This window comes from Corynebacterium sp. UMB0012 (assembly GCF_030216265.1).
Classification (GTDB): Bacteria; Actinomycetota; Actinomycetes; order Mycobacteriales; family Mycobacteriaceae; genus Corynebacterium.
The window spans coordinates 1-114,494 of the sequence record NZ_JASOKQ010000003.1 but is presented as its reverse complement, the minus strand read 5'-3'; the positions used below and the strand labels follow the sequence as shown (position 1 = coordinate 114,494).

The window sequence follows — 114,494 nt, the reverse complement described above, 5'->3', positions numbered from 1 at the left end:
GCTTTTCGACGCCGGATTAATCCCCGCCCTCGACGAACTCCTCGCCCACTCCGGGCTGGAGGCAGAGCTACACGTCGAAGGCGCCGAGCGCTCCGTGGATGAAACCACTGCCCTGCTGGCTTACCACGCGGTGGCCGAGGCGCTTACTAATGCGTCCAAGCATGGCGCGGCCACTGAGGCGATGGTAACGGTTGCTTTCGGGCAGACGTTGCGCCTAGACATCGTTGATAATGGCACCGGACCCTGCCCCGGCCCCGGAGCTGACCTCGGCCACACGGCCAAGGAGCCAGCTGAGACGGGCACCGGTCTCGCCGGGCTGCGCGAACGCGCCGCCGCACTGGGCGGCACGGTGAACTTTTCGGCAGCAGATGACACGACTGCGGGTGAACGCGGTGGCCGGCTGCAGGTCGAATTACCGCTAAAGGAGGCGGAATGAAACTACTACTGGCAGAAGACTCCGCGCTATTGCGCGCGGGGCTCGAGCAGCTACTCAGCGCTCTGGGGCATAGCGTTACGGCGGCCACCGATGCCGAAGAACTGCGCGCTATTGCCGGGCAGAAAGATTTCGACCTGATTATCAGCGATGTGCGCATGCCACCGACCATGACCGACGATGGCTTGCGCGCCGTGTATGACCTGCGAGCAGCCAATCCCACCCAGCCGGTGGTGGTGCTGAGCCAATACGTAGCGGCAAGCTACCTCGACCGGCTCTTGGAGCACGGCGGCTTTGGCTACCTGCTCAAGGAGCGTGTTTCTGATGTGGAAGAATTCGTGCGCACGCTAGACGAGGTCGCCCGCGGCGGCACCGTGGTGGACCCAGAGGTCGTAACTGCGCTGCTGTCGGCGCGGCGTACTGGTTTAGCCCAGCTCACCGCCCGCGAGCGGGAGGTACTGGGGCTTATGGCCCAAGGATTGAGCAATAAAGAAATTGAAGACACGCTCGTTCTTACCGCCGGAGCGGTAAGCAAGCATGTCTCCAATGTGTTTATGAAGCTCGGGTTTCGGCCCGAGGATTCCAACCGGCGGGTCAAGGCCGTATTGGCGTGGCTGCGCCATACGGAGCGCTAGCCAATGGGGCGACGCTAGCTACTTCTTCGAGCTGAGCCCGCCGAAAATATCGCTGGAGCTCAGGGAGCTGCCGTCCTTCGGATCCTTAGGCACCGCTGGGGTGTCTGGGTCGGTGGACTCGGCGGAGTCGGCGGGGTTGGTGGCGTCGTCGGCAGGCGCAGCGCCGCGGTCCTTCTTCTTGAGGGAAACCTTGTCCACCAGCGTGTTATCTCCTGCGTTGAAGGTGGTGAAGGTGAGCTTGTCATCGGTGACATCCACTCGCATGTAGTCCTCGGTGTAGTCCTGGCGCCACATAGCGGTGGACTCGTGGGCAAGCTTTGGATCGATGGTCTCCATGCGCGCGCCCTTGTGCTTTTTGTTATTCACGTCGGTGAAGTCGTAGTACTTGCCGCCGCCCGCGGTGGTGGTGGTCAGGTACAGCGCCTCGCCCTCCTTGGGCTCGAGAACGTCGCCGCGCTGCGGCTTCTTTTCAGGCAGGACCGGCTTATTGTTCTTCATCAGGTGGCTGCGGGTGTAGATGTGATCATGGCCGGAGAGCACGGCATCGACGTTGAGCTCAGAGAGTACCGGAGTGAGCTTCTCGCGCAGGTTGGTGACGTCCTTATCAAAATAATGGGTGCCCTGGGAGTATGGGCCGTGGTGCATGCCAACGACGATCCAGTCATTATCCGCGCCGCGGGATTCGATGGCTTCGCGCAGGAACTGCTCGTGGCGGGCGATATCGGCGTCGGAAGAAGCATTGGAGTCCAAGCCGATGAAGAGTACGTTATTGCGCTCGAAGTAGTGGTCGCGGATATCGTCCGCCTGGTGCGGGTTAGAGAAGTGCTCATCATGGTGCTTCATGGTGAGGTTATAGGTCTCATGGTTACCTGGGACCGTGTTGGTGGGGATGTGGCGGATCTCCGGAGCGGAGAAGTACGCATCGTACTGCGGCACATGGGCGCCCCAGCCCTCAACCTGGTCACCCAGAGACCAGATCATGCTGGCATTCGGCACATGGGAGGCCGCGCGGCCGATGGTCTTGCGCCACTGTTCGGCTTGCTCATCCACCTTGAGGTCCACGCCGATCTGCGGGTCCGCGACGGTAAGGAAGGACCAGTCATCGCCATTGGAGCCGGTGTTGAAAGTCTCTGGCTCGGACCAGCCGCCTTCCTCGGAGCCAACGCGGTAGGTGTACTCGGTATCCGGGTGCAGATCGGTGGCGGTGGCGAACTGGGACTTATACAGCAAGGCGCCAAAGTCGCGCTCGTCGGCGCGGAAGGTCGTGGTGCCTTCTGGGCCGGTGACCTCGAGGACCTCGTCTGCCTTGGACTTAGTGCGCCAGGTGACCATGACCTGGGATTCATCTTCGCCCGGCTGCAGGATGGTGCGGTAGATGGGCGAGTCAGCAGCCAGCGCCGGGGTGGCGGGCACGACGGCGGCAGCGCCACCCACGGCGAGGGCGGTGGCGAAGGAGGCGACGAAGCGCGATGAACGATGCATACAGTTTTCACCTTTGGAGTCTTAGAAGGAGCGGTACGGCTCCCTAGAACACCATAAGAATGTGAACACCGTATTACGGGCGCGTGAAAAGCGCTTGAACCCTATCTGTGAGGGGCTGGAGTTTAGAGGCTCTTATCGGAGTTGATAACGGCCGCGCGCCAGAGGGTGTACTCCTCCGGGTTATCTTCGCGGTAGTTCTTCACTGCACGAATGCCCTGCTCCACGGACTCGATAACGGCATCGATGGTGGTGTCTTCGCCCTCGGCATCAACGAAAATGACCGGGCCGCAGATGGAGCGGATGGGGTCTTGCAGGAAGGCGGCGTTGCCGGTGGCGGCTGCGTTGCGCGCCAGGGAGGCTACCGGGTTCGGCTCGGCGCCTTCGGCCTTGGCTTCGGGGTTGTAGAGCGCGGCGTAGGTGGTGCCATCTTCTTGGAATACAACGGATACGCGGTCCTCGGTGGTGCCGCCCAGGAACTGGTTGGCGTGCTCCAGCTCGAACTCCAGCTTGCGGCGGGTGAGATCAGGGTTAACAAGGAAACCGACAGTCATGAGAGAAAGCTCCTTCAGAAAGCCAAGAGGGCATGAACGCCTTTAGAGTACCGGCCCCGCGCCCCGCCTGCAGCGCGAGCGAGAAGAACTTTAGGTTAACTGCGGCTCTTCCACATCCAGCTGGGTATCGGTGCCTACGCCGAGGCCAGAGGGCTGGGCACCTTCATGGATGAGTTGCGCGCCGACGGCCGCGATCATCACGCCGTTATCGGTGCACAGGGAAAAGCGCGGCACACGCAGTTCCACCCCGGCGGCGGCGCAGCGCTCGGCGGCCAGCTCGCGCAGGCGGGAATTAGCGGCCACGCCGCCTCCCAATAGCAGCACCCGGGCGCCGGTGTCCTCGCAGGCACGCACGGCCTTGGCGGTCAGGACATCGGCCACGGCTTCTTGAAAACTGGCGCAGACATCTTCCACGCTGATGGTCTCCCCTGCCTTTTCGGCGCGCTCCACGTAGCGGGCCACGGAGGTCTTGAGCCCGGAGAAGGAGAAATCGTGGCGGTGCGGGCCGCGCAGATCCTCGGCGCGGGACATGCCGCGCGGGAAATCGATGGTGGCTTCGCCGCGGGCGGCGAGCTTATCAATCACCGGGCCGCCCGGGTAGCCCAAACCAAGGAGACGGGAGACTTTGTCGTAGGCTTCACCGGCGGCGTCGTCAAGCGTAGAGCCCAACTCGCGCATGGGCTTGCCGACGGCTTCTACCTCCAATAGCTGCGTATGCCCGCCCGAGACCAAGAGGGCCACCGAGTGCGGCAGCTCTTCGCCTTCTAAGTTGGCCACGGCAACGTGGCCGCCCAAGTGGTTAACGCCGTAGAAAGGCACGCCCCAAGCCGCGGCATAGGCCTTAGCGGCCGAGGCTCCCACCAGCAAGGCACCGGCTAGACCCGGCCCCACGGTGGCGGCGATGGCATCTGGCTTTTCGATGCCCGCCTCATCCAGCGCCGCCTGCATGACCTGCGGCATGGCCTCAAGGTGGGCGCGGGAGGCGATTTCCGGGACGACGCCGCCGAAACGCGCGTGCTGCTCCATGGAGGAAGCAACGGCATTGGCGAGGATTTCCATGTGGCCGTCCTCGCGCAGCTCGACGATGCCCACGCCGGTTTCATCGCAGGAGGACTCGATGCCCATGATCTTCATGACTGCTCCTTAATCTTCTGGGCGCTCGGACTGGCGCGGGCGCACCATCACGTGCGCATCCGACCCGGAAGGTTGGTAATAGTTCTTGCGGATTCCCTGCTTGGCAAAGCCGTAGCTCTCATACAGGCCAATAGCGGGATCATTGCCCACGCGAACTTCGAGGAAGACCGGGGCATCCTTAAGATCTGCGATATGGCAGATATTGTCCATCATCATCCGCGCGATGCCGCGGCGTTGCGCGGCGGGGTCGACGCCGATGGTGTGGATTTCAAATTCCGGGTCCGCGGCTGGGCCCATCATGCCGATGCCCGCATAGCCCAAAAGCTTTACGGGCGCCGGTTCCTCGATCGCGCCTTCCACCCCGAGATAGAAGTTGAAGGGCTGGGCCATTTCTTCCCGGAAAATCCGGCTGGACCACGGGGTTTCTCCGGGAAATAGGACCTCTTCCAGCTCGGCGCACCGGGGTGCATCGGCTGGGGTTAGCTCGCGCAGCTTCACAGCTCGACCTTCGGGATGGCGGCAGAAAGCTGTTGCTGCTTCGGAGGGACCGCATCTGGGCGGCGTAGATACAGCGGCACGACGGGAGCCGGTTCTGCCTCTAGGTCGGCCGCGGCAACGAGGGCTGCCGCGGTTGGCTGGGCCGCGCGGTGCGGCAGGGCGGCGAGCAGCTCGGGGAGTTGCTCAGCAAGGCGGTCGGGGATGATGACCTCGGCGGTGGAGGTAAGTTCCACCTCGAGTTCGGCCGGTTTCGTGACCGCGGGGCCAGAAATGCGCTGCACACCGGAGTCGGTAGCGCGATAAGTGGCCCAGTAGATCTCCTTGCGGCGAGCATCGGTAGCTACCAAGGCGGTGGCTTCGTCGGCCGCGGCGGCAGGATCTACGTGAAGCTCGGCGGCGGCCGCGATGGCATCGTGGGTGCAGATGCCGTGGAGGGGGATCGAGAGGGCGTCGGCAAGCGCGGAGGCCGTCGCCATACCCACGCGCAACCCGGTAAATGGACCCGGGCCCACGCCGGTGACCACCGCATCGAGATCGGAATACTCCATGCCCGCTTCTGCGAGGACCTCGGTGATGGTAGGAATGAGCAGCTCATTATGCGCGCGGGTATCCTCCAACACACGCTCGGTGGTCTGCCCGGTGGCGGTATCCACTACCCCGGTAACGAGGGCGGTGGTAGCCGTATCGATCGCGAGGACGCGCATTAGGCGACCATCTTCCAGGTGCCATCCTCGCGCTGGAAGCCCAGCGGCTGGGTGCCCTGGATCATGGGAACGCCGCCATCAAGGCTCTGGCCCTGCTGCTCCATGGCCTTGACCTGCATGTCAATCATCTCGCACACCTCGACCTTCTCCGGATCCAGCTCTTCGATGAAGGGCTTAGCGCTCTGGGAAATGGCTACCGCGTAGCTCTTGCCTTCCGGCACCGCACCGTCTTCAAAGGTGATGTTCTCGGTATCGATCTGTGCCTCTTTAACCTTGTCTTCACGCATGCCCGGGCAGATGAAACCAATGGCAGGGTATTCCTCGCCATAGACGTCGGTGGGCATGACGGTCATGACCTCCAAGTTATTTGGCGCCTTGGCCAGCGTGGAGGAGAGGTTTCCCTCTAAGTGGTTTTCCTCGCGCAGTGTGGAGGAAGCAAGAAGAACCATCATGACAACGATAAAGATGGCGATGATGGCGGCGGTGAGGTTGCGAGCGAAATTAGTCATGGGGTGAGTATGGCTCCTTGAAAAATGTTTAAGTATCAGGCGGGCGGCGGTAGTTCTGGCAACCGATGCTACCTGGTTAACCGCAACACAAAACCCACAGGGTAGTGCCTGCCAGTGTAGGCGGGCGACCCTGTGGGTGAGTAATTAACGCGCGATATTGCCGCTATAGCAACAGCAAGAGCAATACCTGCGAGGCAATAATCTTGCCGATAATTGTGGTGGGATAGACCGTGGCCCATCCGCGGCCGGCCAGCTCGGTGCCGGTTTGATCACGAATATAGGCAAAGACTGCGGGGTTGGTGGTCATGCCGGCCGCACAGCCCATGGCTTCGTCCCACTTGAGCTTCAGCACCAGCATGCCGATGACGCCGATCAGGATGGCGGAGACCAACGTGATGATAAGGCCCACGCCCATGATGGTCAGGGAGGATGGATCCGTCAGGGCATCGCGGAAGGAGGCGCCGGCCGAAGTGCCCACGCCGGCGAGGAACAAGGTAAGGCCCATATTGGACAAGGTCTCACGGGTGTGGAATGGCATCTGCCAGTTCAACGGGCCGGTACGGTTGAGGTAGCCCAAGAGCAGGCCGACGACCACGGGGCCGCCACCAAAGCCCAGCTGCAGGGTGGAACCGCCCGGCATCGGAATCGGAATGAGGCCAAGCAGCATACCCAAGGTCAGTCCGATGGCCATGGACAGCAGGTCCGCATTACCCAACGCGGCCTCAGAGTCGCCGAGGTATTTGCGCACGTACGGCAGGCGGCTCGGGCTGGTGACCACGCGAACGCGATCCGAGTAGTTGAGCACGGTGTCCGGGTGCGGGACGAGGTCCTTATCGCCCTTACGGATACGAGCGATGATGAAGCCGTGGTCGAGGGCCTTGATCTCGCGGACAGACTTACCGGCAATTTCCGGGTTGGACACGGTAACGCGACTGTACTTGAGACCGGCTTCCTCGGTCAGCTCCACTGGGTGTTCCTCACCCAAGATCTCAATGGCCTTGTCGACGGCCTCTTCGGAGCCATTGAGCAGGTATGCTTCACCCTCGCACAGTGGCATTTCCGGGACGGCGAGGCGATGGCGTTCCTCATCGGAGATGATACGAGTAGCCACCACGGTCTGGCCGGTAACGCGGTAGATATGGCCAGCGGTGTCATTGAAGTTCTTGGTCAGGCGCACGCCTTTGGCTACGAGCTCGGCGGGAATCATGCCCTCTGCGCGGGCATCTTCCTCATGGTTCACCTTGACAACCTTGGCGCCGATGGCGGCGACGAGAATCGCGCCGATTACCGCACCTGGGTAGGCCAAGGAGTAGCCAACGACCGGAGTGGAATCGCCCACCATTTCCACCACAGCGGCCATGCCCGGCGTGGAGGAGAGCGAACCGGCGAACATGCCGACGGCCTCTGGCACGCTCAGGCCAAAGCCACGGATGAGGCCATAGCCAACCGCAACCAAGACAACCAACATGCCCAGCATGAAGACGGTGAGCTTCCAGCCGCGGGTTTTAAACTCGCGAACAAAGGAGGGCCCGAAGCTGAGGCCAATGGCATAAACGAAGATCGCCAAGCCAAATTGATAGACCAGCGGCGGAATTTGGATATCCGGATTGGCAGTAGATAGACCCAGCGCCACAAACATCGCAGCCGCGGCACCGAGAGAGATGCCGAAGATCTTGATCTTGCCAATCGCTAGACCCACCGCCATGATGACGAAGAGAGAAAGCAAAGGACTTGAGGCGAGAAAATTCAACACCTTAATAGAATTACGTAGTGGTTATACCCGGATCAAGTCAGCGGTCTGGGATATTCATCACTTAAATCACTTTTATATACAGAGATGTGCTATGCACCATTTTTCCAAGACCATGTGAAGCGGCGAACATCTTCGTCTGCGCCGGCATACTCTGCCGGCTCGCGGTCAATGCTGATAAATAGGTAGCGCTCCGCAATCTGCTCTACTAGTCCCCCGCCCCATTCGGCAATAACCACGGCGTCCTCTAGCTCCGTGTCCAAGTCCAAGGCGTCCAGTTCCCCTAGCGGGTCCCCGGAATTAGCACCGCCTTCATCGAGCAGGCGGTAGGCATCCACATGCACAAGGTCTGGCCCACCCACCGTGGAGCGATGCACGCGGGCGATAACAAAGGTCGGCGAGGTAACGCGACCTTTAACGTGCATGCCCTTGGCGACGCCCTGCGTCAGCGTCGTCTTTCCAGCCCCCAACGGACCATCCAGAATCACTACATCGCCGGCTTCAAGCACCGCACCTAGCTCTTCACCAAAGGCATAGGTTTCTTCCACCGTGGATAGGTCGCGGCTGCCAGATTCCGGAAAGCTACTGCGCATCTTCTTCTCCTATATATTCGCGTTCGGTGCGGCCATCGGGCAGGCAGACAACCTCGTAGTTAATGGTGCCTGCTGCCGCGGCGAGATCCGTGGCCGCTACTCCCCCGTTGCCAAAGATCACGGCTTCTTGGCCTGGCTCTACGCCATGCGGGTTATCACCCAAGTCCACCACGATCTGATCCATACAGATTCTTCCTACCTGTGGGTAGAGGTGCCCACCAATGCCCACGCGCAGGTCGCCCTGATAGCCGCGCGGCAGGCCATCTGCGTAGCCGCAATCCACCGTGGCTAAGAAACCCGGCTTATCCGCCTTCCAGGTCAATCCATAGCAGGTGCCCTCCCCCGGCTGAATGGGCTTTACATTAAAAATCTGCCCGGACCAGGTCATGGCCGGGCGCAGGCCATGCTCGAGCCCTTCAATCGGTTCCAAACCATAGCAGGCGACACCTACGCGCACCTGCTCAAAATAGGAGGAAGGACGCGTCAGTACGGCAGGTGAATTGGCCAGGTGGTTAACCGGGCACTCCAGCCCAATTTCGCGCGCGAGCCGCAGGGCCGTGCGGAACGCCTCCTCTTGGGCGTCATTGTGCGGATTATCCGGCTCATCGGCACACGCAAAGTGAGACATGAGCCCGAGCACCTTGATGTGCGGGGCATCGCGCAGCACCTTAAAGGTCTCTGCCCAATCCTCTTCATCCACACCGGAGCGGTGCATGCCGGTTTCCACCTTGACGTATACCTCAGCAGGAAAATCGGCCTTGACCAGCTTATGCGCCTGCTCAAGGGAGTTGACCGCTACCTCGATTCCATTGGCCAAGGCTTCTTCGAGGATTTCATCTGTTTGCCAGATCCAAGCCACGATGGGCGCATCCACGCCTGCGCGGCGCAGGTCCACCGCCTCTCGCAGGGTGGCCACGCCAAAGCAATCCGCACCGGCGCGCGCCATCACGGGCACAACCTTGGCCGCGCCGTGCCCGTAGGCATCGGCCTTGACCACGCACATGAGCTTGACCTCAGGCCCCACCTTTTCCTTGATGAGGCGGACGTTGTGCGCAATAGCGGAGAGATCAATCGTGGTTTTCAGCATGCCCACCATTGTGCCACTGCTCACCCTTGTGCTGAATTCGGGCAGGGTGTGGTGCACTGACTCGCGATACCTCCACCTTGGAGTCGGCTCATCCAATGTCTTCTATCGAAACTTGCCTCGTAAGTTCTATCCGCGAACAGAAATCTTCATCATGGCTCACCACTAGCAATGCGCCCCGATAGTTTCTCAAGACCGAGACCAACCAATCAACAGTTGAAATATCAATGTTGTTGGTCGGCTCATCGAGCATTAGCAATTGCGGCGCCGGATCCGCTAAGAGCACTCTGGCGAATTCCGCCCTAAATCTTTCGCCTCCCGAAAGGGTCCCAGTCAATGCATGAACCGAGTCAGATTGAAACAACAACTGAGCAAGCTGATCACGGATGAACTGCGGATCCTCTCGTGGATTCGCGTTAGTAACCACGTCCCATACGCTTAGAGAAGGATCTAATCCAATTCGTTGACGCAAATACCCCGAGTTGCCGATCACGTAGCCCGCCTCACCGGAGTTAATTCGGTTTAAGAGCGTGGTCTTGCCACTTCCATTTGGTCCTGACAAGCGCACCCGTTCTGGGCCGACAATCGTCAGCCCAGGAATCGAAATAACCCGCTTTCCTTCCGGCAGCTCAGTTTGTGGCAGCTCGATATAGACCGAATCATCATCTCGTATGTTTCGCTCAGCTCGAGCTAAAGAGCGTTGGGCCTCTTCAACTGCGCCTGAATGGATCTGCGCTCTGCGCGATGCCGTCTTTTCGGATCGCTGCTTATCAAGCTTCATCGTCATGCCTGGTTTGCGCTTCGACTCCGCGAACTTCTTTCCACGGCGCGCATCACGCGCAATCCGTGTTTGCATTGCTTGTCGTTCGCGGAGTTGCTGCTTATAAGTCGCCTTGGCGGTAGATACTGCTTTTTGAGCTACTTCCTGTTCTGCATTAATCGTGGCTAGGTAGTCGGAATAGTTGCCGTGGAAGAAGCGTAGGTTCCCATCCCTTAATTCCGCTACCTCGGAAACTACATCCAACAGGTCTTTGTCATGGCTTACCACTAGCACCGGCGCCGCGGCATTTACCAACATATCTTTCAGATGCTTCTTTGCAGTTCCGTCGAGGTTATTGGTCGGTTCATCGAGGATAATGAAATCTGGCTCGGACAAGAACACCGCCACCAAAGCGACGCGGACCGCTTCGCCTCCAGAGAGGCTTTTGATAGGGCGGTTCAACGGGATATCCAATCCGGCGGCGGAAAGGGCAGCGGCAATGCGCTCACCGACGTCCCATTGCTCCCCGATTAACTCATAAAGTTCTGGTTCATACTCACCGGCTTCGACTGCGGAAATCGCCGCGAGCACTTGGGTGACACCGAAGATGTCTGCTACTACATCATTTTCATTCCAAGCAAGGTCTTGTGGCAGGTACGCTATCGATTCCGGCTTTTCCACCGTTCCAGCAGTAGGCAAGATTTTGCCAAGGATGACGTTTAACAGAGTTGTCTTTCCTGCACCATTATCCCCAATGAGCGCAGTTAAAGGGCTGGAAAAGGCACCGTTTAGGCCACTGAAGCAGGTTGTGCCATCGGGCCATACTAGGGAAAGGTCGTTCAATAAAATAGGCATGCTTAAATCCGTTCTTCCTTTGGTGTTTTACGCAAAAACACGACGGATGAGCACTGCCTACTCCTTTCACCGACAACAATTGCTCCCAATAGCATAACAGTTTCAAGCTTCAATGAAATGCCAAAGCCCCCTTCCCTTCCACGCAAGAAACGCGGCGGGCAAGGAGGCTTTGCTAGTGCCGTTTGGGGTGGATTACTCCACGGTCACGGACTTGGCCAGGTTACGCGGCTGGTCCACATCGTAGCCCTTGGACTTGGCTACATGGGCGGCAAAGATCTGCAGCGGCACGGTGGCCAGCAGCGGCTGCATGAGGGTCGGCGCCTTCGGGATGCGGATAACGTGGTTAGCGTAATCCTCGACGGCGGTATCGCCCTCTTCCGCAATCACGATGGTGATGGCACCGCGGGCGCGGATCTCCTGGATATTGGAAACGACCTTGGAGTGCAGGGAGTCGCGGCCGCGCGGAGACGGCACGATGACGAAGACCGGCTGGCCTTCCTCAATCAGTGCAATCGGGCCGTGCTTGAGCTCGCCGGCGGCAAAGCCCTCGGCGTGCAGGTAGGCGATCTCCTTGAGCTTGAGCGCGCCTTCAAGAGCTACAGGGAAGCCGACGTGGCGGCCCAGGAAGAGCACGGATTCCGCATCCTTCATGGAGTTGGCCAGGTTGGCCACCTGGTCCTCTTCGTCGATGACGTTTTGAACCTTGTCCGGCATGTGGCGCAGCTCAGCAAGAACGCTCTGGATTTCATCGGCGAACATGTTGCCGCGCAGCTGGGCCAGGTAGAGGCCGAGCAGGTAGGTGGCGGTGATCTGCGCCAAGAAGGCCTTGGTGGAGGCCACGGCGATTTCCGGACCGGCGTGGGTGTAGAGCGCGGCATCGGATTCGCGCGGAATGGACGATCCCTGGGTATTGCAGATGGCGATAACCTTGGCGCCCTGCTGGCGGGCGTGGCGCACGGCCATCAGGGTATCCATGGTCTCGCCAGACTGGGACAGTGCGACAACCAAGGTCTTTTCGTTCACGATTGGATCGCGGTAGCGGAACTCGTGGGCGAGCTCGACCTCGGTAGGAATGCGGCACCAGTGCTCGATGGCATAACGTGCCACGTGGCCGGCGTAGGCGGCGGTACCGCAAGCGATGACGATGATCTTGTCGATGGACTTCAAAACGGTCTCATCGATGCGCAGATCATCGAGAGTCAGCTGGCCCTGTTCGTCGAAGCGGCCGAGCAGGGTATCGCGCACAGCGGCGGGCTGGTCGTGGATTTCCTTTTCCATGAAGGAATCGAAGCCACCCTTTTCGGCAGCGGCAGCATCCCACTTGATTTCAAAAGGCTTACCCTGTGCGGGGTTGCCCTCATAGTCAGTGATTTCTAACTCATCGGCGGTGATGGTCACGACCTGGTCGTTGTCCATCTCCACGGCGGACTTGGTGTAATCGATGAAGCCGGATACGTCGGAGCCGAGGAAGTTCTCGCCCTCGCCTAGGCCGATAACCAGCGGCGAGTCACGGCGAGCGGCAACGATGCGATCGGCCTGCTCGGCGTGGATGGCCAGCAGGGTGAATGCGCCCTCCAGGCGGGAGCAGGTCAGCTGCATTGCCTTGGTGAGGTCACCAGCGGCCTCGTTGTGGAAGACATCGCCCAGCAACGTAGCGGCAACTTCAGTGTCGGTCTCGGAAACGAAGTTGTAACCCTTGTCCAAAAGCTCGGACTTGAGCTCGGCAAAGTTCTCAATGATGCCGTTGTGCACCACGGCCAGCTTGCCGCCATCGACCACGTGCGGGTGCGCATTCAGGTCGGTGGGGCCACCATGGGTAGCCCAGCGGGTATGGCCAATGCCCAGCACGGAGTCTGGCAATGGGCGGGCCTCAATCTCAGCATCCAGCGCAGCGACCTTACCGGCCTTCTTGCGCCAGCTGATGTCCCCATCGGCGTACATTGCTACGCCAGCGGAGTCATAGCCGCGGTATTCCAAACGGCGCAGCCCTTCCAGAACTACGTCGAGGGCGAAGTAATCACGGTCACCACCAGCGTGACCAATATATCCAACAATTCCACACATGGTTGCTGATTTTACAGCACGTGAAAGAAACCTCTAGGCGGGCGGGGCGTCGGCAAGCGGGGCCTAGCGCCCCACCCGCTAATGCGCTGGGAAAACTAGCGCGTCGCCTGCTCCAAAAGTTCCAGAATGTGGTGATAATCCTCGCCGGTAGCACGGGTCAGGCCGAGCTCGCAGGTGCGGTTGGTCGAGGCATGATACTGCGCCCCGATTTCCTTGACTTGTGCTGCCTCGGCGCGCGTTGCGGCGTCGGTTAGCTCTGGGTGCAGCATGCCGCGATCGCCGGCATAGCCACAGCAATTCCAGTCAGTGGGAATGTGTACCTCGGTCGCGGCGGCGCGGGCTACCTTCTCCACGTCTTCCATCATGCCCAGCTGGAAGGCAGAGCAGGTGGGGTGCACGGTCACGGAGTCCGCCGGGTTCTTGACCTCAAGCTGCGGTAGGAGGGTATCGGCCGTAAAGCTAATGGCGTCGATGACGGTAATGCCCACGGACTCCAGCATGTCCTTAAAGCCGGCGGTACAGCTGCTGGCGTCCACGATGACCGGCAGGCGCGCACCATCGGTGGCCTCCATGACGATATCGCGCACGCGCTGTTCCATTGCATCGTGGCCGGCCTGCATGCCCTTAGAAGCCCACGGCGTGCCACAGCAGAGCTTGTCGATGCCCTCCGGAACCTCCAGCGCTACCCCGGCGCGCTCCAAGAGAGCCACGAAGGAATCGGTAGTGCCCTTGCCACCGCCCTGCGGGCCAAACATGGTGTTCACGCAGGCCGGCAGGTAAATGCCGGTGGTCTGAGCGTAGCGGTCTCCCACGCGCCCGGCCAAGCGGCCGCGGGACTTGCCGCCCTCGCCCAGCTCCGGCTGGTACTGCGGCAGATTATCGGTGCCGATGAGGTTGCGGCCCACGTCGGTGACCTTCTTGACCAGCTCGGTGGGCAGCAGGTGCGCGCCGGTCAGCGCCAGCCCGGCGCCTTGGCTAACCACCTGCCAGTTCTTGGCGGCAGCGCCCCACAGCTTCTGCTGCGCTGGTTGGGCCTCCTCGCGGCGCAGGCGCTTGATGAACTTGCCGGTATCGATACCTACCGGGCAGGCGGTGCGGCACATGGAATCCACCGCGCAGGTCTCAATGCCCATGTATTCATAGGTCTCATCCAGCTCGGCTACGAGCTGGCTATCGCCGGCTTCTTCCGCACGCTTGCGGGCGCGGCGCACGACGATGCGCTGGCGCGGGGTCAGCGTGAGATCGCGCGACGGGCAGACCGGCTCGCAGTAGCCGCACTCCACGCAGCGGTCCACTTCCTCTTCCACGGTGGGGTTGAGCTTGATGTTTTTAATGTGCGCGTCGGGGTCATCGTCCAAGATGACGCCCGGGTTCATCGTATTGGTGGGATCGCAGGCTCGCTTGAGTTCCTGCATGACCGCGTAGAGCTCGTCGCCGTACTGGCGGCGCACATACGGCGCCATGGCGCGGCCGGTGCCGTGCTCGGCCTTGAGGTTGCCCTCGGCCGAGAGAACCAAGTCCACCATGCCCTCGTTGAAGTCGTTATACCGACCGATAGCGTCATCGCCTTCAAAGCGGTCCGTGAGCAGGAAGTGGATATTGCCGTCCTTGGCGTGGCCGAAGATAACAGCATCGTCATAGCCATACCGAGCAAAGAGTTCCTGCAGGGAAGAACAGGTATCAGCCAGGTCCCCCACGGGCACGACGATATCTTCCAACAGCGCAGTAGTACCGGACGGGCGCGCCTCAGCTACCTGGGCATACAGTCCCTTGCGGAAGCTCCATGCGGTATTGCGCGAAGCGGCATCGGCCGAGAAGGCGGCTGGCGATTGCAGCGGCAGCTCGCGCAGGAGCTGCGAGCCCTTGCCTTCTTTCTCCCGCAGTTCTTCTTCTGCATCCGCGTGGTACTCAATGAGCAGTGCGGCCTGCTTGTCCACATCGAAACCGGTGATGGCCTGCGGAACCTTATCAAAGCCTTGGCCGACACGAATCGAGGCAGAATCCATCAGCTCCAGGGTGGCCGCTCCGGTATCCAGGAGGGCCGGCAGGGACTTGGTGGCGGCGGTGAGGTCATCAAAGACAGCCACCGTTGTGGTGGTCAGCTTGGAAATGGGCACGGTGCGGAATACCGCCTCAGCGATGAAGGCCAGGGTTCCCTCCGAGCCGATGAGCAGGTGCTCAAAGAGCTTGACCGGGCTATCAAAATCCAGGAAGGAATTGAGGCCATAGCCCATCGTGTTTTTCAGCTGGAAGTGGCGGCGGATAATATCCACGGACTCCTGGTTATCGCGCACGCGGCGCTGCAGGCGGGTCAGCGTTTCCACCAGCTCCGGTTCCTGCTGTTGGAACTGCCGGTCTGCATCCGCATCGGCGGTATTGATCACCGTGCCGGTAGGCAGCACAAACGTTAGCGATTCCAGAGTGTTATACGTATTGAGCTCGGTACCGCAGGCCATACCGGAGGAGTTATTGGCCACCACGCCACCGATGGTGCAGGCAGATTCACTGGCCGGATCCGGGCCAAGCTTGCGATTGCGCAGGCCCAGGCGGGCGTTGACCTGGCGCACCGTCGCGCCGGGCTGGACGCGCACGCGCTTGCCCTCATCCAATACCTCGATGCCGCGGAAGTGCTTGCGCACATCCACCAGGTAGCCATCGCCAGAGGCCTGGCCGGCAAGGGAGGTACCGCCGGAGCGCAGGGTGACCGGAACATTCTGCTGCCGGCCCGCGCGGAAGATGGCGGCCACGTGCTCAGCCGAGCGGGCCTCAATGACTGCCTTGGGGGTGTACAGGTAGTGCGAGGCATCGGAGGCATGCGCCACGCGGTCAATGACCTCGGTCTTTACCTCCATCCCATAACGAGTAGAAAGTTCTTCCACATCAACGACGCCGGTAGTCATGTACCGCAGCCCGCCTTCCCAAAAATAAAAAGAGTATGTAGTTGCCCACACATTGCACTCCCCTACACACAGGCGCGCAAGTTAGGAGGGGCTTAGGAAAGCCTTTCCACCACACCCGTGGCTCGGCGGGATACTGCGCAGACATTTCTCAGATAAACCCACACCCTTTCCCGCCTAGCGGGTGATCTTCCTCTATCCTGGAATGCGTGTCTGCGAATTTGAACAAACATCTAGCAACGTTGTCGAAGCGTGGTCGCAACCGAGTTTTGGTTGGCGACCTTGACTATGCCGGAATCACCGGCAAGGTTTATACCCCCGCGGAGGGCCAAAGCCTGCCCGCCGTGGCCTTTGGCCATGACTGGATGCACAAGATTAAGGATTACCACGCCACCCTTCGCCACCTGGCTAGCTGGGGCATCGTCGTGGTAGCCCCCGATTCCGAGACCGGCCCCTTCCCCAACCACCGCAACCTAGCCGCGGATATGGAATCCGCGCTGCAGATTGCCGCCGGGGTAAAGCTTGGCGCTGGCAACATTACGGTCTCCCCAGGCAAGCTCGGCATGATTGGCCACGGCATGGGCGGTGGTACGGCCGTGCTTGGCGCCTTGGATAACCAGAAGGTCGCCGCCGTCGCCGCCATTTACCCTTCCGTCACCGCGCCGTCTGCGGTGCAGGCGGCCCGCCGCATTACTAGCCCGGGCTTGGTCATTGGCGCCGGCCAGGAAGATATTTTCAATGCCGGCAACCCCGCCAAGCTGGCCCATAACTGGAATGGCCCAGTCTGCTTCCGCGCCATCGACAAGGGCAGCCACGCCGGCTTTACCGAAGATCGCCTGCGCAAGCTGGCCATCGGCACCGCCGCTTTCCAGTCCGGCCCCACCGAAATCGCCCGCGGCTTGGTCACCGGCTTCCTGCTGGCCACCCTAAACGGCGATTCCACCTATGACGCCTTTGCGGATCCAGAGGCAAGCGCCAAGAAGGTCCAAAGCCTCGTAGGCGAAGACCTGGCCGAGCGCGCCGGCGTGACCCGCGACGCCTAAGGTATTAACCCCGCCGCAGCACAGATTGCACCTGCCCCGACGCGTTCCTTGAGCGCGCCGGGGCAGCGCCATATCTGGGCCTTGGCACCGTCGCCGCTTGCCGACGCCCCACCTGCCCCTTCTCCCTTCGCGCCTCCTGCATGGCTTTATCCGCGGACCTTTCTAGCTCGTCTTGCGCTTTCGCTAGCGTTTTTTCAAATTCCAGCAAGCGTTTAGCCGTCCTTTCCCGAAAGCCCTGCGCAAATTCTGCGAAGTCGTTATTCATTACCACTGACCTGCCTTTCGTGCCTTAATGGTTGGTTCTTCTGGCGCGGGTGCCGCCTCCTGCTGCGGTGCCGGCTGTGGTGCCGGTGCCGATGCGGGTGCTGGCGCTTCTTCTGGAGCCGCCTGCGGTGCTGGCGCTGGCGCTGGTGCTGGTGCTGGTTCAGGAGCTGAGGCTGGTGGCGATGCTGGCGCCTCCGCTGGACCGGCCGCTTGGAGGTGTGCCACCTTCTCTGGTGGCGGCGTTGGCTCCTCTACCTGAGACAGCTCAGGAGGCGGCGCCATTACACCATCATCGCCTGTTGGCTCCGGTTCGGGCTCGGGCTTAGGTTCCGCGCAGGGATCTGGTTCTGGCTCTGGCTCAGGCTCAGGGCCGGGGTCCGGTTCCGGCTCTTGCACCGGACAATCCGCCTCGGACATGTGCTCCAGACACTGCGCGGCACCTTCCACAATGAGGCCCACGCCTACTAAAGCGATTCCGGCCCCTACCAGGCCGAGGCTGCCACTGCAGGAAGATTCAATTCCACAGCCTTCTGAGCTGGTTTGGGTCGTTTCCACACAATCTTCGGTACTTTCAGCGGTACTTTCCGGGCAGAGCGTTTCCTCGCCTGCGCCCGATTCAGCAGCGGGATCCGCATCCGTGTCTGGCTTAGGTTTCGGCTCTGGCTGAGGCTCAGGTTCCGGGCACGGTTCTTCTACTTGCTGTGGCTGTTCTGGCGGCTCCTGCGGCGGAATGATCTCCGCCTGTGCCGGCCTGGTGATCTCTACGTCGCGCTGGGACTGCGATGGACGCTCAGTTAATGATTGTTCGGTGCACTCTTGGCAATGGCAGCCGAGACCGTGTTCGGCAGTGGTCTCCGTGTGCACTTCCGTCTTGGCTGCAGGCTCGGGCTCGGGGCATTCCTTTGGCGGGACGGATGGTGGCGAAGAAGGCATCGGCTGTGGCGGCGTGGAAGTCGTCTGGCTCGATTCTTGCTTTGAGTCAGGCTCCGGCATGGGTTTGGGCTCCGGTGGACACTCCACCTGGGCCGGCTCGGTGGGCTGCGACGGCGGAGGTGGGCATTCTTCCTTCGGCATCGGCTTAGTGGGAGTAGGAGTCTCCGGGCATTGCTCTACCGGTGCGGGGCAGGCATCATTTGTAGGTTTAGCCGGCGTCGGGCATTCTTCTGGCAACGGGCGCTCACAGACGCACTCGCAGCGCGATTCAAACTCGTTATAGCAGGACTCAATCGCATCATCGCGGTCGCGGCAGGTGCTAGCGATATTGTGATTCGTCTCTTCGATAACGCGCCCGCCAATGGTGGAAAGAATCGGGATAATAAACCTGGCCAGCGGGTGCTTGGTGGCCACCATGGACAAGATATTCAGCAGTGGGATGACCGCAGAGATGAGCTCGGTTAGGGCGGTGTCGGAGACATCGACGACGTCGGCAATAGCGCCCGAGCACTGCTCCGCCGAACTGGTGAGATGAGCGGCATCCTGGCGGTCAATGTCGAAGTCTTCCTGCACGCCGCACAGGTGCTCGCGCATGGCGCCTTGAGCAACCTCGGAATCATCTTGCCGCAAATAGCCCGCTAGTCCAGCCCCGCCTCCCTTCGGGCGGTTACCGCCTACCGCCGCAACGGTGTTTTTCACCAGGTTTTCGGGCGCAATACCGTCCACCGCACCGACTAGCTCCCCCAGCAGGTTCATCGGCATGCTGGGGCCCGGGTAGTTTCCCAAGCATGCGAATTGGAATTGGGAAATCGCGTTGGAATAGTCCCCCAGCAAGGATTTTGTCAGCGTACTCACTTGCTGTCCGCCTCCCCGCCGCGCGCAAAGGAGCTGCCGAAAGACTCATCACAATCGGCAAAGGCGCGCACCTGTTCATGGGCGGCGTGGGCGGTGGCGGATAAATTATCCAACCTCTGCCCGCCGCGCTCATGGATGCGCGCCAAGACATCACGAATGCGCTCACCGTGGCCGCCAAAGTTGCGTCCAGCCGCGGCCACCGGAAAATCCGGCACCTCAGCCCGGTGAGCATCGCGTTGTTCGTCGTTATCGACTACGACCTGCCGTAGTGCGGACATCGCCTCCAAGGGGCGAAGAAAAACCTCAGACACTGGTGTATTCCCCCAAATCCATATGCGGTAAAAGTTCTCACCTTCATTGGACTGGGGATTGCACCAAATGGTTCCCTAGGATGCCAAAATTCTTCCGCACCCGGCGGGTGCGCTAGACCGAGGAAACGATGGCGGAAAGCCTCCCGGCAACCTTGCGTGCCTGCTCCTTATCGGCGGCCTCCACCATGACGCGGAAAACCTCCTCAGTGCCGGAGGGGCGCAGCAGGACGCGGCCGGTTTCGCCGAGTTCTTCCTCAGCCTGGGCAATGGCTTCTTGTACTTCGGGGGCGTCCATGATGACACCCTTATCAGAAACCGGCACGTTAATGAGCACCTGCGGCAGCACGGTCATCACCGATGCCAATTCCTTCAGGGACTTTCCGGACTTGGCCATGCGCGCCATGATGGACAGGCCAGTAAGCGTGCCGTCGCCAGTCGTGCAATCATCTGGCAACACCACGTGGCCAGACTGCTCGCCGCCCAAGGAGAAATCGCCGCGGTTGAGCTCTTCCAGTACGTAGCGGTCACCTACTGCGGTGTGGCGCACCTCGATGCCTTGTTCCTGCATGGCTAGCTTCAGGCCTAGGTTAGACATGACGGTTGCTACCAGAGTGTTATAGCGCAGGTCATTATCCTCCTTCATACCTACGGCCAGCAGTGCCATAATCTGGTCACCGTCGACAACATTGCCCTCGGCGTCCACAGCCAGGCAACGGTCGGCGTCGCCATCGTGTGCCAAGCCCAGATCGGCGCCATGCTCGACGACGGCCGCCTGTGCCTTTTCAATGTGCGTCGAACCGCAGTCCTCATTGATATTAAAGGCATTCGGCTTGTTGTGGATAGCAATAACTTCTGCACCAGCCGCCTCATAAGCGATCGGAGCAACCTTGGAAGCCGCACCATTGGCGGTGTCTACGACCACCTTGATGCCGCTGAGGTCGGTGGAGACCACTTCCTTCAAGTGGTTGAGGTAGCGCTCGCGCCCATCCGGGGCCTCCGAGATGATGCGGCCCAGCTTGGTGCCGGTCGGGCCATCCTCGGTGAGGTTTTCCATCGTGGCCTGAATCTGATCTTCTACCTCGTCCGGCAGCTTCTTACCGCCTGCGGAGAAGAACTTGATGCCGTTGTCTGGCATCGGATTATGGGAGGCGGAAATCATCACGCCCAAATCCGCACCGTAGTCATCCGTCAGGTAGGCAATCGCCGGCGTCGGCAGCACGCCCACGCGCACCACGTCCACGCCGCGGGAAGCCAGACCGGACGCAATCGCCGCATCCAGCATCTCGCCAGAAACACGCGGGTCGCGGCCGATAATTGCCAGCGGCTGGCGCTCGTAGGATTCACGCTTGGCGGTAAATACCTCCGCAGCGGCCTGGCCTAGTTGCAAGGCCAGAATCGGGGTCAGCTTCTTGTTCGCGAGGCCGCGAACGCCATCGGTTCCAAAAAGTCGAGTCATGCAGTCAATTATGCACCGCACACCCCACCCGTTGCATGTTAGGGCGAGATTAGACAGGTTTAGCCCCAACCAATCCTTCATTGCTATCCCCGATACGCTAAATAAAATGTTCCATTTCGGATGAAGTATGCAACCATCTAATACGTGACATCTCACTCTTTCCCTTTAGAGAGGAACTTCTCATGACGAGATCTCGCTCAATAAGTGACCACTCCTCTGAACCTCCTTCGAGGAAGGCACGAACGGCTATAACCAAGGCGGCTTCCGGCGAGCGCTCTATCCATCCTGCGCTCATCCCCGGAGTCAGCGTCGAAAATACTCGTGCCGATTTCAAGACAAACAAAACTGTCTTTGCAGTGGCGCTTGCCGCGACCATCGCGATCATCGTGTGGGCAATCGTGGCACCAGACAACTTGGCCAACACGGGCACCAACCTGCAGGCGTGGGTGGTGCAAAACTTCGGTTGGCTTTTCACGATTATCATGATCGCAGCTACGATTTTTCTGCTGTCCATTGCGATCGCCCCTACAGGAAAGATCAAATTAGGTGCCGATGACTCGGAACCTGATTTCTCCCGTTCCTCGTGGATTGCAATGCTATTTGCCGCAGGCTTGGGGATCGGACTGGTCTTTTACGGCCCAATGGAACCGCTATCCCATTTCTTGACCCCACCGCCGTATCTTTCGGATGTGGAACCAGCCAGCGAGGAGGCAGTTCTGCCTGCCTTCTCGCAAGCTATTCTCCACCAAGCTACGCTGCCGTGGATGGTGTATGCGCTGGTCGGCGGATCCCTCGCTTATGCTGCCTACCGCCGCGGCCGTCTGCCGCTCATTTCCTCCCTTTTCGAGCCCATCGCAACCAACTCCAATAACCGTGTCATAGGAAAAATCGTCGACATCTTTTCTGTCCTGGTCACGCTTTTTGGTACCGCGACCTCACTAGGCATTGGCGCGCTACAGATCCGTACTGGAACATCGATTGTCACCGGAAAGCCTCTGGAAGGCGACGGAATAATGGTTGCGATCATTTCCATACTCACCGTCATCTTCATCATTTCGGCGATGTCCGGTATCAAACGAGGCATTCGCATTTTGTCGAATATCAACATGGGCCTCGTTGTTGGCTTGGGACTATTCGTTCTAATTACGGGACCAACGATGTATATCCTCGATCTGATTCCAGCGTCACTGTTGCAGTTTTTCAACAACTTCGCGGACATGATGTCCGTTGCGCCCTCGCAAGGTGAGACCGAAAAAGAATTTGTTACCGCTTGGACGATGCTCTACTGGGCATGGTGGATTTCTTGGTCGCCCTTCGTCGGTATGTTCATTGCGAAAATTTCGCGCGGCCGGTCTATCCGCGAATTTGTACTGGTCATCATGCTCGTACCAACATCGCTGTCTCTGCTCTGGTACGTAATTTTTGGTGCCACCGCTATCAAGACTCACCTCGACGGACACGGCATCGAAATCAAGGATTCCGGTGAAAACGTCATGTTCGACGTCGTGAGAACGCTGCCGCTTTCTAGCATCAGTACCATCGCCGTACTCGTAGCAGTGATCGTTTTCTTTAATACTGCTGCGGATTCTGCCACCAATGTCATGGGTTCGATGTCCCAATCAGGCCGCCCAGTTCCTTCGACTCCAATTTCCATCATCTGGGGAGCTGCACTGGGTGGGATCTCCTTGGCTCTACTTCTCATCGCCGGCCAAGACGCATTGAGCGGACTGCAAGCAATCATGGTGTCGTGCTCGTTGCCTTTCGCCTTTATCCTCATCGGAATTATGGTTTCCTGGGGCAAAGACCTAGCACGAGATCCGCTCATTCTGCGCCGCAACTACGCTACCGCCGCCATTGCCCGCGGTGTCCAGTACGGACTGCAAGAGCACAACGGTGACTTCATCTTTGGCTCCTCTGCAGTTCCAGAAAGCCAGGGCGCTGGTGCAAAGATTGAAAGCGATGACCCATATCTGCACGAGTGGTATACCGAATCTGCTACTGATGAATACCTTGCAGACCAAGCGACGCTGCGTGAACAGCAGCGAGAGGAGCTCGAAGCCTTCGAGGAAAAGCACAAGAAGGATTCGCAGCAAGATAGTTAGCCTTAGCAGCTATTTTTGCAGCCGATTAGGCCCGCCTCAACGCCCTGACTTTCTCGAGTATTCGTGAGCGGCAGGCGGGCTTTAGCGTAACTACTCCACCCTTGTTATTGGGGGAGAAAGAAAGTGCCCCCACTCTTCACAGACAGGTAAAACGACGAAAGCCGCCGCCTCCCAAAGGAAGCAGCGGCTTTGCGTAGCGCTTGCGCGCGCAGTAGAAGCGAGATTAACGCTTGGAGTACTGCGGTGCGCGACGTGCCTTGTGCAGACCAGCCTTCTTACGCTCAACTGCACGAGCATCTCGGGTGAGCAGACCAGCCTTCTTGAGGGCGGTGCGGTCAGCCGGGTTGTAGATGTTCAGTGCACGAGCGATAGCCAGACGCAGAGCGCCAGCCTGACCGGTTGGGCCGCCGCCGTTAACGGTGACCTTGAGGTCGAACTGGTTCTCGCGCTCCAGGAGGGTCAGCGGAGTGAGGATATCCTGCTGGTGCAGCTTGTTCGGGAAGTACTCGCCGAACTCGCGGCCGTTAACCACGATCTGGCCGGAGCCAGCAACGAGGCGAACACGGGCGACGGCGCGCTTACGGCGACCGACGGTCTGGATCGGGCCCTCGTGTACCGGAGCGGCAGCCTCGACCTCTTCGGTCTCGGCCGGTGCGATGGAATCACCGATGGTGTTGGTGAACTCTTCGGTAGCGGCGCTTGCTGCAGCGATGTCAGCAGCGTCGGCTACGTTGTTGTCGATGTTCTGCTCAGACATTACTGTGCCACCTGCTTAAACTCGAAGGTTTCCGGCTTCTGGCCGGCGTACGGGTGCTCTTCGCCTGCGAAGACGTGCAGCTTCTTGATGGAAGCGCGGGAGAGCTTGTTGTGCGGCATCATGCCGGCAACGGATTCTTCGATAACGCGAACCGGGTTGGCGTCCAAAGACTGACCCAGGGTCATGGACTTCAGGCCGCCCGGGTAACCGGAGTGACGGTAGCGCATCTCGCGGCCGCGCTTGGTGGAAGAAACGTGGATCTTGTCAGCGTTGATAATGATGACGTGGTCACCAGCGTCAACGTTCGGTGCGAACTGTGGCTTGTGCTTGCCGCGCAGCAGGTCTGCAACGGTGGAAGCGAGCTTGCCCAGCACCACATCAGTAGCGTCGATGACGTACCACTTGCGGGTGATGTCACCGCTCTTTGGGTGGAAAGTAGACAATTTGACTCCTTGAAAGTCTGTCTCGGAACTGCCGGCCAGCGCTAAGCATCCATTCACTCCCGTACAGCGGCCGGTGGAGACCTGCAGGGAGCGCTTCGCCAGCTGCTTGCCGACGAGCGAACACATAGGTTTCCTACCCTACTTGCTCACCTGCCCAAAGACCAAAACACCGAAGCCGGCACCTTCCGCGGCTCAAACGGGAGGTGCCGGCTCGTAGGTACGGACTAGAAAAGGAATAGCCACGCTGGTTTCTTGGCCAGGGCTGCGGCTGCGTCCGCCTCCTGCCACGCGGGTGTGGTCAGTGGCACCGCAGCCCCGACGGGAACAGCGTGGAACCGTGCAAACAGGGTGTGGATTTAACCCCAGCTTGCGGCAGCGCGACGGTTGACGTCGCTCATTGCATCATTGCCCTGCGAGACGGTCTTGGAGATGGTGGCGAGCACGGTGTTGAGTTCCTGGGACGCCTTGTCCCACTTGGCCTGCGCTTGGTTATAAGCCACGGCGGACTCGCCTTCCCAAGTGCTCACCATGGGCTGAAGGCGCGCCTTCAGGTCTGCCAGGGTGCTGTTGATGCGACCAGAGGTGGCGTTGATATCGGCTGCGGCGGAAGAAATGGCACCGAATTCGTACTTGATCTCGGACATGTGGTGATGGATTCCCTTCTGTGAATCTATAGCTTTTGGGCTGCGGAGTAGTGAAGTGTGCGGTGCGGTTTAGAGGGCGAGCCCGCCGCCCACGTTGGAGAAGGCCTGGGTGTTTTCTGCTTCCACGTTGTCGAAATTGTGGGCATTGCTGCGGATATTGTCAGAGATAGAAGCCAAGGCCTCGCGCAGCTGCTGCGCAGAGGTGTTGTAGCGCTGCATCAGGTCATCGAAGGAGACCTGCGCCTGGCCGGCCCAGCTGCCGCGGACGGAGTCGACGACGCCCTGCAGGCGGGTGAGCTCACCCTGGACTTCATCGTTGGTGTTATCGACTTTGCCGGCGGTGGCAATCATGACATCGGCTTGTGTCTTGAAAGTCTGAGACATAAGAGTGCGCCCCTCCTTAGGGCGGATGAGATTGTGTGTATTTCCCCCGAAAAAGCAGCTGTGCTTCGCATCTGTGCTTTCTCACCTTTATTGGACTGAACTTTCCGCCAAACGGTTCCCGGCTAGGCAAAGTTTTTAAGACTATTTTTTGACTAGGCTTTCCGTGGCCATACGGCAAGCCGCTTTTTGAACGGCGTTGGAGTTATGCCGGGTATGGCACCCCACGGACATCTGGTGCCCACGGTCTTCCCAGGTAGTCCATTCCACCAAGGAGCCGTCCCCAGGGTCTTCGGTATAGGTCAGTCGCCCGGCCTCATCGGTGGCATCGCGAAGCGCCGGATCTTCGTCAACCTGCGCGTGAATTTCTTTAAACAGGGCATCCGCCGGCACGTTAAACATCTCATCCGCCGCCAGCAGGATGCGTAGGTTTGGGTCTTCCCCGGTGGCGGTGACCAGGCCATCTTCTATTTTGGTGTGGAACCCACTGGGGACGACTACGGACATTCCCTCCACATCTAAGCGCTTTTCGCCTGGGCTCAATCCGTCACTGCCGGAATCTGACGCGCCCGGAATTCCCGGTTGTGGCGAGGCCGGCGCGGACTCCGTTGCGCCCTCGCGGCTTGGCGCGGCAGCGCGGGGTTGCGGGCGCGCGGTATCCGAAGCGGTATCGCCATCGCCTGAAGCTTGGGCACCGATAGCCCACCAAGAAGCTCCGGCCACGGCGATGATGACCACGGCAATTGCCACATGAAAGATATCGATAGCTCCGAGCCAACCGCGCAGGCGGTCGGTCCAGCGTGGCGTTACCGGCTCGTCGTAGGCAGGCGCCTCCATCACCGTAGTGGGAGGCGCCGAATCCGTGGCTTCAGTAGCCGGGTGAGGGGGCGGACCGAGTGGGTCCGGGGCCACTAGCGGAGAGATGGTTGGTTCTGGATCGATGAGGCGCACCCCGGTGACTTCCAATTGCCGGCAAATGATGGTGGTAGCTTCCTGCGCAATTCCCGTGCCGGAAGAGTCTGCCACCACGCAGGCTTCCACGTCGGGCCAGGACGGTCCCGCCATCTTGGATATTTGATCCATGACTTGGCCTAAGGCCCAGCCTTCCACAACGCCAGTTCCCGGCAGGTCATAGCGGTAGACCGTTTCGGGGCCTTCAAAGATGGTGGCCGCATCTAGGATGGTGACGGTAATGGGGACGGCGGTGGTCTCCCCACCGGTGGGGATCGGGGTGTCGGTTGGCGTATGCGCGCTGAGATTGGTGGTCATTTACTTCTCTCCTTCTAGGTACACCGCTTGGGCGACGCCGAGGTTTTCACTGCGGATGCTCCACTGACCGCGGCCGGGTGGTTGGTGGCAGGGCTTGAGTCCGAAGATGGTTCCTTCGTCGCGGTCGGCGTCAAAAAGCAGCAGCGCCGGCTGCAGATCGCGAACCGCGGAAAAGAATTGGCCGAATAGGGCGCGGCCGATGCCGCCGGATTTGCGAGCGATAACAAGGTGCAGGCCAATGTCGCGGGCATGGGGAAGCAACTCCAATAGCGGCGAGACGGCAATATCGCTCAGCAGGTCCGCATCATCGATGACTAGGTAAATGTCTGGGCCCTGCCACCAATCTCGTGCGGCGAGCTGCGCTGGGGTAATGTCCGGGCCAGGCAGGCGAGATTCCAGGGTCCGGACTGTATCGACAATGGTCTCTTGCGCACTCGACTGCGTCGCGGCGTAGGCAGCAACCATGTTCTGGTCCAAGGTTCCCAGGTGGGCTCGGCGCTGGTCGATGACCACGAGTCTGGCGTCTTCCCGCGCAAAAGCGCTAATGCCGCGCATGATCTGCGCCAGGAAGGTGGACTTGCCGCAGCCCTGCGCGCCTATGGCCACTAGGTGCGGCTCACGAGACGGATTCCAGGTCAGCGTATCAAGGTCGCGCCCGCCGATGCCCCAGGCGATCTCGCCGGTGGGCACGCCTCCTTGAGCCGCGAGTGCGGACGGGGTAAGCACGGCGGGCAGCATCTTGAGCGGTGGAACTGGATCAGCCGCAGCATGCACGCGGCAGATGTGGGCGATGTCCTGGTTGGAGGTGCGAGCTAAGAGCATATTCTCACCCGCCAAGGTGAGCCCGCGGCCCGGCGCGCTGGGGAGCTTTTGCTGTAGTTTGCGGTCGATAAGCGAATCCAAGGCCTCACCAAGGCGCAGCTCGAGGCGGTTGGCAATGAGATCGCGGATAGCCGGGCGCATCGTGGTCCACCGCGAAGTGGCAATGATGACATGCACGTGGGCGGAGGCACCATCGGCGACGATCTCGGTGACCTTCTCCGCTATGTCTTCAAACTCGGCATTCGAGGTACCAATGTGGTGCCAGCCATCAATGACAAGGAAGGTTGCGCACCCTTCTGGGCGGCGGATAAACCCGGCTACTTCGTCGACGATGCGCCGTACCTTTTCGCCCTCCTCACGCCCGGCAACTCCGGCCACGTGGGGCAGTCGTTCTAGGGACGATAGCTGACCGCCGCCAAGATCAATGACGTAGAAGCGTGCCGCCTGCGGGTCATGCCGTAGAGCTAACGCAGAGACGATCGTGCGCAGCGCACTCGATTTACCGGACTGCGGGCCACCACACAGGGCCATGTGTCCGCCGTGCTGGGTGAAATCAATAATCAGCTCGTCCTGGCGTTGGTAATACGGCCTATCGATAATGCCGATGGGCGCACGCAGCGGCCCTTGGTCCGCTGTGGGCGAGACTGCACCCGCGTCATCTGCACCGGAAAGCCCTGGCAACGCGGATAGCTCAATAACCGGCGGTAGCGGCGGCAACCAAATGCGGTGCGCCGATTGATCGCGCAGGTTCGCCTCTTCTGCTGCGGCGCGCATGACCTCGGTAAGCACAGTGGTGGAGTCATCGAGTACCACCGCAGCGCTAGTATTGTCCTCTTCCTCGGACCAGCCATGAAAGAGCTGCACGCGGCCGCGGTTTGGGGCGGGGTGGTCCACGGAGACGTCGGCAAGCGCCCGGCGCGGCAGGGGCCCGGACACGTAGGAAGCTTGAAAGCGGGTCAAGGCCTCGGCATCGGATTTGAGGTAGCCCGCGCCGGGCTGGCCGGGCAGGTGGTAGGCATCGGTCACGCCCAAGACCTGGCGGGATTCCGCTGAGGAGAAGGTTTTCAGGCCGATTCGGTAGGACAAGTGGGAATCTAGCCCCCGCAAGCGGCCTTCTTCGAGCCTTTGGGAGGCCAAAAGCAGGTGTACGTGGAGACTGCGCCCCAAGCGGCCGACGGCGACGAAGAGTTCCGCAAAATCCGGGTGCTGACCCAAAAGCTCCGAGAACTCATCGACGACGATAACCAAGGCCGGCAAGGGCCCATGCTCACGCACGGCGGTAGCAGAAGCGTTGTACTCACTGACATTGGCAAAGTTTCCGGCGGTGCGCAGCAGCTCTTGGCGCCGGTTCATCTCGCCAGAGATGGCATCGTACATGCGCTCTACCAGAGTAGATTCCTCCTCCAGGTTGGTGATCACCGCGGAAGTATGCGGCAGGCGGTCGCAGCCTAAGAATGTCGCGCCGCCCTTGAAATCCACGAGCACGAGGTTAAGCTCGTCCGGACTATGGGTAGCCGCCAGCGCGGTGACAAGGGTGCGCAGCAGCTCGGATTTGCCGCTGCCGGTCGCACCAATGCACAGTCCGTGCGGGCCCATACCGCCGTGGGCCGATTCCTTGAGATCCACCGTGACGGGCTGGCCCGCCGTATCGATACCAATGGGCACCATGAGACGCGCCGACCCCTCCCGGCCATGCCACATGCCACTGGCCGCTAGCTCTTCCACATCGCGATAGCCCAGAAGGCCCATAAGGTCACTGCCGCGCCGGCCAGAAGTGCTATCGGGGCGGCGGTAGGAGGCCATACTGCGCGCAAGCAATGTCGCGCCGGCCGCACTCATTCCGTCGGGAGAACCAAGGTCTTCCACCCCTGCCGCGGTGACCACCTGCAGCTGCTCCCCTGCCACGAGGCTTAGGCCTTCGTGCTCAGCGCGTACCCCCAGCGCCGAAGACGGCGCCCCACCAACCTCAATGATGGTGGTATAGGAATCATCGTGGAAAAAGTCTTCGGTGCCCGTGGTCAGCGCGCCATCGACTATGAGGATACGAAAGCGCGCCTTTTCCGGTGTGCGCGCATGGGGCAGCCACTTCAGCCACTCCCACTGGCCGCCGATGGCCTCGATACCGCAGGTTTCCGGTCCATGCGCCAACGCCATCTGCAGCACCATTGCGCGCACCAAATCGCGGGAGGGATCTGCGGGCTCTTCGCCCCGAATCGACGCTATTCCGGACACGGACAAGAAGCGAAAGGCCTGCAGTTGGATAACCACCGGCATATCGGGAACGGTGCCCACCGCCTTAATGGTCTGGCGCATGCTTACCGCACACACCGGGTCCAGGTCTTCAGTGGCACCGGAATCCGGCACGTTGATGGGGGTGCACAACGTCGTTGGTCCAGTTCCCACGCGTACCTCGAGGGCGTCCGAGTCATCCGGGCCACGCTCCCACATGCGGCGCGAGCCGACTAGAGTGCTAAGTTCCACCGGTGCGGGGTGGCGATAACATTCATGTGCACGCTGCGCCGAAGCATTGCGCAGCGCCTTTTCCCGCAAGGCTTTGATGTGGCGCAGGTAGGTGCGCCGGGTTTCATCCGGATCCTGCCCGCTGTTATTGGGCCCAAACATCATGGCCATGCTCGCCAGCATCATCAATGGAAACATCAAGGCCATCGGGCTAATCTGCCGGGATTCCCCAGCGCCTAACACCATGAGGGCGACCATGCCGAGCATCGCCGCAATCATCACCACCGGAAGCAGCAGCCGCACCAGCGGCACCGGTTGCGGGCGCACCGCCTCCGGGACTTCCTCCGCCTCGATGCTGCCGGTGGGCAGTGGCGGCGCAGCATCCCGCAATGGCATGGTCAACGGCTCAATGACGCGGGTATCCCCGATCCCAAGCATGCCTAAATAACCTCCCCCGAGCCACGCGCCAAGCGCCCTTGGCCCCCTGCCAAGATTCCCCGCGCTGCGGTGGACACGTCGCCACTAGTAAGCCACAATATGTGACATTGGGCAAGGGGGACGCCCACAATCCATACATTTTTCGGGGGACATCATGACTACTGCAACGGCGCATCATCTGCGCCTTACCGTTCGCATTCATGCCGGCGCCTTCCACAAGGAGGCGGACGTGGCGCTACCGCTAAGCTCCAGCGTGGGAGAGCTTTTGGCGGAGATCACTGACTTGGTGGATGCGCCCACCATTTCTGAACCCTGGCGCGCCAGTACAGCCTCCGGCCGCGCCATCGATCTCACCGCCCCTCTGGCTGCCACTGCGCTCACGGAAGGCTCAATTCTTGTTATTAGTCCGCGCGAGCGCCGGCCTGCACCGGTGATTCGGGATGCGGCGGAATCGCTTGCCGCCGCGGCTGAGGAGGATACTACCGCCGCCCTTCCCACCATCTGGGCATGGGCAGGGCTGCTTGCCGCCTTCGCCCTAGTGTGGGTTAGCACCCTTCCCCTAGCGGCGTGGGCGGCGTTGAGCGCTGGAGCCCTGTTGCTCGCCTTGTGGACCCGTGCCCTATCACTGGTGCACCTTAGCCTGGTAGCCGGCATGGCGTGTGGCTGGGTGGTGATTTCGCCCTCGCTTGGCGAAGCCCCCTTTGCCGCACTCACCGCCTGCGTCGCCCTCCTCATCGTACTGCTTGCCTGCCACGTCACCGGGTTGAGCACGGTTCGCACTACCGCCGTGGCACTCACCGTCTCGGTGCTGTTGTTGGTCGCGGCTTTGGGCTACCTGCTGCCCGGACCAGGGACGGGTCTCCAGGGCAGCCACGGTACGGCGGCAGCCGCCTGCGTGGTGATCGCCGGCATTATCCTGTTGGCCGCAGCTCCTGCGCTGACCGTTGCCACCGCTGGGCTCAAAGTCCCGCAGCTGCCCACGGCCGGCCAAGACCTCGCGGTTTCGGATACCGTCCAGCCGGATGTCGATATCCGTGCCCGGCGCGCCGGCAGCGCCTATGAGGGAATGTGCTGTGGGCTGGCGCTCTGTCTCATTCCGGCCCTGATCGCCCTCTCGCTGACGGGCAGTGGTCCGGCCTTGGCGCCGACGAGCGGCGCGCCCGATTCTCTCGCCGAGTACGTTGCGGTGCTCTTTGGTGCTGAGCACACCGGCGCGGGCTTCGTCCAAGCACTCTGCGTGACCACCGCGGGTGCCGTCGTCATGCATGCCGCCCGGCACGGTCGTGCGTTGGCTAGCTGGGCCCTGATGCTGCTGGCGATGACCGCCTGTCTCGCTACGTGCTTATGCGCTACCCACGCGGTGGCGAATTCCGGGATTGCCGATGCCTGGGCACCAATACTTGTTGCCTGCCTGGTTCTCCTCGCCATGCTGAGCGCCCCGCTGTGGGCGCCCAAGGTGGACGGGCTCGAGCCCACCACCATCGCGTGGTTTGAACGCATAGAATCCCTCGCCATTGCCGCTAGTTTGCCGCTGGCCGCGCACCTAGCCGGTGTCTTCGTGCTCATCAGGGGGCTTGGATAATGCGCGTGCTACCTGCCGCTTTAGTAGTTGCATTCGCTGCAGGACTGACTGCTGCTCCCTATGCGGCCGCTCGCGAGCCGGACCGCGAATGCGCCGCCGCGCATTCGTCACCGCTTTCGCCCCAACCAAGCGAGGAGCAGCTAGACTACCGGGCCCGTTTACATTCCTTTGCTACCGGGGAAGGCGTCAAAGTAGCCGTTATCGATACTGGCGTTGCCCGTCACGACCAACTGCGGCATCTCAGCAGTGGCGCGGACCTTGTCGCGCCGGAGTCCCCAGAGCCGCATCGCGATTGCGACCTGCACGGCACCGTCGTGGCCGGTGTCATCGCCGGACACGATATCGGTATCGCCCCGCGAGCAGAAATCTACGCTGTGCGCCAGACCAGCGCGCACTATCGCCAGGAAGCGGAAGACAGTACCACCGGATCGCTGGACACCTTGGCCCGCGCCATTGATGACGCCGCCGCTGCCGGTGCCCGCGTCATCAACATCTCCGTTGTCTCCTGTGTCCCGCCAGATGTGGCCGCGCAGGTCGATACCTCTCGCTTGGATCGTGCTTTGGCGCATGCGGAAGACTCCGGGGCCGTGGTGATCGCAGCATCCGGCAATGCGTCCTCTGGCAGCTGTGAGATGGGTGACCGCGTCTTTCCGGCGGATTCGCCCACGGTGCTCTCAGTAAGCGCCCAAGCGGATTCGCACGAACTCGCTGACTACTCGTTGAATTCGGCCGACGGACCCCAGCTTGCTGCGCAAGGTTTCATTCCGCTTGCGCTCAACCCTGAGGGTGGATGGGCCGATGGTAAGGAAGGCACGGACGGAACGGCGCAGTTCCATGGCACCTCCTTTGCCGCGCCGGTGGTCAGCGGCACCGCTGCCCTCTTGGCACAACGCTTTCCCGATGATAGCCCGGCCGTCCTCCGCAAGCGCTTGGAGGACGCCGCGGAGCCAGGGCACGGCTTCATCGACCCGCTCACCGTGCTCACCCACGTGGAAGCGGGCCCGGACGTCGATACCCGAGCTATGACCATCCGCCCCGCCGACGAAGTCGACTCGCGCGCCCCCACACGCAGTGCCTGGGTGCTGGGTGGGTTAGCGCTGGCGCTTGCTGCGTGGGCGGTGTGGCGCGGGCTGCGGCCTAAGAACTAACCTGCAGCGCCTGCTCACGGTTGAGCGCGGAGCCTTCCGGCAGCAACCGCAGGATCTCCCACGGCACCTGCGCGCCCACTCCGGTGCCAAGGGCTTCCAAAGTCTCTTTGTCCTTGACCTCGTGCCGCTGCCCCGTGGGTGAGACCACGTGATAGCCATGGCCGCTGTCTACGCCTACGCCACCAGCGTTGAGCCCACCAAAGCGATGGGCCACCGACTCACCTGCCAAGGCGACAGTGCCCGCTTGGGCAGGTACCACTACCCCGCCGCCCTCGTTAGCAGCACACATCCAGCCATCGTCCGGGCTTAGGAAGCGGAAGGACGTGGAGGGAAGGTTGAGGTTTAAGGGGGCGTCGGCAAGCGCAGCAATCTCCTGCGGCGTGGCTGTTGTCTCCTTGGCACCCACGCCTGTGAGTATCTCCGCCTGCGTAGGCGTGAGCTCAGCTACGCCCTCGGACGTACGCGCCCACAAACCTTGGCCGGTATCGACGACCTCGGGTGGTTCGGCCGGAAAGTTCAGCGGTGGCAGCTCCGCAAAGGCATTGAGCAGCTCAGGCGGCACGGGCCAAGTGTGGGTACTATCGTCCACGCCCACCGCCCGACGCACGACACGCCCTTCGGTGCTGGAGGGATCTGGCAGCGCCACGCGGCCTTCCTGGGTGACAAGCCACTGCGTGCCCTCGGATTCCACCAGTGCGGCGCGCTCCTCACCGAGGCTTTTCTGCTCGGGCTCGGCAAGGACAATAACCTCCTGCGACGCTACCTGGTGACCGCCAATGCTGGTCGGGTTATCTGTAGACGGCGCCTCATCCTTGCCGGCCAAACACGCTGCCCATCGCTCTTGGGGATTCTCGCCTGCCGCCGCGAGGTACCCAGGGGCATCCGAGATACCCACCGGTGAGCCCAGTAGCGCTTCTTGCAGGTGCTCATCCCCAATGGTCTGCGCCTCGGCCGCCTGCCCGGCGATAATGCGCGCCGAAGCCAGGTTGAAAACCGGGTGGTAGGTGTCATTGACATCCACAAAGAGCTGGCCCTGCTCCGAGCGCACAATCGGCGCATCACCCGGCTGCGGGCTCGGCTGCAGCCAGGCCAACATGCCAGAGCCCACCGCAAGGAAGGCGACGCCGACCCCGCCGAAAAGGAGCGCTTTGCGGCGCCTAGCCAAAGGATCGTGAATCATGCGGATATCGCCTAAGACGAGCCCATGCTCGACGCGGCGGCGCAAGAATTTATGGCCCGATACCTGGGCCTTGGTAGTAGGCAGCGGACGTGCCATGATTTTCCCCCGAAAAGTCTGTGTACACCCAGCACACAGGCTATCCCAGGTAGGCGACCGCTGCCACTTGGGCGCTAGTCGACGCTGCGCCTTTCGCGGGTGACCTCGGCGCGGGCGGCCAGCTGGTCCGCCGCCGGATAATCAACGGCGACGAGCGAGAGCCCCTTCGCCGGAGCCACGGGGATGCTGGAAGAGCGCTTCGTCTCCTGCAGCAGTGCCGCGGCGAAGTCGGCATCGCGCCGCCCCTCGCCCACGCGCAGGCAACAACCCACCAGCGAGCGCACCATCGACCAGCAAAACGCATCGGCGCTCACGCTGGCCTCAAAAAGCTCCGGTTCTTCGGGCGTGGAAACGTCGCGCCAAGAAAATTCCTGCAATTCGCGAATGGTCGTGGCATTCGGCTTGGCCTTACAAAAAGCCGCAAAATCGTGTAGGCCTACCAGGGCAGTGGCGGCTTCTTGCATGGCATCGATATCCACCGGCTTAATCCACTCGGCCGTATCCCGCGCACGGGTTGGCAGCGCGCCGCGCGGGTTGGTGGTAATCCGGTAGACGTAGTGCCGCCGCAGCGCCGAAAACCGCGCGTCAAAGCCCGCGGGGGCAAACTCGCAGCCGTGTACTCGAACATCTTCTGGCAGAAGCTTTGCTAACCGACGCACCAGCTTCGCCGGCTCCCCTGCCACCGAGCGCTGCGCCAGCATTTCTGTGGGAACGTCCACGTGCGCCACCTGGCCACGAGCGTGAACGCCAGCATCCGTGCGCCCAGCTACGGTAAGCGACACCTCCGTGCGCGCAATCATGGCGAACTTCTCTTCCAACACGCCTTGCACCGTGCGCAGACCGCCCTTCTGCTTGGCCCAGCCATGAAAGTCCGTGCCGTCATAAGCCAAGTCCAAGCGCAGGCGAACGAACCCGTCCGCCGGCCCTTCGGGGGAAGTCGATGCTGCATCTGTCATAGTGGGCTTCATGCTACCGGAGCATCTTCTCCCCACCGGCGCTGGGTCGGCCGTGCAACGCCCCCTTGCTGGGATGCGGACATGAAAAAGCCGCCGCCCTCCCACGGGTGGGAAAGGCGGCGGCCACGCGCTAGGGCCGAAGGGAAATTACTTCTCCTCGGACTCCTCAGCTGCGGTCTCCTCGGCAGGTGCCTCGGTCTCAGCAGCCTCGTCTGCCTTAGCTTCCTCGGCCTGCTTGGAAGCAGCAGCACGGGTAGCGCGGTTAGCCTCAGAAGTTACGGTCTCCTCGAGAACGAGGGAGATCTGGGACATCGGGGCGTTGTCACCGGTGCGGTTGTCCAGCTTGATGGTGCGGGTGTAGCCACCCTCACGGTTCTCAAACTTCGGGGCTACCTCGTCGAACAGGTAAGAAACAACATCCTTGCGCGGGATGAGCTTCAGAACTGCGCGGCGGTCAGCAACGGTGCCGGACTTAGCCTTGGTGATGATCTTTTCGATGTACGGGCGAAGAACCTTCGCCTTGGCATCGGTGGTCTTGATAGCGCCGTGCTCGATCAGGCTGGCTGCCAAGTTGCTCAGCATGTGAGCCTGCTGCTTGGCGGAGCCGCCGAGACGGGCACCCTTCTTAGGGGTTGGCATTGTGTACTCCTCGTATGCGGTAAAAGTTGAGCGCGCGGCAATTAGGTCATTGCCGCAAGTCAGCGGGGTTCTTTACTCGGAATCCTCAGCAGCCGGATCCTTGAAATCACCGGTTTCTGCGTCGTAGCCCTCGAGCTGGGTCGGGTCGAAGTCCTCAGGGGTGTCCTTGAGAGCCAGGCCCAAGTTAGCCAGCTTGATCTTTACCTCATTGATCGACTTCTGGCCGAAGTTGCGGATATCCAGCAGGTCGGACTCGGTGCATTCAGCGAGCTCACCCACGGTGTGGATCTCCTGACGCTTCAGGCAGTTATAAGAGCGGACGGAGAAGTTCAGGTCCTCGATCGGCATGCCATAAGCAGCGATGTACTCGGTCTCCTGCGGGGAGGGTCCGATCTCGATGCCTTCGGCAGCGTTGTTCAGCTCGCGGGCCAGGCCGAAGAGCTCGACCAGGGTGCCGCCGGCGGAAGCCAGGGCATCGCGTGCAGAAATCGAGTTCTTGGTTTCGACGTCGATGGTCAGCTTGTCAAAGTCGGTGCGCTGCTCAACACGAGTTGCCTCGACCTTGTAGGAGACCTTGAGGACCGGGGAGTAAATCTGGTCGACCGGGATGCGGCCGATCTCACCGGAGGTAGGAGCGGCTGGGACATAGCCACGGCCGCGTTCGACGACGAGCTCAATGTCCAGCTTGGCGGTGTCATTCAGGGAAGCGATGTGCAGATCCGGGTTGTGGATCTCCACGCCAGCCGGCGGCTGGATATCGCCCGCGGTGACATCGCCTGGGCCTTCCTTGCTCAGGTACATAACAACCGGCTCATCGGAGTCGGAAGAAAGCACCATGCTCTTGATGTTCAAGATGATCTCGGAAACGTCTTCCTTCACACCGTTGATGGTGGTGAACTCGTGGAGAACACCATCGATCTTGATGGAGGTTACCGCTGCACCCGGAATGGAGGACAGCAGGGTACGACGCAGCGAGTTACCGAGGGTGTAGCCAAAGCCCGGCTCGAGCGGTTCGATGACGAACTTGGAACGAGACGAGTCGATGAATTCCTCGGTGAGCTGAGGACGCTGGGAAATGAGCATTGAAATTCTCCTTTTCGGCGACCGCTATTTGACGCCGGTAGAGGGGTAAAAACCTTCGGGATTGAAGATTCCTGGTTATCCGCCAGGCCATTACAGGCCGTGCGGTATAACAGTTTACTTCGAGTAAAGCTCGACGATGAGCTGCTCCTGCAGCGGAATGTCGATCTGAGCGCGCTCGGGCAGCTGGTGCACGAGGATGCGCAGGGTATCAGGAACAACCTGCAGCCATGCCGGTACGTTGGCATCGATGAGGGCGTCCTGAGCATCTTCGAACCATTCCATCTTCTTGGAGCGGTCACGGACATCGATGATGTCGTACTGGGTGACCTTGTAGGAAGGAACGTTGATGTTCTTGCCGTTCACGGTGAAGTGACCGTGGGAGACAAGCTGGCGAGCCTGGCGGCGGGTGCGTGCCAGACCTGCACGGTAAACTACGTTGTCCAGGCGGGACTCGAGCAGGATAACCAGGTTATCGCCGGTCTTGCCTGGGAGGCGGTTAGCCTCTGCGTAGTAGCGACGGAACTGACGCTCCAGCACACCGTAGGTGTACTTTGCCTTCTGCTTCTCCTGGAGCTGCAGCAGGTACTCAGATTCCTTGATGCGGTTGCGGCCAGCCTGTCCCGGTGGGTACGGGCGGCGCTCGAATGCCATATCGCCGCCGACCAAGTCGACGCGAAGACGGCGGGATACGCGGGTAGCGGGGCCAGTGTAACGAGCCATTTTCTTACCTCTTCCTTTCCCTTAAACCTTGCGGCGCTTGGTCGGACGGCAGCCGTTGTGCGGCTGTGGGGTTGCATCCGTGATCGAGGAAACCTCGAGGCCTGCAGCCTGCAGGGAGCGGATGGCGGTCTCGCGGCCGGAGCCCGGACCCTTGACGAATACGTCAACCTTCTTCATGCCATGATCCATTGCCTTGCGAGCAGCGTTCTCGGCTGCCATCTGAGCGGCGAACGGAGTGGACTTACGGGACCCCTTGAAGCCAACGTGGCCGGAGGATGCCCAAGAGATAACAGCACCGGTCTGATCGGTGATCGAGACGATGGTGTTATTGAAGGTGGACTTGATGTATGCGTGGCCGAGGGCCACATTCTTCTTTACGACGCGACGGCCGGAACGGCGCGCGCCGGAACGAGTCTTTGGAGGCATGAACTACTTCTTCTTTCCTGCGATCGTCTTCTTCGGACCCTTACGAGTGCGCGCATTGGTCTTGGTGCGCTGGCCACGTACAGGCAGGCCACGGCGGTGGCGCAGACCCTTGTAGCTTCCGATTTCAATCTTGCGGCGGATATCAGCCTGAACCTGACGGCGGAGGTCACCCTCAACCTTCCAGGTAGCCTCAATTGCGTCACGGAGCGCCGACAGCTGGTCATCATCCAGGTTGTCAGTGCGCAGGTCAGGAGAAATGCCAGTCTTTTCTAGCAGTTCCTTGGCACGGGTTGGACCGATGCCGTAGATGTAGGTGAGAGCGACCTCCATGCGCTTATTGCGGGGGAGGTCAACACCAGCTAGACGTGCCATATGGCGTGTCCTTTCGGGTTGTTACGGCGGTTTTCTCCCCATCCGTCCCGCTCCATGCAACGCTTCGCCCGGACCGTGCCGGGAATCCTTGGGTTGCTTACCAGTGCGGGCTCAGGCCACCGTAGCCTGAGGTGGACAGAGTGAACCTGTGGGTTCACCCTTGGGTGAGGAGGCTTACTGTCTTTACTTGTAGCGGTAGACGATGCGTCCGCGGGTCAGGTCATAAGGAGACAGCTCTACCACCACGCGATCCTCTGGGAGGATGCGAATGTAGTGCTGACGCATCTTGCCAGAAATGTGTGCAAGAACCTTGTGTCCATTGTCGAGCTCGACACGGAACATTGCGTTGGGCAAAGGCTCGATAATTCGGCCTTCTACCTCGATTGCGCCTTCCTTAGCCATAACCTCTACTTTTCTGGCGACGGCCAAGTGTGCCGTCACCTGCATGTTTGTTGTCTACTGCGGTGGCGTATCCGCGCCAGCCTCGCTGACGCTATACACCGACTTAACAGCATACGCTGCAGCGACACGTTTTCCAAACCGCTGCACTTTCCGACGCCCCGTTAGCTCGCCCGCCCCTCCCCCTAAGCCAGCAAAATCCCCCGAACCGATTCTCCTCTTCGGAAGAATAGTTCGGGGGATGAGGCTTTCGCTTAAGCGCGGGCCTTAGTAGATAAAGACCTTATCGCCAACCTGTACATTATCCCAGTAGCGCTTTGCAGCGTCTGGCGGCAGGTGAACGCAACCATTGGAATCAACGGCCGGGTCATCCAGGTGGAAGGCGTGACCGTTATTGGTGAAGTAGATGGAGTATGGCATCGGCGCGTTATTGAACTCGCGGGAGATGTCATGCTCTACCTTGCGGCCAACGTAGAACGTGCCGCGCGGGGTCTCCTGTCCACGCATGCCAGCAGACATGGCCGGGGACACGTAGGACACCTTGCCGCCGTCCTGCAACCAGGTGCGGCGACCGTCGAGATCAACGCATACTTTGGCATCGGCCGGGCACGGGCCACGGTCGAACTGGTTGGCGCGGCGCTGTGCTTCCGCCTTGCGTGCGGCAGCCTCAGAACGAGCCTTCTCAGCAGCGACGCGCTCAGCGTTGGCGCGAGCGGCGGCCTCGCGGGCCTTGCGTGCTTCCTCATTCTTCTGTGCAATCAAGCCTGGGAAGAGGAATTCTACGGCGCCGTCCACAGCGGTCTGGACGCTAGGTGCCAGTTCCGGGGAGAACTTCTCTGCCTGGTCCAGGATCTGGTTGCGGGTATTCCAGGCCTGCTCGCGGCTCTGGCCATGGAAGTTATCCAGCTGCTTCTTTGCCTCAGCGGTGAGCTGGTCCAGGCCGGACTGGGAAGAGAACTGAGCGAGGTCGGAGTTTGCCTTGGAGCTGAGCTGATCCAGGTTCGGAATCTCCTGGGCGGTAGCGGCAGGAGCCGCAATGGTGGTGCTCAAGGCCATCACGCCAGCGACTGCGGGCGCTGCAACCGTGGCACGGATCTTGCGGAAGCTAAATTTAGACATGGCTGTGAGTATAAACCTTTCAGGGGCATATGCCTAGTGCAACAGGCATATCGGGGAATAAATGTCAGTAGCGGCGGGTAAGAATACGGGGCCCATCGGCGGTCGCGGCCACCGTATGCTCCCAGTGAGCGGCAAAGGAGCCATCGAGGGTAACGACCGTCCAGTCATCCTCTAGCACGGCAGAATCCTCTGTGCCCAAAGTTAGCATGGGTTCAATAGCTAGGACGGAACCTTCTTGGATCAGCGGGCCGCGCCCCGGGCGGCCCTCGTTGGCCAGGTAAGGATCCTCGTGCATGGTGCGTCCGATGCCGTGACCGCCATAGCCATCCACGATGAAAAGATCCACGCCGAACTTCTGCTCGGCCCGGCGGGTGGCTTGCTCTAGGGCATGGGAGACGTCGGTAAGCAGATTGCCCGGAACCATAGCTTGCATGCCCTCCATGAGGACATACTCGGTGGCCTTATTGAGGGCTGCGACGTCTGCATCGAGCTCGCCTACTGCAAAGGACCAAGCGCTATCGCCTACCCAGCCATCGAGCGTGGCACCGCAATCGATGGACACCAAGTCGCCATCTGCGAGGACGGTTTCCTTATCCGGAATGCCGTGCACGATGACGTCATTAACGGAAGCACAGATGGAGCCCGGAAATCCTTCGTACCCCTTGAAGGTGGGATAGGCGCCGGCATCGCGAATGGTCTGCTCAGCCACCGCATCCAGCTCGAGGGTAGATACGCCAGACGCCGCAGCAGCGCGGACTTCCTGCAGTGCCTTGCCAACAATCTCGCCGGCGGCCTGCATGGCGTCTAGCTCGCCCGGGGTGCGGGCGGGGATGCGCTTACTGCGGCGTCGAAAAGCCATGCTTACTTACCCAGTGCTTCCATCGCACGGGCGTTGATTTCCTCCACGGCGCCTTCGGCCTTGATGGAGATGATGGCATCGCCGTAGTGCTCGATAAGCGGGAAGGTTTCCTGGCGGTAGACACCGAGGCGGGTGCGGATAGTCTCCTCATTATCGTCGGCGCGGCCACGGGCCATCATGCGCTCAACAACAACATCCTCAGAGACCTCGAAGTTGAGAACTCCGTCGAGCTTCTCGCCCTTCTTAGCAAGCAGCTCCTCCAAGATGTCTGCTTGCTCGGTGGTACGTGGGAAGCCGTCCAGCAGGAAGCCATTTTTGGCGTCATCCTGATTAAGGCGGTCCTCGACCATACGGGCGGTGACGTCGGTAGGTACCAGCTTGCCTGCATCGATGTAGGACTTTGCCTCTACACCCAGCGGAGTGCCTTCGCCAATGTTGGCGCGGAACAGGTCGCCGGTGGAGATGTGCGGAACGTTCAGCTTCTCGCTGAGGATAGCTGCCTGGGTGCCCTTGCCGGCACCGGGAGGTCCTAGAAGTACAAGACGCATTACTTAAGTAGTCCTTCGTAGTTGGATTGCAGTAGCTGGGACTCGATCTGCTTGACCGTGGTCAAGGCGACGGAGACCATAATCAGGATGGCCGTACCACCAAAGGCGGAGGTGCCGCTGGCGGAGGAGCTGCCTACGCCGAGGTCCAAGAGGATATTCGGCAGGATGGCGATAAGTGCCAGGTACAGGGCGCCCACGCACAGCAGACGGTTCATCACATAACCAAGGTACTCCGCGGTCGGACGGCCCGGGCGAATACCCGGGATAAAGCCGCCGTACTTCTTCATATTATCCGCCTGCTCTGCCGGATCGTACTGGACCGAGACATAGAAGTAAGCGAAGAAGATGGTCAGGACGAAGTACAGCACGATGTACTGCCAGGAGGAAGGTGCCTGCAGGTGCGCGATGACATTGCGCTGCCACCAGTTATCCGGGGTGCCGGGGGAGCCAGAGTTCACAATCTGGGTAATGAGGACCGGCATGTAGATAAGGGAGGAAGCGAAGATGACCGGGATAACGCCGGCCTGGTTGACCTTCAGCGGCAGGTAGGTAGAGGAACCACCGTACTGGCGGCGGCCGACCATGCGCTTTGCGTACTGAACCGGAATGCGGCGCTGGCCCTGCTCGATGAAGGTAATGCCAACAACTAGGACGACCAAGCCGGCTACAACCATGGCGAAGACGAGGCCGCCATTGTTCTGCAGGATGCTTGCACCATCGGTGGGCAGGCGGGTTGCGATACCAGCGAAGATGAGCAGGGACATGCCGTTACCGATGCCCTTTTCGGTGATGAGCTCACCCATCCACATCACCAGTACAGCGCCGGAGGTCATGGTGATGACCAAGACAATGAGGGTGAAGAAGTTTCGGTCATCTGCCAAGACCGGTACGCCCTGGCCCAGCAGCTGCTCACGGTCTGCCAGCGCGACGATGCCGGAGGATTGCAGCAACGCCAACGCGAGGGTCAGGTAGCGGGTGTACTGGGTCATCTTGGCCTGACCGGACTGGCCCTCCTTCTTCAATTCCTCAAAGCGAGGAATGACCACGGTCAGCAGCTGCACAATAATAGACGCCGTAATGTACGGCATGATGCCGATAGCGAAGATCGACAGCTGCAGCAGCGCACCACCCGAGAAGAGGTTGATGACGGAGTAAAGGTCTCCGGACTGCTCGGTCAACTGGCGCAAACGGCCAGCAATAGACGCATAGTCAACACCCGGAGACGGGATCTGTGCACCGACGCGGTACGCGATGATCATCACGATGGTGAAGATGATCTTCTTACGTAGGTCGGCATCCTTGAAAGCCTGGACAATGGCGGACACTACAAAATCCTCCTGGCCTACCGCTGCCGAACGCAAAATCTAGGGAGGGTTTCGCGTTCACACACGGAGGTGGAAACTCATCTACCCCTAGGAAACCACACCCCCTGAGCCAGAAAGCTTAGGGGAAATTCAGGTTTCCTTCAGGGACGGTTGAACACTTATGACCCCATTACCCTACCAGCCTTACCCCACATAGCCACATTAAGACCCAATAGTGTGACCATGATTGCTTGATCTTTCGCGCGTTTTGCATCCGGGGTTTACCATGAGGGGTATTGCCCCCGCGCAATCCCCTTAAATAGTCTCCGACCTCACAGCCTTGCGCTTCGAGGCCGTTATTGGTGTGAACCAAATGTTTCGAAAGAAGTACTTATGAGCAAGAAATTCACGCCGATGACCGTTGCTGAGATCATCGACGTTTTTGTCCCTAGCCCCAACCCCTTCCGCTGGGAGGCCTTTGACGGGTCCGCGACCGGACCAGAAGACGCCCAATACAAGGTGACTATTAATAGCCTTGAGGGCCTCTCTTTTATTGCTACCCATCCCGGCGATGTCGGTTTTGCGCGTGCATATGTCACGGACGGCATCACGGTGCATGGCGATCACCCGGCCCACCCCTATGGAATTTTTGATGCGCTGCATGCCATGTATGACAAATTCCAGAAGCCGGATGCCAAGACCCTGGCGCGCGTTGTTCGCTCCCTAGCATCCATGGGCGCCTTCCAAATCCAGCCGGTCCCCGAGGTGGAGCGCGCTTCATGGCTGCGCCGCAAGCTACACGACGGCCTGTCCAAGCACTCGAAACAGCGCGATGCCGATGTCATTTCTGATCACTATGACGTTGGCAATGATTTCTACGAGCTGTTCTTGGGCGATTCGATGACCTACACCTGCGCCTACTACCCCTCCCCAGACGCCACGCTAGAGGAAGCGCAGGAAAATAAGTACCGCCTCATCTTTGACAAACTCCGCCTCAAAGAGGGCGACCGCCACTTGGATGTGGGCTGCGGCTGGGGCGGTATGGTGCGCTACGCGGCACGCCGCGGCGTGAAGTCCATCGGCGTCACCCTCTCCAAGGAACAGGCCGAGTGGGGCCAGCGCAAGATTGAGGAGGAAGGCCTCCAAGACTTGGCGGAGGTCCGCTTCATGGACTACCGCGATATCACCGAAGAGGGCTTCGATGCTATCTCCGCCATCGGCATTATCGAGCACATTGGCGTGAAGAACTACAACGACTTCTTCAAGTTCCTCCACGGCAAATTGAAGGTCGGTGGCCTGATGCTCAACCACAACATCACCTACCCGGATAACCACAAGACTCCCAAGGGCGGCTTCATTGACCGCTATATCTTCCCTGACGGCGAGCTCACCGGCTCCGGCAATGTCACCAAGGCCATGCAAGACAATGGCTTTGAAGTCATTCACACCGAGTCTCTGCGCTTTGATTACATGCGCACGCTGCACGATTGGTGCGAGAACCTGAAGGACAATTGGGACGAGGCCTGCGCAACCGTGGGCCTGCCCACCGCCCGCCTCTACGGCATTTATATGGCCGGATCTGAGTGGGGCTTTGAGCGCAATATCATCAACCTGTATCACTTCCTCGGCGTCAAGCTAGGCGAGGCCGGTTCCCGCGCCGGCGTTCCCGAGCGCCGCTGGTGGGAAGATAGCCGCTTTTAAGGAGGGGTGTCATGACTCTCATTGATAACCTGCGTGAACGCCTCGCCGCCGCCCAGCCGCGGCCAGTGGATGCCATGCCCATTGAGCCGGTGGGGTGGACGGCGCACCAGGAGGGCGTCGATAAGCTACTGGCGAGCTTCCGTGCCGTCCCGGCCGGAAAGCGCGTGCGCCTAGCAAAGAAAACCTCCAACCTCTTCCGCAGCCGCAGCGAGGAGCAGGAGGGCCTCGACGTATCCGGCCTTAGCGGCGTCATTGAGGTCGATCCAGTTGCCCGCACGGCCGATGTGCAGGGCATGTGTACCTATGAGGACCTCGTGGATGCCACTTTGCCCCACGGCCTCATGCCCTTCGTCGTACCGCAGCTTAAGACCATTACTTTGGGGGGTGCGGTTACTGGCATGGGCGTGGAATCCACCAGCTTCCGCAACGGTCTCCCACACGAGTCCGTGCTGGAGATGGATGTCCTTACCGGCACCGGCGAGATTCTCACCTGCTCCCGCGAAGACAACGTCGATCTCTTCCGCCTGTTCCCCAACTCCTATGGCTCGCTGGGCTACGCGGTGCGCCTCAAGATTGAGCTGGAACCCGTGCCCGCCTATGTAGAGCTGCGCGAAGAGCGTTTCCACACCGTGGAGGAAGCGAGCCGCGCGCTTGCCGACGTCGCCTCTTCCCACACCCACCGCGGCGAACCCGTCCACGGCCTCGACGGCGTAGTCTTCTCCGAGGACGAGGCGTACCTTGTCTTTGCCCGCTTTACTGATGAGGAGGGACCAACCTCCGATTACACGCGGGACAAGATTTACTACCGCAGCATTCAGCACGCCTCTGGCATCCGCCGCGATCGCCTCACCATCCGCGATTACATCTGGCGCTGGGATACCGACTGGTTCTGGTGCTCGCGTGCTTTTGGTGCGCAGAACCCGAAGGTGCGCAAGGTGTGGCCGCGCGAGCTTCGCCGCAGCTCCTTCTATTGGAAGCTGGTCCGACTCGACCGCAAATACGAGCTGGAATATAACTTCATCAAAAAGCCCCACGGCAAGCCGCGCGCCGAGCGCGTGGTGCAGGATATTGAGGTCACCCCAGAAAACCTGCCGGAATTCCTCCATTGGTTCTTTAATGCCTCCGATATTCAACCGGTGTGGCTGTGCCCTATCCGACTGCGCGATGGCGTAAACGAACTTGTTGGCACTGGCGACCTTGCCTCTGACTCCGCTGACCCATGGCCGCTGTATCCGCTTCGCCCCGGACAAACCTGGGTCAACGTTGGCTTTTGGTCCGGCGTGGAAGGGGATCATGTGGATCCCTCCGCTCCGAATAATGGCGCATTCAACCGCGTTATCGAAGCCAAGGTCAACGAGCTGGGCGGGCACAAATCCCTCTACTCAGAGGCCTTCTATTCCCGGGAGAAGTTCGAAGAGCTCTACGGCGGCAGTCTTCCTGCCTCCATTAAAGCGGTGACCGATCCGGATGACCGCTTCCCCGGCCTGTACGAGAAGACCGTAGACGAGGCCTAGGCCTTTCCTCCCCCGCGGCTACTCTGGTGGGAAAAGCAAAAAGGGTGGAACGCCCTCCCCGAGCGTTCCACCCTCCTTTTTCGTCCCAAAGTCTCGGGACATTCGCGCTTTAGTAGGCAGTGGTGATGTTGTCGTAGCCGTTGATCTTCAGGGCGTCCATGACGCGCTGCACAGCTGCCTCATCCTTCTCCGGGTTGTAAGTCTCCGGGAAGGTCAGGTGAGCAGAGTGATCGTCCTTAAACTCGATGTTCATGAACTCGTGGCCGGCCTCCTGGGTAGCAAGCGCCAGCTCGCGCTGCACGGCCAGCTTACCGCTCTGCAGGTTGCCACCGTTGAACCCTGGATCGACCTCTTCGGCACCCTCTGCGTCACCGTTGATGACGTCTTCCTTGTCACCGGTGATACGGCCCTTCTCAGCGTGGGCGCCCGGCTGCTGGTCCTGCGCAGGCTGCTCACCAGCCTCGACCGGTGCGGTCTGGGCGTTCTCAGCAGGATCCGGCTGGGAGAGCTGTTCTTGGGCATCGACCGGGCCGGTAGAGCCAGCAAATGGCATGATGGCAGCAACTGCGGTTGCGAGCAGGGAAGAAACAGACGACATAAGAAGCTCCTTAACGTTAGATGATTTTCAACTAAGGACGACTGTAACACTCGTGAATATATATCGCTATACCACTAACCTTATTTATTTATAAAGCTTTGCTGTCAACAATGTTCACTGCCGAGTGCTGGCATTCGCCCCGCCCAACTATTCGCGCCAACCCCGGTGCGTCCGTCATAAAGCACTAAAAATCCCCCTGCCCCGCGTGTGCGGAGAGGGGGATGAAATCTACCTAGAGGAGATTACTTGGTGTTGGCGGAACCGCCAGCAGCCTCGATCTTCTCAACAGCAGACTTGGAGAACTTGTCAGCGGTGACGTTCAACTTAACGTTGATGTCACCGTTGCCCAGAACCTTGACCGGCTTGTTAGCGCGGACCAGGCCGGCAGCTGCGATGTCAGCAACGGTGATGTCGCCGCCATCTGCGAACTTCTCAGCCAGGTCAGCTACGTTAACTACCTGGTACTCAACATGGTTCGGGTTCTTGAAGCCCTTCAACTTAGGCAGACGCATGTGGATCGGCATCTGGCCACCCTCGAAAGCAGCGGAAACCTGCTTACGAGCACCGGTGCCCTTGGTACCGCGACCAGCGGTCTTACCCTTGGATGCCTCACCGCGGCCGACGCGGGTCTTAGGCTTGTTTGCTCCTGCGGTTGGGCGCAGGTCGTGCAGCTTGATGATATCAGCCATGGTTTACTCCCCTGCCACTTCTTCGACGGTGACCAGGTGGCGAACCTTGTGAACCATACCGCGAACGATCGGGGTGTCCTGCTTAACTACGGAGTGACCGATGCGCTTGAGACCAAGAGCCTCAATGTTCTTGCGGTGGTTCGGCTTGGTGCCCACCAGGCCCTTTACCTGTGTAATCTTCAGAGCCATTGCTTATGCCTCCTGACCTGCGCGCTTGCGCAGCATACGGGCCGGGGTGACCTCTTCGATGGACTTGCCACGACGTGCGGCAACCTCTTCAGGGCGGACCAGCTGCTTGAGGCCGTCCACGGTAGCGCGGACGACGTTGAGTGCATTGTCGGAGCCCAGGGACTTCGACAGGATGTCCTGCACGCCAGCGCATTCGAGCACTGGACGAGCAGCACCACCAGCGATAACACCGGTACCAGGTGCGGCAGGCTTCATCATGACGATGCCAGCTGCGTCGCGACCCTCAACCGGGTGGGTGATGGTGCCGGCAATCATCGGAACGCGGAAGAAGTTCTTGCGAGCCTCTTCAGCACCCTTCTGGATTGCGGCTGGGACTTCCTTGGCCTTGCCGTAGCCAACGCCAACCTGACCCTGGCCGTCACCTACGACGACGAGGGCGGTGAAGGACATGTTGCGGCCACCCTTAACGGTCTTGGAGACGCGGTTGATGGTCACAACGCGCTCGATGTACTTATCGCGCTCGTTGTCCTGGTGGTTACGACGATCGTTGCGGCGGCCGTTGCCACCGCGGTTGTTCTTGTTGTTCTCGGCGGAGCGTCCGCCGTCACGCTGTTCACGGTCCGACATTAGGCGTTCCTTCCGTTGATGTTTCCGTTGACGATGATCATTAGAACTTCAGACCACCTTCACGTGCGGCGTCAGCCAGCGCAGCGACGCGGCCGTGGTACTTGTAGCCTGCGCGGTCAAATACGACGTGCTCGATGCCAGCGGCCTTAGCGCGCTCGGCAACCAACTCGCCTACCTTGGCAGCCTTGGCCTTCTTATCGCCCTCGAGTGCACGAACGTCCGCCTCCATGGAGGATGCGGAGACCAGGGTGTGGCCTGCCAGGTCGTCGATGACCTGCACGTGCATGTGACGGGAGGAGCGGTGAAGAACCAGACGCGGTGCCTCAGGGGTGCCACGCAGAGTCTTACGGATACGGAAGTGACGGCGTGCGCGTGCTTCGCGACGACGAGAGGAAATGTCCTTGCCGACTGGAGTGCGCTTGGTGTTTTCAGTGTTTGCCATTGCTTACTTACCCGTCTTTCCGACCTTGCGACGGATCTGCTCGCCCTCGTAGCGAATACCCTTGCCCTTGTAAGGATCGTCCTTACGCAGACGACGGATATTAGCGGCGATCTGTCCGACTAGTTGCTTGTCAATACCGGTAATGGACAGCTTGGTTGCGCCGTCCACTGCGAAGGTAATTCCCTCCGGAGCCTCGATGAGGATCGGGTGGGAGTAGCCCAGGCTGAATTCCAGGTCCTTACCCTTCTGCTGAACACGGTAGCCAACACCGAAGATTTCCATCTTGATGGTGTAGCCCTCGGTCACGCCAACAACGGCGTTGTTCAGCAGGGAGCGGGACAGACCGTGCAGGGCACGGTGCTTGCGGTGGTCATCAGGGCGGGAGACGGACAGTACGCCGTCTTCCAGGTTGATGGCGATAGGCTCTGGAACGTTAACGCTCTGGGTACCCTTAGGGCCCTTCACCTGAACGTCTTGGCCGTTGATCTTGATTTCGACGCCGTTCGGTACGGCGATTGGTGCTAGACCGACTCGAGACATGTGTCAAACCTCCCTTTACCAGACGTAGGCGAGAACTTCTCCGCCTACGCCCTTCTCCTCAGCCTGACGGTCAGTCAGCACGCCGTGGGACGTGGAAATGATAGCCACGCCCAGGCCGCCCAAGACCTGTGGCAGTTCGGTGGACTTTGCGTACACACGCAGACCCGGCTTAGACACGCGACGCAGGCCAGACAGGGAGCGCTCGCGGTTGTTGTACTTCAGCTCGAGGGACAGGGTGTGGCCCTCGACGGTGTAGTCAGCGATGTAGCCTTCCTGCTTCAAGATGTCGGCAATGTTTGCCTTCAGCTTGGAGGTAGGCATCGACACGGTGTCATGGTGCGCATTACTTGCGTTGCGCACGCGCGACAGCATGTCGGCAATAGGATCAGTCATAGTCATATGAGTGACCGTGTACCTTTCTCGTTGCGGTTCCCGTGCTCACCAAAGCGTTCTCCGTGTGATTTCGGGCTACTCACGCTCCCTACGGTCAATACCGTAAGGCGCTCGCCACCCTTTGATTCAGACAACGGTCCGCTATCTACGGCGAGGGGCCTACAACAAAGTTGATGTTCAGTTCTTGCATCGGCTCAGCGCTTTCTGCAGCTCAGCGTGCCAAAATCCACAATGATTGGGGCACGCCAACGCCTCGGCGCAAGCACGAGGTACTATGCTACGCCATAACCTGCGGTTTTCCAAATAGTCTTGTGCCTTCATTAGAGTCGAGACCAGCACGAACGTGAATAAGGAGATGGTGATGAGCCAAACACACGAGGACCCCATCCAATCCGCACACGAGTGGCTCGAAGAAGCCGCCCGTCACCTCGGCCTCGATCCCCAGGAGGCGACCGCACTCACCCGCGAAATCCTGGACCTCACCAAGGACGTCGCGCACAAGCGCTCCCGCCCCGCGGCCCCACTTACTGCCTTCCTCGTGGGACTAGCTTCCGGCAACGCAGAGGAAGCCCGCAGCAATATCGATGTCCTGAAGCAGGAGCTGCAGTAATGGCCGGCCGCAAGAACTCTACTTTTGCCGTCACCAAGGTCCGCCTGGGAGATGGCCTGCAGGTCGATACCCGCGCCGATACCGTCGCCGGCGAGGAGCCCCTGGAAATCCGCGCGGGCGGCCAGACCATCACCACCACCATGCGCACTCCCGGCCATGACATTGAGCTGGCGCATGGATTCTTGCATTCAGAGGGCCATATTGCTTCGCTTAGCGACGTCACCGAGGCCCGCTACTGCGCCGGCGCCACCGTCAACGGCATGAATACCTACAACCTGCTCGACATCGATCTGGCGAAGAAGAATGTGCTGGATCTGAGCGATCTTCGGTTGACCACCACAAATTCTGCCTGCGGAGTATGCGGCACCTCTTCTATCGAGGCTTTGACTAAGCAGACCCGCTACCCGATTCCGCATATACCAGTGGACCCCTATGTCGTCGCCAAGCTGCCAGACAAGCTTCGGGCCGAGCAGAAGCAATTTAAAAAGACCGGCGGCATCCACGCCGCCGGTGCGTTCACCTTAGACGGTGAACCGGTAGTCATCCGCGAGGACATCGGCCGTCACAATGCCGCAGATAAGGTCATCGGCCACCTCCTATTAGAGGAACGACTCCCCGCCGATGACCTCATTTTGGTGATGAGCTCGCGCGCCAGCTTCGAGCTCGTCCAAAAGGCTACGATGGCCGGCTTTGGCATGCTGGTTGCCGTCAGCGCCGCCTCCTCCCTGGCCGTAGAAACGGCCCGCGAAACCGGCATGGCGCTCGTCGGCTTCGCCCGCGGCGACCGCTTTAATCTGTATTCCGGCGAGCTCGCCTAATCGCGGTAGGCCTCCGGCCCGCGGTTAAGCCAGGCGTATACGCCGCCAACCAATAGGCCGCCACCGATGAAGTTGCCGATCCATACCAGGATCCAATTGAGAGCTACGTTGCCGGCGGTCAGAGTTGCAGGCACCGGATCGGAGGCGAATAGCGTGATGCTAAACAGACAGAAGTTCGCGATAACGTGCTCCAAGCCCAACGCTACAAAGGCTCCGATAATCGGGATGATGACAAAGAACTTTGAATCCGCATCCTTGGCAAAGATGGCACCGACGATGCCCATGTTGACCACGAAGTTCGCGGCGATGGCCTCTACCAGCATGCCCTGCGGGGACTTGATGAGCTTGCCTTCAGAAACCGTCACCAGCAGGTGCGAAGGATCCAAGTCAGCAAATTTGGCGGACATCGCCATAATGGCGGCAAAGATGATCGCCCCCACCAGGTTGAAAATGGTGGTAATAAGCAGCAAGTAGAGCGCTTTACCCCACCGCACCTGCTTATTGCTGGCGGCATAGACCATGTACATCATGTTGCCGGTAGCCAGATCCGCACCCAAGAGCAAAATGGCGAATAGGCCGACTCCAAAAAACAGGGCAAAAGCCACAGCCCCCAAACCCGGCGCAACGCCATTGACAGCTTGGCCTACCACACCGGCGAAGGCGGTACCGATGCACAAGTATACGCCGGCCAAAGTAGCACGAACTGCAAAGCGAGCGAAGGATTCATCTAATAAGGTGACCTTCTTGACAGCCGCCGCCTTTGCGGAATCATTGAGAGACATCTTCTACCTCATTAATTAGAGCGAATTAAATCCCTCTAATCTTATCGTGGCCACCTGTTTCCGAGCCAATTCCGGGTATGCGCGCCCTTTCGTTGTAAGCTAGAGCTTTCCTATAACCCTTAATTTCTCTTCGGAGGTCGCATGGATTCCCACTACCGGCCGCGGAGGGAACCGAATCGGCTTCCCGCTCATGGGCGCCGGAGCGTTCCATCGCGATCCGACCGCACAGATGCTGATCGCCAGTGGCGCCAGACCGAAACGCGCACCCGCCAACAACAGCGCCGCCGCCCACCGCGCCGCATTGAGGACACATCGCTTCCCCGGCACCGCCGCAAACCCACCCTGTGGGAGCGGATCAAAAGGGCATGGAAGTCCTCTGGCATCCTTCGGGTGGTTATCGGCATCGTCGCCACCGTGTTACTCGCTAGCACAATTAACCGCGTGGCCAATCCTCCAGAGGGACTAGAGACCAATGAAGTCACCGCAGAAGAGGCGCCTGCCATCGACCCTTCACCTGCGGTCGAGCTCTTCATCCCGGCTATTGAGGTCCATGCCGATTTCCAGGACGGCTCCTGCCGCGTAGTTAACGGCGCCATCAATCCGGATTCCATGAATAAGGCCTGCACCTATACAGCCGAAGACCGTCCTTATTCACTGCCGGGCACGACGGCCCAGGACATCGTAGTCATCGCCGGGCATACGGGTGCGGGCGTGCCAGGCGTATTCAATAACCTCTACGATGGATCCGCCAATGAGCACAAGGTTCATCTGGGAGACAAGCTCTACGTGCGCACCCAAGACTCCGGGCAGAACTGGCTCATCTATACCGCAACTGACCTGCACGACCCTGATAAGCAAGGCCTGTCTGACGACACCTCTATCTGGGGCGAAGGCCCCATGCCCGGCCGCCTACTCACCATCAGTTGTATCCAACCTGCGAATCCGCTGGAGCCAGCGGTGCGCAACGCGGTCGTCGGCTGGCAGTATGAGGGCACCACGCACACAGAGGCCGAAAGCGCTTAAGCCAGGCCCGCACACGCCAGCGCCTGCGCACCTTTGAAATCAAGATGCTCGGTAAAACTAGAAAATCCCAACGCCCCTTCCGGGGAGTTGGGATTTTTAGCGCTCTATTTACTTGAACGGGAAGCCGAGCTCGCGCAGGAGCTTGCGGCCCTCGTCGTCGTTAGTAGCGGTGGTAACGACGGTGATGTCCATACCACGAGGGCGATCGATCTTGTCGATGTCGATCTCGTAGAACATGGACTGCTCGGACAGGCCGAAGGTGTAGTTGCCGTGGCCGTCGAACTGCTGATCAGACAGGCCGCGGAAGTCACGAATACGTGGCAGCGCGATGGTCAGCAGGCGGTCCAGGAACTCCCACATACGGTCGCCGCGCAGGGTAACGCGTGCACCGATAGGCATGCCCTCACGGAGCTTGAAGTTCGCGATGGACTTCTTAGCGCGACGCAGCTGTGGCTTCTGACCGGTAATAGCGGTCAGGTCCTCGAGTGCGCCGTTGATGACCTTGGAGTCACGTGCGGCTTCGCCAACACCCATGTTGACAACAACCTTGGTGACGCCAGGGATCTGCATGACGTTGTCGTACTTGAACTCGTCATTCAGGGACTTGCGGATTTCCTCGCGGTAGCGAGTCTTCAGACGCGGGGTGTAGTTCTCGCTCATTTTTAGATGTCCTTCCCGTTGCTACGCGCGATACGGACCTTCTTGCCGTTCTCGTCGAAACGGTAGCCCACGCGGGTCGGGTTGCCTTCGGAGTCAACGATCGCAACGTTGGACACGTGGATCGGAGCTTCCTGGGTAACGATTCCGCCGGACTCGGCGCCACGCTCGGCAGCAGAGTTTGCGACGTGCTTCTTAATGCGGTTAACGCCCTCAACGAGGACCTTGTCACGCTTTGGGTATGCCTCGATGACCTTGCCCTTCGCGCCCTTATCTGGGCCCGAAATGACGATCACCATATCTCCCTTATGGATCTTCATAAGACTAGATCACCTCCGGTGCGAGAGAAACGATCTTCATGAAACGCTTGTCACGAAGTTCGCGAGCAACCGGTCCGAAGATACGGGTACCACGAGGCTCGCTATCGCCCTTGAGAACAACTGCAGCGTTCTCGTCAAAGCGAATGTAGGAGCCGTCTGGACGACGGGTTTCCTTCTTCGCACGGACGATAACTGCCTTTACAATGTCGCCTTCCTTGACGTTGCCACCTGGGACAGCGTCCTTGACAGTCGCGACGATGACGTCGCCGATGCCAGCGGAGCGTCGGACAGAGCCGCCGAGAACGCGGATGCACAGCAGTTCACGTGCACCAGAGTTGTCGGCGACGCGCAGACGCGATTCTTGCTGAATCACTATGGGTCTCCTGACCTGGATTGATGTGCGGTAAGATTTCCGTCCTTGCCACACGCGGTCTACAAACTTACGATGCTCAAGCCTTTACAACGGACTGTGCCGAAGGGTCTCGGACCGGCGGTTCGGAAACGCACCGCTACGGGCCGACCAGCTTTTGCAACCTATACATTCAACCACACGTCAGCGCCCATACCAAAACACCGCTTGGCGCTTGCCGACACCCCTCTCTTCCCAATTTATTTTCGCGAACACCCCCACTTACCCCTTGGCCCCTAATTTCGAATGCAGCGACACGCATACATGACAAAGTTGACCGTACTATCTGCACTTACATACAACATCACACCGACCCTTAGTGCAATTTTAGCCACACAGCTGTTCTATTTTTCTAGGTTTTCCACAGTCGTAACGCATGAAAATTACAGTTAACTGCCGTTTTTCGCGTGACAACTGTGAACCTTGTGACTATTGTGATTGGCGTCGAGAACGACTCATATCTTTTGGCGCGTACCTCCACCGGATGCGCGTGACAACACATTCCCTTAAGGAGAACCACATGAAGCGTTTGCCACAGACTCTGACCGCTGCAGCACTGACCGGCGCTCTCGCCTTCGGCGGCGCAGCTGTTGCCCAGGCTCAGGAAGACAAGATTGAAGATAAGCCAGTTGCTGAAATGCCAAACGGTGACAGCAATGCTGAAGGCATCCCGGATCCAGAGTCCGTGACTCTGGACGGCGTTGAATACTTCAAGGACGGTGACACCTACAAGTCCCGTCCGGAGTTCGGCGCTCCGGTTGAGCTGTCCAAGGAACAGGCATTGGCCGCCCGCGACAAGCAGGCCGAGGAACTTACCGCGGACCAGCCCGAAGAAGCTCCCGCAGGTGAGCAGGTTACCGACGCCGAAGGTGACGAAGGCAACGAAGGTGTCCCGGCTCCGGCCACCAAGAAGGACGCTGAGGGCAACGAGTGGTACCAGAGCCTGAAGGATCCGGCCGTCTACGTAAACGACCCGGCTAAGGTGAACGAAGAGATCACCGACGAGATGCGCGAAGCTTATGCAAAGGCATTCCCGTCTGAGGCTCCGGAGAAGCCAGAGTTCGACAAGAAGAAGCTGGCTTGGTTGGCACTTCCGGCAGCGCTGGTTATCGGTGGCATCACTTGGTACCTGTCCCAGGACGGCAAGACCTACGTCAAGGACGAGGCACGCAAGGGCCAGGAGCCAACCGCTGAGGAGAAGGCTGCTTCCGAGCAGATGCTGAACGCCAACAAGGATGAGGTTCTTGCTCAGGGCGGCAAGCTGGCCGAGGGCGACGCTGCTCAGGCTGGCGCACCGGCTGCACCGGCTGCTGGCGAGGGCACCGCTTCCGTTCGCGGCATGGCCGCTGAGACCGGCTCCAACTCCGTTGCACAGGCTCTGGCTGCTCTGGCCGTAGCTGCAATGGTTGCTGCTGGCGCCTTCGCTGCACGCCGCAAGTTCTTCGCTTAAGAAAGAACTCCCCTACTGAGTAGGGGCTGAAACTGAGACTGGCTGTGCCGGTCGGACTTCGGTCCGGCCGGCACAGCTTTTTGTATGCCTGACTAAAACTTCGGTCACGCAGAATCAAGGGCCCATCCGAGTAAAGGCCGATCTGATCAGGCTGAATTGAGGCGGGAAAGGCCGATCTGAGGAGTGGTTTTCCTCAGATCGGCCTGATCACTATGGACCTAATGGGATGGCCCTAAGATGATGGGCTCGAGAGCCCACCGTTTGCTTTCAGAGATGCATACTAGGACGCGGCTTCGGAAGCCGGCGAGGCTGTCTGTGCAGGTACTGCGGCGGGCTTGGGGTCCACGGTGAAGATATCGGTGCCGGAGCCAATGAGCTCGCCGGGGCGGAAGGCCTCGGTAGGGATCACCGGGCCGGTCTTCTTTGAATTGGAGACAACCACCGGGGTGGTCACAGGAAGGCCGGCGGCCTTAATGGCCTCGATGTCGAATTCGGCGAGGACATCGCCCCGCTTGACCTCATCGCCCTTGTTTACGTGGGAGGTGAAGTGCTCGCCTTTGAGGTTTACCGTATCGAAGCCAATATGCATGAGGATATCGATATTGCCCACTGCCGGGTCCTTGGTGCGGATGGCGTAGGCGTGGTGGGAGGGGAAGGTGACGGTGACTTTGCCGTCGGCAGGCGCAACCAGTTTCCCCACGGTCGGCTCGATTGCCACGCCTTGGCCCAGCTTGCCGCCGGCAAACATAGGATCGCTGACCTGAGACAGTGGCACGGCGGTGCCCTCCAATGGGGAGAAGATGGTGCAGGCATCCTCGGCTGCTACCGCAGCTGGGGTGGCAGCGGCGGCTTGAGCCTCGGCTGCCGGAGGATTCACCTCATCCGGATCAATGGAGCCATTCTTGCGGATGAGCACGCGGCCGTAGAGGTAGGCGCCCACAAAGGCAATCACGAAAGAGATGACACCACACAGGAGGAAGGTCGGAACGAAGCGGGGGACGGAGACGAAGCCGATGAAGCCGGCGGCACCGAGGGCATCGGCAAGCACGCCAAAGATGGCGATGAAGGCCGAAGAAACAGCGGAAGCGGCCATGCCGATATAGAACGGCCAGCGCAGGCGAAGGTTTACGCCGAAGATAGCGGGCTCAGTAATACCGAACAGGGCAGAAATGCCGGAGGCACCGGCCAAGCCCTTGAGCTTTTCGGAGCGGGCCAGGAAGTACACGGCGAGCGCGACACCCCCCTGGGCGATATTGGCCATGGAGGCGATGGGGAAAATAAAGGAGCCGCCCTCATTCCACAACATCGTCTCAATCGGCGGGAAGGATTGGTGCAGACCGGTAATCACGATCGGCGAGTAAGCGAGGCCGAAGAGGAAACCGGCGACAGGACCGGCAAAGTCATAGAGGTTGGCCAAGCCCATGCCAAGCCACTCGCCGGCCGTGCGCAGGATGGGCCCCAGGCCCATAAAAGTAACAAAGCCGGTAATAAGCAGCGTGAGCAGCGGGGTAAGCATGAAGTCCACCGTGCCCTTGAGGTGCTTGTGCAGGAATTTCTCCAAGGTGGCGAGGATCCACGAAATCACCAGGATGGGAAGGATGGAGCCTTGGTATCCGGCCTGGGCGACGTCGAAGCCAAAGATATTCCAGTAGGACATCTCACCGTTATCGATGGCCTCAGCTACGTTGTAGCCGCTGACCAAATCGGGCATGACCATCGCCATGGCCATGCCGGCGCCGAGGAATTCATTGCCGCCAAAGCGTTTCGTCGCGGTAAAGCCGACGAGGATGGGCAGGAAGGCAAAGGGCGCAGAAGCAAGCAGATTAACCAGACCGGCGAAGCCTTCCCAGGCGGGGAACATCTCGATGACGGATTGATCGCCGAATAGACCCTCGGCGGTCAAGACGTTGTTGAGTGCCATGAGCAGACCGCCACCAAGCAAGATGGGGATGAGCGGCACGAAGATATCCGCCAGCACCTTGACCGCACGGCTAAACCAATTGCCGGATTCGGCAGCGATGTCTTTCAGACGGTCAGTGGATACAGCCACGTCCTTGGAAATGAGCTTGGTCATTTCCTGGAAGACGATATTGACGTCACCAGGACCGACGATGACCTGGAACATGCCGCCGGCCTCAAAGGTGCCCTTGAGGTCCGGGTCATTATCCAGCGCGGCGGTATCCACCTTGTCCGAGTCCTGCAGCACCATGCGCAGGCGCGTGGCACAGTGTGCGAGTGCGATGATGTTGTCTTCGCCGCCCAGCGCCTTGAGTGTGCGGGCGGCTACCTCCTTGTGGTCCATAGAAGAGCCCTTCAGTGTAACGGATCACATCCAAATACCGGACGTGACTGCTTATTTCCATTACAGCTGGGATTCGGACCTAAGTCCACACATTCGGGCGGAGTGTTGGCAACTTCACCGATTCCGGGTACACCTAGCCGCGCGGCTCCCATCCCTGCCAGGGGGACTCGCCGAAAACTGCGAAAGAGGCGGCGATGCGACCGCCTCCGGCGTAGACCTCAACGGCGCAGCCATCGGCAATCAGGCGCATTTCACCATCCGGGCAACCGATGGGATCGCCGCCGTTAAAGGCAATGGTCCCGTCGCGTTGGGTGACGCGGAAGGCTTCGTCCCCGGCGGCGTCGATAAGAGCAAAGGAACCCTCGCCCTTGATATCGATGGTGGAGCCAAAACCTTCGCGCCCGTGAGTCTCCGGCAACGCGGACCACAGCGGCTCCTGATGCAGGTAGTTATCCTCCAGCCAGATGCGGCGCGGCAGGGTCAAGGTGTGCACCCAGCCTTGCGTCGGGGTGTCATCTTGTGCGGGCTTGCCCATCCACCCCAGCAGGATGCCATCCTCAGTGGCCTGCGGCGCATAGAACTGGGTGCCATGGTCCAAGAGGGTAAAGCCGCGCTCGATATGGAAGTCTAAGCCATCCAGCGTGCCCACGATATATCCGCAGCGATTCGTTTTTGCCTGGGGGCAGAAGATGAGCACCTGCTTGTCCCCTACCGTGAGGAGATTAGGACACTCCCACATATATCCGCCCGGCAGTTGGGAAGGGTCATCGAAGGCAATCTCGCCCTGAAATTCCCACTGCGCTAAGTCCTGGGAGCGGTACATAACAATGGTGCCACGCTCATCTTCGGTTTGGGCGCCGATGACCATCCGCCAGCCGTCCCCGTCGCGGGTAATCTGCGGGTCGCGGAAGTGGCCCGTAAATCCCTCCGGGGAGTCCGGAATCAGGGGATTATTCTCGTCGCGGAGGTAGATGCCACCCTCCGGGCCCGAAGGATCGATGGCCCGCACGCGGTTCTGGGACGGAATGCGGCGGCCGTCCTCCTTCAGGTTGCCCGTATAGAACAGCCAGACGTCGGTTCCATCCACCACCGCGCCGCCCGAGTAGCAGCCGTCCTTGTCATAAGGCAGATCTGGATACAAAGCATCCGGGTGATGCTGCCACGGCGTGGGAGCCGATACGCTCGCCGTCGCATGCCCCCAGCCCGTGCGCTTGGGCTTGCGGGGAAAGGCCGGGTCGTGCTGGTAGTACACGTGGAGGGTATCGCCATCCACAAAGACGCCATTGGGATCATTGAGGCGGCCTTGCGGCGGGGCCAGGTGAAAATTGGGACGGTAGTTCATATCACCGATACTATGAAAATATGACTATTCATGTGTGCGGCGAAGGCCTGGTGGACCTAGTCCCCGTGGCCCCTGGCAGCTTGAACGACCACACCCCGGCGCTGGGCGGCGGACCATTTAACGTGGCCATCGCGGCGGCACGACTGGGCGCCGATGTGGAATTCCAGTCCCGTATCTCCACCGATGGTTTTGGACAAGAACTTGTCGGCCGCCTCGAGGCCGAGGGTGTCACCACCACGCACCTGCAGCGCGGCGATGAACCCACCACGCTTGCCGTGACGACCATCCACGAGGATGGCTCGGCCTCCTATAACTTCTATATCGAGGGCACGGCCGACCGCCTGGTCGAGCCACAGCTGGTCCCGGCCGATATCGCCTGCTTCGGCACGGTCTCCCTCGCCCTTGAGCCGGGGGCCTCCCGCTATGCGCAACTTCTGAAGGACTTTGCCGCGCAGGGAACCCTGGTCGCCCTCGACCCGAATATCCGACCCTTCTATGCCACTGCGGAGCACCGCGAGTTCTTAACGGAGCTTCTCCCCTACGTGACTTTGTTGAAGCTTTCTGATGAAGAGGTCGAGTTCCTGGGCGACGACCTCATCTCCCAGGTACCCGTTGTAATAGTTACCCGCGGCGGGGAGGGGCTTAGCGTGCGCGCGGGCGATACCACCCTTTCGGTGCCGGCCGCGCAAGTAACCGTCTCCGATACCATCGGTGCCGGCGACACCATCATGGCCGCCCTGCTGACCCAGATTGATGAACGCGGGCTCGACGCCGCCGCCCTTGTTGCCCTGGATCCGGCGCAGTGGAAAGACATCTTGTCCTTCGCCGTGGCTGCCGCCGGCATCACCGTCTCCCGCAAGGGCGCCAATCCCCCGCGCCGCGAGGAAGTAGAGGCTTCGCTATGACCTACACCAAGCGCACTCTGTGGCTGCACGCCGCGCTCTTTGTCCTGGCGTTTCTCGCGTTCATTTTGCCGGTGGTCTTTGGCACCTCCGCTCTGCTGCCGGTCTGGCTCACTGGCGGCTTGAGCTTGGGCATTGCTGCCTGCGCGCTTGTCGACGCCGCCTATAAATTCTTCGCCCCTACCTCCCCTCGTAGCCTCCGCCTGCTCTCTGGTCTTGCCGGCCTCGTTCTGCTCATCGGCTGGGGCATCTGGGTCTATATCTACGGCAATATGGCCGCCGTAGGCACAGGCTCCTATCGAATCGGCACCTTTTTGCTCGGCGCGGGAAGCGTGCTCAATCTTTTTGTAGTGGCAATTTCCTTTCTAGATGTACAACGAAAGGTCAAGTAAAGCCTCTGGCACACAGCCACCATTGTCAGGTCTTCACTAATGCGCCGCTACGACGCGGCGGGGAACGATAATGGGGGCATCGCCAAGCGGATCCTCCCAGGCCTCAGCCTCGATGCCATAGGCCTGCGCCAATACCTTCGGCGACAGCGCTTGTTTCGGTGCCCCACGAGCGATGATATCGCCGGATTTCATCACCACCATGGAATCAGAATAGTGGCCCGCCAGCATGAGGTCGTGCAGGACTACAACCACTGTTTTTCCCGCCTGCGCCTGTGCGCGTGTCAACTCCAACATGCGCATGGCATGGGCGGGGTCGAGAAAGGTCGTGGGTTCGTCGAGAAGCAGCACAGGCGTATCTTGTGCCAGTGCCAACGCCAGCCAGACGCGTTGGCGCTGCCCACCCGATAGCGAAGCGATATCACGATCGAGGAAGTCCACAATGTCGGTAGCCTCGCAGGCCTGCGCAATGATCTCCCGGTCCGTCGCGGAAAGGCCGCGCATCCTCCCCTGATAGGGATGACGCCCGCGCGCGACCAACTCACCCACCCGCAGCTCATCGGGGGCCACGGGGTGCTGTGGCAGCAGCGCCACCTGCTGCGCGGCATCCTTCGCGGACATGGCGTGTAGGTCAACTTCCCCGACCATGACGCTGCCCTGCCGCGGGGCCAGGATTTTCGAGAGAGTTTTCAGCAGCGTGGACTTGCCGCAGCCATTCGGCCCAATGAGCGTGGTAACTTCGCCGGCGCGGGCGTGCAGATCAACGCCGGCAAGGATATCCTCGCCATCCTTATATCCCGCATGAATGCCGGTGGCGTGGAGGCTGCACCGAGGCTTCGGGCTCGTGGTCTGTTTAGGCTGATTAGGCCGATTATCCTTCATTTCTTTTCCTTCATCCACGTCTGACTGTCTAGCACCATCTGGCACCGTGCTTATCCGTTCCCCTGCTGTGCCGCGGCACAACGTTTAGCTGCGCCCGGCCGCATTCCACACCAATATCACCAAGGCGCAGCCACCAATGACCGAGGAAACCGCACCCACCGGTGCATTTACCGGGATAGCGCCAGCGATCACAGCACACACGGTCAGTAATGCGGCACCCGCGGCTGCCGATGCCAGCGGCGATGGCGTGGGGGTGCGCGCCACCATCCGCGCCAGGTGCGGCGCCAACAGCGCGATAAACCCAATGGGCCCCACCACCGAGACCACCACGGCGCTGATACCGGTTGCCGCAATAAGCAGGAGGGCGCGCTGGCGGGCGATGTTCACGCCCAGGGTGGTTGCGGAGGAATCATCATGGGCAAGCAGCGGCAGCTCCCGCGCGCACCAGATGCCGATGGCGAGAAACGGCGCTAATGCCACCAGGAGGGGGAGGATGACCTCCATGTGCACAAATCCAGTCGATCCTGCGAGCCAAGTCTGCGCCTCCGCAGCGCGCAGGATCTGGGCGCTGCGCATTAAATACGCGACGAGGGCGTTAAACATCAGCGATAACGCAATACCGATGATGACGATGCGGTTGCTCGTACCGATGCCACCCAGAACAGCGAGGAGGATGACAACGAGGAGGGCGCCGATCATCGCCAAGCATGCCCGCCACCAAAACTCCGGGATACCCTCGGCGAAACTGGGGCGCGAATGCACGGTGCCCAAGACCACCAGCACCGACGCCCCGCCGGTAACGCCTAAAATATCCGGGGAGGCCAGCGGGTTACGAGCCATGGTTTGCGTCCAAGAACCGGCCAAGCCGAGGGCGGCACCCACGATAACGGTGGCGATGGCAACCGGCAGGCGCAAGTCCCACACCACCCTGATGTGGTTCTTGCTGCCGCCTCCGGTGAGGACATCGATAACCTGCCGCGGACTCAATGCCATGGGACCTTGCCCCAGTAACACTAGGTACGCGCCAAGAGCGATGAGGATGAATGCCAGCGTGGAAGCGAGCACGCGCACGTGCCGGCGGCGTTGTTGAGCTTTTAAAATAGTGCTGATTGCGGTCATGCTTTACTGCCCCCATGCTCTGCCCACGCCGCGGTGAGCACCCCAAATGAGGAAAGGTGCGCCCACTATCGCGAGGACGATCGACATCTCCAGCTCCGAGTTACCCGCAATGAGGCGGCCGGTGATATCGGCGCCAAGTACGGCACAACCGCCCAAGAGCGCAGAGGGCAAAAGCAAGGTGGCAACGCTAGGGCCCACCACCCTCCGCACGATGTGGGGAATGGCAAAACCGACGAAGGCAATGGGACCCGTTGCTGCCGTTGCGCTGCCAGCCAACACCACGACGCTGAGCGCCGCGCCTACCCGCGCGGTAGTGGGGGACCCACCTAAGGCGAGGGAGGACTCCTCCCCCATTGCCAGAAGGTCGAGGGGTCTAGCCACCATCGCCGCACACGCTACGCCAATAACTAGCCCTATGCCCGCGATCGCGACATCTTCTGGGCCGCGGCCGAAGGTCGAGCCGATAGTCCACCGCCGCATGCTATCGAGGACGTCCGTGGAATATAGACCGATGATCATCGCGCCCGATCCCAAAGCTGCGGAGACGCCGGCGCCCACCAGAATGAGCGTCAGGGGATCCTCAAACCGCCGCGATACGGCTAAGACCAGCAGCGTAGTAATACCCGCGCCAGCGAGCGCGAGGGCGGTCCGCATACTGGTGGAGGTAGCAATGCCAATGGCCGTGCCTAAGGCAACGAAGAAGGACGCGCCCGCGGTAACACCAATAAATCCTGGATCCGCTAGCGGGTTTCTGGTCCACGATTGCGCCAGCACACCTGCCACAGCAAGGGCCGCGCCGGCGAAATAAGCCAAGAAGGTGCGCGGCATGCGCAGGTTCCACACGATATCGCGGATATCCTGCTCCCCTGCCCCGTGCAGGGCAGCGATAACCTCCTCGGGCAGAATCGAGCGGGAGCCCACCGCCAAAGACACCACCGCCAACACCAGGCTGGCGAGGATGAAGGCGACAAGGAGCATCTTATGACTCTGTGCCTGCGCCACTACCGTTGCGGGGGTGCCGGTGGTCGTAGGACTATCTGCTGCGGAATCCGACTGGATTTGTTGGCCGTCCATCGTGGTTGCTGACAATTACAGTTTCTCTTCAAATTTATCTACTGCCCAGGGGATGGTCACCGGGTTGGGCATACTCATGGCATTGCCGGTATCGGTATCCAAGTAGCGCACGCGACCATCCTTGACAATGTCGAGGCCTTGGAAGGTCTTATCCTTCTTCAAGACATCGGAGGAGCCGTTGTAGTCCAGGACAAAGAGGTAATCAACCTGGTTAAGCTTCGCGTAGTTTTCTGGGGCAATGTCGACGAAGAAGCTGCCTCCATCGCCCTGCAATGCATCGGGGATCTCCATGCCAAGGTTCTCGATAAATTGTCCACGCCCATCCTCCTCGGTGTATAGGCCAATTTTGCCGTCATAAGGCATGACGATGGCCGCAGACTTATCCTGCAATTCCGCGTGCTCGTGGCGGAATTCCTCGAAGGCCTTTTCGGTGTCATCGATAAGCTTATCGCCTTCGTCTTTTTTACCCACCGCATCCGCGATGGTTTCTACCTGCTTTTCCCAGGGCACCTGCCAGTCTTCATAGCCGTTCGGCTTAACGGTGGTAGGCGCGATTTCTTCCAGGGCTCCCTTCGTTCGTGCATCCACCGCCTGGTTCACCGCAATGATCTGGGTGGGGTCAGCCGCGGTGACCTGCTCAAAGGTATCGGCGGTAAATCCGGTTGCGGTATTATAAATCACCTCAGGCTTTGCCTCGCCCAAAAGTTCCTCTGCCCAGGGGCCGACGCCAGAAGGGTCGCCATCGCCCTCAGCCCCCCACGGCGCCACCGTTACGGGAGTGATCCCCAAGGCAAGCAGCGTGTCGGCATCACCTAGACCCAGGCTAGCCACGCGCTGCTCGCTGGCAGCGTCGGTCGCCTGAGCTGTTTCATCGCCCTCACCACGCGAGCAACCGCCTAAAGCTAAGGCTCCGGCGGAAAACATTGCTACTGCGCCCATGGTGCGACGGCCGAAAATCTTCATGAGGTTAAGCCTTTCAATAAAGGAGGAAAATAGCCTTGCTTACCTTATAACGCATAGGCACGATTAGGCAAGGCTAAACTAAAATAGTAATTTTTTAGACACATGAACCCTTCTCTACAATCGGCCCCAATGTCTGCGCACGAACTCATCCCCGTTACTTTGACCGCCAATAAACGCATCAGTCCGCGCTTGCACCGGCTCACGTTCTACGCCGAGGCTTTCCGGACATACACTCTCTCCGGTCCCGATGAATTCTTTGGACTCGTCATGCCCCGAGCTGAACAAGAATTTACCCCCTTCCCCGTCGACGGCATAAACCTCCGCTCGGCTGTGAGCGCGATCGACGAGGAGAGGCGGCCGGACCTGCGCTGGTACACCATCCGCGCGCTCCACTCGGAGGAGGCCACAGTCGATGTCGACGTGGTGACACACGGTGATTCAGGACCTGGCTCGCGGTGGATTCGCCGCGCACAAGCCGGCGATACGGCAGGATTCTTTACCTGCAACGAACTCTGGCGGCCAACCGAGAAGCCACAACTTCTAGTCGCCGACGCATCCGCCCTGCCCGCGCTGCGGCACATTTTGGCCTACCAAGAAGATCATAACCCGGAAATGCTTCGGGCCACCGACGTTATGGCCGTGGTTACCAGCAACGACGAGGTAGAACCAGGCCTCGCAGCTAGATGGGAGGCGAGCGTACGCAGCCTGCAGATTATTCATACCCAACCGCACGAGGAGGCGGAGGCTGTCGTTGCCGCCCTGAGAGCGGACTATGCTGGTGCGCCGAGGCCAGGGTACGTATGGGCTTCCGGCGAGGGGAGGCTAGCAAAAAGCGTGCGAGGCCTCGCGGTGAATGAATGGGGCCTAGACACCACCGACGTCACGTGGGTTCCCTACTGGTTTTATGGCAGGGCCCGGCCGTAAAGAAGTCCTAAAAAGGCGAAGGCCCCCACCCCGAACCCTAAGGTTCGGAGCAGGGGCTGCGCTGGCTAGTTTTTACTTAGCCTTCTCGATGATCTCAACGAGACGGAAGTGCTTGTCCTTGGACAGCGGGCGGGTCTCAGCGATCCGTACGAGATCGCCAATGCCTGCGGTTTCTTCCTCATCATGTACCTTAACCTTCTTGTTAGAGCGCATGATCTTGCCGTACAGGGCGTGCTGCTTGCGGTCTTCCAGCTCGACAACGATGGTCTTGGTCATCTTGTCGGATACTACATAGCCGGTGCGAACCTTAGGAGCGCCCTTGACCTTCTCCTTCTTCGGAGTAGGTGCCTTCTTGGAATCAGTCACGTTAGCCTCACTCATGATTAAGCCTCAGCTCCCGGAGCAACGGACAGGCCCAGCTCGCGCTCGCGCAGAACGGTGTAGATGCGGGCAATGTCGCGCTTAACCGTGCCGATGCGGCGGTTGTTGGTCAGCTGGCCGGTGGCCTTCTGGAAACGGAGGTTGAACAGTTCTTCCTTCGCATCCTTCAGGCGGGACTGCAGCTCAGCGTTGTCGAGCTCACGGAACTCGTGGGCGGGGGTACCGGTTGCCATTAGAACTGGTCCTCCTTCTTGATGATGCGGACCTTGCAAGGAAGCTTCTGGCCTGCACGGCGCAGAGCCTCAATAGCAACGGCCTCGGTTGGGTAGCTCATCTCGAAAAGTACGCGGCCTGGCTTAACATTAGCCACCCACTTCTCGACCGGGCCCTTACCGGAACCCATACGAACGCCGAGCGGCTTCTGGGTCAACGGACGGTCCGGGAAGATGTTGATCCACACCTTGCCACCACGCTTGACGTGGCGGTTGATGGCAATACGTGCGGCCTCAATCTGACGGTTGGTGATGTACGCCGGCTCGAGAGCCTGGATAGCGTAATCGCCGAAGTTGATGCGGTTACCGCCCTTGGACACGCCGCGACGGTTCGGGCGGTGCTGACGGCGGTACTTAACACGCTTAGGAATCAGCATGGATTAGCCCTCCTGCTTCTGCTGTGCACGCTGGCGGCGCTGGCCACCGCGGCGGGAGCGACCATTGCGGTCACGACCACGGCCCTGTGCCGGAGCGTTCAGTTCGGACTCGCGTACGCCACCGACGACGTCACCCTTGTAGATCCACACCTTGATGCCGATGCGGCCAAAGGTGGTGTGGGCCTCTGCGGTGCCGTAGTCGATTTCGGCGCGAAGAGTGTGCAGCGGAACGCGACCCTCGTGGTAGCGCTCAACGCGGGACATTTCTGCACCGCCCAGGCGGCCGGACAGCAGAATCTTGATGCCCTTAACCTGTGGCTGGCGCATAGCGGACTGGATAGCCTTGCGCATTGCACGACGGAATGCGACACGGTTAACCAGCTGCTCCGCGATGGAGTGAGCAACCAGGGTTGCGTTTGCGTCTACCTGCTTGACCTCGAGGATGTTGAGAGCAACCATCTTGCCGGTGAGCTTTTCCAGCTCGCGGCGGATGCGGTCAGCCTCAGCACCGCGGCGGCCAATCACGATGCCCGGGCGGGCGGTGTGAATGTCCACGCGGACGCGGTCGCGGGTGCGCTCGATAACGACGTCGGCGATGCCGGCGCGCTCGAGGCCCTTGTTGAGGTAGTTACGAATCTTGATGTCTTCGGCTACGTAGTTCGCGTAGTCCTTATCGGCGAACCAGTGGGTCTTCCAGTCGGAAGTGATGCCCAAACGTAGGCCGTGAGGATGGATCTTCTGGCCCATTACTTGGCCCCTTCCTGCTGGCTTTCGACAACCACGGTGATGTGGCTGGTGCGCTTACGAATCATGAATGCACGACCCTGTGCACGCGGCTGGAAACGACGCATGGTCGGACCCTCGTTGGCATAAGCCTCGGAGATGACCAGCGTGCGTGGGTCGAGGCCGAAGTTGTTCTCAGCGTTAGCGGCTGCAGAAGCAACGACCTTTGCAACTGGCTTGGAAGCACCCTGCGGTGCGTACTTCAGGATAGCCAGGGCTTCGCTTACGGACTTGCCGCGGACCAGATCGAGCACGCGACGTGCCTTCATCGGGGTGACGCGGACGTAGCGGGCCGTGGCGGATGCGGAGGTGATGGTCTCACTCATCGCTTATCGACGTCCCTTCTTGTCATCCTTGACGTGACCCTTAAAGGTCTTGGTTGGTGCAAACTCGCCCAGCTTGTGGCCGACCATGGAATCCTCGATGAAAACCGGCACGTGCTTGCGGCCGTCATGGACGGCGAAGGTGTGACCGATGAAATCGGGGAGAATGGTCGAGCGGCGAGACCAGGTCTTGATGACCTGCTTGGTGCCTGCATCGTTCTGAGCATCCACCTTGTTGAGGAGGTGCTCATCGACGAACGGGCCCTTCTTAAGGCTGCGTGGCATTGTTTACCTCCTCTTAGCGCTTCTTGTTCGGGCGACGACGGCGCACGATCATGTTGTTGGAGTAACGGTTCGGGTTGCGGGTGCGACCCTCCTTGTGGCCCCATGGGGACACAGGGTGGCGACCACCCGAGGTCTTACCCTCACCACCACCGTGTGGGTGGTCAACCGGGTTCATAACGACACCGCGGACGGTCGGGCGTACGCCCTTCCAGCGCATACGGCCGGCCTTGCCCCAGCGGATGTTCATCTGCTCGGCATTGCCAACCTCACCAACGGTGGCGCGGCAGCGGATGTCCACACGGCGGATTTCGGAAGACGGCATACGCAGAACTGCGTACTTGCCTTCCTTACCCAGCAGCTGGATGGAAGCACCAGCGGAGCGAGCCAGCTTAGCGCCCGCGCCCGGCTTGAGCTCAACAGCGTGGATGATGGAACCGGTCGGGATGTTACGCAGCGGCAGGTTGTTGCCAACCTTGATATCTGCGTTCGGGCCGGACTCGACGATGGTGCCCTGCTTCAGGCCCTTCGGAGCGATGATGTAGCGCTTCTCGCCATCAACGTAGTGAAGCAGTGCAATGTTTGCGGTGCGGTTCGGGTCGTACTCGATGTGAGCGACCTTTGCCGGGATGCCGTCCTTGTCGTTACGACGGAAGTCGATGAGACGGTAACGGCGCTTGTGGCCACCGCCGATGTGGCGGGTGGTGATGCGGCCGTAGTTGTTACGGCCACCAGTCTTGCTCAGCGGGCGCAGCAGGGACTTCTCCGGAGTAGAACGAGTGATCTCGTCAAACTCAGAAACGGAGGATGCGCGGCGACCCGGAGTTGTCGGCTTGTACTTACGAATAGCCATAATTCTTCCTTACTTCGTCTCCGTCTTAGGCCTGTGCGCCAAAGACGTCGATGGAGTCGCTGCCTTCACGGAGCGTCACGTATGCACGCTTGGTGGACTTACGCTGGCCGTAACCGGTGCGGGTGCGCTTACGCTTACCTGCACGGTTCACGGTGTTCACGGAGTCGACCTTTACGTCAAAGATCTGCTCTACGGCATCTTTAATCTGGGACTTGTTGGAGTCCGTGGAGACGTAGAACGTGTAGACGTTCTGCTCCATCAGACCGTAGGACTTCTCGGATACAACCGGGGCGATGATGATATCGCGTGGGTTAGAAATCTTAGCCATTAGTTCTCCTCCTTATCCGCGCCGGTTGCGCGGTTGATGAAGGTGTGTAGCGCCTCAACGGAGAACACAACGTCATCGGAGTAGAGAACGTCGTAGGTGTTGAGCTGGCCAGCGTCCAGGATCTGAACGTTAGGCAGGTTATTAGCGCTACGACGAGCATTGATGTCCTCGCGGCCGATGACCAGCAGCACGTTCTTGCGCTCGGTCAGGGACTCGAGGAAGGCCTTGGCCGACTTGGTGGACGGCTTCTGGCCCGGTACGAGCTCTTCGATGACGTGGATGCGCTCGTTGCGAGCACGGTCGGACAGTGCACCGAAGAGAGCAGCCTTGATCATCTTCTTAGGGGTGCGCTGTGCGTAGTCGCGTGGCTGTGGGCCATGGACGGTGCCGCCACCGGTGTAGTGCGGTGCGCGGATGGAGCCCTGGCGTGCACGGCCGGTGCCCTTCTGACGGAAAGGCTTGCGACCACCACCGCGGACGTCGCCGCGGGTCTTGGTTGCGTGGGTGCCCTGGCGTGCAGCAGCAAGCTGAGCGTTAACAACCTGGTGCATCAAAGCAATGGATGCCTCGGTGTCAAAGATTTCAGCTGGCAGGTCTACAGAGCCGTTGGTCTTACCCTCGGAAGTGTGGACGTCTAGCTTGAGGTTGCTCATGCGTGTGCACCGCCCTTCACTGCGGTCTTAACGGTGACGAGGCCGCCGCGCGCACCAGGGATAGCACCCTTGATGAGCAGCAGGTTGGACTCGGCATCGATTTTCTGAATCTTCAGGTTCTGGGTGGTCACGCGGTCGTGGCCCATACGGCCAGCCATGCGCTTGCCCTTGAAGACGCGGCCCGGGGTAGCAGCGCCGCCGATGCCGCCAACGCGGCGGTGAGCGGCCTGGTTACCGTGAGCTGCGCCCTGGCCTGCGAAGCCGTGGCGCTTCATGGCGCCGGCGTAGCCGTGGCCCTTGGTCTTGCCGGTGACGTCAACGAAAGAGATGCCTTCGAAGATGTCAACCTTGACCTCTTGGCCAACCTCGTAGGCAGAGGTGTCGTCCATGCGGATTTCCGCAACGTGACGGCGCGGGGTTACGCCAGCCTTCTTGAAGTGTCCACCAACCGGCTTGTTTGCCTTGCGTGGGTCAATTTCGCCAAAGGCGATCTGGATGGCGCTGTAGCCATCGGTTTCGGGGGTGCGAATCTGGGTGACAACGCATGGCCCTGCCTCGACGACGGTAACCGGCACAACGCGGTTGTCCTCGTCGAAGACCTGGGTCATGCCGAGCTTCTTGCCCAGAATGCCCTTGATCTCGTTTTCACTCATTATTTGTTCTCCACCAAAGTCGCTTACTGGATGTTCACGTCGACGCTTGCCGGAAGATCGATGCGCATAAGAGCATCAACGGTCTTCGGGGTTGGGTCGAGAATGTCGATCAGGCGCTTGTGAGTGCGCATCTCGAAGTGCTCGCGAGAGTCCTTGTACTTGTGCGGAGAACGAATAACTGCGTATACGTTCTTCTCAGTTGGGAGCGGCACTGGGCCAACTACACGAGCACCGGTACGGGTAACGGTCTCGACGATCTTCTTTGCAGAAGCGTCGATAGCCTCGTGGTCATAGGCCTTCAGCCGAATGCGGATTTTTTGTCCCGCCACGCTTATCCTCTTCCTCGCTTCCCCACTTTCACATTCCCGGCGTTTCCGGGGCGTGAAGCGGTGGGAAATTGCTTCTCGATTTCTCTATAACGTTGTCCGGGCTTGGGGCCTGACACAACGCCAGTGGTCTGACTGCCATGACGACCAAGAGTTGCGGTACATGGCAAGTGCCAGAACGCAGTGCTCTCGACGGGGTACAAGACCCGTAGTCAAAGTATTGTGAAGAGGACGGTTTTCACGCATTACACGTGGTGAGTGTCCAATTCGTCTACTGCCGCTGTTTATTTGCCATGCCCCTTCTCCGGTCCATCTTCTCGGGGTGTCACTGCTCTAACGCGGACCTAGCCCGATTGGATGACCTTCCAGTCAATGCTTCAGGTTTTCCTGAAGCATGGCGACAACGAAGGTGTCATGTTCGCTTTACCAGCTCAGCGTCTCCCCGAGACTCACGCTTGGCGACGTCCGCCGCCATTACCGAATCCCGGTTCTCACTGCCCTGTTAAAGCAACCTTTGTATTTAAGCACGTTGGGCTGCGGTTTTTCAAGCCGCGCATTAAACCGTGCCAAAAATCACGTTTTGGAAAATTTTGTTGCCTCGCACCCCACACTCGCTTGCGAAGTATCTATGCTCGGAGGCATTGGCTGTGGACTCTTTGTCCTGCCTAGATAGTTGAATATCGCGTTCATACATCACCCAAAAAGAAAGGCACACTCGTCCATGTCTGAAAACAAGACTCCTGCACACAACACCGACAACCAGGTTCCTGCCTCCGAGGAGCGCGAGGTCAATAACAACCTGGAAACCCAGTACGGCACCACCACCATCGATGATGTCGTGGTGTCCAAGATTGCCGGTATCGCTGCCCGCGAGGTTTCCGGCGTGGATTCCCTGGGTGGCGGCGGCGCTCGCATGATCGGCAATATCCGCGAGTCCTTCGGTGCTTCTGAAGACGTCCGCCAGGGCGTGGACGTAGAGGTAGCAGACGGGAGCGCTCGCATCGAGATTGCCATCACCGCTGAGTACGGCGTGGCCATCCACGAGCTCGCCGAGGCCATCCGCCGCAACATCATGAATGCCGTTGAGCGCATGACCGGCCTGAGCGTCGAGCGCGTCAACGTTGTTGTTCACGACGTTAAGCTGCCGAAGGAAGAGGCCGAGCCTGAGGATCAGGCGGCTTTGAACCAGGGTCAGGCTTAAGCCCAATGCCTGAGCCCCGAGCACGTTTCGAGCTCGAGGTAAGCCACGCCCGCGCTATTGCGGAGGCAGTCCAGAAGGTGCGCGGCGTCGCCGCGCTCGACGGCGGTTCGTTCGGTTCGGTCAGTTTGTACCTACCGGGCGAGCGCATCGTCGGCATGCGCCGGCCCGACCCACGCGATGATCGCCACCTGCAGATCAATATTCGCGTTGATATCAGCGCCGCGCCGGACCTTTATGCCTTGGCAGAAGATATTCGGTCCGCCGCCCGTGGGGCTTGTCCCGAACTGCAGCGCATTGACGTTGAGTTTTCTGACGCCGTAGATGGCTTATCCGCTGCTCCATCGAAGGAATAGATATGAAGAATTACACCACTTTGGGCATCATTTCCGGCCTTATTCTTGCCTTCTTTTTGTACCTAGGCTGGGGTCCTACTTTGCTCGCGGTACTTCTTGCCGCAATCGGCGGCATTGTGGGTGCACACTTTGATGGCCGTATTGATCTCACTTCTGTGTGGAATGGCCTCATTGGTAAGGAGAAAGGCCAAGGTTAATGACAGATAGTTCCACTCAGGGCCACACGCGTATCTCGCTGCGGACCATGGAACACATCGTTACCGCCGCGATTGCTAGCGTGCCCGGCACCAAGGCTATAGAGGCCAAGCTAGCGGGCATCGGCGGCCGCGGTTTTCCACGGGTCTCGGTCCAAATGGACCCAGAGCGCGAGGTAGCAGCCGTCAACGCCACCATTGGCGTGGTGTGGCCTTCGCCGGTCACCACGGTGGCGGAACATACTCGTGCCGCCATCTCGGAAGCCATCGCGGCGCACACCGGTTATTCCACCACGCGCGTCAACGTCACCGTCGGCGGTTCCGTTCCGGGCAATCGAGTAACTGCCGCAGAGGTGGAACAGCGCCAAGTCGCTGCTGCCGTCGCGCCCCACATCACGCCCTCGCCGGTATGGCAGCCGGTCACTGCGGAGTCGGTGAATGTACGCAGCATTGCCACACCGCAGGAGGCACCGGTGCGCACCATCGCTGCGCCGGCCGCCGGCGTCGCAGTGCAGTCCGTGAACACCCCGCGCGAGGCCGAGGTACGCAACATTTCTGCTGACCTCCCAGACCACGAGCTGCGTGAGATTTCGTCCCCAAGCGACCACTCGATGCGGCCGATTAGGGAACCCAAGCCGGTTCGCGTGCGCAGCGTGACTGCACCTCGCCCAGCCAGGTTGCTCCCTAGTGGGCAGGTTCGTCCGCTGGCACGGAAGGTTCAGGTAGCAGCCCCTCGGCCGCAGCCGCTGCGCGAGATCGAGATTCGCCACGAATGGACTCCGCACCGCGTCGAGGCCCCCAAGTCTGCCCCTGCGCGCACGGTAAAGGCCCCGCGGCCACAACCGCTCAAACGCATTGAGGTCACGCCGGCAAATCCTCGGCCGGTGCACGTCGATGCGCCGCGACCCGAGCCGTTGCGCGCCATTTCCATTAACCCGTACCGCCCACAAGGAGGCAATAATGGCTGATCAGCACATGCCTGAACACTTTGGGCAGCAGCCGAAGGCGTCTCCGGCGGCGCGTACTTGGGCCGTGATCCTTGGACTCCTGCTGCTCGCCGCGGGCGTCGTCGGTGTGCGCGAGACGTGGCTGGTGGGGTCCGGTTCTGACGCGCAGTCCTGGGTACAGCCGGTGCTTAATCTCATTGCTACTGAAGAGCTGCAGACCTGGATGATCTGGGCCGGCGTCGCCTCCATCGTCGTAGGCCTAATTTTCCTCTTCGCGGCAGTGAAGACGCGCCGCACCACGCACATGCAACTTGCCTCCGATACCGCCTCCATGTGGATGCGGCCGGTGGATATCGCCCGCCTCTCTTCGGCCACTGCTCGCCGTGTTCCGGGAGTGGCCTCGGCGCAGACCTCCGCGGATAGCAAGACGGCCAAGGTCACCGTCAATGGCGATACGGACGATGCGGAGCTGCAGGGCCGGGTGGAGACGGCAGTAACGCGCTGCCTGGCCCACCTCAAGAATCCACCGCAGGTCACCGTGGCTGTAGAGAAGATTCCGGAGTTGGATAACAATGTCTAGAAAACTTGCTACCTTTGACCGCATCCTGCTGGGCCTGCTGGGAATCATCCTCATTGCTTTGGGCGTGTGGCCCATCTTGATCCACTTCAACGTGGAGTTTGCCAAGTACTTAGCCCTGTGGGTGGACCACGATACGTGGAAGAGCTTGGCGGACAATGACTGGTGGGTGTGGGCGCTGGCCGGTGGCTCCGCACTGCTACTTATTCTGGGACTGTGGATTGTGGTGGCTAACCTGCGCCACCGCCGTTTCAACAATGTGGAGTCCGCTTCTTCCAATGACAAGGGCTCTATCACGACCTCGATGAACGCTATCGCCGGCGCCGTGGCCCAGGATTTGGATGGAGTCAAGGGCGTAGACCACGTAGAGCGCCTTGTGGCTTATGATCGCGCGCGGCCCACGCTGCAGTACACAGTGACGGCAAATCCAGACACTCCGGTGGAGCGCCTTACTGGCGCCGTTGAAACCAATGAGCGCGATTTTCGGGCAGCGTTTCCCGACGCCGATTTGGACACCATTTACAAGCTGCAGTTCACCAAGGTAGGTCCGATGAAGGACCTATCCGAATAACGGGTTAGGAGTCTCCGCCACCAAGATTTCCTGAACGGTCCCAAGGCGGGCCGACTCGCCGCCCCCGAGGATCATTTCCAGTTCCTCACCGGGGCGGCATTTTTCTATGCGCTGCCACGAGTAGTCCTGGCGAGTTACGCGGCGGTTTTCCTTAGCAAATAGGTGCAGCCCATGATCAAGCACACCGATGGCCGCTGCGAAGCGAAGAATGAACACGAAATCACCCAAATCCTGCCGCTTGAGGCCATTAAGGTCTGGACACTCAGCACTCAACCGCATGAGACTTGAGACCACGCCAAAGCGGTGCTCAAAGCCCTCGGTATCCCGGATGGTAAATGGGCGGCCAGGGCCCGTGGGGCGAATGGACTCATAGGCCCACACCACAGGCTGGGTATCGGGGCGGCGCACGATGATGTGGGTGGGGGTGGCGGTGATGCGGTAGGTGGGGACGTCGGCAAGCACGAGCCATTCCCCTTCCACAATGCGGCCGCCCTCCAAGGGAAGCAAGGGCGGGTGCACGCCCGCCTGGCGCTCCAATTCCGCAACGAGTTCGGCGTCGGTGGTGCCCCATCCAATGCCTTGATTAGCCAGCATGGCAAAGAAAGTGGGAAGGCTGAGGTCGGGCTGACCCTCCCAGGCGCGGCGGAGGGACTCAAGCGTGGGATCGATGCGGGTGGGGTCATCCATATCCGCCAAGATTACCCAGCACCGGCGCCGGTCCGGCAGCCGGGGCCGAGAGGAGAATTTTCACCCCCGAGGTAATTTCATTCAATTAAATAAATACTATAAGTGTTCAACAATCTCGAGCCGCGTATTTCCTGCTCAAGGTGTATTTATTGAAGGTTTTCCCACCTTAGCCGCGTTCAGTAATACCTGTCATTTTATTGGGGATTTATGTCACGGGGCTAATGTGATTGTGCTCCGCGTAACAGGTTATTAGATTAGTCACATACAACGTTTTGCTCGTTGGATACACCTTTGCACCCCGTTTCCTGCTTAACCGCGCACGGAGAATCTCTATGACTAAATATCTGATCAAAAAGACCTTGGGCTGGTTACTCATGATCTTTTTGGCTACCAACCTCGCCTATCTCTTGGCGGCCAGCTTCCTGGACCCACGGTCCAACTACACCGGCCGCCGACCACCGCTTTCACCGGAGGAAATCAATAGCCTCCTCGAGCCCTATAACCTCAGCCCCGATACCCCACTTGTGCAACGCTGGTGGACCTGGCTGACCAATATCCTCACCTCTTGGGACTGGGGCCAATCCCCGGTGGGCGAGGTGGTGAATTCAGAAATTAGCTACCGCATCTGGGTTTCCGCGCAGCTGCTCTTACTCTCCACCATTTTGTCCATTCTCATCGGCGTGGCCGTGGGCGTTTACACCGCTTCGCGCCAGTACAAGACCGGCGACCGCATCTGGCAGGGCATTTCCATCATCGCGATGAATACCCACGTGGTCGTGGCGTCCATCGCCGTGGTGTGGGGCGCGCTGAAGATTAACGAGCTCAGCGGCAAGAAGATTTTCTATGTCGTCGGCTCTCATTCGCTAGACGTGGAAGGCTTCTTTCCCAAGCTGGTGGACTCCGCACAGCACTTGATTCTTCCCACCATTTCACTGGTCTTCATTAGCTACGCCAGCTATCACATGACCCAGCGCACCTTGCTGCTGGATAACTTGGATGCGGACTATGTGCGCACCGCCCGCGCTAAGGGCTTGACCCGCCAACAGGCGATTCGCAAGCACGCACTGCGCACCTCCATCATCCCCGTGGCAACCTCGGTGGCCTTTTCCATCCCCGGCATCTTCACCGGTGCGGTGATGACCGAGCGCATCTTTGGCTGGAACGGCATGGGCCAGTACTTCATCGAGACCATTAGCAAGAACGACGTCAACGGTGCAGCCGCTGTCGCTGCCTTTGGCGCTGCCATGACGGCCATCTCCGCGGTATTGGCGGACCTGGTTGTCGTCGCGCTTGATCCACGAGTGAGGGTGAGTTAAATGACCCCATCTAAAGACCGCAACTATTTCAAGCAGGAACCGCGCGGGGAAATCACCGCACACAGCGAGGTCACTTCGGGAGACCCCTTCTCCCCCGCCGAGGCCGAGCAGGTAGCCACCCTGGAGCAGATGCCCCGTGGCACCTCGCGCTACAAGCTGTACCTGCGCCGCTTCTTCCGCAATAAGCTGGCCACCTTGGGTCTTATCATCTTGGCTTTCTTGGTCCTTGCGGCGCTTTTTGGCGGCTTCTTTGCCAAGTGGGACTACACCGAGCCGGACTTCCTTGCACTGTCGGAGCCGCCGAGCCCCGAGCACTGGTTTGGCACGAATGACACCGGCAATGACCTCTATGCCCAGACCATTCACGGCTTGGGGAGGTCACTGACCATCGCCATCGTGGTATCACTGGCCACCTTGGTCATCTCCGCGTTCATCGGATCCGCTGCAGCCTTGTGGGGAGGCATCGCCGAAAAGGCGGTGCTGGCGGTCATTCACTTCCTGCTGTCCATCCCTACCTTCCTGCTCATCGCACTGGTGGTGGCGGATTCCGGCGGCGACTGGAAGCTGCTCATCGTCGTACTCATCCTCTTTGGCTGGATGTACCAGGCCCGCGTGATTTGGTCGCTAGCGCTTACGGTGCGCGAGCAAGACTACGTCCGCGCGGCGAGCTACATGGGCGTGTCCAAGCTGCGCACCATCGTGCGCCACGTCATTCCCAATATTGGTTCGCTACTCATCATCCAGTTTGTCTTCGGCGTGGTGGGCACCGTGGGCTCAGAGACGGCCCTGTCCTTCCTGGGGTTGGGCGTCAAGCTTCCCGACGTCTCCCTCGGCACCCTCCTGCAGGGCGGCACCGCCGCCGTGCAATCCTCCCCATGGCTGTTCTACTTCCCTGCCGCAACCCTGACCTTGCTCACCGTGTCCATGGCTTTCATTGGCGATGGCCTGCGCGATGCACTCGACCCCAACTCGAATTCCGGAGGTAAAGCATGACCTCGCCCGTCTTATCCGTCAAAGACCTGCGCGTTAACTTCCCGTCCGAAGCCGGATCCGTCTCCGCGGTCCGTGGCGTGGATTTTGATCTCTACCCTGGCCGCACGCTCGGTATCGTGGGTGAATCCGGTTCCGGCAAATCCGTGACTTCCATGTCCATCATGGGGCTCCTGCCGGACTACGCGAAGATCACCGGGTCCGTAAAGTTCGACGGCCGCGAGCTACTCGGCCTCAGCGATAAGCAAATGTCCGAGATCCGTGGCAACGGCATTGGCATGATCTTCCAAGATCCGCTCTCCGCCCTCACCCCGGTCTTCGATATTGGATCGCAGTTGGTGGAGGCAATCCAGGCCCATAGGGACGTCGGCAAGAAGCAGGCCCTCAAAGAGGCCACGGAGTTGCTCGACCTCGTGGGCATCCCCGATCCGCACCTGCGCCTGAAGTCCTTCCCGCACGAGTTCTCGGGCGGCATGCGCCAGCGCGTGGTCATTGCCATCGCAATTGCCAATAATCCGCGCGTGCTCATCGCCGATGAGCCCACGACCGCACTGGATGTAACCATTCAGGCGCAGATTCTGGACGTCATTAAACTCGCTCAGCGCGAAACCGGCGCCGCCACCATCATGATTACCCACGACATGGGTGTGGTGGCAGAAACGGCCGATGATGTCATGGTCATGTACGCCGGCCGCCCCGTGGAGCGCGGCGATGTGGATACCATCTTCTCCCAGCCCCGCATGCCCTATACCGTAGGCCTGCTCGGCTCTACGCCGCGCCCAGATGTATCGGCCGAAGAACCGCTCACACCTATCGTGGGCAGCCCGCCGGTGCTGGTGGACCTCAAGCAGCGCTGCCAGTTTGCCCCGCGCTGCCCTGTGGCGCAGCCCGCCTGCTCCGACGGCGAGCCGCCGCTTATCGCGCTTGACGACGCCCCCTCGCACCAGAGTGCCTGCCTGCGCGCGCCCGACATCCACGACCGCAAAATCGGCGGCGAGCTCATGTTCACACCACCGCAGCTCGCGGAGGATGTCATGGCCGGCATCCCCCGCGACGAGCGTCCCACTACCTTGGAGGTCACGGACCTGCGCAAGGAATTCCCACTTACCAAGGGCGCGCTGGTCAAGCGCCGCGTGGGCACGGTCAAGGCAGTGGACGGCCTCACCTTTGATATTCGCAAGGGCGAATGCATGGCCATCGTAGGCGAGTCTGGCTGCGGTAAGACCACCACCCTGCTAGAAATCATGGATTTAAAGCCCGAGAACGGCGCAGTCGTGCTCAACGGGAAGGACGCGGCCGGGATGAGCAACTCCGAGCGCCGCGAGGCCCGCAAGGACATCCAAATTGTCTTCCAAGACCCGATGAGCTCCCTCAACCCGCGCCTGACCGTGCGCGAGGTCATCGCCGAACCGCTCAACTCCCTAGGCTACGACGGCGACGTGGACGCCCGCGTGAACGAGCTCATGGGACTTGTCGGCTTGGACTCCTCCCAGCTGGATCGCTTCCCCAGCCACTTTTCCGGCGGCCAACGCCAGCGCATCGGCCTCGCCCGCGCGCTGGCCACGAACCCTTCGGTTTTGGTCTTGGATGAGCCCGTCTCCGCGCTCGACGTCTCCATCCAGGCCGGCGTCATCAACCTGCTCGAGGATCTCAAACGAAAGCTGGGCCTATCCTACCTTTTCGTCGCCCATGACCTGTCCGTGGTGCGCCACCTTTCAGACAGGGTGGCCGTCATGTACAAGGGTCAGTTTGTGGAGTCCGGTCCGACCGATGACATTTTTGAAAACCCTCAAGCGGACTACACCAAGAAGCTCCTGGATGCCATTCCGATTCCGGATCCGGAGGCTGCCCGCAGGCGACGCAACCCCGGTCCGGCACAAGCCTCACCAATTTCCCAAAAGTGACCCGCTACACAGCGTGCGTTATATATAGTAAACCTCACACCTGAAGTGCTGCGGCAGCTTACCCCGCTACCGCAACCTTCACTTTCCTCTCACTCAAGGAGACACCCCACCATGAAAAAGTTCACCCGCTTCCGGATTGCTACCGTAGCTACCCTCTCCGCCGCAGCCCTCGCCCTCACCGGCTGCGCCGCTAACTCGGACGGCGACTCCTCCAAGGCAGTCGGCGGCCTCGACATCGAGGTTAATCCGGCTGGCGACTACAACGAAAAGTCCCGCGACGAGCTCAAGGACGACGGCGAGCTCACCCTCGCTCTCGATGAACTCACCGAGCAACAAAACATGTTCCACGCCAACATGACCACCGATACCCGCTCGGTCTGGGGCTGGTACAACCCACAGCTGGCGCTATACGACGGCGAGGGAAACTACACCCCAAACCCCGACTACATCGATGATGTCAAGGAAGATAAGAAGGGCGAGAACACCGTCGTCACCTTCAAGGTCAACAAGGATGCCACCTTCAACGATGGCACGCCTATTGACTGGAAGGCCTTTGACAATACCTGGCGCTTCAACAACGGCAAGGATGAAGACGTCCAAGTAAACGCCACCGATGGCTTCGAGCGCATTACCTCCGTAGAAAAGGGCGATACCGACAAGGACGTCGTTGTCACTTTCGACGGCCCCTACCCATGGTGGCAGGGCCTCTTCAACGAGCTTCTCCACCCCGCCATCGACAGCCCAGAAAAATTCGACAAGGCATATCTGGGCAAGCTGAACCCGCAGTACGGCGCCGGCCCATTCAAGGTAGAAAACGTAGACTTCAAGGGCGGCACCCTCACCCTCGTGCCGAACGAAAAGTGGTGGGGTGATAAACCGAAGCTGAAGAAGGTCAGCTTCCGCGTCATGGAATCCCAGGCCACCATCAACGCCTTCCAAGCCGGCGAAATTGACGCCGCGGGTGTGGCCGATAAGAACAGCCTCACCATTGCCGGGGAGATGGGTGATGCCATCGACATCCGTGCCGCATTGCGTCCCGCCAACGTCATCTTCACCCTCAATTCCAAGGCACCACAGCTCAAGGACGAGGACGTACGACACGCTGTCTTCTCCGCCATCGACCGCGATCAACTGGCCGAAATCCGCTATAACGGCCTGGGCTACGAAGAGGAGATGCCGGGCTCCCTTACCCTCTACTCCACCCAGGAGGGCTATAAGGACAACATCAAGGACGTCATCGAGTTCGATCCTGAGCAGTCCAAGAAGCTGCTAGAGGACGCCGGCTACCAGCAGGGCGATGATGGTATCTACGCTAAGGACGGCGAGAAGCTCTCCCTGCGCTATATCCTCATCGGTGACGATGAAGTGTCGAAGTCCCTCGCCGCGGCGGTGCAAAAGATGCTCAAGGACGTCGGCGTTGACCTCAAGATTGAAGAGCGCCCTTCTTCCGAATTCTCCAAGGTTACCTCGGAGCGAGACTTCGACCTATTCCTTTCCGCGTTTGCCTCCTCTGACCCGTTCGGTGTGGCCTACTTTGGCCAGACCTACGCCAGCGATTCCACGCTGAACATGTCGAGCACCGGCACCAAGGAATTCGATAAGAAGATTGAGGAACTGCAGAACCTGCCAACCAAGGAAGAGCAGATTGACCGCGTCAATGAACTCGAATCTGAGGCCTTTGGTCACTACGGAATCCTCCCCTTTGCCAACGGCCCACAGATGGTCGGTGTGAAGAAGGGCCTAGCCAACTACGGAGCTAATGGCTTCGCCATCCTCCCCAAGGAAGACATCGGCTGGGAGAAGTAGCAGGCACTAGCAGGCCCAGTAGCACTCTACGCTAGAGCCTCCCGCGGCGTCCCGAACAGGCGATGCCGCGGGAGGCTTTCTTCTGCCCGCAAAAGTCCACGCATGCGGCAAAACTGCCTACGGCAGCTCTGCGCGTAGCTTCGGTGGCCAGAGATCAAAAAAATCCGCCCCACCCGAAGGTGGAGCGGACTCTTTAAAGCTCTACTGAGCGGTTACGGGGTATCGATTACTCGATAACCTTGGTAACGCGGCCAGCGCCGACGGTGCGGGAGCCCTCGCGGATAGCGAAGCGCAGGCCCTCGTCCATAGCGACCGGCTGGATGAGCTCAACGGACATCTCAACGTTGTCGCCAGGCATAACCATCTCGGTGCCCTCTGGCAGGTTAACAACACCGGTAACGTCAGTGGTACGGAAGTAGAACTGCGGACGGTAGTTGTTCATGAACGGGGTGTGGCGGCCGCCCTCTTCCTTCTTCAGGACGTAGACGGAACCCTCGAACTTGGTGTGCGGGGTGTAAGCGCCCGGCTTGATAACAACCTGGCCACGCTCAACGTCCTCACGCTTGGTACCACGCAGAAGCAGACCACAGTTGTCGCCAGCCTCGGTGTAGTCCATCATCTTGCGGAACATCTCGATACCGGTAACGGTGGTGGTCTGGGACTTCTCCTGGATACCGATGATCTCAACGTCCTCGTTGACGTTCAGACGGCCACGCTCAACACGGCCGGTAACAACGGTACCGCGGCCGGTAATGGTGAAGATGTCCTCGATAGGCATCAGGAACGGCTGGTCGGTAGCGCGCTGCGGATCCGGAATAGCGTTGTCGCAAGCTTCCATCAGGTCAACGACGGACTGTACCCACTTGTCGTCGCCCTCGAGAGCCTTCAGAGCGGAGATGTGAACGATAGGAGCTTCCTCATCGTAGTCCTGCTCTGCGAGCAGCTCACGGATCTCCATCTCAACGAGCTCGATGATTTCCTCATCATCAACCATGTCGCACTTGTTCAGTGCAACGAGGATGTAAGGAACGCCAACCTGGCGAGCAAGCAGAACGTGCTCGCGGGTCTGCGGCATCGGGCCATCGGTTGCAGCAACAACCAGGATAGCGCCGTCCATCTGAGCAGCGCCGGTAATCATGTTCTTGATGTAGTCGGCGTGGCCCGGAGCGTCAACGTGTGCGTAGTGGCGCTTCGGGGTGGAGTACTCAACGTGGGAGATGTTGATGGTAATACCGCGCTCCTTCTCCTCAGGAGCCTTGTCGATCATGTCGAACGCGAATGCCTCGTTCTCCTCAGGGTACTGGTCAGCCAGAACCTTGGTGATCGCTGCGGTGGTGGTGGTCTTGCCGTGGTCGACGTGTCCGATGGTGCCGATGTTCACATGCGGCTTCGTACGCTCGAACTTCTCCTTTGCCACTGTATGTCCTCCTGGACTATATGGTGGCTACGACCTTCGCAGCCACGTGGTTGACAGTTGTCATTGGCACCCGACCCACAGTATGTGGGGCAAAGCGCTAATGACGCTTTCTTTACGTGCCAGTTACACGATCCTAGATTTATGTCGCGGTTTTTTCAAACCGCCGTTATAGGAGGTAACCCCGCGAAAAATCGCGGCCATTTCCCTCGACAAGAATCTTTTTAAAAGGATCCTGGGAGGGTAACGGCCGGCTCAATTCACAACTTAGGAGCCTAAGCTGCAAACTCAGCCCGCCGCTACCCTGGCCCAGTTGTCCCGCCCCGCGGCGGGTCTGGCATCTACTGGCGAAGAGTACCAGCCCGACTAAACCGCGGAGGAGACGGGGGCTAATGCTTAGTTAGCGGCGCCGGTGCGCTCCTCGATGATCTCCTGTGCCACGGAGGAAGGAACCTCTGCGTAGGAATCGAAGACCATGGTGAAGTTTGCGCGGCCTGCGGTGGAAGAACGCAGGTCACCGATGTAACCGAACATCTCGGACAGCGGCACCTTAGCCTTAACGACCTTCGCACCGGAGCGGTCTTCCATTGCGAAGACCTGGCCACGGCGGGAGGAGATGTCACCGTTAACGGTACCCATGTACTCCTCAGGGGTAACAACCTCAACGGCCATCATCGGCTCGAGTAGAACCGGCTTGGCCTTGGCCATTGCTTCCTTGAAGACCTGGGAGCCGGCCAGCTTGAAGGCCATCTCGGAGGAGTCGACGTCGTGGTAAGCGCCGTCTTCCAGGGTGGCCTTGATGTTGACCATCGGGAAGCCTGCCAGGTAGCCGTACTGCATAGCGTCCTGGATACCAGCGTCAACGGAAGGAATGTATTCCTTCGGAACGCGGCCACCGGTAACGGCATTCTCGAATGCGTAGGTTGCGGACTCGCCCTCTTCCAGGGTCTCTGGGTCCGGGTTGTACGGCTCGATGGTGCAGATAACCTTTGCGAACTGGCCGGAACCACCGGTCTGCTTCTTGTGGGTGTACTCCATGGACTCAACCTTCTTGCGGATGGTCTCACGGTATGCAACCTGCGGGTTACCGATGTTTGCCTCGACCTTGAACTCGCGCTTCATGCGGTCAACCAGAACGTCGAGGTGGAGCTCGCCCATGCCGCCGATAACGGTCTGGCCGGTCTCTTCATCCAGTTCAACGGTGAAGGTTGGGTCCTCAGCAGCAAGCTTCTGAATTGCGTTACCCAGCTTCTCTTGGTCGGCCTTGGTCTTTGGCTCGATGGAAACCTTGATAACCGGATCCGGGAAGTCCATGGACTCGAGGATGATCTGGTCATCCTTGTCACACAGGGTGTCACCGGTGGTGGTCTCCTTCAGGCCAACAACTGCGTAGATGTTGCCAGCGTCTGCCTGCTCAACAGGGTTCTCCTTGTTGGCGTGCATCTGGAAGAGCTTACCGATGCGCTCCTTCTTGCCCTTGGTGGAGTTCATAACCTCGGTACCCGGGGTGACCTGGCCGGAGTACACGCGGATGAAGTTCAGCTGGCCGAAGAACGGGTGAGCTGCAATCTTGAAGGACAGTGCGGAGAAGGAAGACTCCACGGAAGGCTTACGGGTGAGCTGGTTGTCCTCGTTGCCGACCTCGTGGCCGATAACCTCGCCAACGTCCAGCGGGTTAGGCAGGAAGTCAACGACAGCGTCCAGCAGCGGCTGCACGCCCTTGTTGCGGTAAGCGGTACCGCAGTAAACCGGGTAAACCTCAGAGTTGATGGTGAGCTTGCGGATGCCGGCCTTGAGCTCGTCAATGGTCAGCTCCTCGCCGCCGAAGTACTTCTCCATGAGCTCTTCGTCGGACTCAGCAACGGTCTCAACCAGCTTCTCGCGGTACTCTGCAGCCTTGTCCTTGAGGTCCTCAGGGATCTCTTCGTAGGTAGGCTCAGCACCGGTCTCGACCTTGCCGCGCCAGGTGATGGCCTGCATGTTCAGCAGGTCAACGACGCCGTCGAAGTCATCCTCAGCGCCGATAGGCAGCTGCATAACCAACGGCTTAGCGCCCAGGCGGTCAACGATGGTGGAAACGGTGTAGTAGAAGTCTGCGCCCAGCTTGTCCATCTTGTTGACGAAGCAGATACGCGGAACGTCGTACTTAGCAGCCTGACGCCAGACCTGCTCGGACTGCGGCTCAACGCCTTCCTTACCGTCGAAGACTGCGACGGCGCCATCGAGAACACGGAGGGAACGCTCAACCTCAACGGTGAAGTCAACGTGACCCGGGGTGTCGATGATGTTGATCTGGTTGTTGTTCCAGAAGCAGGTCACGGCAGCGGAGGTAATGGTGATGCCGCGTTCCTTCTCCTGTGCCATCCAGTCAGTGGTGGAAGCACCGTCGTGGGTCTCGCCCACCTTACGGTTAATACCGGTGTAGAAGAGAATACGCTCGGTGGTGGTCGTCTTACCAGCATCAATGTGGGCCATGATGCCGATGTTGCGGACCTTGTTCAGGTCCTTAAGCACTTCTTGTGCCACGTTTATACCCCAACTTAATAGTCGTCGACGCCGTGACCAGGTTTCTGGCTATGACGCCTGCATGGATAAGGTCATGTATATTTTTGCCACTATTTGGCCGTCCTCGGAGCAGCCTGCCCCTAGACTTCCATCGCTTCAGTGTACTGGACACTCCACGATGCCGCTGGACTGGGCAGGGATGCCTCCCAGAAATCACACCCATTAGGGCAAAAAATGGCCCAAGCAAGCGATATGGAGTTTTGTGTTGCCGCGGCAGGAAAACTGCCGACAGCCAGCGCGAAACTTTTTTCTCGTTGCTTGGGCCATTGGTGTGGGTGCTGAAATTACCAGCGGTAGTGAGCGAAGGCGCGGTTGGCCTCTGCCATCTTGTGAGTATCCTCACGACGCTTAACGGAAGCGCCGAGGCCGTTGGAGGCATCCAGGATCTCGTTTGCGAGACGCTCAATCATGGAGTTCTCGCGACGCTGGCGGGTGAAGGTCACCATCCAGCGCAGTGCCAGGGTGTTAGCGCGGTCAGGGCGAACCTCAACCGGCACCTGGTAGGTAGCGCCACCGACACGGCGGGAGCGAACCTCGAGGTCTGGGCGGATGTTGCCCAGTGCCTTCTCCAGGGTGCCAACCGGATCGGTACCGGTCTTCTCGCGGCAAGCCTCGAGAGCGCCGTAGACGATGCGCTCTGCGGTGGACTTCTTGCCGTCCTGGAGGATCTTGTTGACGAGCATGGTGACCTGCTCGGAGTTGTATACCGGGTCCTTGACTACAGGACGCTTCGGAGCAGCATTCTTACGCATTGTTTATTACTGTCCCTTCTTTGCGCCGTAACGGGAACGTGCCTGCTTACGGTCCTTGACACCCTGGGTATCCAGAGCGCCGCGGATGATCTTGTAACGAACACCAGGAAGGTCCTTCACACGGCCGCCGCGAACGAGGACCATGGAGTGCTCCTGCAGGTTGTGGCCCTCGCCCGGAATGTAGGCGGAAACCTCAATACCGGTGGTCAGGCGAACACGAGCAACCTTACGCAGTGCGGAGTTCGGCTTCTTAGGAGTGGTGGTGTACACGCGGGTGCACACACCGCGACGCTGCGGGGAACCCTTCAGCGCAGCGGTAGACACCTCAGAACGCTTGCTGTGGCGGCCCTTGCGGACCAGCTGCTGAATAGTTGGCATTTAACAGTCTTTCTGTCGAATCGCACCACTACCAAGGAAAAGAACCAAACATGCAAAAATGGGCGCTCTTTCCCGGGGCGCTGCCGCATGTCCAGAACTCTTTCCAAGGCCGGTGCCTTGTAAAGGATCAGACTCTTCACCGCGCGCCAAGACGGCACGCATAGTGAACTGAGGTTTAGAGTAGCAAACCGATCACGCTTTATACAAAACGCGATCGGCGCCTTCCTCCTGCTAGGACCATTCCCAGACCAGGTCCGCCTCGGCGGCCTTCGTGGCAAAGTAGTCCCTTTCCTGTGCTTCCCAGGTCTCAAACCACTGCTCGTAGGCGGGCTCGCGGGCGATGGCGCGTTCGCGGCGTTGGTCCCGGGGGCCGTCGATAAGCACGCTTACTACCGCGCCCCTCTCCTTGGCCGCGGCAATATTGGCGGCAGTTACCGAGCCCACGCCCTCCACGATGAGGTCATCGCGCACATCCAAGCTGGCCCAGTCCCCTGGGGCGCCTGCTTCCCAATCCCAGCGCCAGTAGCCGGGGTTCATGGTGCGCAATACTTGCTCGGCCACCATATCCGAGCCCTTATCCAGGCCATGCCAGCCGGGGTAAAACTCATCGAGGTGCACTACCCGCCAATTGGTGCGCTCGGCCAGTGCGGCGGAGGTCCAGGTTTTGCCGGCGCCCGAGGGGCCGTCGATAAGCACGGTCACTGGTTTGAAGGCACGCTTTCTAGCTGCCGCCAGCGTGACAATATCCTCTAAAAGGCGCTCTAGTTGGCTATCAAAGTCCATGGTCGCTCAATCACTGCTTTCGCGGTTTATAGGCCGAAGAATCTCCAGGCCCCAGTGAGTACCGAAACTACCACCGGTACGAAAGCGAAGACAGTACCTAGGGCCATAATCCACCCATCACGGGCATGCAGACGCGACTCGCGCGCCCATGTCCTTGCCCCTCCTCCAGGCGGGGTGCGCCCAAATCCGCGCGCCTCCATTGCCGTGGCCAACTTGCCACCGCGGCGCAGCGCGATGACCAATAGACCAAAAGACATGGTGAGCAGATGCTTCAGCTTGCCGACGTCCGTCAGTCCCCTCGCCCTGCGCGCCATCCCCAACGACTGCCAGTCGGACTGGAAGAGCGTCATCATACGCACGCCGGCGACCGCACCAATAACAAAGCGCGAGGGCAGCTTGAGGATCTGCGAGAGGGCATCGCCCAATTCGGTCGGATCAATATCACGGGCTAGGACCACCATGGGTAGCGCCACGGCAAAAACGCGCAGCGTAATGGCGATCGCCAGACTAAGGGAATTCTCGGTGACCTGCACCAGCCACCAACTGAAATACTCCTTGCCACCTGGCTCGCCGTACAACAGCATGGAAATACCGGAAATCGGCGCTATGAGAAAAAGGAACCAACCGCCCTTTAGTAGCTGCCCCCATGACACCCCGCACAGCGGCGCGAGGATCAGGGTAAGCGCCAGCGACACCGCAGCCGAAACCCAGTCAATGGAGGCCAATAGTGGGGTAACCCAGATAAACATCAAAAAGATGCGACTAAGCGGGTTAGCCCCGCGCAAAAGATTAGGCACCGTGAACCTCCACTCGGTGATCCCCCAAGGCCTGGATAAATAGCGGGTCATGGGTAATAGAGGCGATGGTGGTGCCATCATCTGCCAGTTGCCGCAGCAAGTGCACCAGCTCCACGAAGGTCTGGGGGTCTTGCCCAAAGGTGGGCTCATCCAACAGCAACACCGACGGCGCGGTCACTAAGGCAGTGGCCACCGACAGGCGTCGTTTCTCGCCGCCCGAGAGCGTAAACGGGTTGGCCTCCAAGAGATGCTCCAGCCGCAGTGATTCCACCAGCTGCGCGATCCTCTCCTCCGGCGGGTCGACGCGCATCACCTTGGGCGCAACCCGCAGCTCCTCGGCCACCGTGCGGGCGACGAATTGGTGCTCCGGGTTCTGGAAGACAAAGCCAATGCGGTCCGCCAGCTCGCGCGATTTCCAGCGCAGCGGCGACCCCTTGACCCCGCGACGCACGAAATCGGCGACCCCAATCTCACCTGATTCAGCCGGCAACAACCCAGCCATGGTCATCAACCAGGTGGACTTACCCGCGCCATTCGGCCCGGTAATGACCGTGGAGGCTCCCGCCGGCAGCGCAATCGTGCGGGGCGGACCATAGCGCGTGACGAGGTCGGTGCTCCACAGTGCGGCTTCGCGCTGCGCAAGCTCGGCCTCGCCAAGGCGGCGCGCCTGCGGCAGGCCAGAGACCTGGCGGCGCTGAGCCACCTCCGTGAAGGAAGTATCGGCCACGATGCGCCCGCGGTCCAGCTCCACTGCGCGGTCGAGTACGCCGTCCCACGCCGCGTGCTGGTGCTCTACCACCACGAGCGTCGCGCTGGTTTCTTCCACCAGCCTAGCCACGGCGCACACCACATCGCGTGCGCCGGCGGGGTCAAGGTTGGCCGTGGGTTCATCGAGAAGCACCACGCCCGCCCCCATAGCGATGACGCCGGCGAGCGCCAAGCGCTGCTTCTGCCCACCGGAGAGCCGCTCGGTGGGAAAATCCAGATCCACGAATGGACCCACCAGTTCCTTGGCTGCGGCCACACGGCGCCAGATTTCCTCGCGCGGATACGCCAGGTTCTCGCAGCCGAAAGCAATGTCATCGCCAACGCGCGCGGAGATCACCTGCGAATCCGGATCCTGAAGCACCAGCCCCACTGGGATGGTACGTCCGGGCTCCTCCACCATGCCGGTGGAATCTTCTAAGAGAATTTCACCAGTGCGGGTTCCTTCCTCATCGGAACCCAGCACTCCGGCCATCGCCGCAAGGAAGGTAGACTTTCCCGATCCAGAGTCGCCGCATAAAAGCACGCGTTCTCCCGGCTCGATGATCAGGTCAATATCGGATAGCGCCGGTTCGCTGCGTCCGGCATGAGTCCAGCCGAATCCTCGGGCTGTTATCTTGGTGGCGTTTCCCGCCAATGATGCACAATCAGACACGGACACAACACGCCCTAAGCGCGCTGTTCACGGCCTGCGGCAAAGCGATCCAGGGCACCGGTTTTAGCCAGGGCTTTCACCACGAAGAAACCCAGCGCACCGGCCAAGATAGCGCCGGAGATGTTCAGAGTCACAAAGTAGATGAGCTTGAACTCGAAGGAACGAGCCAGGTTGCCGGAGGTAAACAGCTCCAGGATGAAGGCACCCCAGCCAGCTGCCATGCCGGCCAGAATGGATACTCCCAGGCCAAACTTGCGGTACAGGAAGATGGCCAGGATGATTTCCACGCCAATGCCCTGTGCCAAGCCCGAGTACAGGGTGCTAGGGCCCCACTGGGAGCCCAGCATTGCAGAAACGGTTGCGGCAAGAACCTCCACATAGACAGCCGCACCTGGCTTGCGAATAATCAGACCACCAAGCACACCGCCAATAAGCCAGATACCCGTAGCGATACCGCCGAGGCCTGGAGTCACAGCGTCCATGGCCTCAAACCAGGCATAGCCCACTGCATTCCACCCCAAGAACACAAAGCCACAAGCCACGCCTAGAACGGACGCCACCACAATATCGACCACGCGCCAGTTCAGGCTGCGCTTCGGGGCAGCAGACGCACGTGTATTAGTAGTCAAAATTTCCTCCCTCTCGCCGGCATTATCCGGATCAGGTTCAACGGTTCACCGCGCATCTGGCGGCATCTCAGCCCGACACAGCTGCAAAACAGAGCAGCGCGCAAGCACCCGTGAAGTGTGCAGTTTTCAATAACTTAGGCCGCACTCCTTTAAAGGTGTCTGGCCAAAAGCTGCATTCATACTAGCAAAGCAGTCTAGCGGTGCTCCCTAGACATCGAAACAGCCCCGCCTTCCTATCGTTCAGGAAGGCGGGGCCATTTATTTCCCGCGTTAACGCAAATTGAACTGCACGTTAGAAGGTGAAGTCCTCATCCAGCGGGACGGAAGCGCCGGTGAATTCACCGAAGCCGTCATCGCCGTAGATGGAATCGCCGTAAGTCGGAATCGAGTATGCGGCGTTGCGCGCAGCCTCGGTCGGCTTGACGGAGATATTGCGGTAGCGGGAGATACCCGTACCGGCCGGGATGAGTTTACCGATGATGACGTTCTCCTTGAGGCCGATGAGCTTATCGGAGCGCTTGTTAATAGCGGCGTCGGTAAGCACGCGAGTGGTCTCCTGGAACGATGCAGCGGACAGCCAGGACTCGGTAGCCAAGGAAGCCTTGGTAATACCCATAATCTCCGAGCGCAGCTGAGCTGGCTCGCCGCCCTCTGCAACCTGGGCAGCATTGAGCTGCTTAGCCTCAGAGAGGTCAATGAGGTTACCCGGCAGCAAGTCCGTGGTACCGGCATCGATGACGGTGCCGCGGCGCAGCATCTGGCGGATGATGATCTCGATGTGCTTATCGTGGATAGCCACACCCTGGGTACGGTACACAGCCTGCACCTCGTTGATGAGGTGCTGCTCCACGCCACGGCGACCGAGGACCTCGAGCACGTCGTGCGGGTCAGCCGCACCACGCATGAGGCGGTCACCGGTCTCAACGTGGTCGCCGTCCTTGAGGGAACGCTCAATCATGGCGTCCGGGTTGGACTCCATCGGGCGACGAACCTGAGCCAGGCCCTGACGCTTGGAGAGCTTCTCGTAGACCACATCATCAGAGCCGTCATCCGGGGTGATGGTCAGGGTCCAGAAGTTGCCCTCATCGGACAGGGAGACGGTGCCGTCAACGGAAGCGATAGGAGCGCGGTTCTTCGGATTACGGGCCTCGAAGAGCTCCTGAACACGCGGCAGACCGCCGGTAATATCGCCACCGACACCACCCTGGTGGAACGTACGCATGGTCAGCTGGGTACCCGGCTCACCAATGGACTGCGCAGCCACGATGCCGACGGCCTCGCCGATATCGACAAGCTGGCCGGAAGCCATGGACTTGCCGTAGCACTTGGCACACACGCCAGCCGGGGTCTGGCAGGTCAGCACGGAGCGAACCTTGACCTCAGTAACCTTGGCATCCAGCAGCTTCTGGGTGAGCTCTTCGGTGAGGTCGGAGCCGGCCTCAGCCACGACTTCGCCGTTGGCGTCCTTGACATCGGTCGCGAGAACGCGGCCGGATGCAGAGGTCTCCCACAGCTCGGAGAGAACAACCTTGTCGCCAGACTCCTCGCCGATTGGGACGCGGACACCCTGGCGGGTGCCACAGTCTTCTTCGCGGACGATGACGTCCTGGGCCACGTCAACCAGACGGCGGGTGAGGTAGCCAGAGTCAGCGGTACGCAGCGCGGTATCGGCCAGGCCCTTACGGGAGCCGTGGGAGTTATTGAAGTACTCCAGCACGGACAGGCCTTCGCGGAAGGAGGTCTTAATCGGACGGGTGATGTAATCACCGTGCGAGTTCACAACCATGCCCTTCATACCGGCCAGCGTCCAGATCTGACGCATGTTACCGGCCGCACCAGACTTCACGATCATCGGAATCGGGTTGTGATCCGGGTACATGTTCTCGACGGCCTCACCGACGGTGTCGGTAGCGTCCTTCCACAGCTCAACCAGGCGGTCGTAGCGCTCGCGCTCGGTCAGGGCGCCCTGCTCCCAGTACTTGCGCTCGATGCGCTCTGCTTCCTTCTCATAAGACTCGAGGATCTCGGTCTTATTCGGCAGAACCAGAACGTCAGACATGGTGATGGTCACGCCGGAACGGGTTGCCCAGTAGAAGCCGGCATCCTTCATGTTGTCCAGCACCTGAGCAACAGTGATCATCGGGTACTTATTGGCCAAGTCATTGACCACGTCACCGATGAGAACCTTGTTGCCGGAGCCGCCGCCCTTACGGACCATGATGCCCTCGAGGTACGGGTAGTTCCATGGCAGCAGCTCGTTGAACATGACGCGGCCAATGGTGGTGTAGCCCATCCATGCCTGGCCCTTGGACCAGCCATCTGGGAACTGCTCCTCCTCGATCTCCTTCGGCGGGCGAAGGTGATCGATGCGGACCTTGATCGGAGCCTGCAGACCAACGGTGCCGCGGTCATAGGCCATGAGGGCCTCAGCGTAGGAGGAGAAGACGCCGGTAGCCGGCTTGTCCTCTTCTGCCTCGCGGAAGCGGCCGTTGCCGCCGATCTCGTCCTCGGACTTGTCCATGGTCAGGTAGTACAGGCCGGTAACCATGTCCAGACGTGGCATTGCCAGCGGCTTACCGGATGCCGGGGACAGAATGTTGTTGGACGCCAGCATCAGGACGCGAGCCTCAGCCTGAGCCTCAGCGGACAGTGGCAGGTGGACTGCCATCTGGTCACCGTCGAAGTCGGCGTTGAACGCCTCACAAGCCAGCGGGTGCAGCTGAATAGCCTTACCCTCAACCAGCTTCGGCTCGAAGGCCTGAATACCCAGGCGGTGCAGCGTAGGTGCGCGGTTGAGCATCACTGGGTGCTCGGAAATGGCCTGCTCCAGAACGTCCCACACCTCTGGGCGCTGGCGTTCAACCATGCGCTTGGCGGACTTGATGTTCTGCGCGTAGTCATTTTCTACCAGGCGCTTCATGACGAACGGCTTGAATAGCTCGAGCGCCATGAGCTTCGGCAGACCACACTCGTGCAGCTTCAGCTGCGGACCAACGATAATAACGGAACGGCCGGAGTAGTCCACGCGCTTACCCAGCAGGTTCTGGCGGAAGCGGCCCTGCTTGCCCTTGAGCAAGTCAGACAGGGACTTGAGCGGACGGTTGCCCGGACCGGTAACCGGACGGCCGCGGCGGCCGTTATCGAAGAGCGCGTCTACAGATTCCTGCAGCATGCGCTTCTCGTTATTCACGATGATCTCTGGCGCACCCAGATCGATCATGCGCTTCAAACGGTTATTGCGGTTGATCACGCGGCGGTAGAGGTCGTTCAGGTCGGAGGTAGCAAAGCGGCCACCGTCCAGCTGCACCATCGGGCGCAGCTCTGGCGGAATAACCGGGATGGCATCCAGCACCATGCCGGCCGGATCGTTGCCGGAGCGCAGGAAGGCAGCAACGACCTTCAGGCGCTTCAGGGCACGCATCTTCTTCTGGCCCTTGCCGTTGTTGATGATCTCGCGCAGTTCCTCGGCCTCAGCCTCGAGGTCGAAGTTGCGGACCAGGGTCTGGATGGCTTCTGCACCCATGCCGCCGGTGAAGTAATCCTCGTAGCGGTCAACCAGCTCTTCGTAGATGGTCTCATCGATGATCATCTGCTTCGGAGCCAGCTTGATGAAGGTGTTCCAGATTTCATCAAGGCGGGCAATTTCGCGCTCGCCGCGCTCGCGGATGTGCTGCATCTCCTTATCAGCAGCGTTTTGTACCTTCTTGCGGGCATCTGCCTTAGCACCGGCTGCTTCCAGCTCAGCCAGATCAGACTCCAGCTTGGAGGCGCGCTCGGCGATCTCGGACTCGGTATCGTCCTCAACGTCCTTCTTCTCCAGAAGCATCTCTGCTTCCAGGGTGGACTGGTCGTTGTGGCGGGCCTCTTCATCCACGGAGGTGATGATGTTGGCCGCGAAGTAGATGATGCGCTCGAGATCCTTCGGAGCCAGGTCCAGCAGGTAGCCCAGGCGGGAAGGAACGCCCTTGAAGTACCAAATGTGGGTTACCGGAGCGGCCAGCTCGATGTGGCCCATGCGCTCACGGCGAACCTTGGACTTGGTCACCTCAACGCCACAGCGCTCACAGATGATGCCCTTGTAACGGACGCGCTTGTACTTGCCACAAGCGCACTCCCAGTCACGGGTGGGGCCGAAGATGCGCTCGCAGAAGAGACCGTCCTTCTCCGGCTTCAGGGTGCGGTAGTTAATGGTCTCGGGCTTTTTGACCTCGCCCTTGGACCAGCGACGAATATCGTCTGCGGTGGCCAGACCGATGCGGAGCTCGTCGAAGAGATTTACGTCAAACACGTAATGTCTCCCTTTCATCCTCGTTGTCGAGGAATTGATGGCTTTTTATGAATGAAACGTTTATGCCCAGCCGCGGGGATTTCCCCGCAGTGGACCAAGAAACTAACTAGGCGATGTCAGCGGAAGAACCCTCATCGCGGGACAGGTTAATGCCAAGCGATGGGCTATCCATGTCATCGTCATCAGAGCCAGACAGCTCCATCGGCGTGCCGTCGGTGGAGAGAACTTCCACGTTCAGGCACAGGGACTGCAGCTCCTTGAGCAACACCTTGAAGGACTCAGGGATGCCCGGATCTGGAATATTGTCGCCCTTAACAATGGCTTCGTAGACCTTCACGCGGCCGACGACGTCATCGGACTTGATGGTCAGCAGCTCCTGCAGGGTGTAGGCAGCGCCGTATGCCTGCATTGCCCACACCTCCATCTCACCGAAGCGCTGGCCACCGAACTGGGCCTTACCACCCAGCGGCTGCTGGGTAATCATGGAGTAAGGACCAGTGGAGCGGGCGTGAATCTTCTCATCGACCAAGTGGTGCAGCTTGAGCATGTACATGTAGCCGACAGAGATCGGGTACTTGTACGGTTCGCCCGAGCGGCCGTCGAAAAGCGTGGCCTTGCCATGCTCATCCACCAGCACATCGCCGTCGCGGTTCGGACGGGAAGAAGCCAGCAGGCGCTCGATCTCGTGGTTGGTAGCACCATCGAAGACCGGGGTGGCGGTCAAGGAATTCGCAGGAACGTCATAGAGCTCTTCCGGCAGGGTCTTGAGCAGCTCGGCGTTCTTCGGATCCTCGGTGTCAACCTTCCAGCCGGCATGTGCCAGCCAGCCCAAGTGAACCTCGAGGACCTGGCCGATGTTCATACGACGCGGCACACCGTGGGTGTTAAGCAGGATGTCCACCGGGGTGCCGTCCTCCATGAACGGCATATCCTCTGGCGGCAGGATCTTGCCCACAACACCCTTGTTGCCGTGGCGGCCGGCCATCTTATCGCCGTCCTGGATCTTGCGCTTCTGGGCAACGTAGACACGAATCATCTCGTTGACGCCAGGGGCCAGATCGTCATCATCGTCGCGGGAGAAGCGAGCAACGCCAATGACCTTGCCTACCTCACCATGCGGCACCTTCATGGAGGTATCGCGGACCTCGCGGGCCTTCTCACCGAAGATGGCGCGCAGCAGGCGCTCCTCCGGGGTCAGCTCGGTCTCACCCTTCGGGGTGACCTTACCCACCAGGATGTCGCCGGCGCGGACGTCGGCACCGATGCGGATGATGCCGCGCTCGTCCAGGTCGCTCAGGACGTCCTCGGAGACGTTCGGGATCTCGCGGGTGATTTCCTCGGCGCCCAGCTTGGTATCACGAGCATCGATCTCGTGCTCCTCGATGTGGACGGAGGTCAGGATGTCCTCTTCCACGATGCGCTGGTTGAGGATGATGGCGTCCTCGTAGTTGTGGCCTTCCCACGGCATAAAGGCAACCAGCAGGTTGCGGCCGAGGGACATCTCACCATTGTGGGTACCCGGGCCATCGGCCAGAACCTGGCCGGCCTCTACGCGCTCGCCCATGGAAACCAGCGGGGTCTGGTTGTAGTTGGTGCCCTGGTTGGTGCGCTCGAACTTACGCAGGATGTAGGTATCGCGCTGACCCTCATCATCCATGATGGTGATGACATCAGCGGTGACGTTTTCGACCACACCGGCCTTCGGGGTGATGACAACGTCGCCAGCGTCGTACGCAGCGCGCTGCTCCATGCCGGTACCAACCAGCGGGGCCTCGGAGCGCACCAGCGGCACTGCCTGCTTCTGCATGTTCGCACCCATCAGGGCACGGTTAGCATCGTCGTGCTCCAAGAACGGAATCATGGCGGTACCCACGGAAACCATCTGGCGCGGGGAGACGTCAACGTAGTCCACACCGGAGGCATCGGTAAGTCCGATGTCGCCGTCCTTTAGGCGGACCTCAATACGCTCGCCGGTGAGGTTGCCCTCTGCGTCCTGCTCGACCTCGGCCTGAGCAATAGCGAAGCGGTCCTCTTCATCGGCGGTGAGGTACTCCACCTGGTCGGTGATCTTGCCGTCCACAACCTTGCGGTACGGGGTCTCAATGAAGCCGAAAGCATTCACGCGGGCGTAGGACGCCAGCGCACCAATGAGGCCAATGTTCGGGCCCTCAGGGGTCTCAATCGGGCACATACGGCCGTAGTGAGAAGCGTGAACGTCTCGCACCTCAATGCCGGCGCGTTCACGAGACAGGCCGCCTGGACCCAGCGCAGACAGGCGGCGCTTGTGGGTCAGGCCGGACAGCGAGTTGTTGTGGTCCATGAACTGGGACAGCTGCGAGGTACCGAAGAACTCGCGGATAGCAGCAGAGACCGGGCGCACGTTAATCAGGGAGGTCGGAGTGATGGACTCCGCATCCTGGGTGGTCATGCGCTCGCGCACAACGCGCTCCATGCGGGACAGGCCGACACGGACCTGGTTCTGGATGAGCTCACCCACGGTGCGCAGGCGACGGTTACCAAAGTGGTCGATGTCATCCGTGTGCAGGGAGATCATCTCACCGTTCGGCGCCTTCATCTCGCGCTCGCCTACGTGCAGGCGGACCAGGTACTCGAGGGTGACGGCAATGTCTTCCTCGGTCAGGGTCATCAGACCATCGTGGTCGCCGCCGAGCCCCAGCTTGCGGTTGACCTTGTAGCGGCCGACCTTAGCCAGGTCGTAACGCTTTGCGCGGAAGAAGGAGTTATCCAGCAAGGACTGAGCCAGCTCGCGGGTGGGCTGCTCGCCCGGGCGCTGCTTGCGGTAGATCTCCAGCAGTGCCTCATCGGTGTTCGCTACACCGTCAGACTCCAGGGTGGACATCATGAGCTCGGAGAAGCCGAAGCGATCCTTGATCTGCTCCTCGCTCCAGCCCAGTGCCTTAAGCAGCACGGTTACCGGCTGGCGGCGCTTGCGGTCAATGCGCACGCCGACGGTGTCGCGCTTGTCGACGTCGAACTCCAACCATGCACCGCGGGAAGGAATAACCTTCACGGAGTGCAGCGGGCGCTCGGTGGACTTATCGATCGAGCGATCGAAGTACACGCCCGGGGAGCGCACCAGCTGAGAGACGACGACGCGCTCGGTACCGTTCACGATGAACGTGCCCATATCCGTCATGATCGGGAAATCGCCGATAAAGACGGTCTGCGACTTAATCTCTTGGGTGTCGTTATTAATAAACTCTGCGGTCACGTACAGCGGCGCGGAGTAGTTGATGTCCTTCTCCTTGCACTCATCCACGGTGTTCTTCACCGGTTCAAAGCGCGGCTCCGACAAGGACAGGGACATATTGCCCGAGTAGTCCTCAATCGGCGAGAGCTCTTCAAGGATATCCTCGAGGCCGCTCGTCACGCGGGCGTCATCGCCGCGCTCAGCCTGCTCGCGCTCGCGCCACTCCGGCGCGCCGACGAGCCAATCAAAGGAATCAAGTTGTACGTCAAGGAGACCCGGCAGGGCGATAGGCTCGCTGATTTTTGCAAACGAGTATCGCTTCGGGGCTCCGGGGATATTGGCCACTGACTTGGTCTGGCGGGAGACTGCCAAGATGGGTCCTTCCAGCACCTCACGCGGATTGCCTGCTCGCCCTGGCCGACGAGCCGCAAAACCGCTGGTAATTCTAGCATTCGGTCTGCTGTGGAGTGTCTGGGTTCAGAATGCACAAAATCACCTTGTCAAGTCGGTTTTGCCATCACCGGCCTGAAAGGCTAAATGTGCACCGAAGATCCAGATTCCAGCGCAACGAAACAGCTTATAGGAAAAGACCTGCCATGTAAAGACACACCACTCTTGGGGCGTGTCGCTACCGCGCTAGGGGGCAAGCTCGTGCTCGCCGCGGCGCTAACGCGTCCACGTCGCGCCATTGTGCGCGACAACCACCGAGCACCCTACCACTAAAATCTCAATACACCGCAACCCCGGCGGCGATTTTGTTTTCCAGCTGCGCTTTTACCGGCTCGCCGGCACCGCGCTTCCACCGACGCGTCCGCGGTTATGGCGCGAGCGGGCATGCTTATTCTTGCCGCCAAATAGGCCGAGTGCGCCGATGATTCCGAGCAGAGTCAACAGTGCGCCGAGGCCGATGGCAACCCACCGCACGATCTCCGCTACGCGGTCGCGCGGGAAATCTGCCGCCTCTTTGAGCAGCGCCTGCTGGTCCTCTTCAGAGGTAGAGCCGTTAAAGACGAAAGCACGCTCGCGGCCCACGCCCTCGCGGTCCGCGTAGTAATCATCGATATCCATATCCATGCCCACCACGAGGCCGGTTTGTTGGTCCACGTAGAAGTCGCGGCTACCGGAGTGGGTCAGGTAGCCCTGCTCCTCGCCGCCGCCTTCCTTGGGCAGGCTGGTGGTATTGCCATCGGCCGCAAATAGCTGTGCCACGTTGGTCGGCTCAATTTCTTGGTGGTAGCGGTAGACCGTGCGGCCATCCATCGTGGTTTCTTCTTCAAAGACCGCATCGACGGCCTTGCGCAGCGTCGGGTCAAAGACCGGATAGTTGGTCTTTTCCGCATCCGCTGGGAACTTAAGCCAGTAGCCGTCCACAGTCACCGTGTCGGACGGGGTCGCAAGCGTGTGGCTCAACGTGGCCTCCCCCGCCGCCTCGCCGCTCAGACGGTCCACCGGGTAGCTCCATACCTGGGCCTGGCTCAGGTCATTGAGGCCTTCCCCCTCGCCGCGCATGCGGGTCTCACCGATGCGCACGGTGGCCTTCTCATCGTCCGAGGGCTCTTGGATATCCATGTTGATTTGGTAGGTCATGGGGCCCGAATACGGCGTGGTGCCGTCCTTGGACAGCTGCTGCGAATCCGCAGAATCATCGTGCAGTGTCCACGTACTGTTTTTCAGGTTCAGCGGCAGCCGCGGGGAGTAATCCAAAAACGCCGGCGCCACAATACCGGCGGCGATGAGCGCGACGCCGAGGCCTAGGAGCAGGACGGAAAAAATGCGGGACTTGGGCAGCATGGGGGCTAATTCTACAGCCCTTGGCGGCGATTCCTTGTTTCTACAGGCCGCCCTGCCACGCCGGATTGGTTTTAGGCCGTCTGCGCATTCCAAGCGATGATGCTGCTAGTATCTGTGGTCTGCCGCGCACACCAGAGATCAAACTCTTCTTGCAGCCCCAGCCAAAACTCTGCCGAATTACCCAAATAGGCAGAAAGGCGGAGCGCCATTTCCGCACTAATCCCAATGCGCCCACGCACCAGCTTGGAAATTTGGGACCTGGAGCTAAAAATGTCCTTGGCCAAGCGGTATTGAGTCAGTCCGAGCGGCTCCAGAAATTCCTCGCGCAGGACCTCTCCAGGATGTGGAACGGGGACGATATCGGAGGACTCTTCCCCCTTATTTGCGATAGTCGATGAAGTCAACGTCCACAGCTCCTTTCCCTGTCCACCGGAAGACTACTCTCCACTGCGCATTAACACGGATGGAATAAAATCCGTCCCACTGCCCTTTCAGCCTTTCTAAGTGATTCGCTGGTGGAATCCTCAAATCGGCAAGAGAGGCTGCGCGGTCAATCATGATGAGTTTGCGGCGCAGTATTCTTCGCAGTTCAGGGGGCACGTACTTTGGCGCCTTACCATCAGTGTGAAAGCGCTCTAAGCTACCCCTCCTGAACTCAGCAACGCCATAGTGTCACACTTTGACACTATTGGCCACTGCTGTACTACCCGCATTGCGTCCGCGAGCATAAAACGAGGAAACCCCCAGCTCCCACCGCGCGCGGCGGTAAGAGTGGGGGTTTGAAAGCGTAAAGCTCAGTGAAATTACTTGAGCTCGACGGAAGCGCCAGCCTCTTCCAGCTTGGTCTTAGCAGCCTCAGCGTCGTCCTTGGAAGCGCCCTCGAGGATAGCCTTAGGAGCACCCTCGACCATTTCCTTAGCTTCCTTCAGGCCCAGGCCGGAGACGATCTCGCGGACAGCCTTAATAACGCCAATCTTCTTAGCGCCAGCGTCGGTCAGAACGACGTCGAACTCGGTCTTCTCCTCAGCGGCACCAGCGCCGCCCTCAGCCGGAGCGCCAGCTGCAACAGCAGCAACCGGAGCAGCAGCCTCAACGTCGAATACCTCTTCAAATTCCTTAACGAACTCGGACAGTTCGATGAGGGTCATTTCCTTGAAAGCTTCAATGAGCTCGTCCTTGGTGAGCTTAGCCATGATGGCAAGTCCTTTCTGTGTTGTGTGTGCGCTGCGCGTGTTTTATGCCGCGCACACGGTGTTGTAATTGTGCGTCTTTTGTGACGACTTAAGCTTCTGCTTCCTTCTTGTCCTGCAGGGCTGCGACGGTGCGTACAGCCTTGGTTGCAGGAGCGTTGAAGAGAGCGGCTGCCTTCGCCATAGAACCCTTCATAGCGCCAGCCAGCTTTGCGAGGGTGGTCTCGCGGTTATCCAGCTTGGCGATGGCCTCAACCTGGTCGGCAGACAGTGCGTTGCCGTCCATGTAGCCACCCTTGATGATGAGTGCCTTGTTGTCATCAGCGAACTTGGTGATGACCTTTGCAGCATCCACTGCCTCGCCCTTGATGAACGCAATTGCGGTCGGGCCAGTCAGCAAATCATCAAGACCTTCGATGCCAGCTTCCTTGGCAGCGATCTTGAAAAGGGTGTTCTTGGCGACGGAGTATTCAACGTCAAAGCCCAGATCGTTACGCAGCTCCTGCAGCTGGGATACGGTCAGGCCGCGGTACTCGGTCAATACGACAGAGTTAGCGCCAGCCAGCTTCTCCTTCAGCTCTGCCAGGTCTGCAGTGTTCTTTGGGTTTGCCATTGTCTCTCGCCTCCTTCCAAAACATCTCTTTTTTATTCCGCCGGGGCCTTCCTCGCTTCGGTTGCCCGAAACAACAAAAGCCCCGTGCAAGAGCACAGGGCGCGCGACATAAGAGAATGCCGCGAATAATCGCAAAGTGTCTCCTGCGTGGGCCGCCTCCTAGGATGGAGAACCTTCGATCCAAATGGATGACCAACGGTCTTCGGTGAACTTTGACTCGGCCGTGAAGTGGCCGTTCAAACTTCGTGGAAAACACTACCTCCCCACCCGCGGTTTCTCCAAATCGCCGTGTGCTCCGCGTAGCATGGCCGCTATGACCAGCCTGATGTGGTTCCGCGATGACCTGCGCCTGCACGATAACCAGGCCCTTTCCCGCGCGGCCGAGGCCGCCTCGCTTGGCGACGTCCCCTTGGTCGCCGTCGTCCTCGACGAGCCCGCCTATCCCGGAACCCGCCCGCTGGGCGGCGCGACCACGTGGTGGCGCGAGCGTTCCCTCTATGCCCTCGCCCGCGACCTTGCCGACCACGGCGTAGAACTCATTCGCGCCGCCGGCGATGCCCGCGAGGAAATCCCCCGCCTAGCCGCAGAACTGGGCGCCACCACCGTGACGTGGACCCGCCGCTACCACGGCCCGCTGCGCGAGGTCGATGCCACCGTCAAGGAAACCCTGGCCTCCCAGGGCATCACCGCGACGTCCTCGCCCGGCTTCACCTTGGTCGAGCCCTGGGAGGTCACCAATGGCCAAGGCCAGCCCTATAAGGTCTTTACTCCCTTCTCCAAGGCCGCCGCCTTCCAGGTGGCGGGAGATGAACCGGAGGGGGTGCCGGAGATGGGGGCGTCGGCAAGCAGTGCATCTGCCTGGCCCAAGCCCACCGAACCGGCATGGGCGGCATCGCTGGCCGAGCACTGGACGCCCGGCGAGGCTGGGGCGCGCGAGCGACTAGCCCAACTGGACCTGGCCAACTACGCCGAGGAACGCGATATCCCCGCGCTCAATGCCACCTCCCTACTCTCGCCCCACCTGCGCTTTGGCGAGGTCTCTCCGCGCGAGGTGTGGTTCGCCGCGGCCGAGGAGCCAGAGGCCGCAAAGTTTCATTCCGAGCTGCTGTGGCGCGACTTTGCCTGGCACCGCCTCTACCACCTACCCAATCTCGCCACCGAGAACGTGCGGGAGAAATTCGACCGCTTCGACTGGTCCTGGGACGACCCGCGGCTCAAGGACTGGCAGGCCGGCACTACGGGCATTCCGCTTGTCGACGCCGGAATGCGCGAGCTATGGGCCACCGGGTATATGCACAATCGCGTGCGCATGGTGGTGGGCTCCTTCCTCACCAAGAACCTGGGCATCCACTGGCGCCTGGGCGAGGAATGTTTCTGGGACACCTTGGTGGACGCCGATGCCGTCTCCAATCCTTTTAATTGGCAGTGGGTGGCCGGTTCCGGCGATGATGCCGCGCCTTTCTTTCGCATCTTCAACCCCGAAACGCAGGCCCAGCGCTTCGCCCCCTAAGGGCGGGTACGTGCGCCGCTGGGCACCCGCGCTGTCCGCCCCGCCCATCGTGGACCTAAAGGAATCACGCCAAGCCGTGCTCGATGCCTATGCGGAGATCAAAGACTAGGCCGGCGGAAAAGGTGGACGTAAAGGTCTACCATGGGGCTAATGATGAGCCCCAGGATTCATTCTCAAGCGCACCCGCCGATTGGCAACACCCCACTCATGCGAGTGGAGGCGATTAGCCCCCGGCCGGATGTCCACCTCTATCTCAAACTCGAACAATTCAACCTCGGCGGTTCTGCAAAAGACCGGACCGCCCGAGCCCTTATCCAGGCAGGCCTCGAAGCCGGCGATATCCGCCCGGGTTCGACGCTGGTGGAATCTTCCTCCGGCAACCTGGGCATGGCTCTAGCTCGCCAAGCCCCGCTCCAGGGGATGAAGTTCCACTGCGTGGTAGATCCGCGGGTCAACGCCTCCACGGTAGCTACCATGCGGGCCTACGGCGCACACGTGGAATTGCTCGACCACCCCGATCCAGAAACCGGCGATTGGCTCACCGCCCGCCGCACCCGCGTGGCCGAGCTTTTGGAAGAGATCCCCGAGTCTTTCAACCTCAACCAGTATTCCAATGAAGCCGCCTTCCACGCCCACGCGGAAGGCACCATGACTGAGATTCTGGACCAGCTCGGTCAGGCGCCCAGTCATCTGCTCGTGGCTATGAGCACCACCGGAACCCTTGGCGGCTGCGTACGCAAGCTCTCCGAGCTGGGCGCCGACACCCACACAATCGGCGTTGATGCGGAAGGCTCCGTGCTTTTTGGTGGTGAGCGTGGCACCCGCATGCTGCCTGGCTATGGCGCCGGAATCGTAACCGAACTATCCACCAAGTTTTCGCCTTCTTCCGTGGAGAGGGTTCCGGACCTCGATGCCATCGTTGCTGCCCGGCAGCTCGCTCAAGCAGAGGGCCTACTGCCTGGCGCTTCCGGTGGTGCCGTCATCGCCGCCTTCCAGCGCCTCGCGCCCTCCCTACCGGCAGGGGCTGAAGTGGTTGCCGTGCTGCACGACGCCGGCCAGCCTTACCTCGACACCATTTATAACGACTCCTGGGTGTGCGAAAACTTCGACATTTCGCCCTCTGAACTCGCGGCGCGCATCGAAGGGTCGGCGCAGTGACCTCTTCTCGTTCTGCCCGCCGCATTGCCATCATTGGAGCTGGCCCGCGTGGCCTGTGGGCCGTCGAGGAACTCCTCGAGCGCGCCCGCGTTCCACTCGATGTCACCGTCTTTGACCCCTACCCCGCCGGTGCAGGCGCCGTTTACCGTCCGCAGCAGCCGCCGCAGTGGCACCTCAACGTCAACTGCGCCATCGTCACCACTGCCCACGATAGTTTCAACGCCTGGCGCACCCGCCGCGGTGAAGACAACACCGATGCCTTCCCGCCGCGGGCCCAGGTGGGCCAATTCCTCGCCGATACCTGGTCTGCAGCAGTGCGCCGCGCGCCAGCCCACGTTCGCATTCGGCACCTGCAGCACCGCGTGACCGCGGTAAGCGCCGAAAGAGAAGGGTTCATGGTCGATGGCTCCCCCTTCGACGAAGTCCTGGTCTGCACCGGCCACGACCATCTCCACGCTGAGTCTTTGGCCTATGAGGCCTCTTGCGTACCGGTCACCGGTCTTTACTTCGGTGCCGATCTTCCGAGCTCCGCACGGCAAATCGGCGTACGCGGTGCCGCCTTGAGCTTCATCGATGTGTGCCTGCTGTATGGCGATACCGCCGAAACCATCTACCCGGTTAGCCGCAGCGGGCGCTTCATGGAGGTAAAGCCCTCCCCGCAGACACCGCTGCCGGAGGTGTCACCGCGCTGGCGGCAGGCCTGCGCGCATATCGACAACGCTTCGGAGCTGCGTGAGATCCTCATCGGGGCTGCAGGCGAATTCGGTGACTTCTCAACTGCAGACCTCGCCGCCGTTATCGACGGTCAGGATTTCACTGGCGATGCTGTCGCTGAGCTCGAGGCTTCCCTACGTGCGGCCGAAGGTACCGGTCCACTCACCCCGGCCGCAGCCGTAGGCGCGGCGTTTCGTGGGGTATTTCAAGAATGCGTCGATTGGCACAAGGCACATGGACCCATGCCCGGCTTCCGCGAGCTTTCACGCACCCTTGAGCGCGTGGCTTTTGGTCCGCCACCGGTCACAGCCAAGCGCCTGCTCGAGCTGATCCACTCCGGTGTGGTGAATACCCACTACCTAGGCACGCCTGAGCAGATAGATTCCTGGCGGGAGCAGGGCGGCGTGGACCTGCTTATTGACGCCACCGTTGCTCCGCAAGCCACCCCCTCCCCCTTCCACGACGTTCCTGGCGTAGTGGAAATTGGCCGGATGAATGAGATCTCCCTGCCCGGCCATGACTCCCTTAACCGTTCCGTGCACGATGACATCCCCCGCTGGGCGGAGAAAGTAGGAAACCCATGACCACCACTCCCGTAGACCCACTACCCGTCCACGGCACCGTCCCCTTGCGCGCCCGGTGGGAACGGTGGATGCGTGAGCTCGTCGAAAACCCGCAGCACGTCAGCGCATTAACCTCGCGTTACGGTTCTCCGGTGAACGTGTTGAATCCCGCTCCGCTGCGCCACAATGCCCAAGAGCTGCTCGACGCGGGCGCTTCCCACGGCGTGGAGACTCAGGTGTTTTTCGCACGCAAGGCCAATAAGGCTCTGTGTTTTGTCGATGCTGCACGCAATGCCGGGCTCGGGGTGGATGTAGCCAGCGAGAACGAGCTCCGCCAAGTGCTCAACCGCGGTGTCGCCCCAGAGCGCATCATCCTCAGCGCCGCTATCAAAACAGATGGCTTGCTCCACCTCGCGGTTTCGCGAGGCGTCACTATCTCTTGTGATTCTCGCGCCGAATCCCGCCGCATCGCCGCCATCGCGAGGGATTTAGACACCACCGCCCACGTGGCACCACGCCTCGCTCCAGATCCAAACTCCCTACCCCCCACTCGCTTTGGGGAGAGGCTGCCGGCATGGCGGCAAGCCGAGTGGCCAAAGGAACTTCGTGCTGTAGGCGTCCACGTGCACCTGCACGGCTATAGCGAAGCCGACCGCCGAACCGCCCTGGCAGAGGCAATTTCCTTGGTCGAGCACCTCCGCACATTGGGCCAGCCCGCTAGTTTCATCGATATCGGCGGCGGGGTGCCCATGAGCTACCTAGAATCCCGCGAGCAGTGGGAGAATTACCTCGAGCGCATCGCCTCCCAACGCGCTGGTACCGGGGAACCCTTTACGTGGAAAGCGGATCCACTGTCCAATACTTACCCCTTCTGGCAGGAGCCTACGCGCGGTCAGTGGCTGGACCAGCTCCTCTCCGGTGAGGTCCCCGGCTACGGCACCGCTGGCAAGGAGCTGCGCGAGCGGAACATCGCCCTACATCTTGAGCCCGGCCGCAGCTTGCTCGACGGCTGTGGAGTCATCCTCGCCGAGGTGAGCTTTCTCAAAGAACGCTCCGATGGCCTGCCCCTGATCGGCGTGGCGATGAATCGCACCCAGTGCCGGACCGCCGCAGATGACATCCTGCTAGATCCTCTCTTGGTACCTACGGCTGGGCCGGTAAAGGAAATCTCCCGTGAGTCACGCACCGGCTTTGTGGTGGGTGCCTACTGCATTGAAGACGAGGTTATCCTGCGCCGCGAACTGGACTTCCCGGATGGCATTGCCGTGGGAGATACCCTCGCCATTCCGAATACAGCCGGATATTTTATGCACATCCTCGAGTCTGCTTCGCACCAAATTCCTTTGGCGCGCAACGTTTACCTCGACGACGGCGACTGGGTGCCAGACGATATCGATGCCACTTAACTGCCTGCGGTTCACAACATAGCAAAAGGGCTTCGAGGAATTCCTCGAAGCCCTTTAGCTTTAAGCGCAGTGCGCTAAACCGATTTACTCGGTGTAGCCCTTAACCACGGAACCGTCAACCGGGATGCCCGGGCCGGAGGTGGTGGAGATGGTAGCGCGCTTGATGTAGATACCCTTAGCGGAAGAAGGCTTCAGGCGCTGGATCTCGTCCATGAGGGCGCCGTAGTTCTCAGCCAGCTTCTCAGCGTCGAAGGATGCCTTGCCGATGATGGCGTGCAGGTTAGCAGCCTTATCAACGCGGAAGGAGATCTTGCCGCCCTTAACCTCAGAGATTGCCTTAGCAACGTCTGCGGTAACGGTGCCGGTCTTCGGGTTCGGCATCAGACCACGCGGGCCCAGGACGCGGGCAACGCGGCCGACCTTGGCCATCTGATCCGGGGTAGCGATAGCAACGTCGAAGTCGATGTTGCCCTCGTTGATCTGCTCGATCAGTTCAGCGGTGCCGACGATGTCAGCGCCAGCTTCCTGAGCGGCGGTAGCCTTCTCGCCCTCAGCGAAGACAGCAACGCGAACGTCCTTACCGGTGCCGTTAGGCAGGGAAACGGTGCCGCGAACCAGCTGATCAGCCTTGCGCGGATCAACGCCCAGACGGAAGACGACGTCAACGGTGGCGTCGAAGTTCTTGGAGGAGGTCTCCTTAGCCAGCTTGGTGGCCTCGATCGGACGGTACAGGCGGGACTTATCTACCAGTTCCGCAGCGGCCTTATAAGCCTTAGACTTGGTGCTCATTTAACAATTCCTTTTCTGGATTGGTGTGGTGTTTGGCGGGCCGTAGCTGGCCCTACCACATAAAGTTTTTACTTCTCCGGTGCGCCATCAACGGTGATGCCCATGGAGCGGGCGGTACCGGCGATGATGCGAGCGCCGTTCTCGATGTCACGTGCGTTCAGGTCCGCAAACTTGGTCTCTGCGATTTCCTTGCACTGATCCCAAGACACAGAACCGACCTTGTCGGTGTGTGGGACGCCGGAGCCCTTCTGGATGCCAGCGGCCTTCAGCAGCAGCTTAGCTGCTGGCGGGGTCTTCAGCTTGAAGTCGAAGGAACGGTCCTCGTAGACGGTGATCTCAACCGGAACCACGTTGCCACGCTGGTTCTCGGTAGCGGCGTTATAAGCCTTGCAGAACTCCATGATGTTGACGCCGTGGGCACCCAGTGCCGGGCCAACTGGCGGTGCCGGGTTAGCGGCGCCTGCCTCGATCTGCAGCTTGATGAAGCCGGATACCTTCTTCTTAGGAGCCATCGAATTACCTCTTTCCTGTGTTACCGGGATGTCCGCCACGATGAATAACGGGATCCCGTCCGGATGCTCACCTTCAGTGGGCCACCGGAGGATGAAACGTTTTCTTATACGCACGCCAAAGGCGCACGGCGTTCCAGTTTAGAACACCGTGCGCCCTGCACAAAATCACTTTTTAGGAGATGCGCTCGATCTCGGTCGGCGACAGCTCCACCGGGGTCTCGCGGCCGAAGATGGACACCAAGCCCTGCATCTTGCCGGTCTCCGGGTCGATCTCGGAAATGGTCGCGGATACGGCGGCCAGCGGTCCAGACAGGATGGTCACTGCCTCGCCCACCTCGAAGTCGTGCGCGTACTTCTTGGCCACTTCCTTCTCCGGCATATCCACAACCTGCTCGCCCTCTGCCTCGTTCGGGGCAGCATCGCCCTTGGTGGACGGCGCCTCGTTGGGCATGAGGAACTTAGCTACGTCGCGGGTCTTGACCGGGGTGGCGTTGCCTTCGTTGCCCACGAAGGAGGTCACGCCTGGGGTTTCGCGGATGACGGACCATGCGGCGTCGTTAAGCTCAGCGCGAACCAGGACGTAGCCCGGCAGCAGCTTGCGCTTCACAATCTTCTTCTTGCCGTCCTTGGTCTCCAGGACCTGCTCAATAGGAACAACGACCTCGAAGATGGAATCTTCTACCTCGAGGGTCTGGGCGCGCATGTCCAGGTTGGTCTTTACCTTGTTTTCGTAGCCGGAGTAGCACTGAATGATGTACCACTGGCCCGGCTGCTTCTTCAGCTCGCGGGTAAAGGCGCGCAGGCGCTTGCGGTAGGCGGCATCCTCGGACTCGTCTTCGCCAGCCTCAGGGGCTACGCCCTCGGCTTCAGCTTCGGCCGCTGCCGGTTCCGCTACGTCGGTGGACTCGGCGGACTCGCCTGCAGCGTCGGTGGACTCAGCCGTTCCTTCAGTTTCTTCCGCTGCCGAAGCGGCTGGGGGAGCATCCTCCTGCTGCGCTTCTTCTACGGAGCTAGCGTGCTCTGCCGCCTGCTCCTGCACGTTGGACTGCATTGCCTCTTCCAGCGAGGTGCCTACGGTTTCGACGTTATTCTCGTCGCTCATAATTCTTACTCCAAATATTCCTCGGCGCGTTGCGTAGGACCAGCCTACCCGCCCGCGTATGGGCAAAAAGTATCCCGCCGTTCCTTAAAGCGGAAACAGCGGGATAAAAGGTTATGCAGCTATCTTACTTATCAGAGAGAACCTGCTCAACTCCGAGACCAGCCAGGGTGTCAACGCCCCAGACCAAAGCGGTCAGCACGATAAGGAACGCAAAGGTAATGAGGGTGTACTGCAGCATCTCCTTAGCGGTAGGCCACACCACCTTCTTCATCTCGGATGCAACCTCGCCAGGGAAAGCGGCTACGCCCCCACCTGGGGTGTCATCGTGGTTCTTATCCTCTACGCGGACGACGTGCTTATCGGCGTAGTCCGCGGAGGACGTGGTAGCCGCACCAGAGAGCTGACGCTTACCGGTCGGGCGCGATGCACCCGAATTCTTCGGCTGCTGCTCATCGCTCACAGCTAACCCTCCTTGGGAACTAAATCTAATAGGGCGCTTAACGCGCACCTCCATAACTTTGTCAACCCTAGCAAAGCTCGCCCAGCATGAAAAGCTGACCACGGCATTTGCAAGGCGTGGCCTTGACAACATGTGCGTGGGCCAAGCGCCACGAAGAAATTAGGGCATGAAGAAACCCCGCCACCTGATGCCAGATGACGGGGGTTTACTGTGCAGGGGCGACAGGACTCGAACCTGCAACCTACGGTTTTGGAGACCGTTGCGCTACCAATTGCGCCACGCCCCTATTCTTTTATTCCTCAATGCCTAAGCATCAAGCGTTGAAGACCTTACCAGAGCCATAGTTCCAATCCGAAACTAGGCAACTAGGCACAGCCTGGATTGTCTTCAGCGCGGTAATAAAAAAGCGCCCTGCGGGCGCCTTTCTTTCCCGGTAGCGATGGCGAGAATTGAACTCGCGACACAGCGATTATGAGTCGCTTGCTCTACCACTGAGCTACACCGCCATATTCACCTCGGAGGAGTCCCTTCCTCCAAACATGAATGGAGCCCCCTGACAGAATCGAACTGTCGACCTTTTCCTTACCATGGAAACGCTCTGCCGACTGAGCTAAGGGGGCACATCCTAGCGTTGAACACATCGCTATTTCGTTGTGCTCTCCGTTGCGGACTCCAATAATCTAACCTGCTTTCAACGTTTTACACAAATCGCCATGTCAGAGCGTAAAAATGCATAGTTCTTGTGGCACCTTTTCGCGCCTATTGAAGGCAGTTAGAGAAACGGCATGGCAGCCCACCCCTGCGGGCTGCTCGGCTCCGCCTCCTACCGTGCGCCGGCAGCCGTGCGAAGGCATGTGGATTGGGCAGTTGTAGGAAAAGGGGGCGTCGGCAAGCGTGGACTGGGTGCGCTGAGGCTCTCCACGGTTGCTAAAAAGCTGCAAATAGTCCCATTGACTCGGGGTCCTGAGGGTTTAAGCTTGGTCTGTAAAATCCCCCTCCCCATACCAAGGAGCGAAGATATGTCCGCTACGGATATTGCCACCCCACACATCAATCCGCAGGGCGCGCCCATTGCGGAAACCATCCTCCTGCCCGGTGACCCGCTGCGCGCGAAGTTCATCGCCGAGAACTTCCTGGAAGATACCGTCCAGTTCAACGGTGTACGCAATATGCTGGGGTTTACCGGCACTTTTAACGGCAAGCCCATCTCCGTCATGGGCTCCGGCATGGGCATTCCCTCCATCGGCATCTATTCCTGGGAGCTCATCCACAACTACGGCGTAAAAAAGCTCATCCGCGTCGGTTCCATTGGCGCCATGCAGAAAGACATTGAGCTGCACGATGTCATCGTCGCTTCGTCCGCCTCCACCGATTCCAACTTCTTGAGCCAGTACAACCTGCCGGGCAGCTACGCCCCCACCGCCTCGTGGAAGCTCCTCAAGACTTTGGTGGACCAGGCCGAAAAGCAGCAGGCCCACATCCACGTGGGCAATATTTTGAGCTCGGATATCTTCTACAACTTTGACCAGAGCGTTAACGAGCGCTGGGCGCACATGGGTGTGCTCGGCGTAGAGATGGAATCCGCAGCGCTCTATGCCACCGCGGCTGAGGCTGGCGTGGACGCGCTGGGGCTTTTCACCGTCTCCGACAACCTGGTGCACGATACCCACCTCTCCGCGGAAGAGCGCCAGACCGCCTTCCGCACCATGATTGAACTCGCGCTTCCGCTCAACGCGCTCGACTAAAAGGATCCTCTCCGCCGTGACTTCCACTCACCCCACCGCTTCCCCGCAGGACAAGCGGCCAGGCTCCGCGGTAAACCCCAAGGTTGCCGTACCTATCCTGCTCTTTGTCTTCGTCTTCTCGCTGGTTATTGATAACGGCTTTAAGACGATGACCATGCCGATCGCCGAGGCGCTCGACATCTCCGATACCACCGCCTCCCTGCAAGCTTCCCTCGCCGGCGTGATTATCGGCATCGGCGCCGTGGTCTACGCCGCGCTGGCGGATTCCATCTCCATCCGCAAGCTCATGCTCACCGGCGTCATCCTCATCGCCGTGGGCTCGCTTTTGGCCTTCGCCTTTTCCAACTTCTGGCCCATGGTGCTCACCGGCCGCCTCATCCAGACCACGGGTCTTGCCGCCGCGGAAACGCTGTATGTCATTTATGTGACCAAGCACTTGAGCGAGGCCGATCAGAAGACCTACCTCGGCTTTTCCACCGCCGCCTTCCAAGCCGGGCTGCTCATTGGCGCGTTGACCTCCGGCTTTATTTCCACCTATGTCTCGTGGACGGCGATGTTCCTCATCCCGCTCATCCTCATCCTGGCCATCCCGCCGATTATCAAACTGGTGCCAGAAGATGAGGCTGTGGAAGGCCACCTCGATGCCCTGGGCCTGTTTTTCATCGCGGTCTTTGCCACCGGCCTGACCATGTTCATGCAGGAATTCAACTGGGGATGGCTCATTTTTGCTCTCCTCGGCGTCGTAGGCTTCATCATCCACATCGGCCGCGCCAAGCACCCCGTGGTCACCCCGGAGTTCTTTACTAACGGCCGCTACGTGTGGACCATCCTCATGGTCTTCTTTGTCTACTCCACCCAGATGGGCTTTATCTTCCTGCTGCCGTTTGCCGCACATGACCTGCACGGCATGAACATCGATAAGGCCTCCCTGCTGATGATTCCGGGCTATATTTGCGCCATCCTCATCGGCGTTTTCTCCGGAAAGATCGGTGCCGTTTTGTCCTCTCACGCCACCATCTACACCGCCTTCGCCCTGGTTGCCGGCGCGCTGGTGGCTGCCGCTCTCTTTATACAGCTCCACGTCGCTATTCTCATCCTGGCCATCGTGGCCTTCGCCTCCGGCTTTGCGCTGATGTACGCCCCGCTGGTCAATACCGCACTGCGCAATATCACCGCCGCCAAGTCCGGCATCGCGATTGGCTTTTATAACCTGACCATCAATATCGCCATCCCACTGGGCATTGCCTATACCGCCAAGCTGCAGGACCTCACCAGCTATAACACCGTGCTGTGGATCCTAGCGGCCGTTGCCGCCATCGGCATTGCCCTGTATATCGTCTCTGACCTCAAGATGGCCCGTTCCGAATCCCGCCTAACCCGCTAAGGAGAACAATTATGACTTCCCGCACCGACGTTGCTTCCATCATCGACCACACCCTGCTCAAGCCGGAGGCCACCCCGGACCAGTTCCGCGCCTTGGTGGATGAGGCGGCCGAACTGGGCACCTATTCCATCTGCATTTCCCCGTCTGCCCTACCCATCGAGGTTCCTGATTCGCTGCATATTGCCACCGTCGTGGGCTTTCCCTCCGGTGCCGTGAAGCCGGAGATTAAGGCCGCGGAGGCAGCCCGTGCGGTTGCTGATGGTGCCGAAGAGGTGGACATGGTCATCAATATCCCGCTGGCCATCGAGGGCCGCGCCGAGGAACTGCAGGCCGAAATCCAGGCCGTACGCGATGCCATCCCTGGCAAGGTGCTCAAGGTCATCATCGAGTCTGCCGCGCTTTCCGACGACGCCATTGTCCTCGCCTGCAAGGCCGCCGCAGCCGCCCAGGCAGACTTTGTCAAGACCTCCACCGGCTTCCATCCGGCCGGCGGTGCCTCCGTGCACGCCGTTAAGCTCATGCGCGAGACCGTAGGCGAAAAACTAGGAGTCAAGGCCTCTGGCGGCATCCGCACCGCCAAGGATGCCTTGGCCATGATTGAGGCCGGCGCAACCCGCCTGGGTCTTTCTTCCTCCGCCCAGATCCTCGAGGAGCTCTAAGCCATGTCGAAGGCCGCCACCGTGGATTATGACTACGCCCGCACCTGGGCCGAGCACGACCCAGATCCGGACACCGCCCGCCAGGTGATGACCTGGATTGAAGAGGGCAATACCGACGAGCTCGCCGCCGCCTCCGCCGGTCCCCTCGCCTTCGGCACCGCAGGCCTGCGCGCCGCCGTGGGCCCGGGCGAGTCTCGCATGAATCGCGCCGTAGTCATCCGCACCACCTATGGGCTTATCTCCTGGCTTAAGCAGCACGTGGACACCCCAGTGGTAGCCATTGGTTGCGATGCCCGCCACGGCTCCGCGCAGTTCCAGCGCGATGCCGCACAGGTCATCTCCGCGGCCGGTGGCAAGGCCTTGGTTCTACCCGCGCAGAACCCCACTCCGCTCACCGCCTTCACGGTCCGCTCACTCAAGGCGGATGCCGGCATTATGGTCACCGCCTCGCATAACCCGCCGGCCGATAATGGCTACAAGGTCTACCTGGGAGGCCGCATCGCCACTGGGCCGGCAGAAGGCGTACAGCTGGTTTCGCCCGCCGATGCCGAAATCGCCACCGCCATCGCCGCGGCACCCCATGCCGATGAAGTCCCGCTATCCACCGACAGCATCGTGGACGTCGATACCCGCGCCGAGTACCTCGACCGCGCCGCGCAGCTTGTGGGCGCACATACCGATGTCACCATCGCGCTGACCGCCATGCACGGCGTCGGCGCCGCCTTGGGCGAAAAGCTGCTGACCCGCTGCGGGTTCGGCGTCTCTCTGGTTCCTGAGCAGGCCCAACCGGATCCTGATTTCCCCACCGTCTCCTTCCCCAACCCGGAAGAGCCTGGTGCCCTCGACTTGGGCATCCGCCACGCGGAGGAGATCGGCGCCGATATTCTTATCGCTTATGACCCGGATGCGGATCGCTGCGCCGCCGCCGTGCCCACTTCCTCAGGCACATGGCGCCAGCTCACCGGCGATGAAACCGGCGCCCTCTTGGGCGATTACCTTGCCCGCCAGGGTGCGACAGGCAACTTCGCCAACTCGCTCGTCTCTTCCCGTCTGCTCGGGCGTATCGCCGCCCACTACGGACTCGGCCATGAGGAGACCCTCACCGGTTTCAAGTGGATCGCCCGCACCCCGGACCTCGCCTTTGGTTATGAGGAAGCCATTGGTTTCTGCCCCGACCCCACCGCTGTCCGCGACAAGGACGGCGTCGCTACCTCCGTAGTGCTCGCCAGCCTCGCGGCCGAGTGCAAGGCCGCAGGAACCACCTTGCTAGAGCGCTTGGAAGGCATTTACGCCACCGTGGGCGCCCTCTACACCCAGCCGCTGACCTTCCGCGTCGATGACCTCAGCATCATCGCCCAAGCGATGGATAAGGTCGCATCTACCCCGCCCACCGAACTGGCTGGCTCGCCCGTGGCGAAGGTGGAGAAATTCGCCCAAGGCTCCAAGTTCTTCACCGACAACGATGACCGCGTCATCGTGCGCCCCTCCGGTACCGAGCCGAAGCTGAAGTGCTACCTCGAATCCCCCGACGCCGACCGCCTCGATGCCATTGCGGCCGACCTGCGCGCCTACTTCGGGATTTAAAATGTAGGCGGATTCTAGTGGTCGTGGAAACACTTCTTATGTTTCGGTTGAGTTTATCAGTGCGGCCATTTTCTCGGCTGGTG

The 114,494-nt window shown here is 60.2% G+C and carries 114 protein-coding genes, 3 tRNA genes and 1 riboswitch (1 of these 118 running past the window's edge); of the genes, 33 read left to right on the top strand and 84 right to left on the bottom strand.

Annotation, left to right across the window (positions count from 1 at the left end; genetic code table 11):
• Together QP324_RS02630 and QP324_RS02625 are read left to right on the top strand one after the other, a co-directional pair.
• Positions 1-436, top strand: the 3' portion of a protein-coding gene (locus QP324_RS02630; RefSeq protein ID WP_239278081.1) for a sensor histidine kinase. 707 nt of this gene lie to the left of the window's left edge; the window shows 436 of its 1,143 coding nt (coding positions 708-1,143); the start codon falls outside the window, past its left edge; it ends in the stop codon at positions 434-436.
• Positions 433-1,068, top strand: coding sequence for a response regulator transcription factor (locus QP324_RS02625; RefSeq protein WP_239278082.1), 636 nt, complete (start codon positions 433-435; stop codon positions 1,066-1,068). The genes QP324_RS02630 and QP324_RS02625 overlap by 4 nt, the downstream gene beginning before the upstream one ends.
• Positions 1,069-1,086: 18 nt before the next feature.
• Here QP324_RS02625 and QP324_RS02620 read toward each other — a convergent pair whose 3' ends face one another.
• The 12 genes from QP324_RS02620 to QP324_RS02565 form a co-directional block, all read right to left on the bottom strand.
• The gene (locus QP324_RS02620; protein WP_284814315.1) at positions 1,087-2,550 is read right to left on the bottom strand and encodes a metallophosphoesterase family protein; all 1,464 of its coding nucleotides are present in this window, start codon (positions 2,548-2,550) and stop codon (positions 1,087-1,089) included.
• A gap of 122 nt (positions 2,551-2,672) precedes the next feature.
• Positions 2,673-3,101 carry a hypothetical protein gene (locus QP324_RS02615; RefSeq protein WP_005322709.1) on the bottom strand — a complete coding sequence of 143 codons (429 nt, stop codon included), beginning with the start codon at positions 3,099-3,101 and terminating at the stop codon, positions 2,673-2,675.
• A 90-nt stretch (positions 3,102-3,191) separates the two neighbouring features.
• The gene (gene tsaD / locus QP324_RS02610) at positions 3,192-4,235 is read right to left on the bottom strand and encodes a tRNA (adenosine(37)-N6)-threonylcarbamoyltransferase complex transferase subunit TsaD (protein ID WP_284814313.1); all 1,044 of its coding nucleotides are present in this window, start codon (positions 4,233-4,235) and stop codon (positions 3,192-3,194) included.
• Positions 4,236-4,244: 9 nt separating this feature from the next.
• On the bottom strand, positions 4,245-4,733 hold the full coding sequence (rimI, locus tag QP324_RS02605; protein WP_284814311.1) for a ribosomal protein S18-alanine N-acetyltransferase: 489 nt from the start codon (positions 4,731-4,733) through the stop codon (positions 4,245-4,247).
• Entirely contained in the window at positions 4,730-5,437 is a 708-nt protein-coding gene (gene tsaB, locus QP324_RS02600; RefSeq protein ID WP_284814309.1) for a tRNA (adenosine(37)-N6)-threonylcarbamoyltransferase complex dimerization subunit type 1 TsaB, read from the bottom strand. The genes rimI and tsaB overlap by 4 nt, the downstream gene beginning before the upstream one ends.
• Complete coding sequence (locus QP324_RS02595; RefSeq protein WP_284814307.1) at positions 5,437-5,946, bottom strand: hypothetical protein; 510 nt, start codon at positions 5,944-5,946, stop codon at positions 5,437-5,439. Before QP324_RS02595 ends, tsaB begins: the two co-directional genes overlap by 1 nt.
• A 163-nt stretch (positions 5,947-6,109) precedes the next feature.
• Complete coding sequence (locus QP324_RS02590) at positions 6,110-7,699, bottom strand: aspartate:alanine exchanger family transporter (RefSeq protein ID WP_239278087.1); 1,590 nt, start codon at positions 7,697-7,699, stop codon at positions 6,110-6,112.
• A gap of 89 nt (positions 7,700-7,788) precedes the next feature.
• Complete coding sequence (gene tsaE / locus QP324_RS02585) at positions 7,789-8,289, bottom strand: tRNA (adenosine(37)-N6)-threonylcarbamoyltransferase complex ATPase subunit type 1 TsaE (RefSeq protein ID WP_284814305.1); 501 nt, start codon at positions 8,287-8,289, stop codon at positions 7,789-7,791.
• Entirely contained in the window at positions 8,279-9,382 is a 1,104-nt protein-coding gene (alr, locus tag QP324_RS02580; RefSeq protein ID WP_284814349.1) for an alanine racemase, read from the bottom strand. Before alr ends, tsaE begins: the two co-directional genes overlap by 11 nt.
• Positions 9,383-9,464: 82 nt before the next feature.
• The gene (locus QP324_RS02575; RefSeq protein ID WP_284814303.1) at positions 9,465-10,988 is read right to left on the bottom strand and encodes an ABC-F family ATP-binding cassette domain-containing protein; all 1,524 of its coding nucleotides are present in this window, start codon (positions 10,986-10,988) and stop codon (positions 9,465-9,467) included.
• Positions 10,989-11,180: 192 nt separating this feature from the next.
• A complete protein-coding gene (gene glmS, locus QP324_RS02570; RefSeq protein ID WP_239278090.1) occupies positions 11,181-13,052 on the bottom strand; it encodes a glutamine--fructose-6-phosphate transaminase (isomerizing) in 1,872 nt (623 codons plus the stop codon).
• Between the two features lie 95 nt (positions 13,053-13,147).
• On the bottom strand, positions 13,148-15,952 hold the full coding sequence (locus tag QP324_RS02565; RefSeq protein ID WP_284814301.1) for an FAD-binding and (Fe-S)-binding domain-containing protein: 2,805 nt from the start codon (positions 15,950-15,952) through the stop codon (positions 13,148-13,150).
• 206 nt (positions 15,953-16,158) lie between these two features.
• On the opposite strand from QP324_RS02565, the gene QP324_RS02560 reads away from it, so the two are divergent.
• Positions 16,159-16,992, top strand: a complete 834-nt coding sequence (locus QP324_RS02560; protein WP_239278092.1) for a dienelactone hydrolase family protein — start codon at positions 16,159-16,161, stop codon at positions 16,990-16,992.
• A gap of 264 nt (positions 16,993-17,256) precedes the next feature.
• Here QP324_RS02560 and QP324_RS02555 read toward each other — a convergent pair whose 3' ends face one another.
• The 3 genes from QP324_RS02555 to glmM all read right to left on the bottom strand — a co-directional run bounded on the left by QP324_RS02555 (position 17,257) and on the right by glmM (position 20,811).
• Positions 17,257-19,044 (bottom strand): hypothetical protein, encoded by a 1,788-nt coding sequence (locus QP324_RS02555; protein WP_284814298.1) that lies wholly within the window; start codon positions 19,042-19,044, stop codon positions 17,257-17,259.
• Positions 19,041-19,355 (bottom strand): hypothetical protein, encoded by a 315-nt coding sequence (locus tag QP324_RS02550; RefSeq protein ID WP_284814297.1) that lies wholly within the window; start codon positions 19,353-19,355, stop codon positions 19,041-19,043. The genes QP324_RS02555 and QP324_RS02550 overlap by 4 nt, the downstream gene beginning before the upstream one ends.
• A 112-nt stretch (positions 19,356-19,467) precedes the next feature.
• Entirely contained in the window at positions 19,468-20,811 is a 1,344-nt protein-coding gene (gene glmM / locus QP324_RS02545) for a phosphoglucosamine mutase (RefSeq protein WP_225745952.1), read from the bottom strand.
• 182 nt (positions 20,812-20,993) lie between these two features.
• Here glmM and QP324_RS02540 point away from each other — a divergent pair, with 182 nt between their 5' ends.
• The gene (locus tag QP324_RS02540; protein ID WP_284814295.1) at positions 20,994-22,913 is read left to right on the top strand and encodes a BCCT family transporter; all 1,920 of its coding nucleotides are present in this window, start codon (positions 20,994-20,996) and stop codon (positions 22,911-22,913) included.
• Positions 22,914-23,136: 223 nt separating this feature from the next.
• On the opposite strand, the gene rpsI is transcribed toward QP324_RS02540, so the two are convergent.
• The 6 genes from rpsI to eccCa all read right to left on the bottom strand — a co-directional run bounded on the left by rpsI (position 23,137) and on the right by eccCa (position 30,127).
• Positions 23,137-23,670, bottom strand: coding sequence for a 30S ribosomal protein S9 (gene rpsI, locus QP324_RS02535; RefSeq protein WP_204610198.1), 534 nt, complete (start codon positions 23,668-23,670; stop codon positions 23,137-23,139).
• Positions 23,670-24,113, bottom strand: a complete 444-nt coding sequence (rplM, locus tag QP324_RS02530) for a 50S ribosomal protein L13 (protein WP_034668278.1) — start codon at positions 24,111-24,113, stop codon at positions 23,670-23,672. The genes rpsI and rplM overlap by 1 nt, the downstream gene beginning before the upstream one ends.
• A 356-nt stretch (positions 24,114-24,469) precedes the next feature.
• Complete coding sequence (locus tag QP324_RS02525) at positions 24,470-24,757, bottom strand: WXG100 family type VII secretion target (protein WP_005322746.1); 288 nt, start codon at positions 24,755-24,757, stop codon at positions 24,470-24,472.
• A gap of 69 nt (positions 24,758-24,826) precedes the next feature.
• Positions 24,827-25,141 (bottom strand): WXG100 family type VII secretion target, encoded by a 315-nt coding sequence (locus QP324_RS02520; RefSeq protein WP_225745954.1) that lies wholly within the window; start codon positions 25,139-25,141, stop codon positions 24,827-24,829.
• A 141-nt stretch (positions 25,142-25,282) separates the two neighbouring features.
• A complete protein-coding gene (locus QP324_RS02515) occupies positions 25,283-26,407 on the bottom strand; it encodes a type VII secretion-associated protein (RefSeq protein ID WP_284814294.1) in 1,125 nt (374 codons plus the stop codon).
• Positions 26,408-30,127, bottom strand: a complete 3,720-nt coding sequence (eccCa, locus tag QP324_RS02510) for a type VII secretion protein EccCa (RefSeq protein ID WP_284814292.1) — start codon at positions 30,125-30,127, stop codon at positions 26,408-26,410. It lies immediately after the preceding gene.
• Between the two features lie 154 nt (positions 30,128-30,281).
• On the opposite strand from eccCa, the gene eccD reads away from it, so the two are divergent.
• Together eccD and QP324_RS02500 are read left to right on the top strand one after the other, a co-directional pair.
• Entirely contained in the window at positions 30,282-31,709 is a 1,428-nt protein-coding gene (gene eccD, locus QP324_RS02505) for a type VII secretion integral membrane protein EccD (RefSeq protein ID WP_284814290.1), read from the top strand.
• A complete protein-coding gene (locus QP324_RS02500; protein ID WP_269954282.1) occupies positions 31,709-32,857 on the top strand; it encodes a S8 family serine peptidase in 1,149 nt (382 codons plus the stop codon). The genes eccD and QP324_RS02500 overlap by 1 nt, the downstream gene beginning before the upstream one ends.
• Here the strand turns inward: QP324_RS02500 and eccB are convergent.
• The 12 genes from eccB to secY form a co-directional block, all read right to left on the bottom strand.
• Positions 32,847-34,133: a type VII secretion protein EccB gene (gene eccB, locus QP324_RS02495; protein ID WP_150851298.1), complete on the bottom strand. Its 1,287-nt coding sequence runs from the start codon at positions 34,131-34,133 to the stop codon at positions 32,847-32,849. The two genes, QP324_RS02500 and eccB, sit on opposite strands and share 11 nt — an antisense overlap.
• 74 nt (positions 34,134-34,207) lie before the next feature.
• The gene (gene truA / locus QP324_RS02490) at positions 34,208-35,089 is read right to left on the bottom strand and encodes a tRNA pseudouridine(38-40) synthase TruA (protein ID WP_284814286.1); all 882 of its coding nucleotides are present in this window, start codon (positions 35,087-35,089) and stop codon (positions 34,208-34,210) included.
• A 147-nt stretch (positions 35,090-35,236) separates the two neighbouring features.
• Positions 35,237-35,728, bottom strand: a complete 492-nt coding sequence (gene rplQ / locus QP324_RS02485; RefSeq protein ID WP_239278100.1) for a 50S ribosomal protein L17 — start codon at positions 35,726-35,728, stop codon at positions 35,237-35,239.
• Positions 35,729-35,800: 72 nt separating this feature from the next.
• Complete coding sequence (locus QP324_RS02480; protein ID WP_005322760.1) at positions 35,801-36,811, bottom strand: DNA-directed RNA polymerase subunit alpha; 1,011 nt, start codon at positions 36,809-36,811, stop codon at positions 35,801-35,803.
• Between the two features lie 114 nt (positions 36,812-36,925).
• Positions 36,926-37,531, bottom strand: a complete 606-nt coding sequence (gene rpsD, locus QP324_RS02475; protein ID WP_005322762.1) for a 30S ribosomal protein S4 — start codon at positions 37,529-37,531, stop codon at positions 36,926-36,928.
• Between the two features lie 21 nt (positions 37,532-37,552).
• Positions 37,553-37,957, bottom strand: coding sequence for a 30S ribosomal protein S11 (rpsK, locus tag QP324_RS02470; protein ID WP_005322764.1), 405 nt, complete (start codon positions 37,955-37,957; stop codon positions 37,553-37,555).
• Positions 37,958-37,960: 3 nt separating this feature from the next.
• Entirely contained in the window at positions 37,961-38,329 is a 369-nt protein-coding gene (gene rpsM, locus QP324_RS02465; RefSeq protein WP_005322765.1) for a 30S ribosomal protein S13, read from the bottom strand.
• Between the two features lie 183 nt (positions 38,330-38,512).
• A complete protein-coding gene (infA, locus tag QP324_RS02460; RefSeq protein ID WP_239278101.1) occupies positions 38,513-38,776 on the bottom strand; it encodes a translation initiation factor IF-1 in 264 nt (87 codons plus the stop codon).
• Between the two features lie 219 nt (positions 38,777-38,995).
• Positions 38,996-39,847: a L,D-transpeptidase gene (locus QP324_RS02455; RefSeq protein WP_239278102.1), complete on the bottom strand. Its 852-nt coding sequence runs from the start codon at positions 39,845-39,847 to the stop codon at positions 38,996-38,998.
• 64 nt (positions 39,848-39,911) lie between these two features.
• Positions 39,912-40,706 (bottom strand): type I methionyl aminopeptidase, encoded by a 795-nt coding sequence (map, locus tag QP324_RS02450; RefSeq protein ID WP_269954280.1) that lies wholly within the window; start codon positions 40,704-40,706, stop codon positions 39,912-39,914.
• A gap of 2 nt (positions 40,707-40,708) precedes the next feature.
• Complete coding sequence (locus QP324_RS02445) at positions 40,709-41,254, bottom strand: adenylate kinase (RefSeq protein ID WP_269954279.1); 546 nt, start codon at positions 41,252-41,254, stop codon at positions 40,709-40,711.
• Positions 41,254-42,579, bottom strand: a complete 1,326-nt coding sequence (gene secY, locus QP324_RS02440) for a preprotein translocase subunit SecY (protein ID WP_284766004.1) — start codon at positions 42,577-42,579, stop codon at positions 41,254-41,256. The genes QP324_RS02445 and secY overlap by 1 nt, the downstream gene beginning before the upstream one ends.
• Before the next feature lie 372 nt (positions 42,580-42,951).
• On the opposite strand from secY, the gene QP324_RS02435 reads away from it, so the two are divergent.
• Both QP324_RS02435 and QP324_RS02430 read left to right on the top strand, forming a co-directional pair.
• Positions 42,952-44,259, top strand: a complete 1,308-nt coding sequence (locus QP324_RS02435; RefSeq protein WP_204610220.1) for a class I SAM-dependent methyltransferase — start codon at positions 42,952-42,954, stop codon at positions 44,257-44,259.
• Between the two features lie 11 nt (positions 44,260-44,270).
• Positions 44,271-45,773 carry an FAD-binding oxidoreductase gene (locus tag QP324_RS02430; RefSeq protein ID WP_284814280.1) on the top strand — a complete coding sequence of 501 codons (1,503 nt, stop codon included), beginning with the start codon at positions 44,271-44,273 and terminating at the stop codon, positions 45,771-45,773.
• A gap of 109 nt (positions 45,774-45,882) precedes the next feature.
• Here the strand turns inward: QP324_RS02430 and QP324_RS02425 are convergent, their stop codons facing one another.
• The 7 genes from QP324_RS02425 to rpsH form a co-directional block, all read right to left on the bottom strand.
• Positions 45,883-46,371, bottom strand: a complete 489-nt coding sequence (locus tag QP324_RS02425; protein ID WP_284814278.1) for a hypothetical protein — start codon at positions 46,369-46,371, stop codon at positions 45,883-45,885.
• 242 nt (positions 46,372-46,613) lie between these two features.
• Complete coding sequence (gene rplO / locus QP324_RS02420; RefSeq protein WP_005322777.1) at positions 46,614-47,060, bottom strand: 50S ribosomal protein L15; 447 nt, start codon at positions 47,058-47,060, stop codon at positions 46,614-46,616.
• A 3-nt stretch (positions 47,061-47,063) separates the two neighbouring features.
• Positions 47,064-47,249: a 50S ribosomal protein L30 gene (rpmD, locus tag QP324_RS02415; protein ID WP_239278110.1), complete on the bottom strand. Its 186-nt coding sequence runs from the start codon at positions 47,247-47,249 to the stop codon at positions 47,064-47,066.
• A 3-nt stretch (positions 47,250-47,252) separates the two neighbouring features.
• A complete protein-coding gene (gene rpsE, locus QP324_RS02410; RefSeq protein WP_023020586.1) occupies positions 47,253-47,876 on the bottom strand; it encodes a 30S ribosomal protein S5 in 624 nt (207 codons plus the stop codon).
• A 40-nt stretch (positions 47,877-47,916) separates the two neighbouring features.
• On the bottom strand, positions 47,917-48,318 hold the full coding sequence (rplR, locus tag QP324_RS02405) for a 50S ribosomal protein L18 (protein WP_005322788.1): 402 nt from the start codon (positions 48,316-48,318) through the stop codon (positions 47,917-47,919).
• A 3-nt stretch (positions 48,319-48,321) separates the two neighbouring features.
• A complete protein-coding gene (gene rplF / locus QP324_RS02400) occupies positions 48,322-48,858 on the bottom strand; it encodes a 50S ribosomal protein L6 (protein ID WP_284814276.1) in 537 nt (178 codons plus the stop codon).
• A gap of 15 nt (positions 48,859-48,873) precedes the next feature.
• Positions 48,874-49,257 carry a 30S ribosomal protein S8 gene (gene rpsH, locus QP324_RS02395; RefSeq protein WP_005322799.1) on the bottom strand — a complete coding sequence of 128 codons (384 nt, stop codon included), beginning with the start codon at positions 49,255-49,257 and terminating at the stop codon, positions 48,874-48,876.
• A 355-nt stretch (positions 49,258-49,612) separates the two neighbouring features.
• Between rpsH and QP324_RS02390 the strand changes: the two genes are divergently transcribed.
• Complete coding sequence (locus QP324_RS02390) at positions 49,613-49,861, top strand: DUF6457 domain-containing protein (protein WP_284766008.1); 249 nt, start codon at positions 49,613-49,615, stop codon at positions 49,859-49,861.
• On the top strand, positions 49,861-50,679 hold the full coding sequence (fdhD, locus tag QP324_RS02385) for a formate dehydrogenase accessory sulfurtransferase FdhD (protein WP_284766009.1): 819 nt from the start codon (positions 49,861-49,863) through the stop codon (positions 50,677-50,679). The genes QP324_RS02390 and fdhD overlap by 1 nt, the downstream gene beginning before the upstream one ends.
• On the opposite strand, the gene QP324_RS02380 is transcribed toward fdhD, so the two are convergent.
• Entirely contained in the window at positions 50,676-51,461 is a 786-nt protein-coding gene (locus QP324_RS02380) for a formate/nitrite transporter family protein (RefSeq protein ID WP_284814274.1), read from the bottom strand. The two genes, fdhD and QP324_RS02380, sit on opposite strands and share 4 nt — an antisense overlap.
• 141 nt (positions 51,462-51,602) lie before the next feature.
• Here QP324_RS02380 and QP324_RS02375 point away from each other — a divergent pair, with 141 nt between their 5' ends.
• Positions 51,603-52,484, top strand: a complete 882-nt coding sequence (locus tag QP324_RS02375) for a hypothetical protein (protein WP_284814272.1) — start codon at positions 51,603-51,605, stop codon at positions 52,482-52,484.
• Between the two features lie 108 nt (positions 52,485-52,592).
• Here QP324_RS02375 and rplE read toward each other — a convergent pair whose 3' ends face one another.
• Genes rplE through rplN form a run of 3 tightly spaced genes read right to left on the bottom strand, consistent with a single transcriptional unit; the run spans position 52,593 to position 53,834 of the window.
• Complete coding sequence (rplE, locus tag QP324_RS02370; RefSeq protein ID WP_005322808.1) at positions 52,593-53,144, bottom strand: 50S ribosomal protein L5; 552 nt, start codon at positions 53,142-53,144, stop codon at positions 52,593-52,595.
• A 2-nt stretch (positions 53,145-53,146) separates the two neighbouring features.
• Positions 53,147-53,461: a 50S ribosomal protein L24 gene (rplX, locus tag QP324_RS02365; protein WP_023027809.1), complete on the bottom strand. Its 315-nt coding sequence runs from the start codon at positions 53,459-53,461 to the stop codon at positions 53,147-53,149.
• Between the two features lie 4 nt (positions 53,462-53,465).
• Positions 53,466-53,834 carry a 50S ribosomal protein L14 gene (gene rplN, locus QP324_RS02360; protein ID WP_049378875.1) on the bottom strand — a complete coding sequence of 123 codons (369 nt, stop codon included), beginning with the start codon at positions 53,832-53,834 and terminating at the stop codon, positions 53,466-53,468.
• Positions 53,835-54,390: 556 nt separating this feature from the next.
• Here rplN and QP324_RS02355 point away from each other — a divergent pair.
• On the top strand, positions 54,391-55,320 hold the full coding sequence (locus tag QP324_RS02355) for a hypothetical protein (RefSeq protein ID WP_239278115.1): 930 nt from the start codon (positions 54,391-54,393) through the stop codon (positions 55,318-55,320).
• 280 nt (positions 55,321-55,600) lie between these two features.
• Here the strand turns inward: QP324_RS02355 and QP324_RS02350 are convergent, their stop codons facing one another.
• On the bottom strand, positions 55,601-57,622 hold the full coding sequence (locus QP324_RS02350; protein WP_284814270.1) for a sucrose-specific PTS transporter subunit IIBC: 2,022 nt from the start codon (positions 57,620-57,622) through the stop codon (positions 55,601-55,603).
• Positions 57,623-57,755: 133 nt separating this feature from the next.
• Entirely contained in the window at positions 57,756-58,964 is a 1,209-nt protein-coding gene (locus QP324_RS02345) for a glycoside hydrolase family 32 protein (protein WP_284814268.1), read from the bottom strand.
• A 20-nt stretch (positions 58,965-58,984) separates the two neighbouring features.
• Between QP324_RS02345 and QP324_RS02340 the strand changes: the two genes are divergently transcribed.
• Positions 58,985-59,869: a carbohydrate kinase gene (locus QP324_RS02340; protein WP_239278118.1), complete on the top strand. Its 885-nt coding sequence runs from the start codon at positions 58,985-58,987 to the stop codon at positions 59,867-59,869.
• Positions 59,866-60,258 carry a multidrug transporter gene (locus QP324_RS02335; protein WP_239278119.1) on the top strand — a complete coding sequence of 131 codons (393 nt, stop codon included), beginning with the start codon at positions 59,866-59,868 and terminating at the stop codon, positions 60,256-60,258. The genes QP324_RS02340 and QP324_RS02335 overlap by 4 nt, the downstream gene beginning before the upstream one ends.
• A 36-nt stretch (positions 60,259-60,294) precedes the next feature.
• Here the strand turns inward: QP324_RS02335 and QP324_RS02330 are convergent, their stop codons facing one another.
• From QP324_RS02330 to QP324_RS02315, 4 genes are all read right to left on the bottom strand, one after another.
• Positions 60,295-61,137, bottom strand: coding sequence for an ABC transporter ATP-binding protein (locus QP324_RS02330; protein ID WP_239278174.1), 843 nt, complete (start codon positions 61,135-61,137; stop codon positions 60,295-60,297).
• 84 nt (positions 61,138-61,221) lie between these two features.
• Entirely contained in the window at positions 61,222-62,256 is a 1,035-nt protein-coding gene (locus tag QP324_RS02325) for an iron chelate uptake ABC transporter family permease subunit (RefSeq protein WP_239278120.1), read from the bottom strand.
• Positions 62,257-62,259: 3 nt separating this feature from the next.
• Positions 62,260-63,345, bottom strand: a complete 1,086-nt coding sequence (locus QP324_RS02320) for an iron ABC transporter permease (RefSeq protein ID WP_284814265.1) — start codon at positions 63,343-63,345, stop codon at positions 62,260-62,262.
• A complete protein-coding gene (locus tag QP324_RS02315) occupies positions 63,346-64,293 on the bottom strand; it encodes an ABC transporter substrate-binding protein (RefSeq protein WP_239278122.1) in 948 nt (315 codons plus the stop codon). It abuts the gene before it with no gap.
• A gap of 129 nt (positions 64,294-64,422) precedes the next feature.
• On the opposite strand from QP324_RS02315, the gene QP324_RS02310 reads away from it, so the two are divergent.
• Complete coding sequence (locus QP324_RS02310; RefSeq protein WP_284814263.1) at positions 64,423-65,217, top strand: siderophore-interacting protein; 795 nt, start codon at positions 64,423-64,425, stop codon at positions 65,215-65,217.
• Positions 65,218-65,289: 72 nt separating this feature from the next.
• Here the strand turns inward: QP324_RS02310 and rpsQ are convergent, their stop codons facing one another.
• From rpsQ to rpsJ, 11 genes are read right to left on the bottom strand one after another with little or no spacing between them, the layout of a single operon-like run.
• On the bottom strand, positions 65,290-65,598 hold the full coding sequence (rpsQ, locus tag QP324_RS02305; RefSeq protein WP_049378865.1) for a 30S ribosomal protein S17: 309 nt from the start codon (positions 65,596-65,598) through the stop codon (positions 65,290-65,292).
• Positions 65,599-65,600: 2 nt separating this feature from the next.
• Complete coding sequence (gene rpmC, locus QP324_RS02300) at positions 65,601-65,831, bottom strand: 50S ribosomal protein L29 (RefSeq protein ID WP_005322842.1); 231 nt, start codon at positions 65,829-65,831, stop codon at positions 65,601-65,603.
• Complete coding sequence (gene rplP, locus QP324_RS02295; protein WP_005322843.1) at positions 65,831-66,247, bottom strand: 50S ribosomal protein L16; 417 nt, start codon at positions 66,245-66,247, stop codon at positions 65,831-65,833. Before rplP ends, rpmC begins: the two co-directional genes overlap by 1 nt.
• Positions 66,248-66,250: 3 nt before the next feature.
• Complete coding sequence (rpsC, locus tag QP324_RS02290) at positions 66,251-66,994, bottom strand: 30S ribosomal protein S3 (protein WP_023027807.1); 744 nt, start codon at positions 66,992-66,994, stop codon at positions 66,251-66,253.
• Positions 66,994-67,356: a 50S ribosomal protein L22 gene (gene rplV, locus QP324_RS02285; protein WP_005276938.1), complete on the bottom strand. Its 363-nt coding sequence runs from the start codon at positions 67,354-67,356 to the stop codon at positions 66,994-66,996. The genes rpsC and rplV overlap by 1 nt, the downstream gene beginning before the upstream one ends.
• A gap of 3 nt (positions 67,357-67,359) precedes the next feature.
• Positions 67,360-67,638: a 30S ribosomal protein S19 gene (gene rpsS / locus QP324_RS02280; protein ID WP_005276936.1), complete on the bottom strand. Its 279-nt coding sequence runs from the start codon at positions 67,636-67,638 to the stop codon at positions 67,360-67,362.
• Between the two features lie 13 nt (positions 67,639-67,651).
• Positions 67,652-68,488: a 50S ribosomal protein L2 gene (gene rplB / locus QP324_RS02275; RefSeq protein WP_204610252.1), complete on the bottom strand. Its 837-nt coding sequence runs from the start codon at positions 68,486-68,488 to the stop codon at positions 67,652-67,654.
• 25 nt (positions 68,489-68,513) lie between these two features.
• Positions 68,514-68,816 (bottom strand): 50S ribosomal protein L23, encoded by a 303-nt coding sequence (rplW, locus tag QP324_RS02270; RefSeq protein WP_005322846.1) that lies wholly within the window; start codon positions 68,814-68,816, stop codon positions 68,514-68,516.
• A complete protein-coding gene (rplD, locus tag QP324_RS02265; RefSeq protein WP_005322847.1) occupies positions 68,816-69,469 on the bottom strand; it encodes a 50S ribosomal protein L4 in 654 nt (217 codons plus the stop codon). The genes rplW and rplD overlap by 1 nt, the downstream gene beginning before the upstream one ends.
• Positions 69,466-70,122: a 50S ribosomal protein L3 gene (gene rplC, locus QP324_RS02260; RefSeq protein WP_238800390.1), complete on the bottom strand. Its 657-nt coding sequence runs from the start codon at positions 70,120-70,122 to the stop codon at positions 69,466-69,468. Before rplC ends, rplD begins: the two co-directional genes overlap by 4 nt.
• A 23-nt stretch (positions 70,123-70,145) precedes the next feature.
• The gene (gene rpsJ, locus QP324_RS02255) at positions 70,146-70,451 is read right to left on the bottom strand and encodes a 30S ribosomal protein S10 (protein WP_003848085.1); all 306 of its coding nucleotides are present in this window, start codon (positions 70,449-70,451) and stop codon (positions 70,146-70,148) included.
• A gap of 718 nt (positions 70,452-71,169) precedes the next feature.
• Between rpsJ and QP324_RS02250 the strand changes: the two genes are divergently transcribed.
• From QP324_RS02250 to amaP, 6 genes are read left to right on the top strand one after another with little or no spacing between them, the layout of a single operon-like run.
• Complete coding sequence (locus QP324_RS02250; RefSeq protein WP_284814261.1) at positions 71,170-71,649, top strand: Asp23/Gls24 family envelope stress response protein; 480 nt, start codon at positions 71,170-71,172, stop codon at positions 71,647-71,649.
• Between the two features lie 5 nt (positions 71,650-71,654).
• Complete coding sequence (locus QP324_RS02245) at positions 71,655-72,002, top strand: hypothetical protein (RefSeq protein WP_049378862.1); 348 nt, start codon at positions 71,655-71,657, stop codon at positions 72,000-72,002.
• 2 nt (positions 72,003-72,004) lie between these two features.
• Positions 72,005-72,199 (top strand): hypothetical protein, encoded by a 195-nt coding sequence (locus QP324_RS02240; protein ID WP_005322852.1) that lies wholly within the window; start codon positions 72,005-72,007, stop codon positions 72,197-72,199.
• Complete coding sequence (locus QP324_RS02235) at positions 72,199-73,164, top strand: lysophospholipase (RefSeq protein WP_225745981.1); 966 nt, start codon at positions 72,199-72,201, stop codon at positions 73,162-73,164. Before QP324_RS02240 ends, QP324_RS02235 begins: the two co-directional genes overlap by 1 nt.
• The gene (locus tag QP324_RS02230; protein WP_005327992.1) at positions 73,157-73,723 is read left to right on the top strand and encodes a DUF6286 domain-containing protein; all 567 of its coding nucleotides are present in this window, start codon (positions 73,157-73,159) and stop codon (positions 73,721-73,723) included. The genes QP324_RS02235 and QP324_RS02230 overlap by 8 nt, the downstream gene beginning before the upstream one ends.
• A complete protein-coding gene (gene amaP / locus QP324_RS02225) occupies positions 73,716-74,291 on the top strand; it encodes an alkaline shock response membrane anchor protein AmaP (protein WP_239278129.1) in 576 nt (191 codons plus the stop codon). Before QP324_RS02230 ends, amaP begins: the two co-directional genes overlap by 8 nt.
• On the opposite strand, the gene QP324_RS02220 is transcribed toward amaP, so the two are convergent.
• A complete protein-coding gene (locus tag QP324_RS02220) occupies positions 74,280-74,978 on the bottom strand; it encodes a hypothetical protein (protein WP_239278130.1) in 699 nt (232 codons plus the stop codon). The genes amaP and QP324_RS02220 overlap by 12 nt on opposite strands.
• 332 nt (positions 74,979-75,310) lie before the next feature.
• Here QP324_RS02220 and QP324_RS02215 point away from each other — a divergent pair, with 332 nt between their 5' ends.
• The 4 genes from QP324_RS02215 (at position 75,311) to QP324_RS02200 (ending at position 80,994) form a co-directional block, all read left to right on the top strand.
• The gene (locus QP324_RS02215) at positions 75,311-76,294 is read left to right on the top strand and encodes an ABC transporter permease (protein WP_239278131.1); all 984 of its coding nucleotides are present in this window, start codon (positions 75,311-75,313) and stop codon (positions 76,292-76,294) included.
• A complete protein-coding gene (locus QP324_RS02210) occupies positions 76,295-77,287 on the top strand; it encodes an ABC transporter permease (RefSeq protein ID WP_005322860.1) in 993 nt (330 codons plus the stop codon).
• Positions 77,284-79,188, top strand: a complete 1,905-nt coding sequence (locus QP324_RS02205) for an ABC transporter ATP-binding protein (protein ID WP_284814256.1) — start codon at positions 77,284-77,286, stop codon at positions 79,186-79,188. The genes QP324_RS02210 and QP324_RS02205 overlap by 4 nt, the downstream gene beginning before the upstream one ends.
• A gap of 111 nt (positions 79,189-79,299) precedes the next feature.
• Positions 79,300-80,994 carry an ABC transporter family substrate-binding protein gene (locus QP324_RS02200; RefSeq protein ID WP_049383577.1) on the top strand — a complete coding sequence of 565 codons (1,695 nt, stop codon included), beginning with the start codon at positions 79,300-79,302 and terminating at the stop codon, positions 80,992-80,994.
• Between the two features lie 226 nt (positions 80,995-81,220).
• Here the strand turns inward: QP324_RS02200 and tuf are convergent, their stop codons facing one another.
• From tuf to rplJ, 15 genes are all read right to left on the bottom strand, one after another.
• Entirely contained in the window at positions 81,221-82,411 is a 1,191-nt protein-coding gene (gene tuf / locus QP324_RS02195; protein ID WP_049383576.1) for an elongation factor Tu, read from the bottom strand.
• A 393-nt stretch (positions 82,412-82,804) separates the two neighbouring features.
• Positions 82,805-84,934 carry an elongation factor G gene (fusA, locus tag QP324_RS02190; protein WP_284814254.1) on the bottom strand — a complete coding sequence of 710 codons (2,130 nt, stop codon included), beginning with the start codon at positions 84,932-84,934 and terminating at the stop codon, positions 82,805-82,807.
• Positions 84,935-85,257: 323 nt separating this feature from the next.
• A complete protein-coding gene (gene rpsG, locus QP324_RS02185) occupies positions 85,258-85,725 on the bottom strand; it encodes a 30S ribosomal protein S7 (protein WP_005322865.1) in 468 nt (155 codons plus the stop codon).
• Between the two features lie 6 nt (positions 85,726-85,731).
• Positions 85,732-86,103, bottom strand: a complete 372-nt coding sequence (rpsL, locus tag QP324_RS02180) for a 30S ribosomal protein S12 (protein ID WP_238800416.1) — start codon at positions 86,101-86,103, stop codon at positions 85,732-85,734.
• Positions 86,104-86,334: 231 nt separating this feature from the next.
• Complete coding sequence (locus tag QP324_RS02175; protein WP_284814252.1) at positions 86,335-86,886, bottom strand: hypothetical protein; 552 nt, start codon at positions 86,884-86,886, stop codon at positions 86,335-86,337.
• 26 nt (positions 86,887-86,912) lie between these two features.
• Entirely contained in the window at positions 86,913-87,683 is a 771-nt protein-coding gene (locus tag QP324_RS02170; protein WP_284814250.1) for an energy-coupling factor transporter transmembrane protein EcfT, read from the bottom strand.
• Positions 87,676-89,103 (bottom strand): ABC transporter ATP-binding protein, encoded by a 1,428-nt coding sequence (locus tag QP324_RS02165; protein WP_284814248.1) that lies wholly within the window; start codon positions 89,101-89,103, stop codon positions 87,676-87,678. The genes QP324_RS02170 and QP324_RS02165 overlap by 8 nt, the downstream gene beginning before the upstream one ends.
• Positions 89,104-89,117: 14 nt before the next feature.
• The gene (locus QP324_RS02160; protein ID WP_239278137.1) at positions 89,118-89,732 is read right to left on the bottom strand and encodes an ECF transporter S component; all 615 of its coding nucleotides are present in this window, start codon (positions 89,730-89,732) and stop codon (positions 89,118-89,120) included.
• A riboswitch (TPP riboswitch) is annotated at positions 89,722-89,854 on the bottom strand. It overlaps the preceding gene by 11 nt.
• A gap of 170 nt (positions 89,855-90,024) precedes the next feature.
• Positions 90,025-94,020 carry a DNA-directed RNA polymerase subunit beta' gene (locus tag QP324_RS02155; protein WP_284814246.1) on the bottom strand — a complete coding sequence of 1,332 codons (3,996 nt, stop codon included), beginning with the start codon at positions 94,018-94,020 and terminating at the stop codon, positions 90,025-90,027.
• Between the two features lie 106 nt (positions 94,021-94,126).
• Complete coding sequence (locus QP324_RS02150) at positions 94,127-97,621, bottom strand: DNA-directed RNA polymerase subunit beta (RefSeq protein WP_284814244.1); 3,495 nt, start codon at positions 97,619-97,621, stop codon at positions 94,127-94,129.
• 384 nt (positions 97,622-98,005) lie between these two features.
• A complete protein-coding gene (locus tag QP324_RS02145; RefSeq protein ID WP_284814242.1) occupies positions 98,006-99,022 on the bottom strand; it encodes a DUF3068 domain-containing protein in 1,017 nt (338 codons plus the stop codon).
• A 71-nt stretch (positions 99,023-99,093) separates the two neighbouring features.
• Positions 99,094-99,426, bottom strand: a complete 333-nt coding sequence (locus QP324_RS02140) for a HigA family addiction module antitoxin (protein ID WP_284814240.1) — start codon at positions 99,424-99,426, stop codon at positions 99,094-99,096.
• Entirely contained in the window at positions 99,401-99,622 is a 222-nt protein-coding gene (locus QP324_RS02135; RefSeq protein ID WP_284814238.1) for a type II toxin-antitoxin system RelE/ParE family toxin, read from the bottom strand. The genes QP324_RS02140 and QP324_RS02135 overlap by 26 nt, the downstream gene beginning before the upstream one ends.
• A gap of 203 nt (positions 99,623-99,825) precedes the next feature.
• Positions 99,826-100,215 carry a 50S ribosomal protein L7/L12 gene (gene rplL, locus QP324_RS02130; protein ID WP_005322882.1) on the bottom strand — a complete coding sequence of 130 codons (390 nt, stop codon included), beginning with the start codon at positions 100,213-100,215 and terminating at the stop codon, positions 99,826-99,828.
• Between the two features lie 88 nt (positions 100,216-100,303).
• On the bottom strand, positions 100,304-100,825 hold the full coding sequence (gene rplJ, locus QP324_RS02125; protein ID WP_005322886.1) for a 50S ribosomal protein L10: 522 nt from the start codon (positions 100,823-100,825) through the stop codon (positions 100,304-100,306).
• A 313-nt stretch (positions 100,826-101,138) separates the two neighbouring features.
• On the opposite strand from rplJ, the gene QP324_RS02120 reads away from it, so the two are divergent.
• From QP324_RS02120 to QP324_RS02105, 4 genes are all read left to right on the top strand, one after another.
• Complete coding sequence (locus tag QP324_RS02120; RefSeq protein ID WP_336620581.1) at positions 101,139-102,335, top strand: deoxyribodipyrimidine photo-lyase; 1,197 nt, start codon at positions 101,139-101,141, stop codon at positions 102,333-102,335.
• Positions 102,336-102,476: 141 nt separating this feature from the next.
• Positions 102,477-103,493, top strand: a complete 1,017-nt coding sequence (locus QP324_RS02115) for a pyridoxal-phosphate dependent enzyme (protein WP_284814236.1) — start codon at positions 102,477-102,479, stop codon at positions 103,491-103,493.
• Positions 103,490-104,791, top strand: coding sequence for an FAD/NAD(P)-binding protein (locus tag QP324_RS02110; RefSeq protein WP_284814234.1), 1,302 nt, complete (start codon positions 103,490-103,492; stop codon positions 104,789-104,791). Before QP324_RS02115 ends, QP324_RS02110 begins: the two co-directional genes overlap by 4 nt.
• Positions 104,788-106,176 (top strand): Y4yA family PLP-dependent enzyme, encoded by a 1,389-nt coding sequence (locus QP324_RS02105; RefSeq protein WP_284814233.1) that lies wholly within the window; start codon positions 104,788-104,790, stop codon positions 106,174-106,176. The genes QP324_RS02110 and QP324_RS02105 overlap by 4 nt, the downstream gene beginning before the upstream one ends.
• Before the next feature lie 84 nt (positions 106,177-106,260).
• Here the strand turns inward: QP324_RS02105 and rplA are convergent, their stop codons facing one another.
• The 7 genes from rplA to QP324_RS02070 form a co-directional block, all read right to left on the bottom strand.
• Positions 106,261-106,965: a 50S ribosomal protein L1 gene (rplA, locus tag QP324_RS02100; RefSeq protein ID WP_049383568.1), complete on the bottom strand. Its 705-nt coding sequence runs from the start codon at positions 106,963-106,965 to the stop codon at positions 106,261-106,263.
• 68 nt (positions 106,966-107,033) lie between these two features.
• Positions 107,034-107,477, bottom strand: coding sequence for a 50S ribosomal protein L11 (gene rplK, locus QP324_RS02095; protein WP_049358678.1), 444 nt, complete (start codon positions 107,475-107,477; stop codon positions 107,034-107,036).
• A gap of 172 nt (positions 107,478-107,649) precedes the next feature.
• Positions 107,650-108,579, bottom strand: a complete 930-nt coding sequence (nusG, locus tag QP324_RS02090) for a transcription termination/antitermination protein NusG (protein ID WP_269953677.1) — start codon at positions 108,577-108,579, stop codon at positions 107,650-107,652.
• 124 nt (positions 108,580-108,703) lie between these two features.
• Positions 108,704-109,039, bottom strand: coding sequence for a preprotein translocase subunit SecE (secE, locus tag QP324_RS02085; RefSeq protein ID WP_049378843.1), 336 nt, complete (start codon positions 109,037-109,039; stop codon positions 108,704-108,706).
• A 213-nt stretch (positions 109,040-109,252) separates the two neighbouring features.
• Positions 109,253-109,325, bottom strand: a tRNA-Trp gene (locus QP324_RS02080).
• Positions 109,326-109,473: 148 nt separating this feature from the next.
• Positions 109,474-109,545 (bottom strand) — tRNA-Met (locus QP324_RS02075).
• Between the two features lie 38 nt (positions 109,546-109,583).
• Positions 109,584-109,659 (bottom strand) — tRNA-Thr (locus tag QP324_RS02070).
• 399 nt (positions 109,660-110,058) lie between these two features.
• Here QP324_RS02070 and deoD point away from each other — a divergent pair.
• From deoD to QP324_RS02050, 4 genes are read left to right on the top strand one after another with little or no spacing between them, the layout of a single operon-like run.
• A complete protein-coding gene (gene deoD, locus QP324_RS02065; RefSeq protein WP_284814229.1) occupies positions 110,059-110,784 on the top strand; it encodes a purine-nucleoside phosphorylase in 726 nt (241 codons plus the stop codon).
• Positions 110,785-110,800: 16 nt separating this feature from the next.
• Entirely contained in the window at positions 110,801-112,168 is a 1,368-nt protein-coding gene (locus QP324_RS02060) for an MFS transporter (protein WP_284814228.1), read from the top strand.
• Between the two features lie 11 nt (positions 112,169-112,179).
• Positions 112,180-112,827, top strand: coding sequence for a deoxyribose-phosphate aldolase (gene deoC / locus QP324_RS02055; RefSeq protein WP_284814226.1), 648 nt, complete (start codon positions 112,180-112,182; stop codon positions 112,825-112,827).
• A gap of 3 nt (positions 112,828-112,830) precedes the next feature.
• A complete protein-coding gene (locus QP324_RS02050; RefSeq protein WP_284814225.1) occupies positions 112,831-114,411 on the top strand; it encodes a phospho-sugar mutase in 1,581 nt (526 codons plus the stop codon).
• The last annotated feature ends 83 nt before the right edge of the window (positions 114,412-114,494 follow it).

Coding starts and splice junctions, on each gene's coding strand:
- QP324_RS02620 (WP_284814315.1), bottom strand. CDS start 2,550: ATGCATCGTTCATCGCGCTTCGTCGCCTCCTTCGCCACCGCCCTCGCC.
- tsaE (WP_284814305.1), bottom strand. CDS start 8,289: ATGCGCAGTAGCTTTCCGGAATCTGGCAGCCGCGACCTATCCACGGTG.
- rplV (WP_005276938.1), bottom strand. CDS start 67,356: ATGAGTGAGACCATCACCTCCGCATCCGCCACGGCCCGCTACGTCCGC.
- QP324_RS02350 (WP_284814270.1), bottom strand. CDS start 57,622: ATGGACCACAAGGAGGTAGCCGCCCGCACACTCAAGGCGCTGGGCGGC.
- rpmC (WP_005322842.1), bottom strand. CDS start 65,831: ATGGCAACCGGTACCCCCGCCCACGAGTTCCGTGAGCTCGACAACGCT.
- amaP (WP_239278129.1), top strand. CDS start 73,716: ATGTCTAGAAAACTTGCTACCTTTGACCGCATCCTGCTGGGCCTGCTG.
- tsaD (WP_284814313.1), bottom strand. CDS start 4,235: ATGAAGATCATGGGCATCGAGTCCTCCTGCGATGAAACCGGCGTGGGC.
- QP324_RS02520 (WP_225745954.1), bottom strand. CDS start 25,141: ATGTCTCAGACTTTCAAGACACAAGCCGATGTCATGATTGCCACCGCC.
- QP324_RS02480 (WP_005322760.1), bottom strand. CDS start 36,811: ATGCTCATTTCCCAGCGTCCTCAGCTCACCGAGGAATTCATCGACTCG.
- QP324_RS02390 (WP_284766008.1), top strand. CDS start 49,613: ATGAGCCAAACACACGAGGACCCCATCCAATCCGCACACGAGTGGCTC.
- QP324_RS02425 (WP_284814278.1), bottom strand. CDS start 46,371: ATGTCGTCTGTTTCTTCCCTGCTCGCAACCGCAGTTGCTGCCATCATG.
- QP324_RS02310 (WP_284814263.1), top strand. CDS start 64,423: ATGTCTGCGCACGAACTCATCCCCGTTACTTTGACCGCCAATAAACGC.
- rplO (WP_005322777.1), bottom strand. CDS start 47,060: ATGGCTGATATCATCAAGCTGCACGACCTGCGCCCAACCGCAGGAGCA.
- QP324_RS02215 (WP_239278131.1), top strand. CDS start 75,311: ATGACTAAATATCTGATCAAAAAGACCTTGGGCTGGTTACTCATGATC.
- truA (WP_284814286.1), bottom strand. CDS start 35,089: ATGACAGATGCAGCATCGACTTCCCCCGAAGGGCCGGCGGACGGGTTC.
- QP324_RS02240 (WP_005322852.1), top strand. CDS start 72,005: ATGAAGAATTACACCACTTTGGGCATCATTTCCGGCCTTATTCTTGCC.
- QP324_RS02525 (WP_005322746.1), bottom strand. CDS start 24,757: ATGTCCGAGATCAAGTACGAATTCGGTGCCATTTCTTCCGCCGCAGCC.
- rplR (WP_005322788.1), bottom strand. CDS start 48,318: ATGGCAAACACTGAAAACACCAAGCGCACTCCAGTCGGCAAGGACATT.
- QP324_RS02515 (WP_284814294.1), bottom strand. CDS start 26,407: ATGACCACCAATCTCAGCGCGCATACGCCAACCGACACCCCGATCCCC.
- QP324_RS02340 (WP_239278118.1), top strand. CDS start 58,985: ATGACTATTCATGTGTGCGGCGAAGGCCTGGTGGACCTAGTCCCCGTG.
- QP324_RS02245 (WP_049378862.1), top strand. CDS start 71,655: ATGCCTGAGCCCCGAGCACGTTTCGAGCTCGAGGTAAGCCACGCCCGC.
- QP324_RS02250 (WP_284814261.1), top strand. CDS start 71,170: ATGTCTGAAAACAAGACTCCTGCACACAACACCGACAACCAGGTTCCT.
- QP324_RS02200 (WP_049383577.1), top strand. CDS start 79,300: ATGAAAAAGTTCACCCGCTTCCGGATTGCTACCGTAGCTACCCTCTCC.
- QP324_RS02220 (WP_239278130.1), bottom strand. CDS start 74,978: ATGGATGACCCCACCCGCATCGATCCCACGCTTGAGTCCCTCCGCCGC.
- rpsE (WP_023020586.1), bottom strand. CDS start 47,876: ATGTCGGACCGTGAACAGCGTGACGGCGGACGCTCCGCCGAGAACAAC.
- rpsG (WP_005322865.1), bottom strand. CDS start 85,725: ATGCGTAAGAATGCTGCTCCGAAGCGTCCTGTAGTCAAGGACCCGGTA.
- QP324_RS02455 (WP_239278102.1), bottom strand. CDS start 39,847: ATGTCTAAATTTAGCTTCCGCAAGATCCGTGCCACGGTTGCAGCGCCC.
- rpsC (WP_023027807.1), bottom strand. CDS start 66,994: ATGGGCCAGAAGATCCATCCTCACGGCCTACGTTTGGGCATCACTTCC.
- QP324_RS02105 (WP_284814233.1), top strand. CDS start 104,788: ATGACCACCACTCCCGTAGACCCACTACCCGTCCACGGCACCGTCCCC.
- rpsL (WP_238800416.1), bottom strand. CDS start 86,103: ATGCCAACTATTCAGCAGCTGGTCCGCAAGGGCCGCCACAGCAAGCGT.
- rpsK (WP_005322764.1), bottom strand. CDS start 37,957: ATGCCTCCAAAGACTCGTTCCGGCGCGCGCCGTTCCGGCCGTCGCGTC.
- rpsS (WP_005276936.1), bottom strand. CDS start 67,638: ATGCCACGCAGCCTTAAGAAGGGCCCGTTCGTCGATGAGCACCTCCTC.
- rplK (WP_049358678.1), bottom strand. CDS start 107,477: ATGGCTCCTAAGAAGAAGGTATCCGGCTTCATCAAGCTGCAGATCGAG.
- QP324_RS02205 (WP_284814256.1), top strand. CDS start 77,284: ATGACCTCGCCCGTCTTATCCGTCAAAGACCTGCGCGTTAACTTCCCG.
- QP324_RS02115 (WP_284814236.1), top strand. CDS start 102,477: ATGGGGCTAATGATGAGCCCCAGGATTCATTCTCAAGCGCACCCGCCG.
- fdhD (WP_284766009.1), top strand. CDS start 49,861: ATGGCCGGCCGCAAGAACTCTACTTTTGCCGTCACCAAGGTCCGCCTG.
- QP324_RS02145 (WP_284814242.1), bottom strand. CDS start 99,022: ATGCTGCCCAAGTCCCGCATTTTTTCCGTCCTGCTCCTAGGCCTCGGC.
- QP324_RS02235 (WP_225745981.1), top strand. CDS start 72,199: ATGACAGATAGTTCCACTCAGGGCCACACGCGTATCTCGCTGCGGACC.
- infA (WP_239278101.1), bottom strand. CDS start 38,776: ATGCAGGTGACGGCACACTTGGCCGTCGCCAGAAAAGTAGAGGTTATG.
- rplX (WP_023027809.1), bottom strand. CDS start 53,461: ATGAAGATCCATAAGGGAGATATGGTGATCGTCATTTCGGGCCCAGAT.
- map (WP_269954280.1), bottom strand. CDS start 40,706: ATGGCTTTTCGACGCCGCAGTAAGCGCATCCCCGCCCGCACCCCGGGC.
- rpmD (WP_239278110.1), bottom strand. CDS start 47,249: ATGGCTCTGAAGATTACACAGGTAAAGGGCCTGGTGGGCACCAAGCCG.
- QP324_RS02315 (WP_239278122.1), bottom strand. CDS start 64,293: ATGAAGATTTTCGGCCGTCGCACCATGGGCGCAGTAGCAATGTTTTCC.
- rpsQ (WP_049378865.1), bottom strand. CDS start 65,598: ATGAGTGAGGCTAACGTGACTGATTCCAAGAAGGCACCTACTCCGAAG.
- QP324_RS02615 (WP_005322709.1), bottom strand. CDS start 3,101: ATGACTGTCGGTTTCCTTGTTAACCCTGATCTCACCCGCCGCAAGCTG.
- rpsD (WP_005322762.1), bottom strand. CDS start 37,531: ATGGCTCGTTACACTGGCCCCGCTACCCGCGTATCCCGCCGTCTTCGC.
- QP324_RS02175 (WP_284814252.1), bottom strand. CDS start 86,886: ATGGACTTTGATAGCCAACTAGAGCGCCTTTTAGAGGATATTGTCACG.
- rplW (WP_005322846.1), bottom strand. CDS start 68,816: ATGGCTAAGATTTCTAACCCACGCGATATCATCATCGCCCCGGTTGTA.
- QP324_RS02380 (WP_284814274.1), bottom strand. CDS start 51,461: ATGTCTCTCAATGATTCCGCAAAGGCGGCGGCTGTCAAGAAGGTCACC.
- QP324_RS02445 (WP_269954279.1), bottom strand. CDS start 41,254: ATGCGTCTTGTACTTCTAGGACCTCCCGGTGCCGGCAAGGGCACCCAG.
- rplF (WP_284814276.1), bottom strand. CDS start 48,858: ATGTCTCGAGTCGGTCTAGCACCAATCGCCGTACCGAACGGCGTCGAA.
- QP324_RS02575 (WP_284814303.1), bottom strand. CDS start 10,988: ATGCCTATTTTATTGAACGACCTTTCCCTAGTATGGCCCGATGGCACA.
- QP324_RS02435 (WP_204610220.1), top strand. CDS start 42,952: ATGAGCAAGAAATTCACGCCGATGACCGTTGCTGAGATCATCGACGTT.
- QP324_RS02565 (WP_284814301.1), bottom strand. CDS start 15,952: ATGACTACCGGCGTCGTTGATGTGGAAGAACTTTCTACTCGTTATGGG.
- QP324_RS02335 (WP_239278119.1), top strand. CDS start 59,866: ATGACCTACACCAAGCGCACTCTGTGGCTGCACGCCGCGCTCTTTGTC.
- rpsI (WP_204610198.1), bottom strand. CDS start 23,670: ATGTCTGAGCAGAACATCGACAACAACGTAGCCGACGCTGCTGACATC.
- rplE (WP_005322808.1), bottom strand. CDS start 53,144: ATGAGCGAGAACTACACCCCGCGTCTGAAGACTCGCTACCGCGAGGAA.
- QP324_RS02595 (WP_284814307.1), bottom strand. CDS start 5,946: ATGACTAATTTCGCTCGCAACCTCACCGCCGCCATCATCGCCATCTTT.
- QP324_RS02330 (WP_239278174.1), bottom strand. CDS start 61,137: ATGAAGGATAATCGGCCTAATCAGCCTAAACAGACCACGAGCCCGAAG.
- QP324_RS02120 (WP_336620581.1), top strand. CDS start 101,139: ATGACCAGCCTGATGTGGTTCCGCGATGACCTGCGCCTGCACGATAAC.
- eccCa (WP_284814292.1), bottom strand. CDS start 30,127: ATGCTTGGGATCGGGGATACCCGCGTCATTGAGCCGTTGACCATGCCA.
- rplD (WP_005322847.1), bottom strand. CDS start 69,469: ATGAGCAACCTCAAGCTAGACGTCCACACTTCCGAGGGTAAGACCAAC.
- rplL (WP_005322882.1), bottom strand. CDS start 100,215: ATGGCTAAGCTCACCAAGGACGAGCTCATTGAAGCTTTCAAGGAAATG.
- QP324_RS02355 (WP_239278115.1), top strand. CDS start 54,391: ATGAAGCGTTTGCCACAGACTCTGACCGCTGCAGCACTGACCGGCGCT.
- QP324_RS02375 (WP_284814272.1), top strand. CDS start 51,603: ATGGATTCCCACTACCGGCCGCGGAGGGAACCGAATCGGCTTCCCGCT.
- rpsM (WP_005322765.1), bottom strand. CDS start 38,329: ATGGCACGTCTAGCTGGTGTTGACCTCCCCCGCAATAAGCGCATGGAG.
- rpsH (WP_005322799.1), bottom strand. CDS start 49,257: ATGACTATGACTGATCCTATTGCCGACATGCTGTCGCGCGTGCGCAAC.
- QP324_RS02230 (WP_005327992.1), top strand. CDS start 73,157: ATGGCTGATCAGCACATGCCTGAACACTTTGGGCAGCAGCCGAAGGCG.
- rplC (WP_238800390.1), bottom strand. CDS start 70,122: ATGAGTGAAAACGAGATCAAGGGCATTCTGGGCAAGAAGCTCGGCATG.
- QP324_RS02325 (WP_239278120.1), bottom strand. CDS start 62,256: ATGACCGCAATCAGCACTATTTTAAAAGCTCAACAACGCCGCCGGCAC.
- QP324_RS02345 (WP_284814268.1), bottom strand. CDS start 58,964: ATGAACTACCGTCCCAATTTTCACCTGGCCCCGCCGCAAGGCCGCCTC.
- tsaB (WP_284814309.1), bottom strand. CDS start 5,437: ATGCGCGTCCTCGCGATCGATACGGCTACCACCGCCCTCGTTACCGGG.
- eccD (WP_284814290.1), top strand. CDS start 30,282: ATGACTACTGCAACGGCGCATCATCTGCGCCTTACCGTTCGCATTCAT.
- rplJ (WP_005322886.1), bottom strand. CDS start 100,825: ATGGCAAACCCAAAGAACACTGCAGACCTGGCAGAGCTGAAGGAGAAG.
- rplP (WP_005322843.1), bottom strand. CDS start 66,247: ATGCTGATTCCTAAGCGTGTTAAGTACCGCCGTCAGCACCGCCCGAAC.
- rplQ (WP_239278100.1), bottom strand. CDS start 35,728: ATGCCAACCCCTAAGAAGGGTGCCCGTCTCGGCGGCTCCGCCAAGCAG.
- glmM (WP_225745952.1), bottom strand. CDS start 20,811: ATGACTCGACTTTTTGGAACCGATGGCGTTCGCGGCCTCGCGAACAAG.
- nusG (WP_269953677.1), bottom strand. CDS start 108,579: ATGAGCGACGAGAATAACGTCGAAACCGTAGGCACCTCGCTGGAAGAG.
- deoC (WP_284814226.1), top strand. CDS start 112,180: ATGACTTCCCGCACCGACGTTGCTTCCATCATCGACCACACCCTGCTC.
- QP324_RS02430 (WP_284814280.1), top strand. CDS start 44,271: ATGACTCTCATTGATAACCTGCGTGAACGCCTCGCCGCCGCCCAGCCG.
- deoD (WP_284814229.1), top strand. CDS start 110,059: ATGTCCGCTACGGATATTGCCACCCCACACATCAATCCGCAGGGCGCG.
- glmS (WP_239278090.1), bottom strand. CDS start 13,052: ATGTGTGGAATTGTTGGATATATTGGTCACGCTGGTGGTGACCGTGAT.
- QP324_RS02210 (WP_005322860.1), top strand. CDS start 76,295: ATGACCCCATCTAAAGACCGCAACTATTTCAAGCAGGAACCGCGCGGG.
- QP324_RS02625 (WP_239278082.1), top strand. CDS start 433: ATGAAACTACTACTGGCAGAAGACTCCGCGCTATTGCGCGCGGGGCTC.
- eccB (WP_150851298.1), bottom strand. CDS start 34,133: ATGGCACGTCCGCTGCCTACTACCAAGGCCCAGGTATCGGGCCATAAA.
- QP324_RS02050 (WP_284814225.1), top strand. CDS start 112,831: ATGTCGAAGGCCGCCACCGTGGATTATGACTACGCCCGCACCTGGGCC.
- rplB (WP_204610252.1), bottom strand. CDS start 68,488: ATGGCTATTCGTAAGTACAAGCCGACAACTCCGGGTCGCCGCGCATCC.
- QP324_RS02500 (WP_269954282.1), top strand. CDS start 31,709: ATGCGCGTGCTACCTGCCGCTTTAGTAGTTGCATTCGCTGCAGGACTG.
- QP324_RS02540 (WP_284814295.1), top strand. CDS start 20,994: ATGACGAGATCTCGCTCAATAAGTGACCACTCCTCTGAACCTCCTTCG.
- rplA (WP_049383568.1), bottom strand. CDS start 106,965: ATGAGCACCAAGTCTAAGGCTTATAAGGCCGCTGCGGAACTGGTAGAT.